Raw genomic sequence first — 111081 nt, forward strand, 5'->3', positions numbered from 1 at the left:
GTGGTCTGCTCCCTGAAAAGTGGTCCATTATTTGAGTTAGTTCCGGCTTCAGATATGGAGCTGAGACATGGGCAAGAGATCTACGCCTGAAGAGATTATTGCGAAGCTGCGGGAGGTGGAGGTGCGCCTTGCTCGCGGTGAGACGACGGGTCAGGCCGTGCGTTCGATCGGCGTGACGGAGCAGACCTACTACCGGTGGCGCAAGGAGTATGGCGGGCTGCAGGTTGGCCAGGCCAAGCGGATGAAGGAGATCGAGAAGGAGAATGCGCGGCTTCGCCGGGCGATCTCCGATCTGACCCTCGACAACCAGATCCTTCAGGAAGTCATCAAGGGAAAGTTCTAAGCCCTTCACGCAAACGCGAAGCGGTCGATCATGTGGTTGAGACACTCGGCGCAACCGAGCGCCGGGCCTGCCGTGTGATCGGCCAGCACCGTTCCACTCAGCGCAAGCCGCGCGTGCCGCGTCAGGACGAGGATGTGCTGACAGCAGCCATCATCGCCCTGGCGGAACGGTTCGGCCGGTATGGCTACCGCCGGATCACGGCCCTGCTGAGACGGGATGGCTGGCATGTGAACGAGAAGCGCGTCTATCGCATCTGGCGGCGTGAGGGGCTGAAAGTGCCAATGAAACAACCGAAACGTGGACGCCTCTGGCTGAATGACGGTTCGTGCGTAAGACTTCGGCCAGCGCACAAGGGCCATGTCTGGTCATATGACTTCGTGCAGGACCGCACCCATGACGGCAAGGTGTTCCGCATGCTGTGCGTCATAGATGAGTTCACCCGCGAATGTCTCGCCATCCGCGTCGAACGCAAGCTCAACTCGCGTGATGTGCTCGACACGCTGGGCGAGCTGTTCGTGCATCATGGCCCGCCGGAGCATATCCGCTCCGATAATGGCCCCGAGTTCATCGCCACAGCTCTACGGGACTGGCTGGCACGTATCGGCGTGAAGACGCTCTATATCGAACCGGGAAGCCCATGGGAAAACGGATACTGCGAAAGCTTCAACTCCAAGCTCAGGGACGAGTTGCTGGCGAGGGAGATCTTCTATGATCTCAGGGAGGCCAAAGTCCTGATCGAAACCTGGCGGCGGCACTACAACACCGCGCGCCCACACTCTTCTCTGGGCTACCGGCCACCCGCTCCACAAACCATCTTGCCCGCGGCGTTCATACCGCCTTACTGTGACGAGGTAGCGGCATGAACGCCGCTACGTGGAAACCGCCGGACTAACATTACCGGTGGACCACCCCTGTGGGGCAGAGCAACCCCGTTCGGGTGCGCAACTGAAACAGTCTGCGCGAGTTGTTTGCAGAGATTGGTTCCGGGCACCGATTCAGCGTTCATGCCCCCAAGATCGTAGGTCCAGCTGCGGCCATCCGGTAATGTGACGGCGGTCAACATTGAGTAGTTGTAGTACTTATTTGTGGGTGACGGGTTGGCGGACTCGGTATTGCGCTCCAGTACAGATTTTACACCGTACTGGTAGGTCCACGTCCTCGCATCAGCGGTTCCAGGGTTAGCAACGACATGGCTCACCCATCCCTCTGTACCGGAATAAAGGAGGTCGATCCGTCGGCCATCATTCGAGTCGATCTTGGTCAGCCGACCATCATTGTCGTAAGTATACTTGACCCAGTTGCCATGCACATCGACCACTTCAGTCGCGGCCAGCATGTCGTAACTCATATAGTCGGAGAAGTAAGTGTAAAATCGGTTGCCGAAGTCCATCCAGGCAAACCAGGTTTCAATTTTGGAAACGTACCGGCGACTTGCAACCTTGTCGAATTTGTATCGGTCACCGTTCGGCGCAAAAGCATAGAAGCCTTCTGTGCCAGCCCCATCAACATTGGAGATGCAGGTAAGGTACCAACCCTCTGCCGTGACCTTTTTCGCCGTTGACGGCCAGGATGCACCATCCGGATTGTCCAGGATCTGTTGCACGCCGCGTCCCGGAATATCCATAATCACGCCGTGATTGTACGTTCGTGACTCTGTAAAACCGTCCTGCTGCGCAACACGATGCTGGTAGGGTATTGAGGAAACGAGCGGCAAGCTGCACCGCTGCTTGCCCCATCTCCCATTCGTCGCACTCCACTGGCTCGATGGGATGTTCGTCCGGATGACAGGAACATCCAGCGTCCAATCCTTGAACCCGCCAAATATAGATTCCCGTCCATGCGCTCTCGTTCTGTGGACGGAAACTTCGAGTCCGGAGTTGCCCGGCAGCGAGACGTCAACTTGTTGAAATGTCAGCGCGCCGGACTGCAAATCAATTTGGTCACCAAGCAAAGTGTGATCAAGCGCTTCCAACTCTGATTGAGCCTGCAGTTTTTTTGACCAATCGAAATGATGCTTGACACCTAAGGCCGAACCGCCCTGAGCTTGAACCGGCGCAGCAATGAAACCAAGAAAAGCCGCCGACAAAAGCGCTATTGCAACCAAACGAGCCATCACCCTCTCCCTCAACCCTGGGGCGAATAACAGCTCGTGCGGGTATTTCGGATCAAATTACAAGTCCGTAATGAATTCTTCTTTCCAAGGTGAAATTCTACATTATTCAATACAGAACAAGGATTTGCCGTTGATTGGGGGTGCAAGAAATTATTGTGACGCAATTCACGAATAAGTTGAACCGCTGAAGCGCCGACAGTCTGACTAAGTCTCTGAGATGAACAACGGCTCTGTAGTCGGATCGACTTCCCCGAAGTCTCCGATCTTGTTCGCCTCCTTTCCAATAAGACGGAACCCGACGACTTTCACAACTCGCCTGACAGTTCGCCCGGTATGGATTGGCCTGCCATTCTCGAACTTGTCTTCCGGGCTGAGTTGATAAAACGCAAGCGCATCGGCAGACCTATTTAATGCACTGATCGGAACCGGCTCACCCGTCCCACGATCGAAAACAAGCTCAGCCAGTTTGGCAGCATCCTGCTCATAAGACGCGATTGGTTTGGGTCGATCTTGCTTTTTCGGTCGCCCACGCTTCGACGGATCAACCTCTTTAACCGGCATATCCAGCCAGGCTTCGGTGAGGGCAGTTGGCGCGACCATGAACCCGAACGGCTTCACCTGTTCCGAATACGGTTTGCCCGCATTGAAGTGCTTCATGTAGCGCAGCATTTCCGGGCTGCTGGCATTCCAACGCATTAGCGCCGGATTGGTGAGCGCCGGATGAAAATCGAGCGGCACTTGATCGGGCGTTCCGTTGAGCGCTGCCTTCAGAATGAAGAACCAGAAATCGTACTGCCAGCGATGAAAGTCGAAGAGCCGCGTGTTGCGCTGATGAGGCGCACGAGAGCCCAGTGCTAATTGACCCTTGCAATCCCGCCGAACCGGGGCTGCTCGATTTTGACGAATCAGGATTACCCCGTCCTGCCTATTCCAAAGACACTCACGAAGCGAAATTCACGCGAGCAAAAATCTCTATCGATCTTTACCATCTTGATCATTCAGACCTCGTGGACAGGCGAAAGGTTCTCGCAATTGCTATTACTCGCAAGATTAGAGCCGCTGACCTTCTGTTTCCTCGTACAGAAGCAGGTGACATCGCCATTGATGCCGCCTTCTCAGAACATGTCCGCTACTTAGCAGCGTGCGTTAGCGAGAAGGCGGAATTGTCAGCATTCGCTCGTCGTATCCTATCGGGATATCGACACATCCTTTGGGTGGATAACTTACTGCGCTCGGCCTAACCTACGAGCGATCTCTGGATCCGAAACGCAAATCTCTTCCTATTTTTATCTAGACATCACTATACCCCCCCCGCAAGCGGGGAGGGGGTATCATCGCACCATGGTTTCCACCTGCCTCTCCCCTCCCCTCTGGGGAGGGTCGGGGTGGGGGATGGCTTACCCGTACAGCGCCTTGGCGTGGTGCATGATGTGGTCGTCCATGAAGGTGGAGATGAAATAGTAGGAATGGTCATAGCCGGGCCGCATGCGGATGGCGAGCGGCTGGCCGACCTCCCGACACGCTTCCTCGAACAGGCGCGGCTTGAGCTGCTCGTCCAGGAACTGGTCGTCCTCGCCCTGGTCGATCAGGATCGTCGTGTCGAGCTGCTGCTTCCGGACCAGTTCGCACGCGTCATACGCCTTCCAGGCGGCCTCATCGTCGCCGAGATAGCCCTTGAATGCCTTCTGGCCCCACGGGACCTGCGTCGGCGCAACGATCGGCGAGAAGGCCGACACGCTGCGGAAATGGCCGGGGTTCTTGAGCGCCAGCGTGAGCGCGCCGTGGCCCCCCATGGAGTGCCCGAAAATCGATTGGCGGCGCATGTCAGCGGCGAAGTTGGAGCGGATGATTGAGGGCAGCTCCTCCATGATGTACTGGTCCATCCTGAAGTGCTTTTCCCAGGGCTTCTCGGTGGCCGTGAGGTAGAAGCCCGCGCCCTGGCCGAAATCATAAGCCTCATCGTCAGGCACCTTGTCGCCGCGCGGGCTGGTGTCGGGGGCAACGATCATCACGCCGAGCTCCGACGCCTTGCGCTGCAGTCCGCCCTTTTCCATGACGTTCGCCCAGGTGCAGGTGAGGCCCGAGAGGTACCAGAGCACCGGCACGGGTTCTTCGGAGGTCTGAGGCGGCTCGAAGACCGCGAAGCGCATGGAACAGTCCAGCGTCTCGCTATCATGATCATGAACACTCAGATCCCCGCCGAAACAGGTCCACTCGGATACGGTTTCCAATTCGATACCTCTCTTTTGTGTCGGGACAACTCGCCCGGTCTAGCACAGGACATAGGGTAGTCCGCAACGCCTGCCAGAAACGCGCGGGTCTTACAGGCCGAACTCGTCGCCTGTATTCAGGCCGGACAGGGCCTCGCCCAGCGTCTCGTATTCACTGAACGCGGGGTAGCCGTCATCGGTTGCGCGCGACCAGGTGAGGTGCACGAGAAAAGCGCGTCCATCCTTCGCTTCGAACAACACGTCGTCAGAGGCGCCATCGCGGGCGAGCGCGCGGACATTCAGCTTGTGGAGGGCGTGACCCTTGCCGCACTCGCGGGCAAGCTGGCCTTCCAGCTTCGAGCCGTCCCAGAAGCCGGTCACCGACCAGCCGGGCGGCAGGCGGTGACGGATCGACTTCGGGTCTGTCCAGCTCATTCGTTGCGCACGTTTTCCACTTCCACCTGCACCGACTCCGCACGATTGTGCTCGGCGCAGGGGATCACGCGGACCTCATAGGCAAAGGGCTGCTCGCGCTTGGCCTGCTTGGCGGGCGTACGATGCACCTCGACATTCTGCTCGATACGGAAACCGAGATGATTGCCGACCTCGCAATAGACATCGACAGCCTGTTCGACCGAATCCGCCCAGATCTTGGCCGACATCACCGACGGGCCCACCACGCCATCAGGCACCTGGTGGCCTTCTACCGTATCTCCGCCCGCGACGACTGAAAAATGCTTGAAGTCGGCCATGAAATCCCTTTCGTGCTGGGGGTCAGACATAAGAACGAGTCAGGGAGAGTCAAAGCGGATGACGGGTTATACACTTTACGGCGCAGAGGTGAGCTATTTCACCGGCAAGGCACGCGCCTATCTCGACTGGCGCGGCATCGACTACCGGGAAGAGGTTGCGACCCAGGCGGTGTATCGCGACATCATCCTGCCGAATGTCGGCTGGCCGGTCATCCCGGTCATGAAGATGCCGGACGGGACAGTGGTCCAGGACACCGCCGACATCATGGCCGAGGTCGAGCGCCGCGAACCGAACGACCCGCCGGCCTGGCCGGAGGCGCCGCTGCAGCGCTTCGTCAGCGAGCTTTTGCATTTCTACGGCGATGAGTGGCTCGTCATTCCGGCCATGCACTATCGCTGGACCTATAATGAGGACTGGGCCTATGGCGAGTTTGGCGCGCTGTCGGCCCCGCAGCTTTCGCCTGAAGAGCAATACGACCTCGGCAAGAAGAATGGCGCGCGGTTCAAGGGCGCCCTGCCGGTGCTTGGCGTCAGCGAGGCGACCATTCCGGGCATCGAAAAGAGCTATGAGGCTTTTCTTGCGGACCTGTCCCGGCATTTCGAAGCCCACCCGTTCCTGCTGGGCGGGCGGCCCTCACTGGCGGACTTCGCCTTCTACGGTCCGCTTTATGCCCACCTCTACCGCGATCCGGAGTCCGGGAAGCTGATGAAGCGCCTCGCGCCGAAGGTGGCTGACTGGGTCGAGCGGATGCAGGCTGGCGGAACGGGCGGGGGTGGCGACCTGCTGGCCGATGACGTCATACCGGAAACGCTGAAGCCTATCCTGTCGCGCCTGATGCGCGAGGCGCTGCCGGCGGTCTTCCAAACCGAAAAGCTATTCGCAGGCTGGGCGGCAGGGGCCGAGCCGGGCGCACGGGTACCGAGAGGCCTTGGCGAGATCACCATCGAGATCGAAGGCCACAAGGGCCCTGCGGTCGCGCGCAGCTTTCCGCTCTGGCGGCTGCAGGCTGCGCTCGATGTGCTGGGTGGAATGGACGCAGGCGCGAAAGCCCGCGCCCATGCGCTACTGGATGAAACGGGCGGCGAAGCGCTGAAGGCTTTCCGCCTGCCGGCCCGCCTCAAGCGGGAAAACTGCCAGGTGGTGCTGGCCTAGCCGGAGCGCTGCTTCAGTCCTGGGCCGGCTTGACCGGGATGAGGACCTCGTTCCGGCGGAACGGGGCTGGCTTCCATGGCGCGTCATAGCCGGCATAGCGCGGCGCGCCGGTGGCTTCGTAGCCGTGTGCTGCCATCCAGCGCTCAAGCTCTTCCTGCCTGGCTTTGTGAGCCTTCATCTGGCCTGATCCCGAAAACCTGATGGTTGCCATCAGTTCTCCGGGCACTTCGCGAAGCTTCACGGCCGGATTGTTGGGCACCGGCAGCGTCTCCATGGTCCATTTGGACGGCATGGTGAAGGTGACGGTCCAACTGTCGGTCTCCGTCGGCACGCGGGTCACGGGCGCCGTCATCTCGATCTTCCGGGACGGGGTGCGGGTGACGGGCGCCGTCATCGCGATTTCGCTGCGCGCGGTGTTGTTGCCGAAAATGTAATCGGCCAGCAGGCGAAAGCCTGCGCGTCCGGCGTCCCGCATATCGCCGGTCACCTCGGTCTCCGCCACGATGAGCGGTGCGTACTGACGCACTTCTATCTTCCCATCCTGCTCAACCGTCTCGAACGCTGGTTCTTCTGTCGCGCTGGCACTCATCGCGAAGACCCCGAGAACAATGGCGGCAAGCAAGATACGGCGCATGCGAAAAGCTCCTGTGTCATATCCTTTCTACGCAAGGCCTCACGCTTCGGATCGATCGGCAGTCAGCCGGGACAGAATAAAAATGCCGCCCCACCCACAAAGGGTGAGGCGGCACTACTTTCACGACAAGCGAGGCTGCCTAGCCGCGGCAGAGCGCGCAGAGCTTGTTGCCGTCGGGGTCGCGCAGATAGGCGAGGTAGAGTTTCTGGCCGCCGCCCTCGCGCCAGCCGGGCGGGTCCTCGATGGGCTTGCCGCCGGCCGCCGCGCCGGCCTTGTGCCAGGCATCGGCTTCTTCGGGCGACTTCATGGCAAAGCCGATCGTCATGCCGTTGCCATGAGTGGCCGGCTCACCGTCGATGGGCTTGGTGACGAGAAAGACCGCGCCATTGTGAAGATAGACCAGCCGGCCCTTCGGGTCGGTAATCCCGGGCTTGCCGCCGATCGCCTCGAAGGTCGCGTCGTAGAATTTCTTGGCTTTGTCGAGGTCATTCGACCCGACCATCATGTGACTGTACACTTCAGGTACCTCTTTTTTGTAAAGAAAAACGATAGTCTGGAAACCGTTGCACGAGGCATCGCTAGTCCCCCAAACGAAACGCAGGTTTTAACGCCATCCCATCCGGTGCGGGCAGATAAACCGTACCGTCTTGCGGATCGAATATACCAAGACTGCGCTTTGCGGCTTCGTCAAAGGCCTGCTCGACCACTTTCACACCCGCTGAGTAGGAGAATGATGCGTAGATGGAATCGGGCGCGATCGAATAATCCTGAGCACGGTCGATTTCATCCAGGGAAGGTGCGAATGGCCCATTCATCGGCGGATAGTCGATCCTCATTTCGTGAAACCACGACTGCAGTGGAGCCGACGCGGTTGCCGGGTCATAATAATCAACGCCATCCTCCCACTCGGTGAGGTCATCGTACCATTCGAGAAACGCGGCCGGTTCCCGATACTCGACCAATTGAGGATCGAAAATCAGAAGATCAAAGCTCATTCGTTTCTCCTCTCCCCGAATTGGACGGCCTAATACACCACCACGCTCCGAATGCTTTCGCCGGCATGCATGAGGTCGAAGGCGTCATTGATCTGGTCGAGCTTCATGACATGGGTGATCATCGGGTCGATCTGGATCTTGCCGTTCATGTACCACTCGACAATTTTCGGCACGTCGGTACGCCCTTTCGCGCCGCCAAAGGCGGTGCCGCGCCAGTTGCGCCCCGTCACCAGCTGGAAGGGGCGCGTCGAGATTTCCTTGCCGGCTTCGGCGACGCCAATGATGACCGAAGTACCCCAGCCGCGATGGCAGCATTCCAGCGCCTGGCGCATCACATCGGTATTGCCCGTACAGTCGAAGGAATAGTCCGCCCCGCCATCGGTCAGCTCGACAAGGTGGGCGACGACATCCTTGGTCTCCTTCGGATTGACGAAATGCGTCATGCCGAATTTCTCGCCCCACTCCTTCTTGGCCGGGTTGATATCGACGCCGACAATCTTGTCCGCGCCGGCCATCTTCGCGCCCTGGATGACGTTGAGGCCAATACCGCCAAGGCCGAAGACGACGACATTGTCGCCAACCTGGACCTTGGCCGTGTTCACCACCGCGCCGACACCGGTCGTCACGCCGCAGCCGACATAGCAGGCTTTATCAAACGGCGCGTCCTCACGGATTTTCGCGACAGCGATCTCCGGCAGGACGGTGAAGTTCGAGAAGGTCGAGCAGCCCATATAGTGGTAGATGGTCTGGCCCTTGTAGGAGAAGCGGCTGGTGCCGTCCGGCATCACGCCCTTGCCCTGCGTCGCGCGGATCGCGGTGCAGAGATTGGTCTTGCCCGAGAGGCAGCTTTTGCACTGGCGGCATTCGGGTGTGTAGAGCGGGATGACATGGTCGCCCGGCTTCACACTGGTCACGCCCGCACCGACCTCGCGAACGATGCCCGCGCCTTCATGGCCGAGCACGGACGGGAACAGGCCCTCCGAGTCCAGCCCGTCCAGCGTGTAGGCGTCGGTATGGCAGATGCCCGTCGCCATGATCTCGACGAGGACTTCGCCGGCCTTCGGGCCTTCCAGGTCAAGCTCGACAATCTCGAGCGGCTTCTTGGCTTCAAAAGCGACTGCGGCGCGTGTCTTCATGGCTCTGGCTCCACCGTTTTTCCAAAATCGGTGCGGACCATGTCGCGAGCCGCGCGCCACGGCAAGGGGGCCGGGGAATTATCGCCCCGAAAGCGATGCGGAACCCGAATGTGACAACAATTTCAGGTGCCCGACGGCGGCGCGAAGGAACGTCCGCGTGGGCGCAGCCGTTTACCATGATGTTGACGTCCAGAAGGAGACAGACATGAAGAACCTCATGATTACAACCGCTGCAGCCGCCCTGCTGATGGGCGCAGCCGCCTGCTCACAGGCCGCAGACGATATCGAACTCGGCGAAGCCAATTATGGTGAAAGCCAGAGCGCTGAAGCGGCCAATGAAACCGATACATCAAATGCAGAAATGGCTTCCAACGAGACCGGCCAGACCGAAGTCAACGGCAATCTCATGGATGCCGACCCGGAAATGGCGCCGCGCGATGCCGGCATAACCTACCTTGCCGATAGCGAACTCAGCGCCGGCAACCTGATCGGCGCCAAAGTGACCGGCGCGACCGGCGAAGACATCGCAACCGTCGACGACCTGCTCATCAATGCGGGCGGCGAGGTTGAATCCGTCATCTTCAGGAGCGGTGACTTCATCGACATTGTCGGCACCAAGGGCGCCCTTCCCTACAGCGCCGTCGACCTGACCATGGCGGCAGACGCCGATCCGCGCTTCAGCGTCGGCATGACCGAAGAGGCGATCCAGGAGGTTGCCGAATTCGAACAGGACGGGCTGAACGACTATCGCCTCGCTTCGGAAATCATGGGCACGACGGCCGCCTTCGTGAATTCCAATGATAGTGTTCGGATCCGCGACATCATTCTCAGCCAGGACGGCACGGTGCAGTACGCCGTAATCTCCGATCCGCTGATGCTCGATGACATGCGCACGATCGGCTTCGACCGCATCCAGGTCGAGCAGGGCGATGGCGGGCTTGTTGTCGTTGATGCCGCAAAGGCCGACCTCACCTCCATGCCGCGCTTTGCCTATGAAGCGGAAACCTCCGCCGAGGCCAGCTTGCAGGGCGAGAGCGGCGGCCAAGATAGCAGCGACGATGACGGGCTGATGCCTGACATGGACGGATCAGGCGACACGTCCACGCCGCAATAGGCCTTCACCCCGCATCAAGCCAGGAAAGCCGGCCACTGGGCCGGCTTTTCTTTTGCCTGGTGCCCACAATTCCGGACAGAAAAAAGCCCTCCGCTCGGGAGGGCTTTCAACATCTCTGCGGTGAGGCGAGCGGCGACTAGCGACGCTCATTCTCCAGCTTGGCGGTCATGTCGTTGATCTTGTCGATCAGCGCATCGGCCGAGCCGTTCGTGCGGTCCAGCAGGGCCAGGAACTGGGCGCGCTGCTCGATGGCCAGCCAGATCAGGTTACCGTCAATATCGAGCGCCACGTCCACGACCTGGTACTCGCCATTGCGGTGAAGCACGCGCCAGCGAACATCCATGTTCTTGCCATCGGCACGGGCGATCGTCGTATCGACGATGGAATCGCTGGGTGAACGGTCTGTGGAGCCTTCGACCACGACTTCATTGCCGCGATAAGCGTCCAGCTGGTTCTGATACACGGCGAGCGCATAGGTCCGGAAGGCCTGCTGGTAGCGCTTCAATTCATCTGGATTGAAGCGGCTGGCATACTTGCCGATGACGAATTTCGAGACGGCGTCAATATTGGCGAACTGTTCCATATAGCCACTGAACAGCGATGTCCGTTCCTCGCTGCTGAGGTCGGGATTGTTCAGTGAATTCAGAACTTCGTTCGCATTCTGCTTGACGAAATTTTCCGTCTGCGTGTCAGCCAGCGCCGCCGCTGGGAGGACCAGCGCCGCTGAAGCTGCCATGATTAGGTTACGCAGTTTCATATTCTTAATCCTGTGGTTGGTCAGACCCTGACTCTTCTTCAAACCCGAACTCATCGAAATCATCGAAATCTGGCAAATCTTTGTAGGGGTCGTCCTCAATTTTGCCATTTCTGATCGCGGCCTGACGTTGGGAAGTGTAGTTACGCCGCATGGCGATATAAGGTTCCGGCTGGTCGCGCAGTGTCTCGATCGTTTCGATCAGGCGCTCGCGCGTGGCGATCGCGCCGACCACGGTCCGCGTCACCATGATTTCGTTGTCGAGATCACGATCCTCGAATTCGGTCCAGTTCAGCGGATCGAAGGCATTGTCGACACCGCGGCCCATGAAATCGCGAAGGTTGCTCGGGCCCATGACGGGCAGGATGATGTAGGGACCGGGCTCGACACCCCAGACGCCCAGCGTCTGGCCGAAATCCTCATCATGCTTGGCAACACCAAGCGCGCTCGCCACGTCGAAGATGCCGGCAACACCCGCCGTCGAGTTGATCAGGAAGCGCCCGAAGGTTTCACCGGATGCATCCGGATTGCCCTGCAGGACCGTGTTCACGAAGACGACCGGCTGGCGCAAATTGCTGAGCACATTGTTGACGCCTTCGCGGAAAAGCGTCGGTGTCGCGACCCGGTAAGCGCGGGCCACCGGCTCAAGCGCGGCCTTGTCGACGACCTCGTTGAAGCCGTAGACTTTCCGGTTCCAGCCTTCCCACGGATCATACACTTCACCGGACTGGCTCGGCTGTGTCGTCGCGCAGGCAGATACAGTGAGGACCGCAAGCGCGGCTACAGCTTGAAACTTCATGGGTACGGGTCCGGTCTGTTCGATACGCGATATGTGAAACGCTGGCGGTGCTTTCAACACAAACATAGGTGGTTTGTCTTTTCTGCATGAATGCAGTGGTTCCGTGGCAACACATTGGCATTGTATATTGCAAAGCATATAAATGCATGTTTATATGATAATATGAGTGTTGCGGCGGAAACCCTGATCGAAGCGCTGCGGGCGGCTGGCGAGCCGACCCGGCTGCGAATTCTCGTTCTGCTGCGCCGCGGCGAACTGGCCGTGGGTGAACTCGTGACGCTGCTGGGCCAGAGCCAGCCGCGCCTGTCTCACCACCTGAAAGCACTGACATCGGCGGGCCTGACCGAACGCCTGCCGGAAGGCGCGCGGGTTTTCTACCGCCTGCCCGCATCGGGCTGGGCGAAGGAGCTGATCGACAATCTGTTCGAGCAGATGGATCTTGAGGAAGGCGACTTCCCCGCCGACCTCAGGCGCCTCGACGCCGTGCGGCAGGCCCGCCAGTCCGCCGCCGAGACCTATTTCAGCGAGATCGCGCCGGAATGGGACCGGATACGCGCCATGCACTATCCGGAAAACCTCATCGAAGCCGCCATTCTCAAGGCGGCTGGGCCCGGGCCATTCAACCGGGTCGTCGATCTCGGGACCGGCACGGGCCGCATGCTGACCCTGTTCGGCGACCGGGCCCACACGGTCGAGGGGCTCGATCTCTCGCACCAGATGCTGGCGCTTGCGCGCTCGAACCTCGCCGAAGCCGGCCTTGCCAGCGCCCGCGTGCGCCAGGGCGACGCCACCGCAACGCCGTTCCAGTCGGAAAGCGCCGACGTCGTCATCGTCCACCAGGTCCTGCATTATCTCGAAGAGCCGGGACGGGTGCTGCAGGAAGCTGCCCGTATCCTGCAGCCGCGCGGCCAGCTGATCGTCGTTGACTTTGCCCAGCACGATCACGAATTCATGCGTGAGGAATTCGGCCATCACCGCCTCGGCATCCGGCCCGACAATATGAAAACCTGGGCCAGCCAGGCCGGTCTCGACCTGGACAACCCGATCCGTTTTGACCCCCCTCAAGATCTCGAGAGCGGTGTCGCTGTGCTGATCTGGAGCGCACGCAAACCCGCAAACAAGAAGGAAGTTGCCGCATGAGCGATCTGTCGGTTGCCGCACGTCAGGCAGGAAAAACCCCCTCTGTCTCGTTCGAATTCTTCCCACCGAAGAATGAGTCGATGACAGAGAAACTCTGGGAATGCGTCCGCCGGCTGGAGCCGATGTCGCCGCACTTCGTGTCGGTGACCTATGGCGCCGGCGGCTCGACGCGTACGCGCACGCACGAAACGGTGAGCCGGATCGCACGTGAGACGTCGCTGACGCCCGCAGCGCACCTGACCTGCGTCGGTGCCCCGCGCGAGGAGGTGCTGCAGACCGCCGAAGACTATTATGAGGCGGGCGTCCGCCACATCGTCGCGCTGCGCGGCGACGCCCCGCAGGACGAAGACTTCAAACAGCCCGAGGGGCGCTATACGAGCGTCGTCGACCTCGTCAGCGACCTGCGTGCCCACCGGCCGGACCTCGGCAAGGTGTTCGAGGTCTCCGTCGCCTGCTATCCCGAACCGCACCCGGACTCGCGCGGCTGGGAGGCCGATCTCGCCCACCTCAAGCGCAAGCAGGATGCCGGCGCCGACCGGGCGATCACGCAGTTCTTCTTCGACCCGGACGTCTATTTCGACTTTGTCGACAAGGCGCGCGGCGCGGGCATCACCATGCCGATCGTGCCCGGCATCATGCTGCAGTCCAATTTCAAGGGCCTGAAGAACTTCGCCAAGATGTGCGGCGCCTCGCTGCCGGACTGGCTGCACAAGCTCTATGAGGGCCTCGACGACGACGCCACGACGCGCGACCTGATTACCGCGAACGTCGCCGCCGAGCTCTGCCACAAGCTCGCCGATGGCGGGGTCAACCAGTTCCACTTCTATACGCTCAACAAGGCCGACCTCGCCTTGTCCACCTGCCACCTGCTCGGCCTGAAGCCGGCACATGCGGAGGCTGCCTGATATGACCAGACAAGACCGGATTTCGGACCTCGAAGCCAAAGCGAAGGATGAAATCCTCATCCTCGACGGTGCTATGGGCACGATGCTGCAGAAGTACAAGTTCACCGAGGAGCAGTTCCGCGGCGAGCGCTTCAAGGACTGGGACAGCCCGGTGCAGGGCAATAATGACCTGCTGAACCTCACCCAGCCTGACGCCGTGCGGGACGTGCACACCCAATTCATTGAGGCCGGCGCGGACCTTATCGAGACCAACACGTTCAGCGCGACGGTCATCGGCCAGGGCGACTATCATATGCAGGGCATTGCCGCCGAGATCGCCGAGGCCGGTGCGAAGGTCGCGCGCGAAGCGGCCGATGCGGCCGGCAGGCCGGTCGGTGTGCTTGGCGCGATCGGCCCGACCAACAAGACGCTGTCGCTGTCGCCGGACGTCAACAATCCGGGCTACCGGGAAGTGACCTTTGACGATGTCCGCGAAGCCTATCTCGAACAGGCGCGCGCCATGGCGCCTTATATCGACTTCTTCCTGATCGAGACCATCTTCGACACGCTGAACGCCAAGGCGGCGATCAAGGCGGTGATGGATTTCCGCGCGGAGACCGGCGAAGATATCCCGGTCATCATTTCCGGCACGATCACGGATGCCTCCGGGCGCACCCTCTCCGGCCAGACCGCCGAAGCCTTCTGGCATTCGATCCGCCACGCCAAACCGTGGGCTGTAGGCCTCAACTGCGCGCTCGGTGCAAAGATGATGCGCCCGCACATAGCCGCCATTTCAAAGGCAGCCGATACGCGCGTCATCGCCTATCCGAATGCCGGCCTGCCGAACGAGTTCGGCGAATATGACGAGCTGCCCGAGCAGACTGCCGCCCAGCTCGAGGAATGGGCAAAATCGGGCCTCGTCAACGTGCTTGGCGGCTGCTGCGGGACGACCCCGCCGCACATCGCGGCCATCGCGAAGGCCGTCAAAGGCAAGGTCCCGCGCAAGATCCCCGAGCCCCCGCGTGCTATGCGCCTCTCCGGGCTGGAACCTTTCCAGCTCGCCAGCTGAGGGAGACTTCCATGGGAAAGACGTATGACAAGCTCGATGACAAGCTCATCGGGTTCATCAAGGCACAGAAGATGTTCTTCGTGGCCACGGCGCCGCTGTCGGGCGAGGGTCATGTGAATGTCTCGCCGAAGGGCTATGACAGCCTTGCCATCATCGATGAGCAGACGGTTGCCTGGCTCGACATGGGCGGCTCGGGCATCGAGACGATGGCCCACCTCAAGGAAAACGGCCGCATCACCATCATGTTCTGCGCCTTCGAGGGCGCGGCGAACATCGTCCGTCTCTATGGCCGCGGCGAAGCGGTGCAGTTCGACGATCCGCGCTTTCCAGACCTGCTGGCGCTCTTCCCGAACTTCGAAAAGGCCCGCGCCATCGTGACGGTAAAGCTCGACCGCGTCTCCGACAGCTGCGGCTGGGGCGTGCCCTTCTATGAGTTCAAGGGCGAGCGCGACCAGCTGAAACGCTATGCCGACAATCCGGCCAGGAGCCCCGAAGACTGGGCCGAGAAATTCTACACCGCCAATGCGACAAGCATTGACGGGCTGACAGGCGTCGAAAGGCCCGAATCCGCCTCATGATCGCACCGCCCGTCTCATCCGGCGACCAGTTCATCTTCTACGGCCTCCTGAAACAGGGGGCCGCCGGTGCGCCTGCGCACCTGGATTTCCCGCGCCATGGCGAATTCCTTGGGCCCTGCCGGTTCCGGGGCCGCATGCTCGACCTTGGCGGCTTTCCGGGGGTCGTGCCGGGCGAGGATATCTGCCACGGCATGCTCTACCGGCTCGATCATGCCCGGCTTGCCCGCCAGATGGACGACTTTGAAGACATCCGCCCGGGCGATCCGAAAGGCTCGCTTTACCGGCGCGAAAAGACCGACCTCATCGACGATTTCGGCCGGCCCTACGGCAAGGCCTGGATCTACATCTACAACCAGAAAACAGACGGCTACCCTGTCCTCGAAGACGGCAACTGGCCCCTTGAGAAAGGACGCCCACGCATATGACCGACACAGCTTCCCAGATCTTCATCAATATCGGTGAGCGGACCAACGTCACCGGCTCTGCGAAATTCCGCAATCTCATCAAGGCGGGCGACTATGACGCCGCCGTCGATGTAGCCCGCCAGCAGGTCGAAAATGGCGCGCAGATCATCGATGTGAACATGGATGAGGGCATGCTGGACGGCGTCGAGGCGATGACGACCTTCCTCAACCTGATCGCTGCCGAACCAGACATCGCGCGCGTGCCGATCATGATCGACAGCTCCAAATGGGAGGTGATCGAGGCGGGCCTGAAATGCGTGCAGGGCAAGGCGGTGGTGAACTCCATCTCGCTGAAGGAAGGCGAAGACCAGTTCCTCGAGCAGGCCCGCAAGGTGCAATCCTACGGCGCGGCTACGGTGGTCATGGCGTTTGACGAGGAAGGCCAGGCCGACACGGCCGAGCGCAAGTTCGAGATCTGCGAGCGCGCCTACAAGCTGCTGACCGAAAAGGTCGGCTTTGCGCCGGAAGACATCATCTTCGACCCGAACATCTTTGCCGTCGCGACCGGCATCGAGGAACACAACAATTACGCCGTCGACTTTATCGAGGCGTGCAAGCGCATCCGCGCGAACCTTCCGCACTGCCACATCTCCGGCGGGCTATCGAACGTGTCGTTCTCTTTCCGCGGCAATGAGATCGTTCGCCGGGCGATGCACTCTGTCTTCCTGTATCACGCCATCCCGGCCGGCCTCGACATGGCCATCGTCAATGCCGGCCAGCTCGACATCTATGACGATATCGATCCGGAGCTGCGCGAGGCCGTCGAGGACGTGATCCTCAACCGCCGGGACGACGCGACCGAGCGTCTGCTGGACCTTGCCGAACAGTATCGCGGCCAGAAGGGCGAGGTGAAGAAGAAGGATATGAGCTGGCGCGAGCAGCCCGTCGAGAAGCGTCTCGAACACGCGCTCGTCCACGGCATCACCGAATTCGTGGTGGAAGACACCGAGGAAGCCCGCCAGCGCGCCGAGCGCCCGCTGCATGTCATCGAAGGCCCGCTGATGGACGGCATGAATGTCGTCGGTGACTTGTTCGGCGCGGGCAAGATGTTCCTGCCGCAGGTGGTGAAGTCCGCGCGCGTCATGAAGGCGGCCGTGGCGCACCTCACCCCCTTCATCGAACAGGAGCAGAAGGAGCTTGGCCTCGACAAGGTCTCGAACGGCAAGGTCGTGCTCGCCACGGTGAAAGGCGATGTCCACGATATCGGCAAGAACATTGTCGGCGTCGTGCTCGGCTGTAACGGCTATGACATCATCGATCTTGGCGTCATGGTGCCGGCCGAGAAAATCCTCGAAGCGGCCATTGAGGAGAAGGCGGACATGATCGGCCTCTCCGGCCTGATCACGCCATCGCTCGACGAGATGGTCTTTGTTGCTGCCGAGATGGAACGCCAGGGCATTCACCTGCCGCTGCTGATCGGCGGGGCGACGACGTCTCCGGCGCACACGGCGGTCAAGATCGACCCGGCCTTCCCCTCGGCGCCCGTCATCCATGTCAGCGATGCCAGCCGCGCGGTCGGCGTCGTCAGCGCGATGATGAACGACGTCGATCGCGAGACGCTGTGGGGCACGACGAAGGCGCGCTATGACCGTATCCGCGAAAGCCGTGCGGGTGGCCCGCCAACCCCGCGCCTGCCGATCGGCGAAGCGCGCGAGAAGGCTTTCAACACCGAGGAGGCGTCAGCCCCGGCGCCCGCCTTCACCGGCGTAAAAACGTTCGAGGATTTCGATCTCAACGAGCTGAAGGACTATATCGACTGGACGCCCTATTTCATGAGCTGGGACCTGGCGGGCCGGTATCCGCAGATCCTGGAGGATGAGAAGGTCGGCGAAGCGGCTTCCGATCTCTGGCGCGACACCCAGACCATGATGCAGCGCTTGCTCGGCGAGGGCTGGTTCCAGCCGAAGGCCGTCATCGGTTTCTGGGGGGCTGAGCGCAAGGGCGACGATATCAAGCTTTCGACCGGCGACACGCTGCACACGATCCGCCAGCAGATGGTGAAGAATAACGAGAAGCCCAACTTCGCCCTCTCTGACTTCATCGCCGAGAGCGACGACCATATCGGCGCCTTCTGCGTGACCGCCGGTGCGGAAGCCGACGCGATCTCGAAGGCGTTCAAGGACAAGGGCGACGATTACTCCGCCATCATGGTGCAGGCACTGGCTGACCGCTTCGCCGAAGCGATGGCCGAGTACATGCACGAAAAGGTCCGCAAGGAACTCTGGGGCTATGACCCGGACGAGGCCTATGACTGTAACGACCTGATCAAGGAAAAGTATCGCGGCATCCGCCCGGCGCCCGGCTATCCGGCCCAGCCCGACCACACCGAGAAGGAGCTGATCTTCAAGCTGCTCGAAGCCGAGGAGCGGATCGGTGTCTCGCTGACCTCAAGCTTCGCGATGAGCCCGGCGCCGTCTGTCTCCGGCCTTTACTTCGCGCATCCTGACAGCGCCTATTTCGCCGTCGGCCGCATCGAACGCGACCAGGTCGAGGACTATGCAAAGCGCAAGGGCTGGGACACGCGCACGGCCGAGCGCTGGCTCGCCCCGATCCTCAACTATGATCCCTTCGCCGTCAGTACGGACGAAGCCGCGTGACCGCGGTGCGGATCGCCACCGTCACGCTTGTCGTGCCGGACTATGATGAGGCGATCAGCTTTTTCGTCGGAACGCTCGGTTTCGAGCTGCGGGAGGATACGCGCCTCAGCGAAACAAAACGCTGGGTGCGTGTCGCGCCGGCGGGAGCCGAAACCGCGATCCTGCTCGCCCAGCCAAAGGACGAGACCGAGCGCGCTGCCATTGGCAACCAGGCAGGTGGGCGGGTTGGCTTCTTTCTCGAAGTGACGGACTTCGACGACACGTACCAGGCATATGCCGATCGTGGGGTCGACTTCGTTCGAGCGCCTATTAGAGAGCCCTACGGAGCGGTCGCCGTCTTCCGCGACCCTTTCGGCAATCTCTGGGACCTGATCGAGCCTGCACGTGACTGAGAACACCACCCCCTATCCGGTGCTCGCCTGCATCCTCGTCGTGCTGGGAACGGTGCTCGCCCTGTCCGGCATCGACCTTGTCCTGCCGGCGATCCCGACGCTGCATGAGGCCCTGCCCGGCAGCGAGGAAGCTGCCCAGCTCGTCATCGCCTGCTTCATCGGCGGGTCCGCGAGTGGCCTGTTGCTGTTCGGCATGCTGGGCGAGCGTTATGGACGCCGGCGGTGCCTTGTGTTTGCGCTGCTCGCCTATGGCCTCCTGTCCGGGGCGGCCACACTGTCGCCGGACATGTGGACGCTGCTGGGCATCCGTTTCTTCCAGGGACTGGCGTCGGCCGCACCGGCCGTCTTCGCGCCGGGCATCATCCGCGCGCTGTTTTCCGAACAGGGCGCGACCCGCGCGATTGGCGCGCTGTCCAGTTTTGAGAGCCTGACCCCGGCTGGCGCACCGATTGCCGGGCTGTGGCTGGTCCAGCAGGGCGGCTGGAAACTCCCCTTCTTCGTGACCGGGGTGCTGGCGGTTGCCCTGTCTGTCGTGTTCATCGTCTGGGGTGGGATCCTGCCGCCTTCGAAGGACCGCAAGAAACAGAAACAGAAAGGCTCCTACTGGCGCCTCATCGGCTCGCCGGTTTTCCTGCGCTACGGGCTCAGCCAGGCGCTGGTCGTTGGCGGACTGCTCGTTTTCGTCTTTGGGGCGCCCGCGGTGATTGTGAACGCCATGGGCGGGACGATGATGCACTTCATCACCATGCAAGTGGTCGGCATTTCCTGCTTCATCGTCACCTCGAATGTCACCGGCAGCCTCGTCAAGCGTTTCGGCCCGGAACCGATGATTACCTTTGGCACGGGGATGGCGACCACGGGCGCGGTGCTGGTCCTGCTATTTGCTTTGTTCGGCAATGGCGACCCGATCTGGCTGACGCCGATCTTCATTCTGGTGAATTCGGGTCTTGGCTTTCGCGGCCCGCCCGGTTTCCTGCGGGCCATCATGGCCGGCCAGGGCGATGATGACCGCGCCTCCTCGCTGACCATTCTCTGGATCTTCGGCATTGCCGCCCTGGGGACGGCGGCGGTGTCGCCCTTCATCGAGGATGGGCTGATCCCGCTGGCGATTGCCGGCGCAGGCCTTCAGCTCGGCGCCATGCTGTGCCTTGTGATTCTGCCAAGGCTCGCACCCGTCGAACGGTCAGTGTCAGCAGAAACGTCGTGACGGGAGCAGTCCGGGCACCAGGCTGGGAGAGAGCGTCAAGGCAGCCTGGTGCCCGGTTGTCATGCACGCCGCCCCGGGAGGGTTGAGGGGTGGGATGAGGCTAGCAGCGCGCGACAATCTTGTTATGCAGGGTAGCGGCCCACGACGCCGGACGGCCAGGACACATCGGAGGGACAGAGCCCCGAAAGCCGATGCAGCCATGCCTTCCACCTCAACCGGACCTGTTTCCGGCGGAGTAAGACTTTGCGTGCGTTGACCACCTCAAACCCCAAAATTGCTCACCAGTAAGAGCTGGGCTCGGCGTACAATCGTTCCAATCGAAAAGGGCGCTTGCTTTGATAGCTAAAACCTATCGAAACAAGCGCCGTTTTTTAAATTGCTAACCTGCCGGGGTGAAGGTGTCTGGCCGGATGGTGCCGGTCCCTACTCCGCCGCCTCGATCTTGTCCTGCGTCTTCGTTTCGAAGTCGCTGGCATCGTGGCGTTCACGCAGCTGGCTCGACGGCTCGCCGAAGGTGCGGTTGACCATGCGGCCGCGCTGGACAGCGGGACGGGCGGCAAGCTGGTCGGTCCAGCGGATCACGTTTGTGTATTCGTGCACCTGCAGGAACTCGCCCGCGTCATAGATGATGCCCTTCGCCATCGCGCCATACCAGGGCCAGATCGCCATGTCGGCGATGGAGTATTCATCGCCTGCCATGTATTCGTTGTCCGCGAGGTGACGGTCGAGCACGTCCATCTGGCGCTTCACCTCCATGGCGAAGCGATTGATCGGATACTCCATCTTGGTCGGCGCATAGGCGTAGAAGTGCCCGAAGCCGCCGCCGAGATAGGGCGCAGACCCCATCTGCCAGAACAGCCAGTTCAGCGCTTCGGTGCGCTTGACGTGGTCGCTCGGCAGGAACGCGCCGAACTTCTCCGCGAGATAAAGCAGGATCGACCCACTTTCGAACACGCGGGTCGGCGGATTGGTCGTGTGGTCGGCCAGGACCGGGATCTTGGAGTTCGGGTTGAGCTCGACATAGCCCGACGAGAACTGGTCGCCTTCGCCAATATTGATCAGCCAGGCATCATATTCGGCACCCTTGTGACCAGCTTCGAGCAGTTCCTCGAACATGATGGTGACCTTCACACCGTTCGGGGTGCCCAGCGAGTAGAGCTGGAAGGGATGCTTGCCGACGGGAAGCTCCTTCTCATGCGTCGGCCCGGCAATGGGGCGGTTGATCTTGGCAAAACGCCCGCCGCTTTCCGTATCCCAGGTCCAGACTTTTGGCGGTGTGTATTCGGTGTCGCTCATCAGGTTTCCGTCCTTGCTCAGTCTTGTTCTGGACCAAGAGGTAGGGCGGCGGGAGCGGCCACGCAATCGGATCACCGGTTTGTGAGGCCAGATATCAGTTATTCTCAGCCTTGAAGATGGCGCTCAGCCCCTCGCGATAGGTTGGGTAATGCGGGCGCCAGCCGGTCGCCGCCTTGAGACGGGCATTCGAGACCCGCTTGCATTCGGAATAGAAACTGCGCGCCATTGCGCTGACATCGGCTGTCTCCAGATCGACCGGCACCGGCATGGCCATGCCCAGCAGGTCAGCGGCATAGGCCATGACATCCTGCGGCGGGGCGGCCTCCTCGTCACAGAGGTTGAAGGCGCCCGACAGGCCGGGATGCTGCAACAGGGCAAAGAGGCCATTTGCCAGATCATCGACATGGATGCGCGAGAAGACCTGGCCCGGCTTGACGATCTGTTCTTCCTTGCCTTCGCGCACCCTGTCCAGCTGTGAGCGGCCCGGCCCGTAAATCCCCGGCAGGCGGACAAGCCGCGTATCGCGGCGCACCGACAGCCATTGCTGCTCGGCCAGGACGCGCCGCTCGCCGCGTTTCGTGCCGGGATTGACCGGGCTCCATTCGAATGCCCAGCCGCCATCGAGGTCGCCATAGACGCCGGTTGTCGACAGATAGGTGACCGATGCGGCCTCGCGGGCAAAGTCGCCGACAAGGCCGAAGCCGGGACAGCCTTCATCTCCGGGCGGGGTGGAGATAACCCAGTGACTGGCCTTCGCGGCCTGTGACAGCCCGTCTCGGTCATTCGTCAGGACCGGCTCGATCCCTTTTTCCCGAAGCGCGGCGGCCTTGTCTTCGCTGCGCGCGGTTCCGACCACCCGCCATGCGCCGGTGTCCAGGCAAAGCGCCGCCAGCCGCGAGGCTGAGTAGCCCGGACCGACAAGGAAGAGGGTTGGTGACTGATCTGTCATTTGCGCGGTTTATGCCGTCTCTGTAACGCTGATTACAATCAAGGGACCCGAGGGGTATCAGAGTATGAGTATGCTTGCCATGGCTGCCGCCATCCTGCCATTTGCCCAGTCGGCGATCGTGGAGATCGAGCGCGCTGAGCAGGAACGCCTCAATGCCTGCATCGAGCAGGTCGATGAGGATGCCGAACAGGCCTATGAAGACAGCCTGCGCTGGCTCGGCGAAGGCGCCCGCCCGGCGGCCCGGTACTGTAATGCACTCGCGATTATCGGGCTGGGCAATTACAAGGAGGGCGCTGCCCGCCTTGAGGAACTGGCCAATGCGCCGGATGCTGGCGGTGAGTCCGACCGCGCGCTGTATCTTGCCCAGTCCGGCAATGCCTGGGTCACGGCGGGCTATCCCGACGCGGCCGTCACGACGCTCAGCAATGCGCTCAAGCTTGCCCCGAACGATGCCGACATCCGCACCGACCGCGCCGCCGCCTATCTCATGCTGGAGAAATGGCAGCCGGCCATCGATGATCTCGACCGGGCGCTGGCGACCTATCCGAACGATATCGAAGCGCTACAGCTGCGCGCGCGCGCCCATCTCAATCTCGACAATCTGCAGCTGGCCGAGAACGATATGAGCCGGGCGCTGCTGCTGGACAATCGCAACATAGACACGCTGGTCCTGCGCGGAGACATCCGCGAGGCCAAGCGCCTTGCTGAGGAATAGGCTCCGACAGGCAAGACGCCTGATCGCCAGAGCGCCGTGGCCCTGGTTCCTGCTCGCATCACTCGGGATCAATCTTCCCGCCTTCTGGGTGCTGGCCAATATCCCGCATGGCGGAAGGCAGAGCGACGGGGAGATCGTGATCCCGGTCTCGATCGTCGAGCGCTTGCCGGAACCGTTCATCCCCGAAGACGACGACACGCCGGCGCCTTTGTCCGCGCCTCAGACGCACGAGCCGGGCCCGGCGAATTCTGCGGCAGACCGTGCCGTGACGGCCCGTCCCGGCCAACGCCTGCGCTCGCCTGTTCTGGCCCTTGCCGGTGAGCAGGCCGACGCCGCTCTTTCTGAGGAACGCGGCGCGCCACCGGTCTTCGATCCGGCAGCGCCGCTGAGCGATGAAGCCAAGGCCGTAGCATCGCTGCGAGCGTTCAACTGCAACAAGCTGGGCGATGACCGGCCTGACCATTGCGACGATACGGCCGGCCCGCTCTTCGTCACCGAAGCGCCGGGCTATGCCGAAGAGCCGGACATGGCACCGAAGCGGTGGGCGGAGTTCGAGACCGACGCCACCGATCCGGCGATCCGGCGCATCTGGGCAGAGGATTGCCCGCCCGGCGACGGGGTGATCAAGGACGTCTTTACCAACGACACGGCCTATTACAGGCAGGGCGCGCATGCCGGGGTGGGCGGCCTGTCTGCCAACAGCATCAACAAGCGCTGCCCCTGAACAGGCTCAGTTCGCCTGGGCCCTCTGGCGTGCCGCCCACTTTTGCGGTTCCAGCACGCAGTCATCCAGGCCCTCATTCGCCACGACGCGCATACGCGCCTGCAGGGTACCGGCGCGCTGGCGGACATAGGGCCCCGGCGGATCGACGCGCCACTCATGCGGGTTGGGCAGGACGGCTGCGAGCAGGGCGGCTTCATACTCGGTGAGATCGGAGGCCCGCTTGCCAAAGCGCACACGCGCGGCAGCCTCTGCGCCGAACAGGCCATCGCCCCATTCGATGGTATTGAGGTAATTCTCCATCACCCGGCGCTTGCCCCACATGCCGTCGATGAAGAGGGCGAACCAGGCCTCCCCCGCCTTGCGGACATAGCCGCCGCCATTCCAGAAGAAGACGTTCTTTGCGGTCTGCTGGGTGATCGTCGATGCCCCGCGCCGGCGCCCACCGCGCTGGTTCTCTTCGACGGCTTTTTGCAGGGCTTCGAAGTCGATCCCATTGTGCGAGCAGAAGCGGGAATCCTCTGCTGCGATGAGGGCGGTGACCAGCTTGGGCGAGATATCCTCGAGCGGCACGATTGCGCGCCGGAAATCCTCACCCGCGAGGGTGCGCTGCATCATCAGGATGCTGCCGGGGACGGGCGCCCACTTCATGGCCAGCGCATAGGCATGCGCAAGGACGAAGACCAGGGCGAGCAGCTTGATGACGCGCACGGTCCAGCGCATGGCAAGCTTGCCTGCCGATGCCCGTCCGGCCTTGCTCATAGTGGTGTCAGCGCCCATTCTGCCTTGACCCCCGGATCCGTTTCGCTCGCTTCACGCTGGGCTCTTTCCGATTCAAACCGGGCCATATCGAGGCGTGACAATGCCCAGACAGCGGCGCCGCGCACGATTGGCTCATCATCGTCCAGGTGCGGCACGACCGATCCGTCAACGAGATCCGGCTGTCCGCTGTTTCCTATGGCAATAAGCACATTGCGGAGCATCCGGTTCCGCCCGGTGCGCTTGACCGGTGAGCCGGAGAACACTTCGCGGAATGCGGCATCATCGAGCGCGGCCAGCTCTTCCAGTTCCGGCAGCTTCAACTCCGCCCGCGCCCACAGCTTCTGTTCGGCGGAGGTGTGCGCGAACTTGTTCCACGGGCAGACGGCGAGGCAATCGTCGCAGCCATAGATGCGGTTGCCCATCGGCTCGCGGAATTCCGCCGGGATCGGCCCGGCGTGTTCGATGGTGAGATATGAGATGCAGCGGCGCGCATCGAGCTGGTAGGGCGCGGGGAAGGCATCGGTCGGGCAGATGTCGAGACAGGCCGTGCACGAGCCGCAATGGTCAGCCTCCGGCGCATCCGGTTCTAGCGCGGCGGCTGTCAGGATCGCGCCGAGGAACAGCCAGCTGCCGTGCTCCCGGCTGACCAGGTTGGTGTGCTTGCCCTGCCAGCCAAGGCCGGCCTTTTCCGCGAGCGGCTTTTCCATCAGCGGCGCGGTATCGACGAACACCTTCACAGCCTCGCCCGTTTCCTCCGCGAAGACGCGGGCGAGCTGTTTCAGCTTCTTCTTGATCAGCTCATGATAATCTGCCCCGCGGGCGTAGACGGAGATATTGCCATGCTCGCGCATCTCCAGAAGCGGCAGCGGGCTGGCCGGCGGGCCGTAATTCATCGCCAGCATGATGGCGGACTTCGCCTCCGGCCACATCGCTGTCGGCGCCTTGCGGCGCTCGAGTGTGGTTTCCATCCAGTCCATGCCGCCGTGCCGGCCCTGCGCGACAAACGTTTCCAGCCGGGCTCCAGCCGCCCAGGGCTCATCGGCCCGGCAGATCCGGCAATCGGCAAAGCCGATATCAGCCGCCATCTGCTTGAGGCGGGCTTCGGGACTGTTGTCTGATGTGCTCATTCAGAAATCGAGATCGGCATAATGCCGGGCAGGCCGCGTGCCATCCACTTTGTCGGCGAGCAGCGGCCGGAAGCTCGGCCGGGACTTTATCCTAGAATACCACGCCTTGAGGTCTGGCGTCATGTCCCAGGGCACGTCACCGAAATAGTCGTAGGCCGACAGGTGCGCAGCGATGGAGAGGTCAGCCAGCGTCAGCATCCGCCCGGCCATATAGGTGCGCGACTCCGCGAGCCCGTTAAGGAAAGTCATGCGCGACTTCAGCGCGTGGACCCCCGTTCGCAGCGCGCCGCTGTCAGGTTCGCGCGCGCGCCGGACCCACTGGTTGACGCGTTCGGTGAGCAAGGTGGCGTTGACGTCAGCGAAACTGTCCTCGCTATAGCGCCAGAGTCGGCGCGCCTCGGCCCGCTCCTGCGCGACAAAGGGCAGCAGGCGCGGCGTTGGAATCGCCTCCTCGAGGTATTCGCAGATGGCATGCGTGCCGACGGCGGAGACCTTTTCCTCGGCACCTGTATCGACCATGACCGGCGCGCGCGCACCCGGCGCCATGCTGGCCAGCTCCTCCGGCTGGGCCCATGGCAGCACGGAGACGAGGTCGATCGCGCAGCGCTTTTCGCCGAGCGCAAGGCGCACGGTTCTCGCCAGTGGATCGATGGGCCAATGCCAAAGCCTTTTCATATTCCTGTCACTCCAGGGGTGCAAATGACCCGCGAGCTATATGTTCAGCAGTGAATTTTTGCGCATTTCAGCGTTCCATGCTTCATGCGGTCCGTAATCTTGTCCTCAGGAGAATCCTTCATGACGCTTAACAGGGTCAAAACAAGCTTTCTTGCAAGTGTTGCCGGTCTCGCCCTTCTTACAGGTTGCGGCCCCAATCCCAACGATGCATCCAGCGATAGCCAGCAGGAAGCGGTCAAGCCGGTCATGCTGGAGGAGCCGCCGGCCGGTCAGCTTCCTGACACCGTTGCCCCGACCGCCTATCGGCTGGACCTTGTGACCGACCCGGCCGCAGACACGTTCGAAGGGACGGTCGCCATCGACCTGCGCCTGAAGGCGCCGCACGCGCGCATCTGGCTGCACTCGCTCGACCAGACGATCGAAAGCGTGGTGGCCCAGCTGCCCGACGGAACCGAAATCGAAGGCGCCTTCGAGGGCGGCCTCGCGGAGGGCGGCGTCTCCAAGATCGACTTTGCCGAGCCGGTCCCGGCGGGCAATGCGACCCTCGTCATCGAATACACCGCGCCGTACAACAAGAGCCTGGTCGGCCTCTACCATGCCAGCCAGAAGGGCCGGCCCTACCTTGCCTCGCAAATGGAAGCCATCGATGCACGCCGAATGGTGCCGAGCTTTGATGAGCCGCGCTTCAAGACACCGTGGACCTTCACCGTCACGGCGCCGCCCGGCAACCAGGTGATCACCAACGCCCCGCTGAAGGGGACGAGCCAGCTGGACAATGGCATGGTGAAGCATTCCTTCGCGACGACACGGCCGATCCAGTCCTATCTGACGGCGCTAGCGGTCGGTCCGTACGACATGCGCGAAGGCACGTCGCTTCCGGCCAATACGCTGCGCGCGACACCCGTCCCGTTCCGCGGGTTCGCCCCGGCCGGCAAGGGCGACCAGCTCGAAACGGCGATGGACATTACCGACGAAATGGTCGGCTACCAGGAAACCTACTTCAACTATCCCTACCCGTACGCGAAGCTCGATCTCATCGCCGTGCCGGAATACGCCTATGGCGCCATGGAGAATGCAGGCGCGATCATCTATCGCGAAAGCGCCCTGCTGATCGATGAGCGCACACCGCTCAACCGCAAGCGCGGCGCGCTCGTCACGCACGCACACGAGCTGGCGCACCAATGGTTCGGCAACCTCGTTACGCCGAAATGGTGGGACGATATCTGGCTGAACGAGGCCTTCGCGACCTGGATGAGCTACAAGACCATGGACGAGGTCTATCCCGGCCAGGGCTATGACCGCGCCTCGCAGCGCCGCGGCATCGCCGCCATGGGCGAGGACAGCCTCATCAATGCCCGCCAGATCCGCAATCCGATCGATCGGAATGCCGACATTCTCGATGCATTTGACGGCATCACCTATTCCAAGGGCGGCGGCGTGCTGTCCATGTTCGAGGCCTATCTCGGCGAGGACGCCTTCCGGGAAGGCATGCGCCTGCACATGAAGCGTTTCGAAGACGATGTCGCCGATGTGGAGGATTTCATGGCCTCGCTCGCCGATGGCAGCGGCAATGCCGGTGTCGTCGACAGTTTCCGCTCCTTCATCTTCCAGCCGGGTATCCCCTACCTGCAGGTGGACACCGAATGCGAGGCGCCGGATGCCGGGCTGATCACGATCACCCAGCAGCGCTATGCACCGCTCGGCTCGGAGATCGATACAGACGCGTCGACCTGGCAGATCCCGCTCGCAATGACGATTGCCGGCCCCGCCGGGGAGGTGGTTCATCGCGAGATGATGACCGGCAAGTCACTGGAGATCCCGCTCGACGGCCAGTGTGCCGATTGGGTCATGCCGAATGCATCTGGCGGCTACTGGCGCTTCAACCTCTCGGATGACAACTGGACGGCCCTCACGGCGAGCTTCGACTCTCTCGACCCGCGTGCGCAGCTGTCCTTCATCGACAGTATTGCTGCAGCCTTCCGGGCAGGCGATGCACCGGCGAGCGCGGTGCTGGACGCACTGCGGGCGTCGGCCTCGGCCGAGTGGGACGTCGCGATGGCATCGGTCGGCACGGCAGAGGGCTATTACAGCGCCCTGCCGGAAGAAGAGCAGGCCCTCATGACTCAGTTCATGACCGATACTTACATGCCCGTCTACGAAGCGCTGAAAGCCCGCGAAGGCGAGCTCAGCCAGGGCGAAAGCCTGCTGCTGCAGGACCTCTATTCCGCCCTGCTGGAAACCGGCGCCATGCCTGATGAAGAACAGGCGCTGGCCGAAAAGGCGGCCCGGTATGTTGGCGTCGACGGCGAGCCGGACCCCAGTGCGCTGGATTCCGATACGCTTCTCACCGCGGTCAAGTATGGCACCAAGCTGGGCGGTCGCGACTTCTACGAAGCCGCGCTGGACTATGCCCGCAACACGGACAACCAGTATGAGCGCCGCAATATCCTGTACATTCTGATCCAGAATAGCGGCGAGTCCGAGATGGCGGACCTGATGAAGGAAATGCAGGGCAGCGACTGGCAAGGCCAGGAAACCTGGGCTGTGCTACAACAAGCAGTACGCAACACTGCGCATCAGGATGTTGCCTGGGGGCTCTACAAGGCTAGCTTCGACAACATGATCGCTCGCGCCCCGGAAATCCGCAAACCACAGACACCGAGTGTCGTTTCGGCCTTCTGCGATGCCGAGAAAGTGGCGGAAGCCAATGACTTCTTTGTGTCGAAAGGCGCTCTGATACCGGGTTATGAACGCTCGCTGGCCCAGGCCCGGGAAGCCGGAACGCTCTGTGCCGCGTTCCGCTCTGAGAAAACCGGCGAGCTTGTCGAAGCGCTCGGCGAACAGGACAATTAAAGGCTGGTCGCCCTTCGCATCTGCACAATGCGGGGGGCGATTGCCGCACGGATGACCACCGGCTAGAACGCCCTTGTCGAGAGAGCTCAGGAACCCCCAATGCCCGACCAAGCTGCGAGCGCCACGCCAGAGCCCGCAGGAAAGCTGCGCCCTGAAGATATCCGCAAGAGCTTTCACGCCGAAGCTGACACCGAGAACCTGTCCTCATTCTCGGATGGCGACATCGATGCGCTGGCCGATGCGGCCGGTGAGCTGGCGAAAGACTTTTCCGGACCCGATTCCCGCGTGCGCGTTCGCGACGCCAAAGGGGAAGGCGGCGAGGCGCTGGGCAGCTGCGTGCTTGAGGCGGTCAGCCTGGACAAGCCCTTCCTGGTCGATTCCCTGCTGGGCCTGTGCGCCGAATTCGGCTTTGAGGTGCAGGCCCTCTTCCACCCGATCCTCGAGACAGATCGCGGCGTAAGGCTGTCGATCATCCAGGTCCACATCCCGGCGCTCAGCTCGCATGAGTGCCGGATGCTCAAGGACGAGGCTGACGCGACCCTGAACGATGTCGCCATGGCGGTGGACGACTTCACCGCCATGCAGGAGCGGATGAACGACGCGATTTCGCGCGTCGAGAAGGCCAATGACTGCGACGACGACATGCGCCGCGAAGCGGTGGCCTTCCTCAACTGGCTGCGTGACGACCACTTCGTCTTCCTGGGCGTGCGCGACTACCGGTTCGAAACGGGCGAAGATGGCCGGGTCCTGCCGGAAGAACCGATCATGGTGGAGGGCTCCAATCTCGGCGTCCTGCGCGACGAGGACCGCAACGTCCTCAATCGCGGTGCCGAACCGCTGATGCTGACACCGGAAATCAGCTCATTCCTCGCCGAACCGACACCGCTCATCGTCGCCAAATCGACCCTGCAGAGCCGCATCCACCGGCGCTCGCTCTGCGACTATGTCGGCATCAAGCATATTGACGAAGAAGGCCGCGTTGTCGGCGAGACACGGTTTCTCGGGCTCTACACGGCCGAAGCCTACAATGAGAGCGCCCGCCACATTCCGCTGGTGCGCCGGCGCGTTGCGCGCGTGCTCGAAGCGACCGGCGCGGTCGAAGGCAGCCACAACTACAAGGCGCTGTCCAACATACTGGAAACCTGGCCGCGCGATGAGCTGCTCCAGGCCGATGCCGAAACGCTGCTCCCGCTGATGCGGGGCGCCCTGCACCTTGTTGGCCGCCCGCGCACCCGGATGTTCGTGCGCCGCGACCGGTTCAACCGGTTCGTGTCCGTCGTCATCTTCGTTCCGCGCGAAGCCTATGACACCTCGGTTCGCCTGCGCCTCAGCGAGCACATGACCAAGGCGTTCAACGGCGAGCTGATTTCCTTCCAGCCGCGCTTCGATGCCTCGCCGCTGGCGCGGCTTCACTTGATGATCGAGTTGCTGGACGGCTCGGTCTCACCCGATCTCGACCAGCTGGAAAGCGAAGTCACGGAGATTGCGCGCACCTGGGATGATGCGTTCCGCGGTGCACTGATGGAAGCCGGGCTCCCGCAGGACGAGTTCGAACGGTTCAGCACGTTCCGGGGTGGTTTCAACGCCGCCTATCGCGAAGCCTTTGATCCGAAGGAAGCGCTTGCCGATGTCGAGGCCTTCAGCTCGCTGTCGGAAACACGCCCGATGCGGCTGCGCGCGCTTCGTCTCGACAAGGATGATGAGAATGTGATCCGCGCGAAGATCTATTCGCGCAGCGGTTCCATCGCCTTGTCCGATTGCGTGCCTGTGCTGGAAAATCTCGGCCTGTTCGTCAGTTTCGAGACCGGCTATCCGGTCGAGCCATCGAGGCGGCCGGTCGAAGACGCGCCGGATACCTATTGGGTCCATTCCCTGAAAACCAGGGCCGCCGATGGCGGTGCCGTTGATCTCGACGATATTGCCGAGCGCTTCGAGCAGGCTTTCGTGGCCATCTGGCAGGGCCTTGCGGAGAATGACCGCTTCAACGGGCTCGTGTTCTCGGCTCGCACCTCCTGGCGCGAGGCCGCCCTGTTCCGTGCCCTGTGCGCGTATCGCCACCAGACCGGCCTCGACCCGGCGCGCAGCACGCAGATCGAAGCGCTGAAGCGTCACCCGAAGCTGACCATGGCGCTGCTCGACCTGTTCACCATCCGCTTCGACCCGTCCTTCGAGGGCGGACTGGAAGACCGCAAGGCCAAATCCGCGGACAAGCTCAGCCAGATCGAAACGCGCCTGAATGAAGTCTCCTCGCTCGACGAGGACCGCGTCATCCGCCGGCTGGCGCACCTCATCATGGCGATCCAGCGGACGAATTTCTGGCAGCGCCAGCCCGACGGCACGCCCTATCCCTTCATCAGCTTCAAGATCGCCAGCCAGGAGATCGACGACCTTCCGGCGCCCAAGCCGTTCCGCGAAATCTTCATGTCCTGCCCGGAAGTCGAGGGTGTGCATTGCCGCTTCGGCGCCGTCGCGCGCGGCGGGCTTCGCTGGTCAGACCGGCGCGACGATTTCCGCACCGAAGTGCTTGGCCTTGTGAAGGCGCAGCAGGTCAAGAATGCCGTCATTGTGCCCGTCGGTTCCAAAGGCGGTTTCTTTCCCAAGAAAATCCCCTCCGGCGCATCGCGCGAGGAGATCCGCGACGCGGGCGTCTCGGCCTACAAGACTTTTATAAACTCGCTGCTGGATCTCACCGACAACCTCGTCGAAGGCACCGTTGAGCCGCCGGAAAACACGGTCGTCTGGGATGGCGATGACCCTTACCTCGTTGTCGCCGCCGACAAGGGCACGGCGACCTTCTCGGACATCGCCAACGAGATCAGCATCGAACACGGTTTCTGGCTCGGCGATGCGTTCGCATCAGGCGGATCGGCCGGCTATGACCACAAGAAGATGGGCATCACCGCCCGCGGCGCATGGGAAGCGGTCAAGCGCCACTTCCGCGAAATGGGCAAGGACATCCAGTCCGAGCCGTTCACCGTCATGGGCTGCGGCGACATGTCGGGCGATGTGTTCGGCAACGGCATGCTGCTATCAAAGCAGATCCGGCTGGTCGCCGCCTTCAACCACATGCACATCTTCATCGATCCCAATCCGGACGATCCGGAACGCCTGTGGGAGGAACGCAAGCGCCTTTTCGACATGCAGCGCTCATCCTGGAGCGATTATGACACGTCCCTGATTTCGAAGGGCGGCGGCGTGTTCGAGCGCGCGGCAAAATCCATCACGCTGACGGACGAGATCAAGTCCCTGACCGGGCTGAGCCGCGACGAGGCGACACCGGACGAGGTCATCCACGCCCTTCTGAAAGCCGAATGCGAACTGCTCTGGTTCGGCGGCATCGGCACCTATGTGAAGTCAGCAGCCGAGACCCATGCGGACGCCGGCGACCGGGCAAACGACGCCATCCGCGTCAATGGCCGCGACCTCAAGGCGAAGGTGATCGGCGAAGGGGCCAATCTCGGCCTGACGCAGGCCGGGCGGATTGAATTTGCACTGAATGGCGGCCGCCTCAACTCGGATGCCATCGACAATTCAGCCGGGGTCGACAGCTCGGACCATGAGGTCAACATCAAGATCCTCTGCTCCGAAGCAATCCGGCTCGGCAATCTGGCCCATGGCGAGCGCAATTCGCTGCTGGCCTCGATGACCGATGACGTGGCCGATCACGTCCTGGCCCATAATTACAGCCAGACCGGCGCGCTGACGCTCGCCAGCTCGACGGCGGCGCGCGATCACGAGGCCAATGAAAGGCTTATGTGCTACTTGGAAACGCGCGGCGTCCTGGACCGCGATGTCGAAGGCCTTCCGCACACATCCGAAATGCATGAGCGGGCCGAGAACCGGCAGTGGCTGACGCGTCCGGAACTGGCTGTCCTGATGGCCTGGTCGAAGATCACCCTGTTCGACGACCTCGTCGAATCCGAAGTGCCCGACGATCCCTGGTTCACCGATACGCTGGAGGCCTACTTCCCCGACGCCCTGAAACAGTATGAAGAGGCAATGCAGGGCCACCGCCTGAAGCGGGAAATCATAGCGACAGTTCTTGCCAACCGGCTGATCGATGCAGGCGGGCCGCTGCTGCTGCTACGCCTTATCGAACGGACCAATGCCAGCAATCCCGACATATGCCGCGCCTTTGAATCGGCTCGGCATCTGCTCGACCATGCCGGCTTCCGCGCATCCATCCACGCGCTCGACAACAAGGTGTCTGCCGGCATCCAGACAGAACTGCAGCAGATTGGCGCCGACGCGGTCATGGAGACCGCTGCGGCCATGCTGAGGCATGCAGCCGGCCTGACGATTGGCGATGCTGTTGAGCGCTTCGGGGGCGCATTCCAGGCGCTCGACAAGCATCTGGCCGACAAGCTTTCAGGATTTGAGGCGACCCAGCTGCTCAAGCGCGACAACCGGCTCGACCAGGCCGGCATCGGCGCGCAACTGGCCGACCGGGCCGCGCTAATGCCCTTGCTGCCCATCGGGATCGACCTGCAGACGCTGGCTGCCCGGAGCGACAAGGCGCCAGCCGATGTCCTCGGCCCCTATCTCAAGATCGGCGAGGCGCTGAGGCTGGACCGCCTGCGCCATGATGCAAGCCGTAACATGGAAGCGACCAGTTACTGGGAGCGACTGGCGACGCGGCGGCTCATCGAGGATGTCCGCCAGCAGCAGGCAGACGCCGCCGCCAAGGCGCTGGCCTCAGGCGATCCGGACAAGTGGCTCGCCGAGCGTGAGGAAGACCGCAAGGAATTGATGCAACAGCTCAATATGCTGTCCACAACGCGTGCATCCTTTGCACAATTCACGCTCGCAGCCGATGCTGTTCGCAGTTTCATGGCGGAAACCGCTAGTTAAACGCACCAACGTTACGTATCTGCAATCTTGCTATGTTAGGAGAGCGGGACGGACCCGTCAGACGGGGACGTGTCTGACGGGCCCTACAGGCCAATCCGCAGGCTGGGTGGGGGGACGCACGCGGAGGCCTGATTCGCATTTGGCGCGATTCCACGCCAAAGAACTCCCTATATGTGCTGCCAAGCGCTTTGTGCCAAGGCTATGTGTCAGCGGTTTCTGCAGTAATGACCAGATCGTCATTGGCTGGTTTCGAAATGACCCCACCGGGATTCCCGTCCGCTGACAATAGGACCGCGATCCAGCGCGTCGACGCAGATTGCGCAAATAGTATCATCATCAACACAGTCAGCGGTGCGGAAAGGAACATGCCCGGAATGCCCCAGATCGCGCCCCATATGGCGAGCGACAAAAGAACAACCAGGGCGGACAGGTTGAGCGTCTCGCCCATAATTCGCGGCTGGACGAAATTTCCGATGGCAAATTGCCAGAAACTGACCCCCAGGAATACGATTGCCGCAAAGATATAGCTGGCATTTTCGCCGCCCGCCGGCAGCCAGGCCGGCAGCTCCGGCTGAACCAGTGCGAACAGGGTCGGCACAAAAGCGGCCACGATCGAGCCGACCGTCGGGATATAGTTGAGCACGAAGATCAGCGCCGACAGGAAGAGTGCGTTCTGCACGCCTAGGGCAATCAGCGTGAAATAGGTCAGGAAGGTGATCAGCGCCGAGATGACCGTCTGCGTCCACAGATAGGTCTCAATGCCACGGCGCGCCGCTGCGCCGATTTCGCGCACCTGGTCGCGCTGCTCGGGGACCGGGAACAACCGGTCCAGCTTCGGGCCCCAGGCGGACTGCGCCAGGAACAGGAAGGCGACGTAGATCAGGATGACGACAAGGTCTCCCGACAGGTCGCCGGTTGCATTGGCGATGGTGGCGAAGAAACGCTGGCCGGACTCGTTGAAGATGATCTGCGTCAGCGTCGGCGCGCTGTCCATTTGCAGCAGGCCATAGACGTCCGCGATCAGGTTATTGATCTTCTGCTCATACTCGCTGGCCTGCCCGCCAAACTGGGCGATGCCCTGGGCAAGCAGGCCGACAAAAAGACCAAACCCTACAAGGACTGCAAGGATCGAGATGGCGCGGGCGATGTTCCGGCCGACGAACTTGACCTGCTCGACAATGATGCGGGCAAAGCCTTCCATGATGAGGAAAAGGAAGACCGCCAGCGCGAACGGCGCGAGGATCGAACGGCCGAGATAGAGAACGCCAATGAGAACACCGGTCGCGATAATCCAGATCCCGACAACGCCCGACCGTACCGACATGCTGTTACCCCTCCTCAGCCTCCGCCTGTTCGGGCAGCCTGGCGAGGTGGAAATCCCGGACCAGGTGAACGAGCGGACGCACCGCGAAGAAGACCGACCCGATCAGGAACAGCCAGGTCGCGGTCGTCTTGGTGCTTTCGCTGAAAAATAACGCCGAGCCGACGATGAAAGCAATGGCTGCAAGCGCGTCAACGCCATCATAGATGGCCTGGTAACGAGCGTAGAGCGCGCCATGCTTCCGGGTTGAGAATTTCATCCATGAGCGGGGCTGCTGGCTCATCTTGATCTCCTTATTGGTCCTGCCTGCCCAAGCAATGCCGAGCCCACCGATGTGGCTCCATTCCAGACTCACAAAAAGACCTCTACACATAATTTTGTTGTACATGTACAACATATGTGTATATATACGCATCATGAGCGATAAGATATATAACCGCATCAGCATGCTCAGGGCAGAGCGTAACGAGTCGCGCAAGGCGTTGGCGGATGCTGTCGGCGTGAACTACCAGACGATCGGCTATCTCGAGCGCGGGGAATACAATCCAAGCCTCGAGCTGGCCCTGAAGCTGGCTGAGCACTTTGAGCTGCCCGTGGAAATGGTCTTCTCGCGGCAACCCTTCCCACCCCTTTCGGCGCAATTGGCGAAACTTCAGCACGGAGGCTGAACCCATGTTGTACTACCGATCATCGAGTCAGCCCGCCTCTGGCGGACATCCCATCCAGACTGGACGCGTGCGGGCGCTTACGACGGTCCCGCTACTGGCCTATCCGGCTGGCTGCATTATCCGGCTCAACGCCCCCGAGGCCGTTATTGCCGACATAGCCGGCTTCGCGCTCATCCTGCTGGCGCTATTCTGCGTGGCCCTTGTCGTGCCAAGCTATTTCCAGCGCATCGTTGGCGATGAAAAGCAGAACCTGGACGAGTTCGAGATGGACCTGCGCCGGCGGGCCTATACCGCCGCCTATCAGGGCTTTTCAGCGCTGACACTGATCTTCGTGATGTATTTCGGTATCGCCGCCGATGCGCAGGAAAAACTCCCCTGGCTCTGGACGCCCAGCAATTTCGACCACTGGAATGCGATTTTCTGGGGCGGCTTTCTCTACACCGTCCTCCTGCCGACGGCCTGGATTGCCTGGTTTGTCGGCGCGCCTGCGCAAGAGGAGGAATAATCCGGCATTCAGGGCTTTGCCCGTCCGTGCGATTACGTCTAGCTTCTACAGCCAGACTGGTCAGGGAGCGCACGGATGGGCGAGGCAATCTATATTGGCGGCGGCGGAGCAGAGCAGAACGAGCCACAGCGCCTGCTGCTCAACCGCGCCAACCGCCACGGCATCATTGCTGGCGCAACCGGTACCGGCAAGACGGTGACGCTGCAGATCCTGGCCGAGGGTTTCTCGAATGAAGGCGTCCCGGTCTTCTGCGCCGATGTAAAGGGCGACCTGTCGGGCCTCTGCATGAGCGGGACGGAAAGCTTCAAGCTTCACGACGCCTTCATGTCGCGCGCTGGCAAGATCGGGTTCGAGGACTATTCCTATCACGATGTCCCAACCGTCTTCTGGGACGTGTTTGGCGAGAAAGGCCATCCGGTCCGAGCGACGATCTCCGAAATGGGGCCGACGCTGCTCGCCCGCCTGATGGACCTGACGGACACGCAGGAAGGCGTGCTCAACGTCGCTTTCGAGTATGCCGATGATGAAGGCCTTCTCCTGCTCGACCTCAAGGACCTGCAGAAACTGCTCATTCACCTTGGCCAGAAAGAGGTCCGCGACGACGTCTCTCTGCGCTATGGCAATGTGGCGACGGCCTCGCTCAGCGCCATCCAGCGCAGCCTGCTGGGGCTTGAAAGGGACGGCGCTGAACAGTTCTTCGGCGAGCCGGCGCTCGACCTGATGGACCTGATGCGCTGCAGCCTCGACGGGCGCGGCGTGGTCAACATCATGGACGCGACCAAGCTGATCAATTCCCCGAAGCTCTACTCGACCTTCCTGCTCTGGCTGCTGTCGGAACTGTTCGAGCGGCTGCCGGAAGTGGGCGACCCGGACAAGCCGAAGCTGGTCTTCTTCTTCGATGAGGCGCACCTCCTCTTCAAGGACGCCCCGAAGGCCCTGCTCTCCAAGATCGAGCAGGTCGTGCGCCTGATCCGCTCCAAGGGCGTCGGCGTATTCTTCGTCACACAGAACCCCCGCGACCTGCCCGACAGCGTCCTCGCCCAGCTCGGCAACCGCATCCAGCATGCGCTGCGCGCCTATACCCCAACCGAGCGCAAGGGCGTGAAGGCCGCATCGGAGAGTTTCCGGCCCAATCCGGCCTTCGACACCGAGGAGGTCATCACCCAGCTCGGCACGGGCGAGGCGCTCGTCTCGACGCTGGACGAGAAAGCCGCGCCGAGCGTGGTCCAGCGCACGCTGATCCGCCCGCCTTCCTCGCGGCTCGGCCCGATCACGCCTGCCGAGCGCAAGGAGATCATGTCGCGAAGCCCCGTGGCGGCCCGCTATGACGAGGCGGTCGACCGGGAGTCGGCCTATGAGATCCTGATCGCCAAGGAAGAGGCCGCGGCCGAAGAAGCCGAACGCCTCGCCAAGGAAGAGGAAAAAGCGAAAAAGGCGCTGGAAAAGAAGAAGGCGCGCTCGAAATCCTCTCGCTCGAGGCGCCAGACGCCGACCGAGGCCGCCGTCAAGACGGCCACGCGGACGCTGGCCCGCGACATTACCCGGTATGTTCTGCGCGGCATCCTTGGCGGCCTGAAACGCCGCTAAGGATGATATGTGCGCCAGCGCATAACTTGAAGCTGAAGCCATGCTGTGACGCAAAAGCCTCGTCACAAAAATTCAGAAAAAGCGTTACCTGGCTGACACCAAACTGACGCCGAACCGTTACGCAAGGCTGATAGCCGCCTCTCGATCTTAATGAGGGGTGAATTCCATGAAATTTCGCTATAGAAAACTGATCACAACCGGCCTTATCAGCGCTGGCCTGGCCCAGATCGCAGCCGCGGAGATCGTCCAGGGCACCGTCACCGATGCGTCCGGCGAAGCCCCGCTCGAGGGCGCCATCGTGCGGATCGAGGGCCTCGACCGGTCCACGACCACGGGCCGCTATGGCGACTACCGCTTCGCAAACATTCCGGCCGGCGAATACACGGTTTCAGTTTCCTATATCGGTGCGCCGACGGTCACCCAGGACGTGACGGTCGACGGCGACATCGATGTCGACTTCCTCGTCGGCAGCAATGTCCGCTATCTCGACAACGTCCTCGTCGTCGGCTCCAAGGCCGCGCAGGCCGGCGCCATCAACCAGAAGCGGGCTTCTGACGCCATTATCGATGTCATCGACTCAGACGGCCTCGGCAACTTCCCGGACACGACGGTCGCCGATTCGCTTGCCCGCGTGCCCGGCCTGTCGATCGAAAACGACCAGGGCGAAGGCCGCTATGTCTCGATCCGCGGCATCAATACCGACCTGATCGCCGCTTCCATCAACGGCGTGCGCACGCCCTCACCTGAAGATCGCCGCGGCGTCCTGCTCGATGGCGTCCCGTCTGATCTGCTGGACGGCATCACGGTGCAGAAATCGCTGACCCCGAATGTCGATGCCGACAGCCTCGGCGGCGTCATCGACCTGAAGACCATCTCCGCCTTCGACCGCGACGGCCGCTTCATCCGCGCCAAGCTGGAAGGCGCCTACAATGAGATCTCCGAGGAAGTCTCGCCAAAGGGCACCCTCACCTATTCCGACGTCTTCAACGACAAGCTCGGCGTAGCCCTGTCGGTGAACTATCAGGACCTCGCCGTCGAAGCGCACAACAATGAAACCGGCGAATGGGGTTTCATGGATGATGGCTCGGCATTCCTGAACGATGACTACGAACAGCGCTGGTACGACCTGACCCGCGAGCGCCTCGGCTTTATCGCCAATTTCGACTGGCGCGTCACAGACAATACCGAGCTCTACCTGCGCACCCTCTACAACAATTACGAGGATGACGAGGTTCGCAACAAGTTCGAGTTCAAGGATCTCGACGATATCGAAGACGATGGCGCCGTCGCGGACGGCTCAGCCCTGAGCTCGACCACCCAGTCGGTTCCGATCAATGAAATCGATGCCGAGGTGCGCCAGCGCCGCGAAGTCCGCCAGATCCAGACCTATGCCCTCGGCGGCAAGACCGACTGGGACCTGTGGAGCTTCGACTATGAAGTCGCCTATGCCTACGCCAAGGAAGACGACAGCGACAATCACGACGTCGCTTTCCGGTTCGAGGATGTCCAGGACGCAGCCGCCGACGCCGGCCTGACCGATCCCAACCTGCTGTTCGATTTCTCGACCCCGGAAACGCCGAAACTCTCCGGCGACATTCTCGACCTGATCTACGATCCGTCCAACTACATCATGGACGCCTTCGAGGAAGAGAAGACGCTGAACGAAGACACCGAGATCTCGGCCCGCTTCGACGTCTCACGTGACAGCCTGATCGGCGATACGCCGGTGACCTGGCAGGCCGGTGTCAAACTGCGCGACCGCGAAAAGACCCGCGACGCCAATGTCATCTTCCATGAGACCGCCGATATCGACCTTGGCCTGTCGCCATACGTCGGCGCGAGCTTCATCTCCGGCTGGCGCCTGCCCAACCCGATGCCGGCCTGGCCTGACCCGAACCTGACCGCAGCGCTCCGCAATGGCGCGGGTCCGGACTTCGAACTAAACGAGGATGACACCAATTTCGACAGCCTGGCGGAAGACTTCACCATCGACGAGCAGATCCTGGCGGCCTACGCCATGGGGACGTTCGACCTTGGCAATCTGACGCTGATCGCTGGCGTGCGCATGGAAGACACCCAGACCGACCTGACCGGCAACATCTTCGCCGAAGAGGACGATCCCGCCAATCTGCAGAAGCGGAATGTCTCCAATGACTACACCCACTGGCTGCCGTCGATTAACGCCAAATACGCCTTCAACGACAAGCTGATCGCGCGCGGCGCCTATTATGCCGCCGTCGTCCGCCCGTCCTTCGGCGAGATGGCACCGTTCACCGTGTTCAATGACGACCGCGACGAACTCGAACTCGGCAACCCGAACCTCGATCCCTATGAAGCCGACAATTTCGACCTCAGCCTGGAATACTATCCGACGGAACTGTCCGTGCTGTCTGTCGGCGTGTTCTACAAGACGATCGAGAACGCCATCTACGAGGCGACTTTCGAGCGGGAAGAAGACGTAAACGGCGACCTCGTTGCGCTCAGCGAATTCCTGCCCACCGTACCGGTAGACCTCAGCTATCTGACGGCCGACCAGCTTGCCGATGTCGAGGAAGTGACCAGCTTCATCAATGTCGGCTCCAGCGACCTGTATGGCATCGAGTTCAACTATGTTCAGAGCCTTGCGGACCTGAACCCGATGCTCGACGGCTTCCTGGTTTCGGCCAACCTGACCCTGACCGACAGCGAAAGCACGCTTCCCGACGGCCGCGACGTTCCGTTCCTGAAGCAGTCCGATACGGTCTGGAACCTCGCCATTGGCTATGACAAGGGCCCGTGGGACCTTCGTGTCTCGGCCAACTATCGCGGCGACTATATCGACGAGCTGACGGAAGAGGATCTCGACCGTTACACCGATGACCGGTTGCTGGTCGAAGCGTCGGCCAAATACAGGGTCAACGACAACATCCAGCTTTACCTGGAAGGCAAGAACCTCACCGACGAGCCGGAATACTACTATTTCGGCAGCGAGCGGCGCCTGTCGCAATATGACGAGTTCGGCACGACCGTCGTCTTCGGCGCTCGCCTGACCTACTAATCGTTGGCATAAGGCTGACAAAGGCGGGCCGGGGCGCTCTTGGCGTTTCCGGCCCGCCGCATAACGAATACGACCAAGCAGGATACCCACATGACCTTCCGCCTCCTGATGCTCGCCAGCGCGGCGCTCGCCCTGACCGCTTGCGAAACCGACAACGTCTGGGTCGATGACGGCATTGCCGCCACACCGGTCCCGGCCGCCTTCGAGACCGATCCAATGACCGGCCGCGGCGACCGCGCCGATGACCCGGCGCTCTGGGTCCACCCCGCGGATGCCTCGAAAAGCCTGATCCTCGGCACCAACAAGGATGAAGGTCTTCACGTCTACGACCTCTCCGGCCAGGAAGTGCAGTTCCTCGATGTCGGCCGCGTCAACAATGTCGATGTCCGTCAGGACCTCGCCGCCGCCTCGAATGACGAGTTCAATGCAATCAGCCTCTTCACCATCGATGCTGACAGTCTGGCCGTGACCCATGAAGGTGATTTCCCGACCGGCAAGGAAGAGCCGTATGGCATCTGCATGGGCCTCGTCGGTGGCGCCATGTATATCATCCCGACCTACAAGGACGGTTCCATCCAGGTATGGGTCGCCGACAATGCCGGCTTCAGCCTGCAACGCGAAGTCCAGGTTGGCCAGTACGGCCAGCTTCAGCTGGAAGGCTGCGTCGTCGACGATGAGGCCGGAACGATCTTCATCGGCGAGGAAGAGCACGGCATCTGGAAACTGGACCTCGCGGATAGTGAAAGCGCGCCTGAGATTGTCGACACGATTGCTGCGGCCAATGGTCTTGTCGCAGACGTCGAAGGCCTGTCGCTCTGGGCTGGCCCGGACGGTGCAGGCTATCTCGTCGCCTCGGCCCAGGCCGCCGACCGCTATGTCGTCTATGACCGCGCCGTCCCGCATGCCCCGCGCGGCGTTTTCAGCATCGCAGCAAGCACAGATGGCAGTGTCGATGCCGTCAGCCATACCGATGGCCTCGACGCCTCGTCGGCCGCCCTGCCCGGCTTTCCGCGCGGCGTGCTGATCGTGCAGGACGATGCCAATCCGGTCACCGAGGTTGACCAGAACTTCAAGGTGGTCGACTGGGCCGCTATCGAGGCCGCCCTGGACCTGGCGGAATAGGCCCGTCTTTCACCCGCGAGCCCTGTTACCTCAATTTCACGCGAGGTGACGGGGCGACATGGCTTTCAATTGCCGTCTGTGCCGCTTAGATACTGGACAGCAAAAACTAAGACCTACCGGAGGATCGACATGCAGGACTATCTGAAATTCTATATCAATGGCGAGTGGGTCGACCCGGTCGAGCCACGCACGCTGGACGTCGAGAACCCGGCGACGGAAGAACCGTTCGCGCGCATTTCGCTCGGCTCCAAGGCCGATGTCGACAAGGCGGTCAAAGCTGCGCAGGACGCCTTCCCGTCCTTCTCGCAGACTTCTGTCGAGTTCCGCGCAGAACTGCTGGAAAAGATCGCCGCCGGAATCCAGGCCCGCGCCGGCGACATGGCGAAAGCCATCTCCGACGAAATGGGTGCGCCGATGTGGCTCGCCAATGCCGCTCAGGTCCCTGCCGGCATGGGTCACTACATGACGGCCGCCAAGATCCTGCGCGAATACGAATTCGAGGAGCAGCGCGGCTCGACCCTGATCCGCAAGGAACCAATTGGCGTCTGCGGCTTCATCACGCCGTGGAACTGGCCGCAGAACCAGATCGCCTGCAAGGTCGCCCCGGCGATTGCGACAGGCTGCACCATGGTGCTGAAGCCATCCGAGATCGCTCCGCTGGATGCGATGATCGTGGCTGAAATCTTCCACGAGGCCGGTGTGCCGCCGGGCGTGTTCAACCTCGTCAATGGCGATGGCCCAGGCGTTGGCGCCTATCTGTCGCAACACCCCGGCGTCGACATGATGAGCTTCACCGGATCGACCCGCGCGGGCGTTCTCGTCCAGCAGGCCGCGGCACCGACCGTGAAGCGTGTCGCACTCGAGCTGGGCGGCAAGTCGCCGAACATCGTCCTGCCGGACGCCGACCTCAACCAGGCGGTTGCCGGCGGCGTGATGCAGATGATGACCAATACCGGCCAGTCCTGTAATGCGCCGTCCCGCATGCTCGTCCAGCGCGACAAGCAGGACGAGGCCATGGCGATTGCCAAGGCCACGGCCGAGCAGGTCAAGATCGGCGCCGGCGCCGACGCCCCGAAAGGCGCCATGGGTCCGATCTCGAACGCCAATCAGTGGAACAAGGTCCAGGACCTGATCCAGAAGGGCATCGACGAAGGCGCGACCCTGGTCACCGGTGGTCTCGGCCGTCCCGAAGGCTTCAACAAGGGCTACTTTGCCAAGCCGACCGTGTTCGCAAACGTCACCAATGACATGACGATTGCGCGCGAGGAAATCTTCGGCCCCGTGCTCTGCATCCTGCCTTATGACACCGAGGAAGACGCGATCCGCATCGCCAATGACACGGTCTATGGCCTGTCGGGCTACGTGCAGTCCTCCGATCTCGACCATGCCCGCAAGGTCGCCAACCAGATCCGCGCAGGCAACGTCCACCTCAATGGTGCCGGCCCGGACTTCGCGAACGGCGCCTTCGGCGGCTACAAGCAGTCCGGCATCGGCCGCGAATGGGGCGACTACGGCTTTGAGGAATTCCTTGAAGTGAAAGCCGTGCTCGGTCACTCGCCGGCCTGATCAGTCAGCTGAGCGATAACCATGGAAAAGCCCGCAGCCATTGCGCTGCGGGCTTTTTTTACAGCATCGGATCGAGGCGGTAGAGGCTGCCGCCATAATCGACGATGAGCAGGTTGCCGTCCGCGTCGAGACCGAAGCTTGAAATGTTAGACACTGTGCCCGTATCGGCCGGAAAGAGATCGTTCAGCCTCTGGAATTGCGAAGACGGCACGGTCGAGCCCGTCTGCAGGTCTGCAACCGGGACGGACCAGTAATTGCCGCTGACAAAGTCACCAAAGACGTAGTGATCCTGCACGGCGGCCACCGCGCCGCGATAAACATAGCCGCCCGTGACCGAGTTGCCCTGCAACGGCCCGGAGCCGTGGCCATACTCCGCAACCGGGTCGGTAAAGTCCACGCTGTCGGCCCCGCCGGCATAGCTCTGTGTGCCTTCCTGGAGGTTCCAGCCGAAATTGGTCCCTGCTGCATCCGGCGCGAGCCGGTCGATTTCCTCAATGGCGCCCTGGCCGACATCGCCAATAAACAGGTCACCTGTGACCGGATCCACGCTGCACCGGTACGGGTTGCGAAGGCCGGTCGCGAAGATTTCCGGCCGCCCGCCCCCGGACGCGAAGGGATTGCCAGCCGGGATCGCATAATCACGTGCATCATCTGCAGGAAAGTCGTCGCCGGACACATCAACCCGCAGAACCTTTCCGAGGACCTCGTTCACATCCTGGGCATTTCCGTCCGGATCGCCCGCGCCGCCGCCATCGCCGAGCGGTATGTACAACAGGCCGTCATTGGAAAAGCCGATCCAGCCCGCATTGTGGTTGGACGCCGGCTGCGGTGTCGTGAAGATCAGGTCGGCGGTGGCGGGGTCGGCCTGCGTGTCCGAGCCGGCGAACATCTGATAGCGGCGGATTTCCGTCGCGCCCGAACTGTTCGTCAGGTTCACATAGACCTGCCGGTCATTCGCGAAATCCGGCGAGAAGGCCAGGCCCAGCAGGCCACGTTCGCCATCGGTGGCGATGTCGCTGGATACGTCCAGCATGGGCACGCTGTCGACAGTTCCGGCCGACGGGTCGAGAACACGGATTACACCGCCCTTTTCCACGACTGCGAGCAGCTGCGTGCCTGGTATGGGAGCCACGAAAAGCGGCTGGCTGAAGCCGGACCCGATCTGCGTGAGCGCGCCATCTTCCGGCACGTCGGAGACGGTAATCCTGAGGTCAAACTGCGTTTCGAGGCCGCTGGCCGTATCGCGCGCGGTGAACCTCACCTCATAGACATTGTCGGCGTTGGCGTCGGCGGGGATCTCGAAATCGAGCGGGCTGTTCAGCACAATCTTCCGGAAATTGTCTTCATAATAGAAAATATCCGCATCGTTCTGGGCGGACACAGTCACCTCGACCGGGTCGCCATCCGGGTCGCTGACAGACACAGTATAGATTTCGCCCGTGGCGCCTTCATCGATCGTGACTTGCGCCGGGGAACTGAAAACCGGAGCGCGGTTCCCGCTGCCGCCATCGCTGCCACCGCCTCCACCGCAGGCGGCAAGAAGCGGGATCGCTCCCATGAGGGCCAGGAGTCGTGAACCGTTCATGTCCGTCTCCGATTGCTATTACCCTCCAGACATAGGCCCCTCACGCCTTCAACGTTCCCGCTTACGCAAATTTAATGCGCGCGCAGCAAGCGGCCGGGCGGCCCGCTGCCGTACAAACCACTGCGGGAATCGTTGTCTGACGTTCAGCTTCACCCCATATAATTGTCACTAGTCACTTTAGTGAGCGTCCCATGAAGAACACCTATCTCATTCCTGCGCTCGCCGCCCTGGCGGCACTGGGTGCCTGTGCGACGGCGACGCCCTATCAGGCGGCCAACACGTCGGATCGCGGCTATAGCGACCAGCAGGTGGAAACCAATCGGTGGCTGGTAAGCTTTGCCGGCAACAGCCTGACGGACCGCCAGACCGTGGAAACTTACCTGCTGTACCGCGCAGCCGAGCTGACCTCGCAAAACGGGTATGACCATTTCCGTGTTGTCCGCCGCGACACCGATACCGATTCCAGCTTCGTGCCGGTCGGCGGGCGGTACCCTCACTTCCATACATCTTACCGGTATTACGGCCCGTATTGGGGCCGGGGTTTCTATGATCCCTGGGACCGGCCGACCGACTATCGCGAAGTCACGCGCTTCGAAGCGACCGCTGAGATCATCATGGGGAAAGGCCCCAAGCCGGATGATCCAGAGTTCTTCGACGCCGAGGACGTGCTGATGAATCTGTCCGGCCGCATCCAGCGTCCCGAAACCGGCTAGGCTTCCATCCTCAATCCCAAAAGTGATAGCCTCCCTGACCGGACCGGTGGGGAGGCTTTTTCATGATCGCCGTGCGGGCACACGAACGCAAAGAACCAGCAGCGGCGGCGCCATGAAACGGCGACGGGGCGCACGGCGGGGCCTTTCGGTATCCTGGCCTGCCATCCTGCTTTATGGCGGGTTGCTGGCGGCAGGCGTACTCATCCTGCAATGGATCGAATACCAGCAATATGCGCGCACGCATTCCGACGAGATCCGCATCGCGCTCCTCGCCGCCCTGTTCCTTGGCGTCGGCGTCTGGGTTGGCGCCCAGCTGTTTCGCAATACAGCTTCAATGGAGCCGCCAGCCGACGGCAATCCGAAGGCGCAGGCGGCGCTCGGCATCAGCGACCGGGAAAGGGATGTTCTTGTCCTGCTCGCACAAGGCCTGAGCAACAAGGAGATTGCGCGCGAGCTTGGTGTGTCGCCGAACACAGTGAAGACGCATGTTGCGCGCCTTTACGAGAAGCTGGAAGCCGGTCGGCGCACGCAGGCCGTCCAGAAGGCGCGGGATCTCGGTCTTGTCCGCTAGGCTGTCAGGAAAACGGGTGATTTCACGAAAATCACCCTTTCGGGCGATAGGCTGCCGGACGAAAACCTGTCCAGTTCGCCCCCTCTTCAACGAACAAGGGGTCAAGACATGTTGAAACGGATACTGATCACCGGGCTCGCCGCCGGCCTGATCACAGGGGGCTTTCTCTTCGTCGCCATCTACATGGCGCGCGACTCGATGGCCGAAGGTCATGAAGGCGGCCATATCTACGGCTACGCATCGATGCTGCTCGCGCTGAGCCTCATCTTCTTTGCCGTCAAACGACAGCGGGACATTTCCCAGGGCGGCGTCATCAAATTCCTTCCGGCTTTCGGGATGGGAATCGCCATCAGCGCCGTCGCATCGCTCATCTACGCACTTGGCTGGGAACTTACGCTCGCGACGACCGGACTCGATTTTGCGGGGACCTACACCGAGGGCGCCATACAGGCGGCACGCGAGAAAGGCATGACCGGCGAGGAGCTCGCCGCCTATGAGGAAAAGATGCAGGGCTTCGCCGACATGTACCGCAATCCGGCCTACCGCATTCCGATCACGATGACTGAATTGCTTCCCGTCGGCGCCATTGTGTCGCTGGTTTCGGCCCTTCTGCTACGGAACAGCAGCTTCCTGCCGCACCGGCCCACCGTGTGAGACCGGCTCCAAAGAAAAAAGCCCGCTCCGGTCAGGGAGCGGGCTTTCACCTGTTTGTCGATCGCTTAGCGCGGCGCCATGCGGATCGCGCCGTCGAGGCGGACATCCTCACCATTGAAGTAGGCATTGGTGATCATCTCGCGGGCGAGAGAGGCATATTCCTCCGGATTGCCGAGGCGGGCCGGGTTCGGCACCTGGGCACCGAGCGCCTGCTTCACATTCTCAGGAGCGCCCTGCAGCAGCGGCGTGTTGAAAATGCCCGGCAGGATCGTGTTGACGCGGATCAGCTCCCGCGACAGGTCGCGCGCGATCGGAAGCGTCATGCCGACGACGCCGCCCTTCGAGGCGGAATAGGCAGCCTGGCCGATCTGGCCGTCTTCAGCGGCAACCGAGGCCGTGTTGACGATCGCACCGCGCTCACCGTCGATCGGGTCAAGCGTCATCATGCCGGCAGCGGACTTCGCAATGCAGCGGAAGGTGCCGACCAGGTTGATCTGGATAATCAGGTCGAACTTGTCGAGCGGGAAGTGGGTGATCTCGCCCGTTTCCTTGTTGCGCGACGCGGTCTTGATGGCGTTGCCGGTGCCGGCGCAGTTGACGAGAATGCGTTCCTGGCCGATGGCCGCGCGCGACTTCTCGAAGCCTGCATCAACGGAGGCTTCGTCCGTTACGTTGACCTTGCAGAAAACGCCGCCCAGCTCTTTCGCCAGCGCTTCGCCTTTTTCTTCGTTGAGGTCGAACAGCGCGACCTTGACGCCATCGGCGGCGAGGCGGCGGGCCGTCGCAGCGCCAAGACCGGATGCACCGCCGGTGATGACGGCACTGATATCTGAGCTGAGTTTCATCCTGTTGGATCTCCCTTGGAACAATCGTATGATGGCAAGCGATCTATCGGGTAAGGAAAGGCCCGCCAATGCGTAACCCAACGGAAATAGTCATCGAGAATGGCGAGACGCAGCCGCGCTACCTGCCGCTGGACATCGGTCCGTCGCGCAAACGCACAAAGCGCAGGCTGATTCCAAAGCTGTTGCGCGTTGCCGGGCGTATTCCATTTGCCGACGACCTGGCGGCCGCGTGGTATGCCGCCATCGACCCAGCCACCCCGCGCAAGGCGAAGGCTGTCCTGTTTGCCGCGCTCGGCTATTTCGTGATGCCGGCGGACATGGTGCCGGACGTTGTCGCCGGTCTCGGCTTTACAGACGATGCCACGGTTCTGGCGACGGCGCTCAGCATTGTCGGCACGCAGATCCGCGACCGTCACCGCGTGCAGGCGCGCCGCCTGCTTGGCCTGCCCGATCCGGTGCGGGACGACGAAAGCGAAGAGGCCTGAGGCTCAGCCGATATCCGGCTGGAAAGCCATCTCACCCGGCTTGATCAGCCTGGCGCCTTCAGTCGGGGAAATCTGGTAGATCGACAGCTTGCGCTCGGCCGTGCCATCCGCGACGAAACGGAAGAGGCCGTTCAGGCCAACAAATCCATCTTCCGCCATCAGCTCTTCACGTTCGAGCTCCCCATCTGCCGACAGGGAAATCGCTAGCGCCGCGGCATCATAGGCCTGCGCGGCAAGGCTGGTGGGGGCGCGCCCGTATATCCGGCGGTAGCGCGTCTCGAACGCGTCGAGATCCGTCTTGGGCGGGGCGACAAACCAAGCGTCTTTCAGCGATGGCTCGCGCCAGACGCTCGGATCGTTCCAGCCCGACAAGCCCATCAGCTTGGTCTCACGGTTCATGTCGTAATAGGCGAGCAGCGGGGCGACCTTGCGAAGTTGCGTGCCGCGCTCTGGAATGAGAACGGCAACCGGGCCGCCAAACTCGGAGGCGTTGTTGATCGAGGTGGCGAGGTATTCCGCTTCGCTGGTCGGCGAACCACTGCCGTCCGGATAGAAGCCGGATGCGACAACCATCCCGCCCTGCTGGCTGGCCTCGAATTGCAGCGCCGTCTCGATCCGCATGCCGAGCGCGCTTTGCGGGCCGAAATAGGCAAACTGGCGGAAACCGTTGTTCACGGCATATTCGACCAGGGCCGCGACCTCTTCTTCCGGACTGATGGAGGCGAGGAACGTATTGCCGCCAGCGACATCCCGGTCGTTCGAAAAGCCGATGATCGGCATGCCGGCAAGAAAACGGTCTTCATTGAGCGCGGCCACTGAACTGCCAAAAAGCGGTCCAAGGAAGAACTCGGCGCCTTCTGCCCTGGCCTGTTCAGCCACTTCAACAGTCTTGCTGCGCGAGCCGGCTGTATCCTTCGGCAGGATGACAAAGGAATCGGGGGCATGGTCGAACAGGGCCATCTCGATGCCCGCCAGCATGCCTTCGGCTTCCGCGCGCACACCTGAATTTGGATGCGAGAAAGGCAGCAGCACGCCCGCGCGCACCAGGTCCTTGCCTTCGAGGAATTCCGGCGTGAACTCACCGGCCATGGGCACGGGCATGCCGTTCGCGTCGATTTCCATGCCGTTGGCATGCAGGCTGGTCGGCTCCTCGAGACCGGCCTGCTGGCCGCTCTTGCCGGGATCGACGCGCGGCTTGCCGCTGGAGATTGGCGCTGGCGGAGAGGCAGGACCGGTGGCACATCCGGCCATGGCAAGGAATGCCGCGAAAACAAGGCTTGGCGCGAGCCGTCCAAAGCGCGATTGTGCCCGAGATGTCATCCAGTGATCCTTCCATTCCGGCAGAGAGCCGTTCGGTGCCCGAGACTAGTGCTGCTGCGGGGGGCAAGCAACACACCAAACCGCAACTCGAACCGGGTCTCTACATTGTCTCAACGCCCATCGGCAATCTGCGCGATATCACGCTTCGCGCGCTCGACACGCTATCGTCGGCCGATGAAGTGCTGGCCGAAGACACACGGGTCGCCCGCAAGCTTCTAGATGCGCATGGCATTCGCGCAAAACTGAGTGCCTACCATGACCATAATGGGGCAGACCGGCGCCCCGGTATCCTGAAGCAGCTGCAGGCGGGGGCGCGTATCGCCCTTGTCTCCGATGCCGGCACGCCGCTGGTGTCGGATCCGGGCTGGAAGCTTGCGCATGAAGCTGCCGAAGCCGGCATCCGCATCGTGCCCATTCCTGGTGCCTCGGCTATGCTGGCCGGTCTCGTCACCTCCGGCCTGCCGAGTGACCGGTTCATGTTCTGCGGCTTCCTCCCGGCGAAGTCCGGTCAGCGCAAACGCGAGCTCGAAGCCCTGAAACCGGTGCCCGCCACGCTGATCTTTTATGAGGGCGGCTCAAGGCTGGCGGGCTGCCTTGAGGACATGGCAGACATTTTGGGGGCTGTCCGCCCCGCCGCAGTGGCTCGCGAACTGACGAAGCTGTTCGAGGAAACCCGGCGCGGCACGCTTGGCGATCTCGCGGCCCACTACAGGAAGGCCGGTCCGCCCAAGGGCGAGATCGTAATTCTTGCCGGCCCGCCAGCAGAAGAAGACGCCAGCCCCGCCGACATAGACGCCGCCCTGCGCAAAGCCCTTGCAGACAGCCCGGTCAAGGAAGCGGCCAATGCCGTTGCCGCCGCTTTCAGCATATCGAAGCGCGACGCCTACCAGCGGGCGCTGGCGCTGAAATCAGATGGCTGACCAGCGGGCCCGTCGTGTCGCTGCAGAATCGCGCGGACGGCGATCGGAGGCGATCGCCGCGCTCTGGCTGCAGCTGAAGGGCTATCGCATTCTGGCCCGCCGGGTACGCTTGCCCGTTGGCGAGGTGGACCTCATCGCCCGGCGCGGCAATCTGGTGGCCTTTGTCGAGGTCAAGGCGCGCAAGACGAGGCTGGAGGGCGAAACAGCCGTCACACCGTCCAGCTGGCGGCGGATCAGCCGCGCGGCGGAAAGCTGGATGGCGGCCCGCCCGAAGCTCGCCCAGCTCGACTGGCGTTTCGACCTGGTGGTCATCCTGCCCTTGAAAATACCGTTGCACCTGCGTGACAGATGGCGCCCAGATTTTGCCTCAACGCGGTTTTAATGGCTTGGGAACAGAACAAGGTTTACACGTATTAGCCATGTCCAGACTTGCCCTTCTCTCGCTCGCCATGTGTGCGCCAATCCTGTCTTCAGGCTGTGTGGCCGTCGTTGCCGGCGCCGCCGGTGCCGTCGGCGTTTCAGCAGCGCAGGACCGCTCCATGGGCCAGGCGCTCGACGATTCGACCCTGTCCAATGACATCAAGACAAGGCTGCTCAGCGAAGAAGGCTTTGGCGAAGTCGATGTCGAGGTTGCCCAGGGTCTCGTCCTGCTTTCCGGGCGGGTGAATACGCCTGAACAACGCGTACGCGCCGAGGATATCGCCTGGAGTGCGCCGCGCACGCAGGACGTTGCCAACGAGATCAATATCGAACCGGCGGGCGGCTTTCTCGCCAATGCCGCGGACGAACTGGTGACCGCCCGCGTGCGAGCCTCGCTCATGGCATCCAAGACGGTGAAAAGCATCAACTACAATATCGAGACCTATAATGGTGTCGTCTATCTGATGGGCATTGCCCGATCCCAGGAGGAACTTACCGAAGCCGCCGAACGCGCGAGCGTCGTCACCGGCGTCAAACGCGTCGTCTCCTATGTTCGCATCAGCCCGGAGCGCACCCGCCCGTCGTCGAACACGGCCAACAATGGTGAGCTTGCCGGCGGACCGGCGACCAACTGACCGCGATCAGGACGCGCCCTGCCGGGCCGTGATCAGCGTGCCTTCCTCATTCTGCAGGGTCAGCAGGCCTGTCTCGTCGATCTCGACATAGGATACGGTCTGCAGCACCGAGATGATCGCCTGCTCCTGCTCCATGAGCTGCGGCACGCAGGCCTTCCGCGTGGTTGCGAGCGGGGCAATGGTGAGTATGCCGGCATTCAGCTTGAAACTCCCGGTAAAGGCATTGCACGAGGCATTGCCGCTGATCCGGCCATCCTCGCCAAACCGCACCGTCGCGCGGGTCGTCTGGAGAAGCGGCTCGCCATCGATGCGGGCGACCATCCATTCCCGGCCCGCCAGCTGCGGCATGGTGACGACGGCTTCCGGCTCCGGGCTCAGCCTGACCGACCCGAGATCGACAAGACCGGCTTCCTTGGTGAAGGCCGTACCGTCATTGTTCGTCCAGAGGAGCGTTCCAGCCGCATCCGCAATACGCGCTTCCAGCCGGACCATCGTGCCGCGGGTTTCCTTCCATTTGTCGATGTTGATCTCGAATGGAACCGGAACCTGACGGCCGTTGAGCGCGATGGTCTCCGAATGGAAGGGTTCTGGTACGTAAAGCGCCAGACCATGCTCCCACAGCGACAGGCTCACCACGGCGTCGGCGGGCAGGGCCACTCTCTGGCGATAGGTGAGTGATCCGGTCACCTGCATGGGCTCGAGATCCGGCGCCGTTGTGCTGGCAACCGACGCGACAGCGTCTTCAACATCTGCCCCGGTGTCCGTGTCACTCTCCGCCGTGTCGGCCGGTTCTGTAGGAACGGTTGTTTCCTCAGCTGGCCGGGTGACGCACGCCGCCGCCAGCAGGCAAGCGGTGAAGAAGACGGTGGCTCTCCTCATGTCGGGTCCCTTCCAGCAATCTGACAAATGTAACGGGCCATTGATCCAGCGGTCGGTCTGCATCGTAAACGCAAGTACAGGCAGCAATCTATGCATATTTATAGAGCCTTGTTTCATTTACAATTTTTAATAATCCAGCCGAATTCGGGCTTCGTAATGAGGGCATCAACCACAAGAAAGGACTCCCTCATGAAAACCCTTTTTGCTTCTGTTGCTGCAACGGCCCTTTTCATTGGCGGCGCGGGCATGGCTGCCCATGCTGACCACCATATGGAAAGCCACGACAAGCATGAAAAGAAAGACATCGTCGACACCGCTGCGTCGAACGAGGACTTCTCCACGCTCGTCGCTGCCGTGAAGGCTGCAGGCCTGATCGACGCCCTCAAGGCGGAAGGCCCCTATACTGTCTTCGCGCCGACGAACGCGGCTTTCGATGCCCTGCCAGAAGGCACGCTCGACACACTGCTGATGGAAGAGAATGTCGGTCAGCTGCAAGCCATCCTGAAGCTCCACGTTGTCTCCGGCAAGATCAAGTCGAAAGACATCGCTGACGGCACGACAGAAGTCGAAACGCTTGCGGGCGACACGATCGAAGTCACCAAGAGCGCTGACGGTGTCACCGCTGGCGGCGCGGATGTCGTGAAAGCCGACATCTACACCTCGAATGGCGTCATCCACGTCATCGACAGCGTGATCCTGCCGCAATAGGCTTTCGCGCTTGCATGATCCCAACCCCCGGCCCCGCGGCCGGGGGTTTTTTCATGGGCACAGGACAAGGAAAGCCCTCTGATGTCTTATCAAGCGCGCCAATTCATCACATATAGCCCGGCAGTGACGAACCGGGAGACAGTATGAGCCTGCGCATTGCCATCCAGATGGATCCGCTGGAATCCGTCGACATCAACGCCGACACCACTTTTGCGCTTGCCGAGTGCGCGCAGGCGCGCGGGCACAAGCTCTGGGTCTACCAGCCAGAGCATCTGAGCTTCGACACCGGGCGCGTGGTCGCCCGGGCCCGGCCAGCCGAGGTCCAGCGTGTGAAGGATCAGCCCGGCATCCTTGGCAGCGAAACCATTCTCGACCTTGCCGACGATGTCGACGTCGTCCTGATGCGTCAGGATCCGCCTTTTGACATGGCCTACATCACGGCCTGCCATGTGCTGGAGCTGCTGAAAGGCGAGACGCTGGTGCTGAACGATCCGGAATTTGTCCGCTCGGGGCCGGAAAAGCTCTTTCCCCTCATCTTCCCGGATATCATTCCCGATACACTGATCTCTCGCGATCTCGGCGCGATCATCGATTTTCGCGCGCGTCACAAGGACATCATTATCAAGCCGCTCTACGGCAATGGCGGGGCTGGCGTGTTCCGGATGAAGGAAGACGACAGCAATTTCAGCTCACTGATGGAAATGTTCCTTGAGCGCACGCGCGAGCCGCTCATCGCGCAGGCCTTCCTGCCAGCGGTGTCCAATGGCGACAAGCGCATCATCCTGGTCAATGGCGAACCGGTCGGCGCCATCAACCGGCGGCCGAAACAGGGCGAAACCCGCTCCAACCTGCATGTGGGCGGCACGGCTGAGCCGGTCGAGCTGACGGATGCAGACCGCCACATCTGCGACAGGATCGGGCCGGAACTGAAACGCCGCGGCCAGCTTTTCGTCGGCATCGACGTGATCGGCGACAAGCTGACAGAGGTGAACGTGACCTCCCCCACCGGCATTCAGGAACTGAAGCGCTTTACAGGAATCGATGCAGCGGCCATCTTCTTCGATGTGGTGCAACAGATGGTTGCCAAGTCCTGACAGGAAAGCCACTGTGGGAGGATGAATATGAGAGCCACCGTTCTAGCTGCCATCCTGGCCGTTTCGCTTGCTGGCGTTGCGTGCTCTGAAAAGGCGCCCGCGGAGAATGAACAGCCGGCTGAAACGAGCGAAAGCGCTCAGCCGCAGCAGGGTCAATTCAACCTTCGTTTTCCTACAAACGACACGCAGCCGGCGAGCAGCGGTGCTTCCGGCGAGTTCAACCTGCGCATTCCGGAATCAGCGGATGCGGGCATGGACAGTGGCGGTCTGCGGCTTCCGGAAGGGGCTGTGCGCGAAGATGCGCTGAGCGGCATCCAGGAAATCCAGACGCCTGGCGTGGTTGACCCTCAGCCTGAGGAAGATCCGGAAGACGATATCATCCGCCTCGACTAGGGCGCGCCGCGGATTCGCGAAAATCCGATTTTGTTCTTTATTTGTTCCTGACCTCATGCTAGCTTTGCATAAAAGCTGGGGTATGGGCGCATGGTGGCGCGAATAACGACATTCGCCTTTGCAGGCATTGAAGCAAAACCTGTCGACGTGCAGGTCCAGATCACGTCAGGCAATCCGCATTTCGCCATTGTCGGCCTGCCGGACAAGGCCGTCGGCGAAAGCCGCGAGCGCGTGCGGTCTGCCTTTGCCGCCGTTGGCCTCGCGCTGCCGCCCAAGCATATCACCGTCAACCTCGCGCCGGCCGACCTGCCCAAGGAGGGCAGTCACTATGACCTGGCCATCGCGCTCGGCCTGCTGGCGGCCATGGGCGTCGTTGCACCGGATTCGCTGGATGGGCATGCCGCCATTGGCGAGCTGTCGCTGGACGGTACGGTCGGGCGAACGCTCGGCGCCCTGCCGGCGGCGATGGCTGCTCAGGCCATGGACCTGCGCCTGATCTGCCCGGAAGCCTGTGGCCCGGAAGCGGCCTGGGCAGGTGAAGGCACGCTGGCTGCGCCGAGCCTGATCGCGTTGATCAATCACTTTGCCGGACGCGCGAGCCTCGCTGCACCGGTTGCCGGGGAACTTGCACCACCGGACGCCATGCCGGACCTCGCAGATGTAAAGGGTCAGGACGGCGCCAAGCGTGTCCTGGAGATCGCCGCGGCGGGCGGGCACAACCTGCTCTTCTGCGGCCCGCCAGGGTCTGGCAAGTCGATGCTGGCCCAGCGCCTGCCTGGCCTGCTGCCGCCGCTGTCGGCCAGCGAACTCCTGGAAGTCTCGCAGATCCAGTCCGTTGCCGGCCTGCTTGAGCGCGGCCAGCTGTCGCGCCAGCGCCCGTTCCGCGCGCCGCATCATTCAGCCTCCATGGCGGCATTGGTGGGCGGCGGCATCCGGGCCCGGCCGGGCGAGGTCTCGCTCGCCCATCACGGCGTACTGTTCCTCGACGAGCTACCGGAGTTCCCGGCCCAGGTTCTCGATAGTTTGCGCCAACCGCTGGAAGATGGCTCCGTCGTGATTTCGCGCGCCAACCGGCATGTGCGCTACCCGGCACGCTTCCAGCTGGTCGCGGCAATGAATCCCTGCCGCTGCGGGGGCGGCCCGGGCGACGGCGCCTGCCGGCGTGGGCCCGCCTGCGCGCGCACCTACCAGGCCCGCATTTCCGGCCCGTTCTTCGACCGGATCGACCTCTTCTTCGACACTCCGCCCGTCACGGCCATGGATCTTTCGCTGCCCGCACCCAGCGAAGGATCGAAGGAAGCGGCTGCGCGCGTCTCGGCCGCCCGAAGCGTACAGCATGAACGGTTTGGTGACGTCGCCGGCACAGGCCGGCGCGCCGTCAATGCCGATGCCCCGGCCCGTGACATTGCCACCATCGCCGCCCCGGATGAGGGCGCCAATGCGCTCCTGTCGGACGCCGCGGCCAAGCTTGCACTCTCGGCACGCGCCTATCACCGGGTCCTCAAGGTCGCCCGGACAATTGCCGATCTCGATGGCAGCACCAGCGTGCGGCGGGTGCATATCGCCGAGGCCCTCTCCTATCGCCGCCGCCCGCCCGACGCGCAGCCGGGCCAGACAAGCGCCGCGTCGTCTTCCTCTCTGGCCCGCTGAAATCAGGATTGCGGCATAAGCGATTTGTCAGTCATTTGCCGGTAATTCGGACGCATGACAGACGAATCCGGCAACCTCTCGCCCGAACAGGCCTTCCTGGCGACGACAACGCACGAGATCCGCACGCCGCTCAACGGCATTCTGGGCACAGTGTCGCTCCTGCTCGAGACCGATCTGGACCCGGCCCAGAAAGAATATGCCGAGGCGATCCGGCTGTCGGGCTCCCGCCTGCTCGACCTGTTGAACAATGTCCTCGACTTCGCCCGCCTCGATGCCGGCGCTCTGACGGTCGAACCGGAGCGTTTTCGCGTGGCCGGCCTGGCCCGGGAAGTCACCGAACTGCTCGCCCCGCGCGCCCATGGCAGCGGCATCGACCTTGGCGTTCTCGCCCGTCCCGGCGTGCCCGCTGAAATCCTCGCCGATGCGGGCAAGATCCGGCAGATCCTGTTCAATCTCGTCGGCAATGCTATCAAGTTCACCGAGCAGGGCGGCGTGCTGGTTGATATTGCCTATGAGGACAGCAAGCTCAGCTTCCGCATCATGGACACCGGTCCGGGCATTGCCCCGCAGGACCAGGACCGCCTGTTCGAAGCCTTCCGGCAAAGCTCCGCTGGCGACGCAATGAAGGATGGCGGTGTCGGCCTCGGCCTCGCCATTGTCCGCAAGCTTTCCGACACGCTGGGCGGCACGGTCTCACTGTGCAGCGTCCAGGGCGCGGGCGCATGCTTCCGTGTCGACGTGCCGATTGATCATGACGAAGCCGTCTTCGACCCGCCGCCCGAGCTTGAAACGGCCCGGCAGATCGCCTTTGCCGGGCTCAGCACAGCAACCACGCTATCGGCCTGGGGCATCCTCTCGCATGCCGGTGCCAGCGTCTCGATCGTCGACAACGCTCAACAGGCGCGCCGCGCAAAGCCCGACGTGATTATCGCGGCGGCCGAAATGCCCGAGCGCTCACTGCGTGCGCTCACGCGGATCGCGCCAACCCTCGTCGTGATGCGGCCGGGCGATCGCGGCCTGATGAGCCGGTTCCACGATATGGGCGCAGCTGGCTGGCTTGTCCGTCCGTTGCGGCATTCCACGCTGATCGAACGGGTGCGCCTGGCTGGGCAGGGCAGCACGGCCCCTGACCAGGATGACGAGGCCACGCACAATGGCCGCATCCTGATTGCCGATGACAATCCGGTAAACACGCTGATTGCACGACGTGCCTTGGAATCGGCCGGTTTCTCAGTCACAGTCGCTGCAACTGGCCGCGAAGCGGTCGATCTCAGCGAAAGCTGGTCACCGGACCTCGTCTTCATGGATTTGCGCATGCCGATCATGGATGGATACGACGCGATGAAAGCCCTCAGGGCATCCGGCATGAACATGCCCGTGATCGCCATCTCCGCCGAGATCAATCCCGAGATCGAGCGCCGCGCGCGCGCCGCCGGGGCCGATGGCGTTGCGGCCAAGCCACTTGATGCCGATGCGCTGCGCCGCCTCGCCGTCAACTGGACCCACCGCCAGTCGGGCGCTGCATGAGCGAGGCCAGCCCGGCAGCTGGACCTGGCCGCGAGACCGTCGGAACGGCGTTTCGCAAGTATCTGAAACCAACAATGGCCTTCATGCTGGTGCTCGGATTTGCGTCCGGCCTGCCGCTCATGATGGTGTTTTCGAAACTGTCCTTCTGGCTTCGCGAAGCTGGAATCGACCGGGCCTCCATCGGCGGCCTCTATGCCGTATCGTTTGCCTATTCGCTCAAATTCCTCTGGGCGCCCGCTGTTGACCGGATCAAGATCCCGGTCCTGAGATCATTGCTGGGCCAACGGCGAAGCTGGATGGTACTGGCCATTTGCGGGACGTCGCTTGGTCTCTTCCTCATCAGCTCGACCGACCCGGCCGTTGCCATAATGCCAACAGTGGTCGGCGCCCTCGTCCTCGCCTTCTCCGGCGCGACGCTGGACATTTCGGTCGACGCCTGGCGGATCGAGTCTGCTCCAAATGACGAGCAGGCCAACATGGCGGCCGTCTACAATCTCGGCTACCGGTTCGCGATCATGTTTTCAGGGTTCGGCATGGTCATCGCCGGGGCAACGAGCTGGCATTTCGCCTACGCCCTGATGGCCATCGTCATGCTGACTATCGGCGCAATCGTCATCGTGTTCATTTCCGAACCTGAGCATGCAGACCGGCTCAAGGACGAGGGCAAGTCCTTCGCGTTGAAGGTCAAGGACGCGGTCATCGAACCATTCTGGCAGCTGGTGCGCAAATTCGGCATCTGGATTCTTCCGGTTGCCGGCGTCGTCACGCTGTACCGCATCAGTGATTTCACCATGGGCGTCATGGCGAGCCCCTTTTATGTCGATCTCGGCTATTCACGCGAAACGGTTGGGTGGATTCAGGGTGTGCTTGGCCCCTGGCCAATCATCGTCGGAGGCTTTGTCGGCGGATTTGTCGCCGTACGCTACAGCCTCATGCCAGCGCTGATCGCCGGCGGCGTCATCACACTGCTGACCAATGGCGCTTTTGCAGGGCTGGCGCTGGCAGCCGGCCCTGACCTTGACGTGGTTGCCAATGCGGTTTCCCAAGGCGTGGCCCCGCCGCCGGGTGCTGAAGTCCACACGCCGACCGTCTGGGCCCTGATGGGCGTGATCGTCGCGGACAATCTTGCGGCCGGCTATGTCGGCTCGGTCTTCATCGCCTATATGTCGTCATTGGCTGACAGGCAGTTCGCTGCCACGCAGTACGCCCTGCTCAGCTCTGCCTATTCCTTCTTCTGCAAGCTGGCCGCAACGACCACTTCGGGCCCGCTTTCGGAGGCGATTGGCTGGGCCGGATTCTTCACCGTCACGGCGCTCTATACCCTGCCGCCCATCGCCCTCATCATCTTTATCATGAGGTATGGGCCAGACAGGGCGAAAGGCATCCGGAAAGACGAACCGGAAGACCACCCGGACAAGGACTTCGCCTAGCCCGGGCGCACCCGCTTATTGCCCTATTCGGCGACTTCGCGGCGGACCAGCTGGTCGATATCGAAGGCAGCGAAGGTTGCAAGGTTCACGATATCAGACACCGTCGCGCCGAGCGATGCGATCTGCACCGGCTTCTCGAAGCCGAGCAGGATCGGTCCGATCACCGTCGCGCGGCTCATGGAGGTGAGCAGCTTCGTCGCGATGGCGGCAGAGTGAATGGCCGGCATGACCAGCACATTCGCCGAATCCGTCAGGCGCGAGAACGGATACATCAGCTTGTGGCCGGGGTTCATCGCCACGTCGACCGAGATGTCGCCTTCATATTCGAAGTCGATATCGTCGCGTGCATCGAGCATGGCAACGGCCTCGCGGACCTTTTCCATACGCTCGCCATAGGGGTTGCCGAAGGTTGAGTAGGAGACGAAGGCCACGCGCGGCGTGAAACCGAGGCTCTTGACGGAGCTGGCCGCTTCCTCGGCGATCCCGACCAGATCCTCGGCCACTGGCAGCTCGGTGATCGAGGTGTCGGCGATGAAGATCGTCTTCCCCTGGTTGACGACCATGGACATGCCGATGACCTGCCGCTCCGGTATGGGGTCCAGGACGAGCTGCACATCCTTCAGGGCCACGTCATAGTTTCGCGTCACGCCCGTGATCATGCCATCGGCATCGCCGAATTTCAGCATGCAGGACCCGAAAATGTTCCGGTCCTGGTTGACCAGGCGCTGTACGTCGCGGCGCAGGAAGCCCTGACGGTTCAGCCGGTCGTAGAGATAGTCGGTGTATTCCGGATTGCGGTCGGACAGGCGCGCATTGATGATGTCGAGCGAGCCTTCCGGTACGCCCATCTGGTGCATGGCGCGGGTGACCTGCTCCTCGCGGCCGATCAGGATCGGATGGCCAAGGCCCTGGTTCTTGAAGGAGTAAGCCGCGCGCACCACGGACGGTTCCTCACCCTCTGCGAAGACGATGCGCGGCTGTTTCTCGCGCACCGCCGCCTGGACGCCCTGCAGGAAGGACGCCGTCGGATCGAGCCGGCGCGCCAGCATGCGGCGATACTCGTCCATGTCCGGGATCGGTGTACGGGCAACGCCGGTATCCATCGCTGCCTGCGCCACGAAGGGCGGGATGAAGCTGATCAGGCGCGGGTCGAACGGCGTCGGGATGATGTAGTCCTTGCCGAATTGAGGGCGCGAGCCGTGATAGGCTGCGGCTACTTCGTCGGGCACATCCTCACGGGCGAGTTCGGCCAGGGCCTGCGCGGCAGCGACTTTCATTTCCTCGTTGATGCCGCGGGCCCGCACATCGAGGGCGCCGCGGAAAATATACGGGAAACCCAGAACATTGTTGACCTGGTTGGGATAGTCAGACCGGCCCGTCGCGATGATGGCATCGTCGCGAACCGACTTGATGTCTTCCGGCGTGATTTCCGGATCCGGATTGGCCATGGCGAAGATGATCGGGTCCTTGGCCATGGCTTTGACCATGTCCTTGTCGACTGCTCCGGCGATCGACAGTCCCAGGAATACGTCGGCGCCATCCATGGCTTCGGCCAGCGTGCGCTTTTCCGTTTTCACGGCGAAGGCGGACTTGAACTGGTCCATCTTTTCGGTGCGGCCTTCATAGACGACGCCGCGCGAGTCGCACATCAGGATATTCTCCGGCTTTACGCCGAGATGGCGGATGAGGCCGGCGCAGGACAGGCCCGCCGCACCCGCGCCCGAAACCGCGACCTTGATGTCTTCGAGCTTGCGGCCCGTGATGTGGCACGCATTGATCAGGCCGGCAGCTGCGATGATGGCCGTGCCGTGCTGGTCATCATGGAAAACCGGAATATCGAGTTCTTCGCGCAGCCGGCTCTCGATGATGAAGCATTCCGGAGAGGCAATATCCTCAAGATTGATGCCGCCCCAGGTCTCGCCAATATTGCGAACCGTGGTGATAAATTCTTCGGTATCGGTCGTCTGAACTTCGACATCGATGGAATCGACGTCGGCAAAGCGCTTGAACAGGACCGACTTGCCTTCCATCACCGGCTTCGACGCCATGGCCCCGAGATTGCCGAGGCCGAGAATGGCTGTGCCATTGGAGATCACGGCGACCATATTGCCCTTGGAGGTGTACTCGAAGGCGAGATCCTCATTCTCGGCAATCGCCTTGACCGGGATGGCGACGCCCGGGCTGTAAGCCAGCGAAAGGTCGCGCTGTGTCGCCATCGGCTTGGTGGGTGCAATCGACAGCTTGCCGGGCTGCGGGTGGCGGTGGAATTCGAGCGCTTCCTTGTCCGTGAATGTCGGGCGCTTGGACGTCATTGCGGTGTGCCTTCAGATACTTTTTTTGTGGTTTGTCGTGGCGCTCACCTCTAAGCCGCTCCGCATGGGGCGACAACCCGGTTCAGCCTGCTTATTTCCATTGCAGCGCTGCTATGCGAATCCCTTAATCATGTCACCATGCCGGATAGTCATATGAACCCGCCTGCCGTAAAGGCACCCACGCCGTTCATGGCGCAGTATCTTGACATAAAGTCGAGACACCCGGACGCGCTGCTCTTCTTCCGCATGGGCGACTTTTACGAGCTGTTCTTCGAGGACGCCGTACGCGCCGCGGAAATCCTCGATATCACGCTGACCGCGCGCGGCGAGCATGAGGGTGAGCCGATCCCGATGGCAGGCGTGCCCTACCATTCCGCCGAGCCCTATCTTGCGCGGCTGATCAAGTCCGGCGAACGCGTGGCGGTGTGCGAGCAGACCGAGAGCCCGGCCGAAGCGAAGAAGCGCGGCTCGAAGGCCATTGTGAACCGGGAAGTCGTGCGCATCGTCACGCCCGGGACGATTACCGAAGACACAATCCTGCCTGCACGCCAGGGTCAGGCGCTGGTCGCGCTGGCCTTTGCAAGCGGAGGGGCGGACGCGGCCATTGCCGCCTGCGATGTCTCCACCGGCGCGCTCGAAATCCGGGAGGTTCCACCAGAGGCACTGGGCGAGCGTCTGTCCGCCCTGCCGGTCAGCGAGTTGCTGGTCACCGAGGAGGACGAGGCCCGCCCGCTGGTACGCCTTGCCCTGTCGGCCTTGCGTGTGCCGATCACGTGCCGTCCGAAACGGGCCGCAACACCAAAGCAGGGCGAGGCGGCATTGAAAGCCGCCTACAAGGTCTCGGCGCTGGATGCCTTCGGAGACTTTTCGCGCGCCGAGTATTCCGCTGCCGGCCTGCTGCTCGACTATCTTTCACTGACGCAGGCGGGCGCCGATATCCGGCTCGACGCGCCGCGCCGCGCCAGTCACGGCCAGCGTCTTGCCATCGATCCGGCGACGCGGGCCAGCCTCGAGATCGATACCGCCATTCGCGGCGGGCGGGCCGGGACGCTGCTGGCCACCGTCGACCGTACGCTGACTGCACCGGGCGCCCGGCTGCTTGCCGCGCGCCTTGCCGAACCGGAGTGCGATGCCGGGGAAATTGCCGCGCGCCACGATGCCGTCGCCTTTTTCCTTGAGGAACCCGCGCTGACTGAAGACATCCGCGCGCGGCTGAAAGCCGTGCCGGACCTGGAGCGCGCCCGCACGCGGATCCGGCTGGAACGCGGCGGCCCTCGGGACCTTAAGGCGATTGCCGGAGCCATCATTCAGGGCGCCGAAATCGCCTCGGTCCTTGCCGGCAACAAGACCGGCCTGCCCGGACCGCTGGCCGAGGCGAGCCGTGCACTGGACGCCAGCCGGCAGGCCGCACTGAAATCACTGGGTGACGACCTCTCGAACGCCCTGGCCGAGGAGCTGCCAGCGCTTGCCCGCGATGGCGGCTTCATCGCCGAAGGCTGGGACAGCGAACTCGATGAGTCCCGCGCCCTGAAATCCGATTCCCGGCAGGTCATTGCCGCGCTGCAAGCCCGCTATGCCGAGGAGACCGGCATCAGCGCGCTCAAGATCAAGTTCAACAATGTGCTTGGCTATTTCATCGACGTGCCCGCCCGCCATGGCGATGCGCTACTGAAACCCCCGCATGCCGAGACGTTCATCCACCGCCAGACGCTTGCCTCCAATATCCGCTTCTCGACCGCGGAGCTGTCAGACCTCGCCGGACGCATCTCGCGTGCCGAGGAAGCCTCGATCGCGCGGGAACTTTCGCTTTTCCGCGATCTCTGCGCCCGTGTCGAAGCTGAGAATGAAGCGATTTCGGCCGCCGCCCGTGCCTTGGCTATCATTGATGTCGCGACCAGTTCGGCCGCATGGGCCGACGAAATCGGCGCGGTCCGCCCGGATATCGCGGCAGAGCCAGTCTTTGAGGCTGAAGGGCTGCGTCACCCTGTTGTAGAGGCCGCCCTCAGGAAGGAGGGCGAGGGCTTCACCGCCAACGACCTGTCGCTTGACGCAAGCGGTGCGCAGGCGGCACGGCTGGCCGTCGTGACCGGGCCGAACATGGCCGGTAAGTCGACTTTCCTGCGCCAGGCATGCCTTGCCATCATCCTTGCGCAGGCGGGCCTCTTCGTACCCGCACGACGGCTCCGCATCGGTCTGGCAGACCGTGTGTTTTCCCGCGTGGGCGCGTCTGATGACCTGTCGCGCGGACGATCGACCTTCATGGTCGAAATGGTGGAGACGGCCGCCATACTGAGCCAGGCGACACCGCAGAGCTTCGTCATCCTCGACGAAGTCGGACGGGGCACATCAACCTATGACGGCCTCGCCATCGCCTGGGCCGCGGTGGAACACCTGCACGGCGTCAACAAGTGCCGCGCCCTCTTCGCGACGCACTATCATGAACTGACGGGGCTCGCCGAAGACCTGGAGCACGCCGTCAATCTCAGCCTTCGCGCCAAGGAGTGGAAGGATGAGCTCGTCTTCCTGCACGACGTCCAGAAAGGCGCGGCCGACAAGTCCTACGGCGTCCAGGTGGCCCGGCTCGCCGGGCTGCCCGCACGTGCGGTCAAACGGGCCGAGCAAATCCTGAAGCAGCTGGAATCGAAACCGGGCGCCGTTGAGACCCTTCCTCTCTTCGCTGCCACCAGCCAGGCCGAGCCTGGTCCGGCGGAAGAGAGCGAGCTGACGCGGTTGCTCGACACGGTCGATCCGGACGGACTGACCCCGCGCGAGGCGCTGGATGTCATCTACCGGCTAAAGCAGGCTCGCACACCGGAACGCTGATTGCCGCAAGATAGCCCTCGCGGCGGCAAGCTGGAACGATATTTCGCGCCTGTGGATAGGCTGTGGAAATCTCACTCGCCTGTGAGGGGAAAAATGCGAATTTATTTTCGGTTTCGCGCACCAATTGGGCCGATTCGACTTGTCATTAACAAAATTTTAAGCACAGAATAAGTTTGTCGACGCCAGCCCGTTCACAGCCACATTCGGTAATGGGGGACAACGTGGCCGTGACTAGACTGACCGCTGTTCGCAGCAACGGGCCAGCCTACAGAGTTCACCTCTACAAGGTCCAGGGACGGGACCTGGGCGGCGTCGACAATTTTTATGTACGGGCGGCTAATGGCCAGCCCCATACGAGCTTTGAGCTTCTGTATACTCGCCTGAAGGGCGAATTACTAGAGAAAACTCGAAGTGTCTACTGAAGCGGATTCGTCATTAGACGTCTATGCTTCAAATTGCTGGGTTTTTGCGGCGGCGTGTTGCGGGGATGCATAGTTGGAACTGGGATGATCTGCGCTTTGTCGCCGTGCTGGCAGAAACTGGCACAGTCGCGGAAGCCGCCCGGCGTCTGAATGTTAACCGCACAACAGTCCAGCGCCGGATTTCAGCGTTCGAGACACAATTGAGCTACCCGCTCTTTTCAAGGGATGGCTGGGGGCTCAAACCCCTTCCCGAGGCCAATCCGATTCTCGAGGCCGCCCGACAGATCGGCGACGCGCTGGTTCGTATCGAGCGAAAGACGACCGACGTCTCAAGGGATATTGGCGGCGTCCTGTGCCTGACCACCCCGGACGACATCTTCCTGTCCGGGATCAGCGAAATTATCGCCGAGTTCCAGCAGCACTACCCTTCCCTCCAGGTCCAGCTAAGTGTGACCACACAGCTCCTCGATCTCGACAGGCGCGAGAGTGAGGTGGCGATCCGGCCGTCGGATGCCCCGCCCGAACATCTGGTCGGCCGGCGGATCTGTGACCTGACACTCGCCCCTTATGCCGCAGACGCCTATCTCTTGGCCACGCGGACCCGCATGCCGTGCGAACATGCCTGGCTCAGCCTTCAGTCCCTTCACGGCCAGACCCCGGCAGAAGTCTGGCTTGCCAGCAATGTCCCGGCCGAACGCATATGCTTTCGCGCCGACAGCTTTGTGGCCACGGCCGAAGCGGCCCGGCGCGGACAGGGCGTTGCCATCCTGCCATGCTGCTATGGCGATCGGATCGAAGGGCTCGAACGGGTAGAAGGACTGATCGAAGACCGGCTGGCCACGGGGCTGTGGGTGCTAACCCATCCTGACTTCCGCCAGTCGCCACGCGTGCGCGCCGCCATGGACTTTTTCAGCGAAACGCTACCGGCCTATCGCGAACGCTTCGAGGCCTGACGGGCCGGCCGGCACAAGCGCTCACCTTCGATAAACGCACATCACGGCTGAGAAAAACTGCGTTGCATTCAGCTGGCAGATACTTTCCTCATCACAGGATCCATTTACCTGTCTGTTGCCCATGTTTGACCTTTCCCTGCCAGAACCGGTCCAGATTGCGCTCGTCCTCGCGCTCATCGTGGCCGTCTTCGCCGGATTTGTCCGTGAACGTATCCCGTCAGACGTCGTCGCCCTGCTTGCCATGGCGGCGCTGCTCATACTTGGCCTGTTAAGCGTAGACGACGCGCTGGATGTTTTCTCGAATGCCGCGCCGATCACGATCGGTGCCATGTTCGTCCTGTCGGCGGCGCTGGAGCGAACCGGCGTCATCGGTGCGGTCGGCAATTCGGTGGTGCGGCTTTCGAAAACATGGAGCCCGTTCGCAGCGATCGCAGTCCTCATGCTGGTCGTCATCGTGCTGTCAGCCTTCATGAACAATACGCCGATTGTGGTCATCCTGATCCCTGTTGCGATCAGGCTGGCGCAGTCGGTGAACATATCGCCAGCCCGGCTGCTCATTCCCTTGTCCTTCGCCTCGATCTTCGGCGGCATGACAACCCTGATCGGCACCTCGACCAACCTGCTGGTGGATGGTGTCGTTCAAAATAGCGGCCTGACCCCGTTCGGCATCTTCGAGATTACCGGTGCGGGCCTCTGCCTGGCGCTCGCCGGCACGGTCTACATGACACTGGTCGGCCGCTGGTTCCTGCCGGATCGCGAAACCCTGGCCACCATGCTGCCCAGCACGAAATCCCGCCGGTTTGTCGCGCAGGTGCTCGTCCCGGTCGACTCCGTCCTTGTCGGCAAGACGATCAAGGAAACAGGGTTTACGGCGGAGAAGGGCTTCACCGTAATCGACGTGATGCGCGAGAACCGCTCACGCCGGACCGAATTGTCGACCCTGTCGCTGCAGGGCGGCGACCGTCTGGTGATCCGCTCACCCGTATCCGAAATGCTGTCCCTGCGCGAAGCTGGCGACGTCGCCATCGGTTCGGGATCGGGAAGCGCCCACGCCTTTGAGCCCGTTCAGACGACCGAAACCCGGGTGATGGAAGGCGTTGTCGGTCCGCAGTCGCGGCTGGTCGGGCGCCCGATTGTCGGCGCCGGTCTCGTCCGTCTCTACGGTGTCTATGCCATCGCCATCCATCGGCGCGGGGAGAATATCGGGCTGGGCGGCAAGAATATCCGCTTCGACATCGGCGATACGGTGCTGGTAGAAGGTCCGCCTGCCGGCCTTCGCCAGATGTTCGATGATGGCATGCTGTCCAATCTAACGGAGACCGAAGACCGCCCCATCCGGCGCGACAAGGCCCCGATCGCGATCGGAGCTGTCGCTCTCGTGATGATCCTTGCTGCCTTTGGCGTGATGCCGATTGCCGGGCTGGCCCTGATTGCGGCGGCCGGCGTCATTGCCCTCGGCTGTCTCGACCACCAGGAGGCCTACAAGTCGATCCAGTGGGAGATCCTGATGCTGATCTTCGGCATGCTCGCCGTGGGCAAGGCGCTTGAGACGACAGGCGCGGCAGCTTTCCTTGTCGATGGCATAGCCGGCCAGATCGGTCACCTGCCCCCGCTTGTCACCCTGGCGGCGGTCTACCTCATCACCTCGGTGCTGACCGAATTTGTGAGCAACAATGCCACCGCCATCCTGATGACGCCGATCGCCATCGGGCTCGCGGCAAGCCTTGGCGTGGATGCAAGGCCCTTCGTCGTCGCGGTCATGTTTGCGGCCAGCGCAAGCTTTGCCACGCCTATCGGCTATCAGACCAATACGCTGGTCTACACGGCTGGCGGTTACAAGTTCACCGACTTCGCCTTGGTGGGCCTGCCGCTGAACCTGCTTTTCTTTGCCGTATCGATGCTGGTCATCCCGGCTTTCTGGCCACTGGCCTGAGCGCCCGGCCGGACAGGTCTACTCTGCCGTCGCCGCCTTCCGGGCAATTTCCTTCTTGTGCCAGGCATAGGCGGTTTCGATGACGCTGTTGACGTCCGACTGGGTCGGCTTCCAGCCAAGAATGCGCTCGGCTTTCTCTGCGGACGCAACGAGCGCCGGCGGATCGCCTGCGCGGCGCGGCCCGATGGAGCGCGGAACTGGCTTGCCGGTTACCCGCTCGACGGCCTGGACGATCTCCATGACTGTTGTGCCAGTGCCTGTGCCAAGGTTGAACGCATCCGACTTGCCGCCCTTGTCGAGATAGTCCAGCGCTTTCAGGTGCGCGTCGGCAAGGTCCATGACGTGGATATAGTCGCGGATGCAGGTGCCATCGCGCGTGTCGAAATCATCGCCGAAGACGGTCAGCTTGAACGTGTCGTTCAGCACGCCTTCGATGCAGAGTGGGATGAGGTGGGTTTCCGGCTCGTGACGCTCGCCAACTTCGCCGTCCGGCGATGCGCCGGCCGCATTGAAGTAGCGCAGTTTCACCGAGCGGATGCCGTGGGCGACTTCATAATCGTCGAGCACTTTCTCGACGAAAAGTTTGGACATGCCGTACGGATTGATCGGGTTCTGCGGCAGGTCCTCGGTCATCGGCATCTTTTCCGGCACGCCATAGGTCGCGCAGGTTGACGAGAAGATGATCTTGTCGACGCCAGCCTTGGCCATGGCATCGAGCAGGCGCACCGTACCCATCGTGTTGTTCTCATAGTACATGCCGGGCTTCTCGACAGACTCGCCGACATAGGCGAGCGCGGCGAAGTGGGCGACGGCGTCGGGCTTGTACTTTGCAAACGCCGCATCGAGATCGTCGGCATTCAGGAGGTCGCCCTCGAACGCTTCGCCGAACTGCACGAAGTCATGCCAGCCGCGCGAGAAATTGTCGAAGACAACGACGTTCCACCCGGCATCGCGGAAGGCTTTGCAACAATGGCTGCCGACATAGCCGGCGCCGCCCGTCACGAGAACTGTTCTGGTCAAGGTACGTATCCCCTGAGTGAAAGGTTGGACCTGGCCGCCTGGTGCGGCCCTGCTTGCCGCCCTTGCAATAATGATTCCGCGCGCCACCGCCTAGGGAGAGTTTCCCCTGAGAGGCGAAAAATAAAAAAGAGGCGGCGCACGAAGCGCCGCCTCCCGGTCTTGTGAGATCAGGCGGGACTATTTGCCGCCGAAGCGCGTTGTGACGCTGATCTTGAACGTACGGCCAAACGGGTTGTGCGTATATGGATCGTAGTTCAGTTCGAAGGCTGCGAATGGCGGATCTTCATCCGTGACGTTCACAACAGACAGACCGAGATCGAAGGCATCCGCTCTGTAGGTGTAGAATGCATCGAATGTGGTCTGGCTATCGATCTCTGCGCCGACATTGCCTCTGGCAGCCGGTGCACGCTCATCGTCATAGGAGTCGATGTGGCGCATCACGCCGCGGACATTGTGCTTGCCCATGGCCCAGTTGGCGTAGAAGTTTGCCTTCCACTGTGGCAGCGAGCGGGAGAAGTTGGAGCGGTTAAACTGCCCGACCCGGTCGCCCCCGCTGATCAGAACACCTTCGATTTCGAAGTCGTCGACATCGTATTCGATGATGTATGTCGCTTCACCGCCCAGGGAGAACTCGGACGAACCAAGATCCCAGATCTGCTCGGCCCGAAGGTCGATGCCGGAGGTCTTGATGTCAGGACCGTTCACAACATTGGTCCGGATCCGGGCAATCTCGTTGGCCTGGTTCAGACCGTCATTGTTGTTGTCGGTGAACGTAATGCGCGAGAAGATCGGATTCTCGGTATCACCGGCATTGATGGCCGCAACAGCAGCTCCAACGATATCAGCCTGGTCTTCGACAATGATCGGATCGGAGAAGTCGAAATTGTAGTAATCGACCGATGCCGTGAAGCCGTTCTGGTTGTCATAAATGCCGCCAATATTGAAGCTGAAGGCACTTTCAGGGCTGAGTTCCGGATTACCGAACTGGTCAACCGCCTTGAAGGCCGATGCCGCGCTAACGAATTGCAGCGTTGTTGCGACACCGTCAAGTTGGTTCAGCGTCGGGCCCCGGAATGAGGTCTGTGCCGAACCGCGCAGAGCGAAGTCATCATTCACCTGCCACTTGCCGGCCACCTTCGGGTCGAATGTGGAGCCGACATCGCCGCCATAATCTTCGTAGCGAACAGCGAATTGCATATCGACATTCTCGAAGAGCGGAACCTGAAGCTCGCCGAAAATAGCATAGATGGTCTGGTCACGATCAGCAGGCGTTGTGCCCGCAAGGAACGAGAACGGTCCGGTTCCGCCCGGACCCGGATTGACCGTCAGGTCCGTAACTTCGTTCGGATCGACCTCGAAGCCTTCCCGGCGAATTTGCGCGCCAGCGGCCCAAGCCACCGAGCCGCCAGACGTCTGAACGTTGGTGACGCCCGAAAGGGACGCATCCCACACGAGCAGGTCGGTCGTAACGACCGTTCCAACGCCGTCCGTCATCCAGTCAGCAAGTGCGGCCGAGTTGGCGAGCGCCGCATTGTATTGCGGGTTGGCGTCGCCATTGATCGCGCCCTCCGGGATCGAGTTGGAGAACGGATTGTAGTATTCGCAGCCTCCCTGTCCGGGCACGGCGCCTGCTGGAACGGCCCCTGTATTAGGGTCACCGCACAGGCCGAAGCCTTGCAGGGCAATGCTGAGACCATTGATATAGGTGTCGTTGGTAATCCGCTCGCCCTCGGTCGTGGACCAGCTAAGCGCGGTATTCCAAGTCACGCCATTCGACCACTCACCGGTCAGGTCACCGGCGAGCCGGTAGGATTCATAGGTCCGGAAGCCTTCCTGCGGGCCGCCATTTGTTGCTGGGAAACCGCCCCAGCCAAACGTCCGGCCAATATACAGCGCCCCGAAACCTGCGTTCATCAGCGGCGCAGCAGAAGGATTGTCCGCAATGTACTGCTGATAACCGGGGTGGCTAGCGAGCAGAAGCTGGCTCGTGAGCACCTGCGGCGGATAGGAAGGAGACGTCTTCCACTCCGGAACGTCGCTATAGCCATAGAGACCCTCCAGATGGAAATCGACGCCATTGCCGAATGTGCGATTGTATTCCGAGAAGACCTGGTAGCGCTCTTCTTCCTCGACGAGGTTGTCGAACTGCGTGAACTGGAAGCGGCAGGTGCCGACCTCAGTCCCGCCGAGATCCGTACAGCCGGAATCGTTGACCTGACCGATCGGACCCGTGCCGCTTGGAAGGTCTGGCCGCGCGCCGAGGATGACGAAGTATCCTGGATTGGACAGGGAGGACCAGCCACCCACCGGGTTCTCGTCGAATGGCAGGATTGCCCAGTCTTTCTCAAGCAGCGGAACTTCCGAGCGCTTGTTGTAGCCAACCGATGTGACCCAGTTCCAGTTATCGCCCTGGAAGCCGTAGGCAGCGTTGATGTTGTAATCGCCATCCGTGCCTTCGAACGTGGAGTAGTCGCCGCCAACTTCGAAGCCGCTGAGGTCATCGCGCGTAATGAAGTTCACAACGCCCGCAATCGCGTCAGAGCCGTAAATGGCGGCCGCACCGTCTTTCAGCACCTCAATCCGGCCGACAGCGGCTGATGGGATCATGTTGGTGTCGACGAAGAGCTGCGCCTGCTCGCCGATGGCATAGGGGTGTACGGTCTGGCGACGGCCGTTGATCAGCACCAGCGTCCGGGCCGGGCCGAGACCGCGCAGGTTGATGTTTGACGTGCCTTCAAGGCCGTTCGAGGCAAACTGGTTGGTCTGCCCGTCAACGCCAGACGAGACACCTAGATTGCGAATCAGTTCCGTGATGGTTGGGCTACCCTCTAGCTTGAGGTCGCCAGCGGTGAGAACGTCGACGGGCAGTGCAGCATCTTCCGGCGTACCGGCAATCGCCGAACCCGTCACTGTCACTTTTTCCTGACGAAGTACCCCGTCATCCTGAGCAAAGGCCGTACCTGTCGTGCAAAGGGCGAGTGTAGACGCGCCAAAGGCGAGTCTCGTAACTAGTTTCATTGTATTCCTCCCGATAAGGCGATTTGGTCAGCATTGTTTTCCTACCGACTCCGGTAGCAGGCTGGCTCACTTCAGACCGGAAGCAAACTGTTTTCTTTGCTGCGGCGCATCAAAATCCTTCACTAGTGACATATCCATATTCCGGGGCTGCTTTCCCTTACGTCCCTTTCAGTGAAAGGTGGCCTGCTGCCTCAAGGCATGGAATTGGAATACCCTCGCGCAAGCCATTGCAGATTGCGGCAAGTCCTGCCAACACATGAGGCCGTGATGACAAAACCTGCCCCTATTCTCGAAATCGCCGACGCCTTCGCAGATGCAGCAACGCCGGCAAATTTTCCCCGCGCCGTGTTGCGATTTCGCAACAATCGATGGGCCTGCCATGTCGGTCTGGACAACTTGAGCGACACGGAATGGGCCGAACACTTCGCGCGTTTCCGGCCGCTTCCGGGCAATCTCGACCAGCCTCTCGCGCTCAGATATCACGGCCACCAGTTTGCCGTGTACAATCCGGAGCTTGGCGACGGGCGCGGCTTCCTGTTCGCGCAGCTACAGGATGACAGCGGCCGCTGGCTCGACCTTGGCACCAAGGGCTCCGGCCAGACACGCTGGTCCCGCCAGGGCGATGGCCGGCTGACGCTGAAAGGTGGCGTGCGCGAAGTCCTCGCGGCGCAATACCTGGAAGCGCATGGCGTGAAGACGTCGAAACCGTTCAGCCTGATCGAAACGGGCGAACAGCTAGCCCGCAATGACGAGCCCTCGCCAACACGATCGGCTGTGCTCGTCCGTCTCAGCCACAGCCATATCCGTTTCGGCACCTTCCAGCGCGTTGCCTATCATGAAGATCGCGAAAGCCTCGCGCGCCTGATCCGCCATTGCGCGCAGGTCTACTACCCCGATGTCGCCGATGAAGATCTCACCGTCATGGCGCCCGCCCTGCTTGAAAAGATCACGCGCGAGACCGCCCGCATGATCGCCGGCTGGATGACCACGGGCTTCGTACACGGCGTCATGAATACTGACAATTTCAACATTACCGGCGAGAGCTTCGACTACGGCCCGTGGCGCTTCCTGCCTTATTCGGACCCGAATTTCACCGCCGCCTATTTTGACCAGCAAGGCCTTTATCGCTTTGGCCGCCAACCCACCCAGGGCCTGTGGGCGCTTCAGCAGCTTGCCGCCACGCTCACCCTTGTCGCTGATGCAGAACCGCTCACCGATGCGCTGAAGACGTTTGAGGAGGCCTATCAGCGCGCCTTTGCCCGGCACACCCTCGCCCTTTTTGGCCTGAAAGACGGCGCCAGCCTTCAGGAGGACCTGGTCTTTCTTCAAACCCTTTATGGCTGGATGACAGAAACCGCAGCGAGCTGGCCGCAGGTCTTCTTCGACTGGTTCGGCGGCAGGCTGTCAGAGGAGCGCGCCACACGCAGCCCGCTCGCCTCGCGATACAAGGAAGAGAAATTCGCCGCCGTTCGCGACGGGCTTTATGCACGCGATGCCGAGCGGCCTGAACGTCTCGGCCATCCTTACTTTACCCGCGAAAAGCCTGTCTCACTCGTCTATGATGAGGTTGAAGCATTGTGGGCACCGATTGCGGAGCATGACGACTGGTCGGCTTTCGAGGCAAAACTCGACGATATCGAAACCGCCCGCCAGGCCCTTGACCTCGGCGACTCGGCTGTCGTTACGTAAACGGCCGCTGCGACATTCTTTTCGCTGCGCTGCAGCAAATTATGTGTCAAACAGCCGCCATCGATTTAAATGAGTGCGCAAGAAGACGCCCGGAGGGAAAAATGGACGCTGCAGTGAGCGAAAAAACGTCGCCCGTGATGGACGGCCTAATCGAGGCCATGAAAGAGGCGGTCATCAGCCTTGAAGCTTTTGGCGAGGATGCCAAGGCTTCGATGAAGCAGAGGCTGGCCCCCGGCGGCAAGCCCGACCGCAAGGCGCTCGACCTTCACCAGCATGCCGCGCACGGGCTTTCCTGGGTGATCACCTATGTCGAAACGCTGCGCGAGACGGCCCACTGGGCCGAGCGCATGCAGGCGGAGGGCAAGTTCGGCGAGATTGAGCAACTTCTCTCGCAGATCCTCTTCGCGGAATATTGCGCCCAGCTCGTCGGCGGCATCCCGATGAACCAGGGCGAGATCATCCGGGCCGCCGATCTCGGCGTCACCAAGGATGGCATGGCTCGCCTGTTCGAGCCGGCCGTCCAGCGTTTCATGACCGAAGGCAAGACGACCGAAGCCATGGCGGCGGCCGCAAGGCACCTGCCGGATTCGCTTGGCCGGGCCACGGTCGAGGAGACCGGTCTCGACGAAACGCTGACCATGATCCGCGACCAGTTCCGCCGCTTTTCCGACGACCGGATCGTGCCGCATGCCCATGAGTGGCACCTGAAGAACGATTACATCCCCATGCCGGTCGTCAAGGAGATGGCCGAGCTTGGTGTCTTCGGCCTCACCATCCCGGAAGAATATGGCGGGCTTGGCCTCGGCAAGACGAGCATGTGCGTCGTCTCCGAGGAGCTGTCGCGCGGCTATATCGGTGTCGGCTCGCTGGGCACGCGCTCGGAAATCGCCGCCGAGCTGCTGCTCACGGGCGGCACCGATGCCCAGAAGGAAAAATACCTTCCGGCCATCGCGTCCGGCGAAATCCTGCCCACGGCTGTCTTTACCGAGCCGAATACCGGTTCCGACCTTGGCTCGCTGCGCACGCGCGCAGTCAAGGAGGGCGACACTTACAAGATCACCGGCAACAAGACCTGGATCACCCACCCGGTCCGCGCCGACCTGATGACCGTGCTTGCACGCACGGACCCGGCGACGAACAATTTCTCCGGCCTGTCCATGTTCCTGGCTGAAAAGCCGCGCGGCGACGATGCCACACCCTTCCCGGCCGATGGCATGACCGGCGGCGAGATCGAGGTCATCGGCTATCGCGGCATGAAGGAATACGAGATCAGCTTTGACGGTTTCGAAGTGCCTGCCGCGAACCTGCTTGGCGAGGTTGAGGGCATGGGCTTCCGCCACCTGATGGCCACCTTCGAAGGCGCCCGCATCCAGACCGCCGCGCGCGCCATTGGCGTTGGCCAATGCGCACTCGAGCTCGGCCTTCGCTATGCGCTCGACCGCGAGCAGTTCGGCCGGCCGATCTTCGAATTCCCGCGCGTCTCCAACAAGCTTGTGATGATGGCCGCCGAACTCGTCGGCCTGCGCCAGCTCACCTACTTCTCGGCCCGCCAGAAGGATTCGGGCAAGCGCTGCGACCTCGAGGCCGGCATGGCGAAACTACTCGCCGCCCGCGTCTCATGGGCCGCCGCCGACAACGCCCTGCAAATCCATGGCGGCAACGGTTTTGCGCTGGAATACCCGATCTCGCGCGTGCTCGCCGATGCCCGGATCATGAACATCTTCGAGGGCGCTGGCGAAGTGCAGGCCATGGTGATCGCAAGACGGCTGGTGGAGCAGGGGAACTAGGACAGCTGGGGCTTCAACGGCCCAGCCCCTCAACCCTGACCGCCTGCGTGTGGCTTTCGAGGTCCCAGTGATAGGTGCCCGGCGCCGCGTCGTCCTGCGAAGCCGAGATGAAGGTCACCGGAAACTGGCAGAGGGCGAAGAAGGCCGACAGGGTGCGATGGGCGTATTCCGGCTCGCCATTGACCCCGCCGGCAGGAACAATCCGGTAGCCCAGCAGGTACTGGCCGAGCGTGGCCCGCCCGACCACCGGGTGCAGCCAGAAATAGCTGAACACCAGCGCGACCCCCGCGAGGATCGCCGCCGCCACATGGATCATCGACAGGAGCGGGTGCAGCACGAGGAAGAGCGCCACCATGTCGGCCAGGAAGGCTGCAAAGCGCCGCCAGAGCCGCACAGGCTCGCCGGTCTCCACAAGGTCACCTTCCGGGACATAACCGAACATGAAGGCCGCCAGCGCGAGGCCGGCAAAAAGCCGCACGGTACCTGGCTCGACGGCGAGGCCGAGCATCGGGACGCCAACCCAGAGCCCCATGATGACAAGAAAAACGGCCAGGACCATCCAGCGCTTCATGATGCCGCGTTTCTGCCCCGCTGGGTCTTGATGGGTCAATGCGGCCAAAGCGCAAATTTCGGTGAGCGGGCTGCTGCGCAGCGGGCCGGCTATGCCTGCCAATCGACAAATGCCCCGCGCCGGTCGTATACGGGCCGGGACTGACGAACGGAGCGAGCATGGACGAGGCGGACTGGAACTTCACCGAGCAGCAGGCCGAGACCGTCTGGACCTGCGAACAGCTACGCGACAAGCAGGGCGTCAAACCGCATAGCGACATCATGCTCGACCTGTTCTTCGCGCCCATTGATGGCGAGGAAGCCCGCCGCGAGGCCTTCGAGAAGGCGCTGTCCAGCTTCGGCTATGAGATTGCCGAAGCAGACGAGCCAGGCCAGGTCGCCGCCAGCATCGGTCCGATCCCCTTCACGCCACAGGATATCTGGCTGCATGAGGAGCGTACGACGAAGATGGCGCTTTCGCGCGGTTTCAAGCCGGATGGCTGGGGCTTTGCCGAGCCTGACTGAATTCGCCCTCCGGACACGCTCGCCTGCCCCGTCCGGCTTGACCTTTCGTGCGAAAAATCGCACCCCTCGCCGCCATCTAGGTGGCGTAGTTGAAATGGGAATGTTGCCATGCGCGTAGCAATGATCGGAACGGGCTATGTTGGCCTGGTAAGCGGAGCCTGTTTTGCCGATTTCGGTCACGTTGTGACCTGCGTCGACAAGGACGCCAGCAAGATCGAGCGCCTGAAGAAGGGCGAAATTCCGATCTATGAGCCGGGCCTCGACGACCTTGTCGCCCAGAATGTGAATGCCGGGCGCCTCAACTTCACGACCGAGGCGAAGGATGCGATCGCTGAAGCCGACGCCGTCTTCATCGCCGTCGGCACACCATCCCGTCGCGGCGACGGCCATGCCGACCTCTCCTATGTCTACGCCGCCGCCGAGGAAATCGCACAGCTCATGGACGGCTTCACGGTCGTGGTGACCAAGTCCACCGTGCCGGTCGGGACGGGTGACGAGGTCGAGGCGATCATCTCCAAGGCCAAGCCGAATGCCGATTTCGCCGTGGTCTCCAATCCCGAATTCCTGCGCGAAGGCGCGGCCATCAAGGACTTCAAGATCCCGGACCGCGTGGTCGTCGGCACCGACAGCGAACGCGCCCGCGAGGTGATGCGCGAGCTTTATCGCCCGCTTTTCCTGAACGAGACCCCGATCCTGTTCACGAGCCGTCGCACGTCCGAGCTGATCAAGTATGCGGCCAACGCCTTCCTTGCCGTGAAAATCACCTTCATCAATGAGATGGCTGACCTCTGTGAAGCCGTTGGCGCAAATGTCCAGGAAGTCTCACGCGGGATCGGTCTCGACGGGCGGATCGGCCGGAAATTCCTGAATGCCGGCCCGGGCTATGGCGGCTCCTGCTTCCCGAAGGATACGCTCGCGCTGACCCGCACGGCGAACGAGGCCGGCAGCCCTGTGCGCATCGTCGATACAGTGGTTGAGGTGAATGCTGCCCGCAAGAAGGCTATGGCCGCCAAGGTCATCAAGGCCATGGGCGGCGACGTCAAAGGCAAGACGATCGGCGTTCTTGGCCTAGCCTTCAAACCGAACACCGATGACATGCGCGATGCGCCCTCGCTCGACATTGTCCCGGCGTTGATCGAGGCTGGCGCGAAAGTCGTCGCCTACGACCCCGAAGGCATGCACGAGGCTCAGAAGCTGATGAGCGGGCTCGACTATGCCGAGGATGCCTATGGCGCCATCGAGGGCGCCGATGCCATGGTTATCATCACCGAGTGGGACCAGTTCCGTGCGCTTGACCTCGACCGCGTCAAGACGCTGCTCAAGAGCGATGTGGTCGTCGACCTGCGCAATATCTACGCGCCGGAAGACATGGCAAAACGAGGCTTTGAGTACACGTCCGTCGGTCGCCCCACCGTCGGTTAGGCTGAAAAGCCATACTGAAACGCACGCCGGTTTTCTCCTTCGCGGCGAAACCGCCGACGGAATTTCGTCTGTAAAGACTCGCGTCAGCCGGTAATATGGTTAATAAAGGCGTCTGGGCTTCAGAACTGGGGGCGCGGGGGCGTGGTTCTAGTCATCTTGATCATGATTGCCGTGCTTTGCGGGCGCGGGCTTACGCCACCACGGGGCGGTTTGGACGCACGCATACGGCGCCCGGAGTTTACGGCGAGTGCCTGAACCGCAGAACGAAGGTATGCGTCTGGCTTGACTTCGCACGCGCCCGGCCCGAATTCATTTTCATGAACGGAATGGCCGACGATATCGCCCACATCATCCAGCTGGCGGTCGCGCCGGTCTTCCTGATTGCGGGCATCGGTGCATTGCTCAATGTGCTGACCAACCGGCTTGGCCGGGTTGTTGACCGCACGCGCGCCCTTGAGGTGGAGCTGTCTATCGAACAGCCGCTGGAGACCCATCCGCGATGGGCCAAGGAGCTGGTCCTGCTCGACCGCCGCATGGCCTGGATCAACAAGGCGATCACGCTCTCGACGCTGGCCATGCTGCTGGTCTGTCTGGTGATTGTGACGCTGTTCACAGGACAGCTGATGTCCTTCGACCTGTCAGTCCTGATCTCGGTCCTGTTCATTTTGACCATGGCCGCCATGATCGCTGCGCTCGGAAGCTTCTTGTGGGAGATCCATGTGGCCGCCGCAATGCTGCGGGTCCGCACCGACCTGCTCGAACGCATGCAGGTCAAACGCAGCCGGTTCTTCTAGGCCGCCGGCGAGCGGAACATTGTCCGTGCCGAACGAGGACTGCTGCTCGTAAAAACTGACCAGACAGCCTGTAAGCCGGGTTCTGTTCCCCCATTTTCAGGGTTCGGCAACCATTCCTCTGGGAGCCCTGTCGCCAGGACCCTCACGCGACACACCCGGGGCGCAGGCTGGAAACGGCCCATGCGCACCCCCTATTTGGTCTTGCTCCAGGCGGGGTTTACCATGCCAGGGACGTTGCCGCCCCCGCGGTGGGCTCTTACCCCACCCTTTCACCCTTACTCCGGGCCAGGCCCGAAGCGGTCTGCTCTCTGTGGCACTTTCCCTCGGCTCGCACCGGGCGGACATTATCCGCCGCCTTGTCTCCATGGAGCCCGGACTTTCCTCCAGCAGCAGGTTACCCCACTACCAGCGGCTGCCCGGCTGTCTGGTCAGGTGGGGGATATAGTCATTTTGCAGACCAGGCGCCAGTCCTGGTTGCGCCCTATTCATTCCGTTGCACAAGCGGCATGACCCGTTCGCGCAACAGCACGACGAGTTCGTCCTGCATGTATTTATAGTCGTCCGGGATGCCGAGCACGCGAATGGTCTTTTGGGCGACGGCCTGGCGGAAATCGGCACGAATGCGGTTGGCATGCTTCTGCTCCATGGCGAGGATGACATCCGCCCAGCGTATGTCATCCAGCGTGACCTGCCAGTCCGCATCGCGGGCCGTTCCTGCGGACCGCGTCTCGATACCCGCAACCTCGCTGAACACGGCTTCGCCGGTCGGGCTGCGCAGGCGGTTACGCGAGCAGATGAATAACAGTCGCAAGGGCTCGGCATCCGCCATGAGCATCTCCCATTCGCGATAGGGCCAGATCCTGCCAGTCTGCAGCGCCCGGCGCAGCTTGTTAGCCCGCCGGTAGATCAGCTTCCACTGCTTTTGTTCAAAACCGCGATAGCTTGGCGGCCCGTGACGACCGTCATGCTTGCGGGCAAGCGCGCGCCGCTCGGCACGCGAGTTCGGGTGAGACATTGTGTTCCTCGTTTCTATTGCCATTCGGGTCAGCAGCCGCGGCAATACGAGAACACGCTGGAGGCGCGATATATGACCGGGCACGGCAAGATGCAAGGAATTTGAAAGCCACCTGTTTGAATGTCTGGCCATGGAGCGTGTGCTGCGCCATGCTGGCCCGGCGGCCGCCAAGCGCGGGGGAGTGAATGGAAGCCTGGCTGAACAAGCTACCACTGCCGGCGGCGGTCAAGGACTGGGTCCTGCTGCCGCTCTGGCATGCGATCCTCCGCCTGTCGAAGCCGGAAGTCCGCATCGTGTCGGGCGGGATCAGCTTTTATGCCCTCTTCTCGGTCTTTCCGCTGATCTACCTCACCCTGGCCCTCTTGTTCTCGCTGCTGCCGCACGACTTGTCCGAGAGCCTGTCTTCGACCATCGACCAGGTGCTGATCTCCGCCGTCGCGCCCCTCAAGCAGGCCGACCTGACCGCCATCCGGGATGCAACGCCGCAAGGCCTGACGGTGCGCGCCTTCATCGCGATCCTGATCGTCTTCTACACGGCCAGTTCCGGCGCGAAGGCCGCCATTACAGGTATCCGCATGGTGGCCGGCAGCGAGAAACGATCGAACATCATCCGCTTTCAGGGCGTCTCTCTTTTGATGACGACCCTGCTTATCTGTCTCGTCTGGCTGCTCGGCGCGCTGCAACTGCTGATGTCCTTCGTGACCGAAAGGCAGGGTATCGTTGCTTTCGAACTGGCCCAGCGGATCTCGGAACTCGCCTCGCAGCTCTGGATCGGCAAGTTCCTGGCCTGTTTTGCGATCTTCTATCTGATCATCTCTCTTTCCCTGCATGGGCGGATCAGCTCCGGCCGGGCTATGACAGCGGGCGCGGCGGCCGGCGCCTTCTCGTGGGCCATCGCAACCTGGGCCTATCACCTCTATCTCAGGGTCTCGGTGCTCGACACCTTCTACGGGGCACTGGCTTCCGTCATCCTGGGTTTTATCTGGCTGCTCGTGTCGGTTTCGTCGCTACTGCTCGGGGCAGCGCTGACCGTCGAGTGGTCGCGGCGGATTTCCGGTGAAGGCCTGGACCCGGACGAAGCCATAGCTTCCAGTGAAGACGATCAGCTCGCCAAATAGAGGTCGGCAACGGCGAAAGCGACGGAGCGGGTGTCGGCATCGACAAGCCCATCCACTCGCGCTGGCCGCCAGCGCCGCTGGAACGCCGTCACTGCCGCGCCGAGGTCACTTGTATCGTATCCGATCGCTTGCAGGGCCGCGTCGATCGAGGGCCGTTGGCTTGCTTCAAGGCTGAGCGGCCAAAGCCCGATGCCCTGACCGGCAAGCCGCGCCCACGGGAAATGCTCGCCCGGGTCCTGCTTGCGGGTCGGCGCGATGTCGCTGTGGCCGACAATGCGCGTCTGGGGAATGGACCAGCGCGCAACAATGTCACGGGACAGCGCGATCACCGCATCGATCTGATCGGCCGGATAGGGCGGCAGGCGCCCGTCCTTCAGCCGCCAGTCATGTCCGCCATTCACGATCTCGATCCCGATGGAGCGCGAATTCAGCTCCTCCTCACCCTGCCATCGCGAGACGCCGGCATGCCAAGCGCGTTTGTCCTCATCGACCAGCTGGACGACGTCCCCGCTTTCCCAGACCATGTAGTGCGCCGAGACCGAAGCCTCCGGGTCGCACATCCGTTCGAGCGCCGCCTCGCCGGTCTGCATGCCGGTATAATGCAGGACCAGCATGCTGACCGGGAAACGCCGGTCGTCAAAATTCGGGCTCGGCTGCTGGGCTATCTCGCTCATCTCGGGGATGAAATCCTTTCCGTGATCGAGGCCTCGGGCAAGGCCTTGTTGCCGCGCACCGCAATGACAAAGACCCCGCCCAGCGAGATGGCCGCGCCGACGACCAGCCTCAGCGTCAGCGGCTCGTTCAGCAGCACGATGGACAGGATGACGCCCCAGATCGGCGTCATCAGGGTCAGCGGCGACAATAGTGAAATATCGTACTTCTTGATCAGCGTGTAGAAGGCACCGTGGCCAAACACGCTGACGCCCAGTACCGCAAAGGCGGTCGCGATCCAGACCAGCCAGCCACCCGCAACATAAGAAGCGACCTGTCCCTGCTCGACGACAAGGGAGAACAGGATAAGCGGCGCGAAACTGAACATGCCGAGCCAGGCCTGCAGCTGCAGGGCGCTGATTGGAGCCATGCGCTTCATCAGGATGCCGCCAACCGACCCGATAAAGGCCGAGGCTATGACATAGAGAAGGCCATAGCTGACGGAAAAGCTGCCAGGATCGAACGCGATCAGCGTCACGCCCGCAAAGGCAAGCATGATGCCCAGCCCTCGCCGCCAGCCGACTTTTTCGCCCAGGAAGGCCATGCTCATCAGGGTTGAGAAGGGAACACCCAGCTGGCCGGTAACCGACACCGCGCTCGCTTCGGCATGTGCAAGCCCCATGAAAAGCAACGTGAAATGCACGCCGCCCATGCACATGGATATCATGAAGAGCATCCCCATCTGCTTTGGCAGAGGCAAAAGAAAGGGGATGAGCACCAGCGCAATGCCCGCGAAGCGCACACCGGCAAAGAAGATGGGCGGCACGCCGGCATCGGCCACGACCCAACGGGTCACGACAAGGTTCAGCCCCCAGACGAAGCAGACGGCGAATAGAAGGACGAAATCCCTGAATCCCATTTGCGCCCGTCTAGCAGCAAATGCGCACAAAAGTCAGGCACTATATTCCGGTCAGCTCGGCCGTGACTGCTCATACGGGCTGTCGAGCGAGAAGGTCGGGATGCGGGCGGCGATTTCCTCGCCGGTCTCGCTGACCATGGTGTAATTGCCGCCCATCATGCCAGACGGGGCCGCCAGTGGCGCGCCGGAGGAGTAGCGAAAGGATTCGCCGGGCTCGAGGCGCGGCTGCTGTCCGACGACGCCCTCGCCATCGACGATCTGACGGCGGCCCTGGCTGTCGACAATCTCCCAGTGGCGGGTCGTCAGCGTCCAGGTCTGTTCCGACCCGTTCTCGATCTCAACCGTATATTGCCAGACATACTGGCCGGAGGCCGGGCGCGACTCATCATGCAGGAAACGCGGCTGGACGCGGATTTTCACGCCGCGAGTGTCGGCTTCGTAGACCGGTGGCGGAGGACGTCCTGCCATGTTGTCTGGTACTCCCTTAAGGGCCTACATGGCATCGAGAGCCGCGAGGATGTCCGCCTCGAGGTCGCCGGCATCTTCAAGGCCCACCGAAATGCGAATCCAGCTTTCGTCGAGCCCCATGGAGGCCCGTTCCTCTTCGTTCAACGCGCGATGGGTTGTTGAAGCGGGATGGCAAGCCAGCGATTTCGTGTCACCTAAATTGTTTGAAATGTCCACAAGCTTCATGGCATTCAGCACACGGAATGCTTCGGGCCGGCCACCCTTCACCGAGAAGGCAACAAGTGTTCCGCCCTCGGACATTTGTTTGGCGTGAATCGTGTAGTGCGGGTGGTCCGTGCGCCCGGGATAGCGCACGGCTTTTACATTGGCATGGCCAGCGATCGCATCGGCCAGGCGCGCGGCATTCCGGCTCGCCTGGCGCACGCGCAAGTCCAGCGTTTCAAGGCCCTTCAGCACCACCCAGGCATTGAAGGGCGAGGGTGCCGGACCGGTATGGCGGATCCACGGATCGATATATTCCTCGATCCAGTCAGACGGCCCGCATATCGCCCCGGCGAGGACACGGCCCTGCCCGTCCATGTGCTTGGTCGCCGAATAGACGGAAATGTCCGCGCCAAGCTCCAGCGGCTTCTGGAGGATTGGCGTGGCGAACACATTGTCCACGACCAACTTGGCGCCCGCCGCATGCGCAAGCTCGGCGACCGCGGCGATATCAACAGCCTCCAGAAGCGGATTCGAAGGCGATTCGATCAGGACAAGCTTCGCCGGTTTCGACAGCGCCTTCTTCCAGGCATCGAGGTCTGAGCCCTGCACGAACTCAGTCTCCACGCCATAGCGCGGCAGGATGGTCTGGCAGATGACACGGCAAGAGCCGAAAAGCGCGCTGGCGGCGACCACCCGGTCACCCTGCCCGACCGGCGCGATCATCGTTGTCGAGATCGCCCCCATGCCGGACGCGGTGACACGGCAGGTCTCTGAGCCTTCGAGCATGGTAAGCCGGTCTTCCAGCATCCGCACAGTCGGATTGGCATAGCGCGAATAGACAAAGCCTTCCTCTTCGCCAGCCATACGGGCAGCCGCCTGTTCGGCGCTGTCATAGGCATAGCCGGAGGTCAGGAAGAGCGCTTCGGACGTCTCGCCAAACTGGGAGCGCATGGTGCCGCCGCGAACGAGTTTGGTCGCCGGCTTCCAGTCTTTTCCATCGCGCGTGGACATGGCGATCAGTCCTTCCATTAAAGAGCGCTCCGCTCTAAGCCTTTTTCCTGAAAGGGATCAAGGGATGGCTGAAGCGACGCCGGGCGTTCTGCCCGATACCGACATCGCAGCCCTGTTCGAAACAGGGGCAATTCGCTCGACGGATAGGCTGGACGATGACCAGATCCAGCCGGCCAGCCTCGACCTGCGCCTCGGGCCGGATGCCTACCGGATCCGCGCCTCCTTCCTGCCAGGACCGAACCGCTCGGTCACCGATGTCCTGCAGGAGCCGGGCATCGAGCTTCACCGGATCGACCTGACCGTGCAGGGCGCGGTGCTGGAGACCGGCTGTGTCTATCTCGTGCCGCTGATGGAATCGCTGCGCCTGCCACCGGGCATTTCCGGCCGCGCCAATCCGAAAAGCTCGACCGGGCGGATCGATGTCTTCACCCGCCTCGTCACCAATCGCGGAAAAACCTTCGACGATATCGCGACCGGCTATTCCGGTCCGCTCTGGCTGGAAATCAGCCCGCGCACCTTCTCCATCTTTGTGCGGCCGGGTGACCGGCTCGCCCAGCTGCGCCTGCGCCGCGGCAAACCGCAGAACACCTCTGAGAAGACCGTCTCTATCGACATGCAGACGGGCGATGGCCCCGTCGGCTGGCGCGCCAAGCGGCACGCGCCGCTGATCGACCTGCGGGGGATCGGCCGACATGAAGTCGCTGACTTCTGGGAGCCGCTCTTCCCGCACAAGGGCCGGCTCGTCCTCAATCCGGACGACTTCTATATCCTGGCCTCGCGCGAGAGCGTGAAGGTCGCCGGCACCAAGGCTGCGGAGATGGCGCCGATCGCCCCTGAACTCGGTGAGTTCCGAGCCCATTATGCCGGCTTCTTCGATCCCGGCTTCGGCACAAACGAGGGCGGCTCCCGTGCCGTCCTGGAAGTGCGCTCACGCGATGTGCCTTTTATTCTCGAACACGGCCAGCCCGTCGCCAAGCTGGTCTATGAAGACATGGCCGCAAAGCCGGGCGCACTCTATGGCAGCGCCACGAGCAATTATCAGGGCCAGGGCCTGAAACTGTCGAAGCACTTCCAGGCGCCGAAGGCCTGAGGCTGGACAGCGCGCAGCAAGTGCGCTCGACTGTTCCCCTTATCGAGCCCCAAAGGACCGCGACATGAAACATGCCCTCTTCCTCTCCGCCGGCTTTCTGGCGCTTGCAGCCTGCAACGGTTCCGGCGAGGACGTTGGCGCCGGCCAGGCCGACAGCCTCAAGGCAGACTGTATCGTCATCGCGAATGACCCTGAAGGCGTCGAAGAAATTGCGAGCATGGGCACGGATGCCGAGGGCTTCTGCTCCTGCGTCGAGCGTGTCGTGGCCGCCATGCCCGAGGATGACGGCGCAAGCGTAAAGTCGATCATGAGCAAGGTCGCCGATGGCATGCAGGAAACCGGGCGCGGGACCGAGGATGTCGTCGGCGGGATGATTTCCGATGCCATGGCGAATCCGGATGATATGGACGCGCAGGCGACCCAGACCGGCGTCCGTCTGGTCGGCGGCATGTTCGACGACATTGCCGATGGCTTCGAGGAAACCGGCAACTGCCCGGCGAGCTGACGGTGATTGACTTCCGCATGGTGAGGCGTGCTCTCTGACGTCAAACTGCCCGCGTAAAGACGGGTCATCAGGAGGACACGTCATGAGCCATGATCTCATTATCCGCAACGGCTTCGTTGCCGACGGCACTGGCGAACCCGGCCGCGAAGCCGACATTGCGATAGACAATGGCCGCATCGCCCATGTCGGCAAGGTGCCAGGCAAAGGCCTGCAGGAGATCGACGCCAAGGGCCAGCTCGTCACGCCCGGCTTCGTCGATGTGCACACCCATTATGACGGCCAGGTCACCTGGGGCGATACGCTGACTCCCTCTTCCATCCATGGCGTGACGACCGCTGTGATGGGCAATTGCGGGGTCGGTTTCGCGCCCTGCAAGCCCGAAGACCATGACCGGCTCATCCGGCTGATGGAGGGCGTCGAGGACATTCCGTTCCCTGTCCTGTCCACCGGCCTTCCCTGGGACTGGGAGAGCTTCCCTGACTATCTGAACAGCCTCACGCGGAAGCGTTTCGACATCGACTTCGCGGCCCAGCTGCCGCATGCCGCACTGCGCGTCTTCGTCATGGGCGAACGCGGCGCCAATCGCGAGGAAGCCACCGAGACGGAAATCGCACAGATGGCAAGGCTCGCGAAAGAAGCCGTCGAAGCCGGCGCACTCGGCTTCTCGACCTCCCGCACGCTCAATCACCGTACCTCCGACGGCCAGCCAACCCCGACCCTGACCGCCTCTGAATCCGAACTCACCGGCATCGCCATGGCGCTCAAAGAGGCCGGCAAGGGCGTGCTCCAGTTTGTGTCCGACTTCGACGATCCAAAAAAGGAAGCGGCCATGCTGCGCCGGATTGTCGAGGCCTCCGGCCGGCCGCTTTCGGTATCGCTTGCCCAATCGGATCGCGCGCCGGAAGGGTGGCGGGTCCTGCTGGCCTCGATCGAGCAGGCCGTCGAAGAGGGGCTGCCGATGCGCGCCCAGGTCTGCGGGCGGCCAGTGGGCGTACTGCTCGGCCTTGAGCTCACCATGAACCCGTTCACCGCCCATCCGGTTTTCCAGGAAATCAAGGACAAGCCGCTCGCCGAGAAGGTCGCAGCGCTGCGCGATCCGGATTTCCGCGCCCGCCTGCTCGCGAGCCGGCCGGATCCCGACAATCCCTTTGTCAAAAGCCTGCTGCGCCAGTTCGGCAAACTCTTCACGCTGGATGCCGTGCCGGACTATGAGCCAACCGCCGACCGCACGGTCGAAGCCATCGCGAAAGCGCGCGGCGTCTCGAACGAAGAGGCTGCACTCGACATACTGCTCGAGGATGACGGCCACGGCATGCTCTACCTGCCCTTCCTCAACTACGCGCAAGGGTCGCTCGATCCATCATATGAGATGCTGAAAAGCCCGGCGACCATTCCCGGCCTTTCCGATGGCGGCGCGCATGTCGGCATGATCTGCGACGGCTCCCTCCCGACCAGCATGCTGACCCACTGGACACGTGATCGTACACGCGGTGATCGCTTCCCGGTCGAATGGATCGTCAAGCGCCAGACCGCCGATACCGCCCACTGGGTCGGGCTCAACGACCGCGGTCTCATCGTCCCCAGTTACCGTGCGGATCTCAATGTCATCGATTATGATCGGCTGACCCTGCACCGTCCGGAAATCCTGCACGACCTGCCGGCTGGCGGGCGGCGGCTGATGCAGCGCGCCTCTGGCTATACGGCGACCATCGTCGCCGGTGAGATCATCTACCGCGATGGTGACCCGACCGGTGCAAAACCCGGCCAACTTGTGCGCGGCGCGCAACACTCTCCGGAAATATCCCGGATTGCGGCCGAATAGGACAAATTTACTCGATCTCAGTAGGTTTGCACTAACACCCTGGCATCACATCTCGCCTGTCAGGCGAATCGTGAGGGGACGCCGCATGTCGGAACAGACACTGGAAGCAATGGCCGTCGTGGCGAGCGTTTTTGCTGCCATCTTCGCGTTTCGCGCGCTCTATGTCGTGGCGTTCTACAGGTCATGGACGCTCGCCGAACTGCTGGGCATGCAGGACGATGGCTGGGAAAGCGAACGAATGAAGAAGAACCGCCGGACGTTCTGGCGCTAGGCCTGCTCCCTGGCTGGCTTGATGTCCTGTTCCTCGACATCCTGAAAGCGGTCTGCACCGGCAAGCTCCGGGAAGAGGCGCGTCCAGGCAAGTGCCGTGACGATCGCCATGCACCCGCCGAAGACGACTGCACCCACCGGTCCGAGCAGGCGGGCGGCTACGCCGCTCTCGAATTCCCCCAGTTCATTCGACGCCGACACGAAGATGAAGGAGACCGATGTCACGCGGCCCTTCATCTCATCCGGTGTTGCCAACTGGATCAGCGAAGCGCGCACATAGACCGAGATCTCGTCAGCCGCCCCGGTCACGATCAGCGCCAGCATGGACAGCCAGAAGAATGGCGACAGGCCGAAGACGAGCGTAGCGACGCCATAGATCCCCACCGCCCACATCATCCATGGGCCGACCCGCTGCGACAGCGGCCTTGAGGCCAGGATGAAGGCAACAGTCGCAGCCCCGATGGCCGGCGAGGCGGCCAGCAGGCCGAGCCCTTCCTGGCCGACATGCAGGATGTCCCGTGCGAACACAGGCAGCAGCGCCTTCGCGCCGCCAAAGAAGACGACGACCAGGTCCAGCGAAATCGCGCCGAGCACGATCTTGTTGCGCCGGATATAACCAAGCCCCTCGAAAACCATCGACCAGCCACGCGCATTGGCGAGCTTCTTGTGCGCGGGCGTCTTTGCTGTCGAAATGGCGAGAATGGCGAAAGTGACCAGCACAATGGCCACGCAGTACACCGTCGCTGCGCTGAAGAAGCCATAGATCAGGCCGCCCGCTGCCGGTCCGATGATCACAGCCGTCTGGAAGCCGAGCGAGTTCCAGGCAATCGCATTCGGCAGTTCCTGGCGCGGCACCAGTTGCGGGAAAAGGGAATTGGCGGCGGCCGGCGTGAACGCATTCACGCAGCCGAGCAGCGCCGCAACACAGAAGATGATCGGCAACGCACTCCCGGCCGGCAGGAAAACCGAAGCGAGGAGGGCAAAGGACAGGAGCAGCCTGATCACATTCGCGATGATCAGGATCATCTTGCGGTTCAGCCTGTCCGCCGCCTGCCCGCCCAGCAGGGACAGCAACAGGACCGGGACGAACTGGGTCAGCCCCACAAGCCCCAGGAGGAAGGCCGCTTCCTCGATGCTCCAGCCGAGCCCGCCCGTTTCTGCAGGCCGGCGCGCAAGATCGTAGACCTGATAGCCGATCGTGATCGCTTCCATCTGACGAGCAGCCGCAATCGAGACCCGCATCGACCAGTAGTGCAGGTAGGCACGGTGGCGAAACACCTGGAGGGACGGAGCAAGAGCCATGGGAGCGCTGTCCTAACGCTTCGTGAGAACGGCGCAACGGGAAAGACATGACAAGGTCACTTGATATGATAAGTGACCTTGTCTAAATGTCAAGGAAACTCGACAACGTGAAGGAAACTGAACATGGCCCAAGTCGGATTCAACGCCGCCAAGAAGCGGTATCACCGCATATTCTGGCCTGCCATGGCCGCTTACGTCGCAATCGTGCTCACCGGGGCGTGGATCGTCGACAAGGAAACCACGCCGAAATGGATTGCGGGCAGCATTGCGGTTGCAACGGCCATTCCAGTCTGCATCGCTCTGTGGGCGATTGTCCGCTGGATGAGCGAGACCGACGAGTACACCCGCATCAAGCACCTCAAAGGTTTTGCCCGCGGGGCCGCGCTGACCATTTCAGGCGTCTTTGTCATCGGCTTCATGCAGCTGTTCGAGGTTATCGACGATTTCGAAGTCTTCTGGGTCGGCCCTGCCTTCTTCCTGGCTTATGGACTGGCAACCTGCCTGCCCGACCTCTTCGGCAAGACAGTGTGAGAGGCGTGAGCGATGGAAAACATCATCCGCACGCTGCGCGCTGAACATGGATGGAGTCAGGCGGCACTGGCTGAAAAGCTGGACGTCTCCCGCCAGTCAGTGAACGCCATCGAAACCGGCAAGTACGACCCGTCCCTGCCACTTGCATTCGCCATTGCCCGCCTGTTCGGCAAGACGATCGAGGAGGTTTTCTTCGACGGGGTGGGCAATCAGAAGGCTGCCGAGTAGAATTTCTCCCGGAGGAATCGGGGAAGGAAAAATGACTACGAGACACCTGATTGTGGCAAGCGCTGCTCTGGCGCTTGTCGCATCGTGCGGCGGCCCAAGCATTATTGACGATGCGAAAAACGCACGGCTTGCCAAATGCCCGTCGAACGACATCGGCACGATCGTGAACAATTTCTACAACACGACCAGCTGGACGGCCTACAATTGCGAAACAGAGACCACGAAGGAAGTCTATGCCGAAGGCGAGATCATGTTCGCCGGTGCCTATAAAACGGCACGGCTTGGCTTTCTCTATGATGAAACCACCGGCCACGTGACCCTCATGGGCGTTGATTTCTCCGGACAGGACCAACCGATGGGTATCGCTACCGCCCTCATTGAGAAGATGTGTGAGGAAGCGCGCTAATCAGGCCGAGCAGCTGCCGCCGCCAAGAACGCAGAAGCTGGCGCACCAGGCATGGTTGAGCTGGACAGGCGCTGCCGTCGCCTCCGACAGCGTTTCGCCAAGCTCGAATTGCGCGTCATAGGGCAGAAGCGTGCAGGCGGTCACGACCGGCCTTGCCGCCCCTTGCCGCTTCACGACCATGCGCTGACTTGCGCACATCATGTCGGACGGATCGACATTCAGGATGCTCCAGCAGGCGGTGGTGATCTCAGGCGGGTCGTCGCCTTCGATCATTTCGGGAAACAGGACAAGCTGACGGGCGTCAGACGGATCGATACCCAGTCCAAACCGCCGGATCAGCGCCCCATAGCCCGCGCGGGCCTTCGCATCGTCATCGCTCAGCGCCTGCCGGCCGGCAATTGCAAGACGAAAGCCCTCGCCAGCCAGCCAGGAAAGCCCCTCAAGCGCTGCCGCGAATGAACCGGTCCCGCGCTCCTCATCGTGCGGCGCCTCCAGGTAATGATCCATCGAGACCCGTAGCGTCATCTGCCCGCCAAAGCGCGCTTTCAGGGCGAGCAGGCCCTCTCGGATGCGCGGGCGCATCATCGGGCGCATTGCATTTGTCAGCAGCAGCAGCGTGTGGCCGCGTGAGAGGATCGCCTCCATGATCGCCAGAATGTCCGGGCACATGAACGGCTCACCACCCGTGATCCCGATTTCCTTCGTGCCATCGCCGAGCGCATCGATCTCATCGAGGAAGGGCATGACATCGCCCAGCGTCAGATAGGCCAGGTCGTCATTGGTTGGCGAACTTTTGATATAGCAATTGCGGCATGCGATATTGCAGAGCGTCCCGGTGTTGAGCCAGAGCGTCTTGAGCCCGCGCCAGTCGACGCTGCCGCGCGTTTCACCCTTGGCGGTCACAAAGGGATCGTGGAACTTCTGCTGAATCAGGGTCGTATGCGCCATGACCCGCGAGACTATGCGCACGACCGCGCAAGGCAAGCGGCTGCACGCAGGCGATGACACAGATGTGATTCAGCTTGACGCAGCCAACCGCCATGGCAAAGCATGCTCGCCGTCGCGGGTGTAGCTCAATGGTAGAGCAGAAGCTTCCCAAGCTTAAGACGAGGGTTCGATTCCCTTCACCCGCTCCAGCCGCCTATTTTTCCGGAATCCAGCTGAGATCCAGCTGGTCATACCGGTCTATATAGCCTGAGCACGCCGACAGCTCGTCCTCATCGATCAGGCGGATCAGTGAACCATGCCGCTTCAGGGCGCCCTCTTCCTCCAGCCGCGAGAACGTCCGGCTGACATGCACACTGGTCATGCCGACAACATCGCCGATATCGGTCTGGTTCAGCGGACAGTGGAAGCTGTCGCGCAGGAGCGGGTTCATCAGCTTCAGGCGGCCGAAGGTCTGCTGCGCAAAGAGGGCAAGTTTTGCCACCGCGCTGTTGCGACGGAACACCGAGGCACGGTCCTCCTGTTCGGCGCTCTCGATCATCGCGATCGTCAGAAGCAAGGACGCGAGCCTTGGCGAGCGCTCCAGCAGGTTTGACATGTTCTTGCGCGGGAAGGGACACAAAATCGCGTCCGACCGGGCAATGATCCGATACGGGGTCGCAGCATACGGCACCTGGGAGGAACCGATGATGTCGCCAGGAAGGTGAACACGCACAATCGTCCTCTGGCCGCCCGAGCTGAACGACTCCGAAATCAGCCAGCCTTTCTTGAGGACGAAGAGGTCGTTGCACGGCGCTCCGGCCTCGACGATCACATCACCGGACCTGGCTTCATTGCGATTGCGCTCAAGGTCGGCCATCAGGCCCGCCTGCTCTTCTGTAATAGGTGCAAGCGTGCGCAGCTTTTCCGCCAGGCAGCTGTCTGCCTGCTCGCACGGCTCTACATAATCTGGTCCCGAAAGTGTCATCAGTCTTCTCATTTGCGGCTAAATCAGCAGGGAATTCAGGGCCCTGCTGCTTTCCATCAGCTCGCTATAGTGACGATCCATCAGGGAAATAGTTCCGGGCCATTTCTGGGCAATTCGAGGGCCGTTTCGCGCAAGAAAAAGCCGGCAGGAAGCGCTAGTTCCTTGCCGGCATTTAAGATTTTCGCGGATGCGGGCCGCTGTCAGCTTATATCCCACTGACCGCGCACGATCGGCCTGAGTGGCCCATCGACCCGTCTGTGCGCGATGTGTTCCGGGCGGGGTCTGGACGCAGAAAAGGGCTGCTCCAGCCGATTGGACCACGCATTGAAGACGAAAAACGCGTTCATCCGCTCGAATGGTGTGATGTTCCCACTTGAGGCGTGCAGCGTGTTGCAGTCAAAAATCACGACCGATCCAGCCTTGGGCGCAGGTGCCTCAATGCCACCGGCCTCGACCATGGCTGAAATCGACGCCCTGTCCGGGATTCCCGTTCTCTGACGTTTCAGGGAAGACTTGTAATTTTCATCCGGCGTTTCGCCGACACAGGCGATGAACTGCTTCTGGCTGCCAGGGACGAACATGACGGGCCCGGCCTGCGGATGGTTGTCGGTCAACATCACGGACATCGAAAGCGCCCGCATCCGTGGCATGCCATCCTCCGCATGCCAGGTTTCAAAATCCGAATGCCAGTAGAATTCCTTGCCGGTGAAAGCCGGCTTGTAGTTCAGGCGCGACTGATGGATGTAGACCTCATCATCGAGAATGAATCGGGCGAGACCTGCCAGGCGCGGATCGCGCGAGATAAGGTCGAATTCGTCGCTTTGACGATGGGGTGCAAATACCGAGCGCACCGCCCCTGCATCCGGCTCGCTGATGACGGTTTCCCGCGCCAGGCTGGCGGGGTGAGCGCGCATCGCCTCGGCGGTCGAACGCATCTGCTCGACTTCGCGGGGCGAGAAGACATTTTCGAGGACCAGAAAGCCGTCGCGATCGAACGCGGTTAGCGCATCGCGGTTCAACGGGGCCCCGCTCCAGTCGCCATTGTGGACGACCGGTTCCTGGCGAGCGATGCGCTGCGGGCTGCCGGCCAGTCGGGTCTGGTAAAGATCCTTTCCTACCTGTTGCATGTCAGTTGCTATTTCCTCTGTTCTGATGCCGGTATTTCCGGGACCGGCTCTGCCTCAACTCAAGAACGGATTCTCGTTCGTCATCCGTCGCGGCCCCCTACGCACGGACACACCAATGAGTTGCAGGCAAAAACAGAAACCGCACGCTCAGATAATCTCGGTTAAGAGATCGGCTGTGAACCATGAGGATGGACGGCGGGGCGGCCCGTCATGCATAAGCCGCCCATGAGCCCTGACTTGCTTCTTTCGTTGGCCGACCGGATCGGTGTTTTCGTCTTCGCCATTTCCGGCGGGGTTCTCGCCGTGCGCAAACAGATGGACTTTCTGGGCGTGATCGTCCTCGCCTTCCTGCCCGCCATTGGCGGCGGCACGCTGCGGGACATCATCCTCGATGAGCCAGTCTTCTGGCTTAACGACACCGTGACGCTCCTACTGGCTGTAGCCGGCGGGCTTGCGGCCTTCTTCTTCTACCGCTTCGTCAGCCGCTTCCGGGCGCTTCGCTGGCCGGACGCGGTCGGCATGTCGCTATTTGCCGTGTCCGGTGCGGCGAAAGCCATGGCGCTCGGCCACGGTTTCCTCGTTGTCTTGATCATGGGCGCAATGACAGCCAGCGCAGGCGGGCTGATCCGCGACGTCGTGGCCAACGAAGAACCGCTGGTGCTGAAGGACGGGGAGCTGTATGCGACCTGCGCGCTCGCCGGGTCTCTGGTCTATTTCGGCGCCGCCAGCCTTGGCCTCGGGGAAACGATTGCCTTTGCGGCTGGCATGACGACGGCATTCATGCTTCGCGCCGGTGCGATCCTGTTCGGCCTGTCCCTGCCGCGCGCGAAAGGCTGAGCCGTCAGGATTCCCCGCTCAGCAGCGGAACGAAGCTGACCCCGCCAATGGTCTCGGTATCCCACGCCGTTTCCGAGCGGCGCGTGATCCGCTGCAATTCCTGATGCCCCGCGCCAACCGGGACGAGGATGATCAGGCGCCCGCCTATTTTCAACTGTTCGCGAAGCGCTTGCGTGACCGCACCAGCCGCAGCAACAAGAATCGCATCGAAAGGAGCTGCCTCGGGCCAGCCGAGCGTTCCATCGCCTGTGCGGCAGGTCACCTGCAAATATCCGAGACGGCGCAGCGTCTTTTCGGCCCGCCGGGCAAGGTCGCCGCGCCGCTCGATCGCGAACACCTCCGCGCCCATTTCTGCCAGGACCGCCGCGGAGTATCCCGAGCCGAGGCCGACATCGAGCACGCGGGCGCCCGGCTCGATATCGGCGAGCTCTGCCATCAGCGCAACGATATAGGGCTGGGAGATGGTCTGTCCGCCACCGATCGGGAGCGGACGGTCCTCATAGGCGTCGAGGCGGCCTGTATCGGGCAGGAAGGCCTCGCGCGGCACTGTCGCCATGGCCTCCAGCACGCGCTCATCGGATATTCCGCGCGATTTGAGCTGGGTCTCCACCATTCGGCTCCGAAGGCCATCGAAATCGGTCATCTCGCCTCCCACACGCCAGTATGCCGCATGTGGCCGAACGGTGGTAGTGGCCGGACAGTCAGGCCGCGCAATGCCCGGAGGTCGCCCGGATGCGTATTTTCCCGGATTTTGGAGCGCTTGCTTCAGGGCTAGGGTTTTTCGCGCCGAACCTGGCTTTAGGCGCGAGGAGTCCGAACCATGAAGCTTCTGATTGGTTATGCCACCAAGGAAGGACAAACCCGGACGATTGCCAGGTTTCTCGCCGACCGGGCTGTCGATGAGGGGCATGCGGTGGAGCTGCTGGCGTTGCGAGACGCGAGCGAGATCGGGCTGGAGCGGTTTGACGCCATCCTGCTGGCAGCCCCGATTCATGTTGGCCACTATCCGAAGGCGCTGATCAAATTCGTTTCAGACAATGCCGAAAAGCTGAATGCCCTCCCGACCCGGTTTATATCGGTGTCGTTGGTTGCAGCCGGTCACGATGCCGACGACTGGAGAAGCCTGGATCACATCCTGGACGATTTCCGCGAAGCCACGGGCTGGCAGCCCAAGGCCTGCAAACATGTTGCGGGTGCGTACATGCCATCCGAGTACGACATCTTCACGCGACTGATCATGAAAAGGATTATCGCAGCGAAAGATCCGGATGCCGATACGGGCAAAGACAAGGAATACACGGACTGGGAAGATCTCGGCGCCTGGCTGGATAGCTGGCTGGACTGAGGCCCTAGAGGAAGTCCCGCAACGTCTTCATGAACAGGTCGAACTGGTCATGATGGAGCCAGTGGCCCGCATCGGGGAAGAGTTTAACCTCCGCATTACGGAAGTACTTCGACCGCCCATCCTTTAACGGATCCGATGCCCAGCTCTTCTCGCCGTAAAGCAAAAGCGTCGGACAGGTGATGGACGACCAGAGTTCATGGATCTGCTCGAGTGTGATGTCGACGGAATTCCAGACGCGTAGATAGTTGTCGAACTTCCAGGAATAGGTTCCGTCCTCGTTACGGGCGATCCCGTTGATGGTGAGGTGCCGGGCCTGCTCTTCGGACAGGAAGCTGTTCTCCTCCTTCATCCGGGCATAGGCCTGCTCGAGGCTCTCATAGCGTTTTGGCTGGCGCCCGGACAGGGCTCGCTTGTCCTCGATCATCTTTCGGAACCGGTCCTGCCAGGGCGTCTTCTCACGCTCGGCAATCATGTTCGGACTCGGGCCGAGGCCCTCAATGGCGACGAGCTTCCTGACGTTCTCAGGATAGAGCCCCGTGTAGCGAAGGCAGATATTCCCGCCGAGCGAGTGCGACACGATCGTGACCGGCGCAAGCTTCAGCTGGTGGATCAGCTGCGCCAGATCGTAGATGTAGGCCTGCATGTTGTAGTTGCCTTCGGGCGACCAGGCACTGTCGCCATGGCCGCGCAGGTCCGGCGCGATGACGTGCCAGTCATGGCGAAGCTCTTCGGCTACCCAGTCCCAGCTGCGGCAGTGATCCCGCCCGCCATGGACGAGCAGGAGCGGCGGTGCGCTCTCATTGCCCTAATCGACATAGTGAAGCTTGAGGCGTTGCGAAAAATATGTGTGTGAAACAGGTCCGTGCAGTGTCATGCGCCGGTTTCTTGGCGCATTGCCTCGTAGAAGGCAATGGCTGCGGCGTTGGAGACGTTCAGGCTTTCCATGCCCGGTGTCATCGGAATCCGCGCCAGCGTCGCGCAGGCCTTGGCGACGGCTGGCCTGAGGCCTGAACCCTCTGCGCCCATGACAAAAGCCACCCGGCCCGCCCCGTGGACGGCGGCGGAGATGGTTTCCATCCCCTCTCCCGCGAGCCCTACGGTGTGGTAACCGGCCTCACCCAGCTGATCGATCGCCCGCGCAATGTTGACCACGCGGATTTCGGGCACTGTCTCGATAGCGCCCGCAGCCGCCTTGGCCGCCACGCCGGTGATCGCAGGCGTGTGCCGCGTCTGAAGGATGAGTCCATCAACGCCAAAGGCTGCCGCCGACCGGAAAATGGCGCCAAGATTGTGCGGGTCCGATATCTGGTCGAGCACGCACAGACGCCTTGGCAGCTCAGGCCGGGCAAGGACATCATCCAGCGAAGCGGCCTCAAGCGGCTTCACCCTGACGGCCAGCCCCTGATGCACAGCCCCCGGCGGCAAGAGCTTGTCGAGCGCCTTGGGGTCGAGTGTTTCGGCCTGCGAAAGCCCGACGCGGCGCGCGGCATTCTCGGTTGCGACGCAGCGCAGGATTTCCCGATTGGTGTTTGCCAGCGCCGCCTCGACCGCATGCTGCCCCCATAGCCAGACTGGCCCGTTCGGGTCGGCTGCAGAGCCTGCTGCAAATCGGCGTTTCTCATGGTTGCGTGGAATAGGCTTCATCCCTATAAAGCGCGCTTCGGTGCGCAGGTGACTGCTGTTGCAGGCATTTGGCGCGATGATCCGGGGGCGTCAATCCAGTCGCCTCAGGACAACCCTCTGGAGGGGTGGCCGAGTGGTTAAAGGCAGCAGACTGTAAATCTGCCCGCATAGCGTACACAGGTTCGAATCCTGTCCCCTCCACCATTCATTCCGGGTGGCCCTGCGGGCCAACAATCAGTCCGGTGGACTGATTTTACGGAATGAATGCCCCGGCCGGGGCTTTTTCCTTTTGATCCCGTATCACCGCTGCTCGCCTTACATGGATCGCGCTCAGGACTGCTCGCTCGTCATCGGAGAAACGCCCCTCACTGCCATACTCCCACGCTCAGCTCTTGCATCGCGACGCCCCACCAAGTATCTCCTGCCGCTCGGAGCGCGGATATAGCACAATGGTAGTGCAGCAGCCTTCCAAGCTGAGGATGCGGGTTCGATTCCCGCTATCCGCTCCAACACCTCATTTCACAGCGATGCGCTCGAAGCCGGCGGTTATGAAGTCCACCATTTGCCGGTAGCCGCCCTCAAGATCTGTCGAACACACCTTGCCGCCCGACAGGTGGTCAAGTCGCCCGGTCTGGGCGAAGGCCAGCGTCAGAGCGCCGGAGAGGCAGTGATATCCCCAATAGATCGCATCATCGGACGCATCCGGGAGCGCCGCGCGTAGCGCCTTGATGAACTCGCGGATCGCCGGATCAAAGAAGCGGGTCATCAGCTGCCCGCCCCAGACCGTCGAACTGTTCACATAGGCGACCATCCCATAATAGTTGCGCCAGCCCGGATCGCTGAGATGCGGGCCCGTCAGCAAAGGACGCAGATAGGCGTCGATAATGTCGCGCACGCCCGGCTGGCTCGGTGACGCCGCCGCCTGGCAGGCCCTGAGCGCATCGAGCCGCCAGGCATTGAGAAGATCGGCGCGGCGCTGGAAGGTCTTCTCGAACAATTCATGCTTGCGGCCAAAGTGGTAGTTCGCCAGCGCGACATCGACTCCCGCGCGTGCCGCGATTGCGCGCAGCGTGACAGCGTCATAGCCATGCTCGGCAAACAGCGCTTCTGCTGCGTCCAGAATGGCAGCCTTGCGCGAAACCTGCTCGCCAAAATCTGCCATGTCACCCTCCTCCAACTAAGGATTGCCCGTCCCGGAGAGCCTAGGCCAACACGCTAGAATGACTAGTCTTATCGTGCCAGCAGATGCATCCGGCGTCAGGCAATTCCCTGCAAAGCTTGTCTTGAGCGAATCGGAATCTTGAAAAGTTCATCGAGACACCGACAAAGTCTTGAGGCATGATCACGTGACAAGAACAGTAAAAACCCGTGGGATTACATCATCCGCCGAAGCGAAGGTGCGAAAAATTTCGAGCCAATGGTCGCTGCGGAAACGCCAGGATTGCCTGTCATAACTGGGTGATAGAGCTGCATTTAGCACAATCCAACGCAGGCGATTTAACCATTAAATTACTTACCGGTCATAATCGAGCATCAGTATTCAATTCTGGGTGCCGTCTATTTGCAAAATCCAAACCGCATGGTCCTGGATGACTGCCAGATGGTGAACTACGGCTCTAATTGAGGGATAGCCGATCATGCGGTTTCTGAAGTTTTTTAGTCTGGGTTATTGGCTGAAGTCAAAATCCATCAGTCAGCGGCTGGGCTTCCAGGCCGGTTCGGCCATCCTGCTCAGCTTCTGCCTTGTCGCAGTTCTGGCGGGCGGCTCCTATGTCAGTCTCGGCATGATTCAGAAAGACAACGATCTCGCCGGGCAGGCGCTGTCTTCTGCGCTGCTGGAGAAGGATTTTGCGTCCCTCGAGCGTGACGTGTTTCGCTACGCCCTGCTGCAGAACGAAGAAACCAAGGCCGACTATGAAGGCAATGTGACCGACTTCCGTCAGGCGGTAGCCGAAGCCCAGGCCAAGCTGGGTCAGTCCGAGCAAGCCCAGCTTCTCGTCGTCAGCAAAGCGGCCGATGTGTACGTCGCCACGGTCAATCAGGTGATCGGGTCCGGCAATACCGGCGTCGAAGGCGTCAACCGCATTATGGAGAAGGGCGATATCGTTGACGCCAGCATCGAGGAAATCCGCGATCCGGTCATTGCAAAGTCAGCCGCGATCGCCGTGGCTCAGGAAAGCCTTTCCACGACCATCATGGGCATCACAATCCTGATTGCGATCCTGGCAGGCCTGAGCTCCTTCGTGATCGCGCGGGTCATCAAAAAGGCGATTTCGAGCGAGCTCGACGCCATCAGCGGCTCAATCAAGAAAGTCCTCGCTGGCGACCTTGATATCGAAATCCAGCACGCAGAGCGGAATGACGATGTCGGTGAACTGGCTCGCGCAGCCGTCCAGCTTCGCGATACCAGCCGCGCCAAACGCCAGTCGGATGCGGAAATGATCGAAATGGCCCAGCAGGTCGGCGAATGCCTGCAGCGTATGTCCCGCGGCGACCTGACCGTCAAACTCGGCCAGCTTGGCGAAAACTATGCCGGTCTGCGCGAAGACTTCAATCGCACGATCGACCAGCTCCACGATACGCTTTCTTCGGTTGCCGAGTCCGCGCATTCGATCCGCATCGGCTCGAACGAGATCAGCTCGGCCTCCGACGACCTGGCCCAGCGCACCGAGCATCATGCGGGCGACATGGCCCGCATTGCCGAGGCGATCAACGAGATCTCCTCGACACTCAGCGAGACGGCCGGCAGCGCCGCCGAGGCTGACCGCAACGTTGCTGAAGCCATGGCCGAAACCCAGGATGGCGGCGCCGTCGTCAAACAGGCGGTCCACGCCATGACCAGCATCGAAGAATCGACTGAGAAGATAGAGCAGATCATTGCTGTCATCGACGGCATCGCCTTCCAGACCAACCTGCTGGCCCTGAACGCAGGCGTGGAAGCAGCCCGTGCCGGCGACGCTGGCAGCGGCTTCGCCGTCGTCGCCAACGAGGTTCGCGCCCTGGCCCAACGCTCTGCCGATGCCGCCAAGGACATCAAGGGCCTCATCCAGACCAGCAGCAACCAGGTCGCGAATGGTGCAGACATGGTGCGCAAGACAGGCGCTGCCTTTGAACGCATCAATGAGCGGATCAGCAGTGTCTCAGCCCTGGTCGAGCAGATCAGCACAAAGGCTGAACAGCAGTCGCACAATCTCAAGGAAACCAACCGCTCGATGAGCAATGTCGAGATGGTTACGCAGAACAATGCCGCCATGGTCGAGGAAAGCACTGCTGCTGCCCGCAACCTGGCGAGTTCTGCCGACAGTCTGGCACAGCTGGTTTCGCAGTTCTCGCTGCGTGAGCAATCCAGCGTGAGTGCAATCCACTCGATCAATGCACGCCAGCAGACCACAAGCGTCGCCGCAACGGGTGGCAAGCGCGTGGTCGGCGGGTAAGCGGGCACGAGCCGCGCGCTTCCTGCAACCCTGAACTCTTCTTGAAAAGCTCAGAGCCAGGACGGCTCACCCCAAAGGAAATAACAATGAAAAGACACCGTATCCTCGCGGCTCTGGCTTGCGCCAGCGCCGCGACAGTGGGCCCCTTTGCCCAGGCTCAGGAGAATTCTGCGCCGAGTCTTCAGAAAACGTTCGGTTCCGACGCCTTCAAGATCGACGGCTCCTTCCGCACCCGGTTCGAAGGCTTTGATGGCGCCTTCCGTTCCAGCGGCGCGACCGAAGACAGCCTTGTGAGCTTCCGGACGCTCATCAACGCTGAATACGATGCCGGCAATTTCCGTTTTGGCGGAACGCTGCAGGATTCTCGCGCTTATGACGCCGATACCGACACGCCGCTCTCGACGGCCGAAGTGAACACGTTCGAACTTCTCCAGGCCTATGTCACTGCTGAGCTGGGGGACTTCGCCGGCGCCGGAACAAGCACGGAGCTGACAGCCGGCCGTTTCACGATGAATCTAGGATCCAAGCGCCTGGCCGCCACGCCGGGCTTCCGCAACACGGGCAACGGCTTTACCGGCGTCAAGGCGGACTGGAAAGGTGCCGGCAAGCAGAAGTTCACGGCCTTCTATACGCTGCCGCAACAGCGCCTGCCCTCGGCAAAGAGCGAACTGCTCGACAATGAGACCGAGTGGGACCGCGAAGGCGACGATCTGCGCTTCTGGGGCGCGTTCTTCTCCGCGCCGGCCGTCAACGAACGCAGCACTGTCGAACTCTATTTCTACGGCCTCGACGAGGATGACCGCTCTGACCGTGCGACGAGGAACCGTCACCTGCTGACGCCTGGTGCGCGGATTTACTCCGACCAGGGCACAGGTCTTTTCGACTATGAGTTTGAAGGCGCCTGGCAGACCGGTGACATTCGCACATCCTCGGCTGCGGCCGCACCGCAAGTTGACGTGTCGGCTTACACGATCGCCGCAGAAGTCGGTTACACCTTCGACACCTCGATCAAGCCGCGCGTTGCACTCGTCGGGAACATTGCCAGCGGTGACGATCCGGACTCCTCGGATTTCAACCGTTTCGACACGCTGTTTGGCATCCGCCGCGGGGAATGGGGCCCATCCTCTTCCCTTTTCGGACCGCTGAGCCGAAACAATATCCGCGATCTTGGCGTCCGGTTCGAATTCAAGCCTTCCAAACGTCTCGACGGCTTTATCTCGGCCCACAGCGTCTGGCTTGACGAGGAAACCGACAGCTTCGCCAAGACGGGTATTCGCGACGCGAGCGGAAACAGCGGCGATTTCGGTGCCAACCAGGTTGAAGCCCGGCTGCGCTACTGGATCGTCCCGGACTTCCTGCAGATGGATATTGGCGGCGCCGTCCTGAACAAGGGCAGCTTCCTGAAAGATGCACCGAACGTCCAGGACACCAGCGATACCCACTACGGCTACGTAGACTTCTACATTCACTTCTAGATCCCGGATTCGCCTCGGCGAAACCGGTAACTTCATCATCTAAAGCCTGCGCGGCCCTGGCCTCGCAGGCTTTTTTTGTCTCGAAAGGGATGACGGGCGGCAGCCGAAAGGAATGGCGCACCTAACAGGATTCGAACCTGTGACCTCTGCCTTCGGAGGGCAGCGCTCTATCCAGCTGAGCTATAGGTGCGTTGAGCCACCCTGTAAGCGAAGCTGGCTCACGGTGCAATCTCTCGCCAGCACGCCGTTTCAGCTTTTACCTTTCGAGCGTCTGTGCAAAATACCGTCAGACAATCCGAAGGCATTCGAGAAGGAAGTTGCACGGACATGAAATCAGGACTTTCAACGTACGCCGGCCTCGTCGCTGCCGCAGCCGTGGCCTTCACGCTTGCAGGCTGCAATCCATCCTCGACCAGCAGCGATGAACCAGCCTCCGCCGCAACTGACGCACCAGGCAGCACCGAGCAGGCCGAGCGGCGCAACCGTGAGGACATCATCGCAGAGTATGAGGCCGCCCTGGCTGAGGCACGCGAGACGTCGGGCAATGGCGAGCCAGCTCTGTGGACATTGTCCGACGAAGACACGACGATCTACCTGTTCGGCACGGTCCACATCCTGCGCCCGGATCTCGACTGGCGCACGCCCGAATTCGACGCGGCTTTCGACAGCGCCGATACGCTGGTTCTCGAAGTCGACATGGAAAGCGAAGCTGGCCAGCAGGCCGTGATGCGGGACTTCGTGCAACGCGGTCTCTACGGCGATGGCCGCACGCTGAGCGGCCAACTCAGCGATGAAGATCTCAGCGTCCTTGAAACGGCGCTCGAGCCGCTCGGCCTGCCGATTGCAGCGCTCGACCCGATGGAGCCCTGGATGGTCGCGGTCACCCTGTCGGTCTCGCACCTGCAGGCGGAAGGGTTTGATCCGGAATCCGGTGTCGAACAGGTCCTCATCGCCGACGCGAAGGATGACGGCAAGGACTTCGCCTTCCTCGAAACAGCCGCCGTGCAAGCCGATATCTTCGACACCCTGCCGGAAGACGTCCAGAAGACCTTTCTCTACGAGACGGCACTGACGCTGGACGAATCTACGCTGATGCTCGACCAGGTCGTGGATGAATGGGCCGATGGCGATGTCGAGGGCCTCGGCACACTGGTCGCCAATCCTGACACGGGTGGCGGCGAGGGCATCTATGATGCGCTGTTTATCAAACGCAACAGCAACTGGGTGCCGCAGATCGAGGCAATGCTCGACGAAACCGGCACCTTTTTCGTTGCTGTCGGCGCCGGCCATCTGGCTGGTCCAGACAGCGTCGTCACCATGCTGCGCGACAAGGGCTATGAGGTGGAGGGGCCGTAAGCGCCGTTCCGGCGCGCCGGGCGTCAGTCCGGCGGGTTGCCTTCCCAGTCGATGATCCAGTTGATCTGGTCTTCCTCGAGCACGCTGTCCTCACTGACAGTGCGGCCGAGCACGGAATGCCCCTTTTCATGGATGCGATTGCGATCCCCGCAGACGAGATGGTGCCAATCCGCCAGCCCCCGGCCTTCATTGATCCTTCGATACGCGCAGCTCTTCGGCATCCATTTGAGGTCCGATACGCTTTGCGGTGTCAGGATGATGCAGTCGGGCACCTTCTGCTTGCGGTGCTCATAATCTGAGCATCTGCAGGTCTCGGGATCGAACAACCGGCAGTGAAGGCGCGTATACGCCACCTCGCCGGTATCCTCGTCTTCCAGCTTGAGCAGGCAGCACTTGCCGCAGCCGTCGCAGAGTGACTCCCATTCTTCGCTGGTCAGCTCGGACAGCTGTTTCGTTTCCCAGAAGGGCCGGCTCATCGTCGAGCTCCCGGTCTAATGGACCACGTCCTGCCATTCGGGATGGCGCTGAAGCTGGACCCTGGCAAACCCGCAGACCGGAAGAAGCTGAAAACCATCCTGGCGCGCCTTTTCAACCAGCGCGCCGACGAGTTTCGTTCCAAGACCCCTGCCGCCCAGAACAGATGGCACGCCGACAAAGTCGACACGCATCACATCCGGTTTCGCCCAGCCATAGCGAATTTCCAACTCATGGCCTTCGACATCTGCTGTCAGTCGTTGCCCGGAATCCTTGAGAACGAGGTCGCTCATCTTAGTACGTCCTGCCATTCGGGGTGTTTCTCGATCTGCGCCTTCGCATACGGACAGAGCGGGACAATTCTGCGGCCCTCGGCGCGGGCATCGTCGACAGCGCGTTTCACCAGCGCTTGCCCGATGCCCCGCCCGCCCAACGCCTGAGGAACGCCGGTATGGTCAATGATTATGATGCTCTCGCCAGCGCGGGAATAAGTCATTTCGGCCACGTGGCCGTCGAGGGATACGTAGTAGCGACCGCCACTATCGGTTTCGCTGCGATGAATTTCAAATGTGCTCAACGGGGCCTGCAATACCAAATCGTTTCGATTGCAGTCTGGTATTATGAATAGTCAGACCATGGCAAGCGATCTTGCGCCGGTCAGGCCTCGTCCTGCTTCTTCTTTTCGTCAGAAGACAGACCCAGTTCGTCCTTGACCTCCTGGACAGCTTCCTGGCCCTTGCCTTCGGCCTGTTTGAGCTTGCCTTCAGCCTCGAGCTTCCGGTTGCCGGTTACAACGCCGGCGACTTCCTTGATCTTGCCTTCTACCTGCTTACCAATTCCTTTGGCTTTTTCGTTGGCCATTTTAGGCCTCCTTTCGATTTCAATTACAACAACGGGTCAGATGGGCGTCGGGTTCCGGCTATCGCGAGATTCATTCGCCATGCTAGTGGGCTGGCCATGACCAGATTGCCGCCAAGACCAAAGCTGAGCTGGAAAGAGGATGGAACGCCTGCCGATGACGGGGTCGGCGATGTCTATTTCTCACGCCACGACGGCCTGGAAGAAACCCGAGCGGTCTTTCTTCAAGGGTGCGGCCTGCCCGAACGATGGCTCGCACGACCGAATTTCACCGTTGCCGAGCTTGGGTTTGGTACCGGGCTCAACTTCCTTGCGGCGTGGCAGCTCTGGCAGCAGACACGAAACCCTCATCAATGGCTTCATTTCGTCAGCTTCGAAGGCTTTCCCCTGGATGCCGAGGATGCCCGCCGCGCCTTGGCCGCGTGGCCGGAATTGCGGGCCTTCAGCGACAAGCTGATTGACGCCTGGCCTGAGCGTGCGTGCGGCGTCCAGCGGATCGTCTGGCCCGAAGACCGGATCACATTGACGCTGCATACCGGCGATATTTCCGAGACACTGCCGCAGTCCGAACTGCACGCCGACGCCTGGTTCCTCGATGGATTCTCGCCCGCCAAGAATGAATGCATGTGGAGCGAAGCGCTCTGGCCGCATGTGCGTGAGCGTTGCCGCGAAGGCGCGCTTCTGGCGACGTTCACGGTGGCTGGCGGCGTTCGGCGCGGCTTGTCGGCGGCAGGCTTCGAGGTTGAGAAGAAACCCGGTTTCGGGCGCAAGCGCGAACGCCTTGAAGTGCGCGCGCCCGCCGATATCGACCGGCCTGCCGACAGCCATGGGCTGCGGCCCATGGGTCAGGCGCCCCAGCAGGTTAGAATTATCGGGGCAGGCATCGCTGGCGCGTGCGCGGCCCGCATCCTTCTCGACCGTGGAATCGCGGTCGAAGTCATCGATGCAGCCCCCGGTCCCGCCAAGGCCGCCAGCGGCAACCCGCTCGCCCTCGTCATGCCGCGGCTTGATGCAGGCGACACGGTGCAGGCCCGCTTATTGGTGGATGCCTACCTCGCAGCCAGGCGCTTTTATGCCGGACGGCCGGGCGCCTGGGAGACAACGGTGGTACACCGGCCGAAAGATGAGAAGGAAGCCGAACGGATTTCGAAGGTCCTCGCCGACCCGCCTCTGGGACTTGAGAATCTGGAAGCCCTGCCGGGCGGCGGCCTGCTGTACAAGGGCGCGCTGATCCTGCAGCCGGATGTGCTCCTACCGTCGCTGCTGGAAGGGGCAGATTTCCGATTCCACACAAGGCTCGAACCGGAAGATCTCGAAGACGATATTCCGACCATTCTGGCGACCGGTCACTCGGCTAGCGCTTTCATGAAGTGGCTCGATATCGAAGGGCGGCTTGGCCAGGTTGAGTGCGTAGAGACTGAGGTCGACGCGCCCGCATCGGCCACAGCTTCGGGAGACTACGCCATCGCGCTTGGGCGAAGGCGTGTCTGGGGGGCGACGTTCGAGCGCTGGGAGGGTGGCTCGATTGAGGAAAGCGAAACGGCGCGCGCTTCGAATATGGATGCCCTGGACGCGCTGGCACCTTACTGGTGGCATGAGGCGCGGAAAGGACAGGTCACGAGCCGGGCCAGCGTCAGGGCGACGACACCGGACCGTCTGCCCCTGATCGGACGTCTTCCAGATTATGAGAGGGCGATCGACGTTTTTGACGGTGTGCGTCATGGGCAATCCCCAAAAGACGATGCCCCGCTCGCCGGCCACCTGCTGATTGCTGGCGGGTTCGGCTCGCGGGGCTTCACTTGGGGGCCCTGGGCTGGGGAAATCCTGGCTGGGCTGGTCCTTGATGAACCGGCCCCGGCGACGCAGTCAGCGCTTCGGGCGGTATCGCCCATGCGACAGGTTCTGCGGCGCCTGAAGCGCGGCGGCTAGCTGTCAGCCAGCCGCTGCGAAGATGACCTGAACGCCCCGTTCGAGATCGGCCTGCATCGTCATGTGCACACCGCCGGCCTCGATATGCAGCCCGCCCGAAAAACTTGCGAAGGCGACGGCTGCAAGGGTGACAAGCGCAGCGCCGAAGGCGATCATTCCGCTTGTCCTGAGTCTGCTAGTCATTTGTGACCCCTGAATTTGTGGGTTGGTGAAAATCGGCTCTGGCCTTGGTCGCCGGACTGGTTCGGGCATGTGAAGGATGAGAGCCGACATGGTTAGTTCTTTTCGAGGTTGCGAAACTCGCGGCGCAGGCGCCACTCGTCGGAGGTGACATTCCGCTCCAGGTTCTGGAGGCGGTCCTCAAGGTCCATGAAGGTGTACTTCAGGCCCGAATAGGTCGCCCGCGGCCGGTCGGAGACGCCGCGCCAGAAAGCTTCCTCGTCAGGCTGCAGGTGCGAATACCCGCGAGGCGCTTTCGGCACGATCAGGATCATCACGATATAGGCGATGAAGATCAGCGGACCGGCGAACAGGAAGAAGGATGCAACCGCCAGCAGGCGCACAACGATCGGATCCCATCCGAAGCGCTCTGCGATGCCGCCGCAGACCCCGGCCCAGACACGGTGATGGCGTGAACGGTAGAGGCGCTTGGGGTTGCGCGAGCGGAACATGTCGTCTTCGTCAGCCCCGTGCACACGGTCGCGGTAACGGCGATGGTGAGAAGAATGGGTCATTTGAAGTTTTGTCCTATTGGTCGAAGGAAGAGCGAGGCCGGCGGGGGGCCGGAATCTCGTCGTCCGGTTGTGTGTCTGTCAGCTTTTCGAGTGTCTCGATGCGCCGTTCCATGGCCTTGGCGGAGCGCCACAGGTCTTCCAGCATCCGCTCATCATCCGGCTCCAGGCTGTTCTGCTTCCGCCAGAGGGTGATGTAGTGAAACACCATTGCCGGAAACACGATGAAGAGGGAAACGACCGCAACGATCGCGACGATAAATTCGGGGTCCATACCTTAGCCTTCCTTCGTCTCAGCCTGGTTCTCCACACGCTGGAGGATGAGGCCGGGAACGATGATAACCGATAGAATGGCGGCAAGCACGATCAGGGAGGAAATCATGGTCTCTTACTCCTCGTTCTTTTCTGTTTTCGAGGTTTTCGATGCCGACTTGGCACGCGACTTCTTCAGGGCTTCGAGTTCCTTCTCGACCTTCTCGTCGCGCTCAAGCTCGGCGAACTGGGCTTCAAGGCTCGGCTCGCGGCCCTTGATCGTGTCGGCATAGGCTTCCATTTCGTCGACCTTGCGTTCCACGCTGGCGTAGCGGGCGAGCGCATCGTCCACCTTGCCGTCATAGGTCTGCGAGCGCATGCGGATGCGTTGCTCGGCAGCTTCGCGGCGCATCATCAGCGCCCGATGCTTGGCCTTGGCCTCGTCGAGTTTGGCCTGAAGCTTGGACAGATCGTCCTGATGCTTCTCGAAGGCTTCTTCAGCGGCAACCATCGCATGCTTGCGGCGATCGATCTCGCCTTCGGCTTTTTGCTTGGCAATCAGCGCACCGCGGGCAAGATCTTCGCGGCCCTTGTCGATGGCGACGCCGGCCTTGGTTTCCCAGTCTTCGCGGACACGGGTGTAGTACTCGATCTCACGCTCCATTTCCTTCTTGTCGGCCATGGCGCGGGCGGCAGAGGTGCGAACCTCGACCAGCGTGTCTTCCATCTCCTGGATGATCAGACGTGCAATCTTTTCTGGGTTTTCGGCGCTGTCCAGCATCGCGTTGATGTTGGAGTTGATGATGTCGCCGAGGCGGGAAAACAGTCCCATTTTATTATCCTTTCAGTCTCGGTGAATTGGGGGAGGAAACGACAGCCTCTTACAGGGCTTAGAAAAACAGGCCGCCGAGAAAGACGCCTGCAGCGAAGAACATCCAGCACTCGGCCGGACGCGAAGCCAGCCAGCGGCCAAAACGGCCACCTTTGTGGCGGGCTTCCTGGTAGCGGGTGTCATAACGGTGGTCGGTCATTTTCTTGTCAGTCCTTCAGTCGGTTGTGGCGACGCCCATCGCCTGTATGCCATTCCTATTTCAAGGACCGTGCCAGTTTGGCCGTAACCACTTAAAACCTTGTTTTTATGTTATTTATTTTTATTCAGAGAATTTTGGCTTGAGAAATATTAGCTATTTTGACGAATTTAGTTGGTTGAATCGACCGAGAGTTTAGCTATTTTCACTGCATGCTTGGTCAAACACCCCAAATTGTCGGTGAGGCGCCGGAATGGCTGTCGGCGCTTGAGCATGTCTCGCGGCTCGCCCCGCTTGACCGGCCTGCGCTGGTCATCGGCGAGCGCGGCACAGGCAAGGAGCTGATCGCCGAGCGGCTACACTTCCTGTCCCGGCGGTGGGACGGCCCTTATGTGAAGGTGAACTGCGCAGCGCTTTCCGATGATCTTCTCGACAGCGAACTTTTCGGGCATGAGCGTGGCGCCTTTACCGGCGCAACGGACCGCCGGCAGGGCCGGTTCGAACTGGCAAATGGGGGCACGATCTTTCTCGACGAGATCGCAACCGCCTCCCAGCGCGTGCAGGAGAAGCTGCTCAGGGTCATCGAATATGGCGAGTTCCAGCGCCTCGGTGGTGAGAAGGTCCTGTCCACCGATGTGCGCGTGGTGGCCGCAACCAATATTGACCTGCCTTCAGCCGTCAGGCGCGGCAGGTTTCGCGCAGACCTGCTCGACCGGCTGGCCTTCGATGTCATTACTCTGCCGCCGCTGCGCTATCGCAAGGGCGATGCAAGCTTGCTGGCCGATTTTTTCGCGCGTCGCATGGCGCGCGAGATGATGGAGGACTTCCCAGGCTTTGCGCCGTCGGCCATCGCCGCCATCGAGGCGCATACCTGGCCGGGCAATGTCCGTGAGCTGCGAAACTTCGCCCAGCGCGTGACCGCGCGAGCGCTGGCAACACCGTCGCCTGACCCCATCCGCTTCGATCCGGATGCGCTCGATCCGTTCGCGTCGCCCTTCCGTCCGCCTGCGGACTTGAAAGATACGCCAGAAGCCCCACCTGAGCGCGCTCGCCCTTCAATCCCAAAACCTGAGCTCGGCCGCCCGTTTTCCGAGCAGACTAAACTTTTTGAAACCGCCTTGATCGATGCCGCCCTTGCGGCACATGATGGTCATCAGGGAAAAGCCGCTGAAGACCTTGGACTGACCTATCACCAGTTTCGGGGCCTGTTGCGGAAACACGATTACGGAAAGAAACCGGGCAAACCGGACGACGACTAACGGGCCTGACAGCGTTTTCTTAATCCCAACCTGCAAAGGAGTTCACCATGCAGGCTTCCCGGACCGCTCTTCAGCAAGGACTCGGCGCCCCCGAGCCGCGCCGCGATTCAACCGAGTTTCTCGGCCTGCCTTTCCAGGCCATGCAGACTCGCCAGGCCGCGCGGCAGATTGCTGCGCATACACTGGAATCCGACCGCTTCTGGTATGTCGTCACCCCGAATGTCGACCACATGGTCCGGCTGTCGCGCCAGCCCGACTTGCGCTCGCTCTATGATGGCGCTGGGATGATCCTGAATGACAGCCGGATTCTCGAACTCCTGGCGAAATGGGACAAGCTGGATCTGCCCGCCTCGCCGGGCGCCGATGTGGTGCAGGCCCTGTTCGAACGCGAGATCGATCCGGAAGAGCCCGTCGTGGTCGTGGGCTGCACAGCAAGCGAGATCACCGCACTCAAAGCCAAATTCGGACTATCCGATGTGCGCTGGCACGATGCGCCCATGGGCCTGCGGAAAAACCCCGAAGCCATCCGCAAGGCGGCCGAGTTCATGGCGACGAACAAGGCGCGCTTCCACTTTATCTGTGTTGGCTCGCCGCAACAGGAAATGGTTGCGACAGCAGCTCGCGAGCTCGGCACCGTCACGGGCGTTGGTATCTGCTGCGGGGCCAGCCTCGACTTCCTGACCGGAAAGAGCCGGCGCGCCCCCGAATGGATGCGCCGCGCGCGGCTTGAGTGGCT

General features: G+C 61.8%; 106 protein-coding genes, 4 tRNA genes, 1 other RNA gene and 1 pseudogene (1 of these 112 only partly in view). 62 read left to right on the forward strand and 50 right to left on the reverse strand.

What is annotated here, in order from left to right:
- Positions 1–67 precede the first annotated feature (67 nt).
- A protein-coding gene (locus D1223_RS04645) for an IS3 family transposase (protein ID WP_119375279.1) occupies positions 68–1206 on the forward strand; the annotation gives its coding sequence in 2 pieces (ribosomal slippage) (positions 68–326 and positions 326–1206; 1140 coding nt in all).
- Here D1223_RS04645 and D1223_RS04650 read toward each other — a convergent pair.
- Positions 1182–2456: a hypothetical protein gene (locus tag D1223_RS04650; protein ID WP_119375280.1), complete on the reverse strand. Its 1275-nt coding sequence runs from the start codon at positions 2454–2456 to the stop codon at positions 1182–1184. The genes D1223_RS04645 and D1223_RS04650 overlap by 25 nt on opposite strands.
- Positions 2457–2660: 204 nt before the next feature.
- Positions 2661–3194, reverse strand: a complete 534-nt coding sequence (locus tag D1223_RS04655) for a hypothetical protein (RefSeq protein ID WP_119375281.1) — start codon at positions 3192–3194, stop codon at positions 2661–2663.
- 113 nt (positions 3195–3307) lie between these two features.
- Here D1223_RS04655 and D1223_RS18715 point away from each other — a divergent pair, with 113 nt between their 5' ends.
- Entirely contained in the window at positions 3308–3697 is a 390-nt protein-coding gene (locus D1223_RS18715) for a hypothetical protein (protein ID WP_147372680.1), read from the forward strand.
- 156 nt (positions 3698–3853) lie between these two features.
- Here the strand turns inward: D1223_RS18715 and fghA are convergent, their stop codons facing one another.
- The 3 genes from fghA to D1223_RS04670 all read right to left on the reverse strand — a co-directional run bounded on the left by fghA (position 3854) and on the right by D1223_RS04670 (position 5418).
- On the reverse strand, positions 3854–4687 hold the full coding sequence (gene fghA, locus D1223_RS04660) for an S-formylglutathione hydrolase (protein WP_119375282.1): 834 nt from the start codon (positions 4685–4687) through the stop codon (positions 3854–3856).
- 90 nt (positions 4688–4777) lie between these two features.
- Positions 4778–5101 carry a hypothetical protein gene (locus D1223_RS04665; RefSeq protein WP_119375283.1) on the reverse strand — a complete coding sequence of 108 codons (324 nt, stop codon included), beginning with the start codon at positions 5099–5101 and terminating at the stop codon, positions 4778–4780.
- Positions 5098–5418, reverse strand: coding sequence for a hypothetical protein (locus D1223_RS04670; protein ID WP_119375284.1), 321 nt, complete (start codon positions 5416–5418; stop codon positions 5098–5100). The genes D1223_RS04665 and D1223_RS04670 overlap by 4 nt, the downstream gene beginning before the upstream one ends.
- A 58-nt stretch (positions 5419–5476) precedes the next feature.
- On the opposite strand from D1223_RS04670, the gene D1223_RS04675 reads away from it, so the two are divergent.
- Positions 5477–6571: a glutathione S-transferase family protein gene (locus D1223_RS04675; RefSeq protein WP_119375285.1), complete on the forward strand. Its 1095-nt coding sequence runs from the start codon at positions 5477–5479 to the stop codon at positions 6569–6571.
- A 13-nt stretch (positions 6572–6584) separates the two neighbouring features.
- Here D1223_RS04675 and D1223_RS04680 read toward each other — a convergent pair whose 3' ends face one another.
- The 4 genes from D1223_RS04680 to D1223_RS04695 form a co-directional block, all read right to left on the reverse strand.
- Positions 6585–7205 (reverse strand): SOUL family heme-binding protein, encoded by a 621-nt coding sequence (locus D1223_RS04680; RefSeq protein WP_233353043.1) that lies wholly within the window; start codon positions 7203–7205, stop codon positions 6585–6587.
- A 139-nt stretch (positions 7206–7344) separates the two neighbouring features.
- Positions 7345–7722 (reverse strand): VOC family protein, encoded by a 378-nt coding sequence (locus tag D1223_RS04685; protein WP_119375286.1) that lies wholly within the window; start codon positions 7720–7722, stop codon positions 7345–7347.
- A gap of 61 nt (positions 7723–7783) precedes the next feature.
- Positions 7784–8200 carry a hypothetical protein gene (locus D1223_RS04690; protein WP_119375287.1) on the reverse strand — a complete coding sequence of 139 codons (417 nt, stop codon included), beginning with the start codon at positions 8198–8200 and terminating at the stop codon, positions 7784–7786.
- Positions 8201–8229: 29 nt separating this feature from the next.
- On the reverse strand, positions 8230–9336 hold the full coding sequence (locus D1223_RS04695; protein WP_119375288.1) for an S-(hydroxymethyl)glutathione dehydrogenase/class III alcohol dehydrogenase: 1107 nt from the start codon (positions 9334–9336) through the stop codon (positions 8230–8232).
- Between the two features lie 205 nt (positions 9337–9541).
- On the opposite strand from D1223_RS04695, the gene D1223_RS04700 reads away from it, so the two are divergent.
- The gene (locus D1223_RS04700; protein WP_158586526.1) at positions 9542–10450 is read left to right on the forward strand and encodes a PRC-barrel domain-containing protein; all 909 of its coding nucleotides are present in this window, start codon (positions 9542–9544) and stop codon (positions 10448–10450) included.
- Positions 10451–10586: 136 nt separating this feature from the next.
- Here the strand turns inward: D1223_RS04700 and D1223_RS04705 are convergent, their stop codons facing one another.
- The gene (locus tag D1223_RS04705) at positions 10587–11207 is read right to left on the reverse strand and encodes an MlaC/ttg2D family ABC transporter substrate-binding protein (RefSeq protein WP_119375289.1); all 621 of its coding nucleotides are present in this window, start codon (positions 11205–11207) and stop codon (positions 10587–10589) included.
- A 4-nt stretch (positions 11208–11211) separates the two neighbouring features.
- Positions 11212–12003, reverse strand: coding sequence for an MlaA family lipoprotein (locus D1223_RS04710; protein ID WP_119376034.1), 792 nt, complete (start codon positions 12001–12003; stop codon positions 11212–11214).
- Between the two features lie 162 nt (positions 12004–12165).
- Here D1223_RS04710 and D1223_RS04715 point away from each other — a divergent pair, with 162 nt between their 5' ends.
- From D1223_RS04715 to D1223_RS04750, 8 genes are read left to right on the forward strand one after another with little or no spacing between them, the layout of a single operon-like run.
- On the forward strand, positions 12166–13143 hold the full coding sequence (locus D1223_RS04715) for an ArsR/SmtB family transcription factor (protein ID WP_119375290.1): 978 nt from the start codon (positions 12166–12168) through the stop codon (positions 13141–13143).
- Positions 13140–14048, forward strand: coding sequence for a methylenetetrahydrofolate reductase [NAD(P)H] (gene metF, locus D1223_RS04720; RefSeq protein ID WP_119375291.1), 909 nt, complete (start codon positions 13140–13142; stop codon positions 14046–14048). Before D1223_RS04715 ends, metF begins: the two co-directional genes overlap by 4 nt.
- 1 nt (position 14049) lies before the next feature.
- Positions 14050–15096 (forward strand): homocysteine S-methyltransferase family protein, encoded by a 1047-nt coding sequence (locus D1223_RS04725; protein WP_119375292.1) that lies wholly within the window; start codon positions 14050–14052, stop codon positions 15094–15096.
- 11 nt (positions 15097–15107) lie between these two features.
- The gene (locus tag D1223_RS04730) at positions 15108–15674 is read left to right on the forward strand and encodes a pyridoxamine 5'-phosphate oxidase family protein (RefSeq protein ID WP_119375293.1); all 567 of its coding nucleotides are present in this window, start codon (positions 15108–15110) and stop codon (positions 15672–15674) included.
- On the forward strand, positions 15671–16099 hold the full coding sequence (locus D1223_RS04735) for a gamma-glutamylcyclotransferase family protein (RefSeq protein WP_119375294.1): 429 nt from the start codon (positions 15671–15673) through the stop codon (positions 16097–16099). Before D1223_RS04730 ends, D1223_RS04735 begins: the two co-directional genes overlap by 4 nt.
- The gene (gene metH / locus D1223_RS04740; RefSeq protein WP_119375295.1) at positions 16096–18735 is read left to right on the forward strand and encodes a methionine synthase; all 2640 of its coding nucleotides are present in this window, start codon (positions 16096–16098) and stop codon (positions 18733–18735) included. Before D1223_RS04735 ends, metH begins: the two co-directional genes overlap by 4 nt.
- The gene (locus tag D1223_RS04745; protein ID WP_233353044.1) at positions 18732–19127 is read left to right on the forward strand and encodes a VOC family protein; all 396 of its coding nucleotides are present in this window, start codon (positions 18732–18734) and stop codon (positions 19125–19127) included. Before metH ends, D1223_RS04745 begins: the two co-directional genes overlap by 4 nt.
- Complete coding sequence (locus tag D1223_RS04750; RefSeq protein ID WP_233353045.1) at positions 19120–20334, forward strand: MFS transporter; 1215 nt, start codon at positions 19120–19122, stop codon at positions 20332–20334. The genes D1223_RS04745 and D1223_RS04750 overlap by 8 nt, the downstream gene beginning before the upstream one ends.
- Positions 20335–20757: 423 nt before the next feature.
- Here the strand turns inward: D1223_RS04750 and yghU are convergent, their stop codons facing one another.
- Together yghU and D1223_RS04760 are read right to left on the reverse strand one after the other, a co-directional pair.
- Positions 20758–21630: a glutathione-dependent disulfide-bond oxidoreductase gene (gene yghU / locus D1223_RS04755; RefSeq protein WP_119375296.1), complete on the reverse strand. Its 873-nt coding sequence runs from the start codon at positions 21628–21630 to the stop codon at positions 20758–20760.
- Positions 21631–21724: 94 nt separating this feature from the next.
- Positions 21725–22579: an SDR family oxidoreductase gene (locus D1223_RS04760; RefSeq protein WP_119375297.1), complete on the reverse strand. Its 855-nt coding sequence runs from the start codon at positions 22577–22579 to the stop codon at positions 21725–21727.
- A 64-nt stretch (positions 22580–22643) separates the two neighbouring features.
- On the opposite strand from D1223_RS04760, the gene D1223_RS04765 reads away from it, so the two are divergent.
- The gene (locus tag D1223_RS04765) at positions 22644–23294 is read left to right on the forward strand and encodes a tetratricopeptide repeat protein (RefSeq protein WP_119375298.1); all 651 of its coding nucleotides are present in this window, start codon (positions 22644–22646) and stop codon (positions 23292–23294) included.
- Positions 23281–24018, forward strand: a complete 738-nt coding sequence (locus D1223_RS04770; RefSeq protein WP_119375299.1) for a hypothetical protein — start codon at positions 23281–23283, stop codon at positions 24016–24018. Before D1223_RS04765 ends, D1223_RS04770 begins: the two co-directional genes overlap by 14 nt.
- A gap of 6 nt (positions 24019–24024) precedes the next feature.
- Here D1223_RS04770 and mtgA read toward each other — a convergent pair whose 3' ends face one another.
- From mtgA to D1223_RS04785, 3 genes are read right to left on the reverse strand one after another with little or no spacing between them, the layout of a single operon-like run.
- Positions 24025–24777 (reverse strand): monofunctional biosynthetic peptidoglycan transglycosylase, encoded by a 753-nt coding sequence (gene mtgA, locus D1223_RS04775; RefSeq protein WP_119375300.1) that lies wholly within the window; start codon positions 24775–24777, stop codon positions 24025–24027.
- Positions 24774–25904, reverse strand: coding sequence for a tRNA epoxyqueuosine(34) reductase QueG (gene queG, locus D1223_RS04780; RefSeq protein WP_119375301.1), 1131 nt, complete (start codon positions 25902–25904; stop codon positions 24774–24776). Before queG ends, mtgA begins: the two co-directional genes overlap by 4 nt.
- Positions 25905–26579 (reverse strand): glutathione S-transferase family protein, encoded by a 675-nt coding sequence (locus D1223_RS04785; protein WP_119375302.1) that lies wholly within the window; start codon positions 26577–26579, stop codon positions 25905–25907.
- A gap of 120 nt (positions 26580–26699) precedes the next feature.
- Here D1223_RS04785 and D1223_RS04790 point away from each other — a divergent pair, with 120 nt between their 5' ends.
- Together D1223_RS04790 and D1223_RS04795 are read left to right on the forward strand one after the other, a co-directional pair.
- Positions 26700–29432, forward strand: coding sequence for a M1 family metallopeptidase (locus tag D1223_RS04790; protein ID WP_158588407.1), 2733 nt, complete (start codon positions 26700–26702; stop codon positions 29430–29432).
- A gap of 99 nt (positions 29433–29531) precedes the next feature.
- A complete protein-coding gene (locus D1223_RS04795; protein ID WP_119375304.1) occupies positions 29532–34283 on the forward strand; it encodes an NAD-glutamate dehydrogenase in 4752 nt (1583 codons plus the stop codon).
- A 199-nt stretch (positions 34284–34482) separates the two neighbouring features.
- Here the strand turns inward: D1223_RS04795 and D1223_RS04800 are convergent, their stop codons facing one another.
- Both D1223_RS04800 and D1223_RS04805 read right to left on the reverse strand, forming a co-directional pair.
- Positions 34483–35607, reverse strand: coding sequence for an AI-2E family transporter (locus tag D1223_RS04800; protein WP_119375305.1), 1125 nt, complete (start codon positions 35605–35607; stop codon positions 34483–34485).
- Between the two features lie 4 nt (positions 35608–35611).
- The gene (locus D1223_RS04805) at positions 35612–35887 is read right to left on the reverse strand and encodes a YrhK family protein (protein WP_119375306.1); all 276 of its coding nucleotides are present in this window, start codon (positions 35885–35887) and stop codon (positions 35612–35614) included.
- A gap of 133 nt (positions 35888–36020) precedes the next feature.
- On the opposite strand from D1223_RS04805, the gene D1223_RS04810 reads away from it, so the two are divergent.
- The 6 genes from D1223_RS04810 to D1223_RS04835 all read left to right on the forward strand — a co-directional run bounded on the left by D1223_RS04810 (position 36021) and on the right by D1223_RS04835 (position 44089).
- Positions 36021–36272 (forward strand): helix-turn-helix transcriptional regulator, encoded by a 252-nt coding sequence (locus tag D1223_RS04810; protein WP_119376037.1) that lies wholly within the window; start codon positions 36021–36023, stop codon positions 36270–36272.
- A 4-nt stretch (positions 36273–36276) separates the two neighbouring features.
- The gene (locus D1223_RS04815) at positions 36277–36777 is read left to right on the forward strand and encodes a hypothetical protein (protein WP_147372682.1); all 501 of its coding nucleotides are present in this window, start codon (positions 36277–36279) and stop codon (positions 36775–36777) included.
- Between the two features lie 75 nt (positions 36778–36852).
- The gene (locus D1223_RS04820) at positions 36853–38364 is read left to right on the forward strand and encodes a helicase HerA-like domain-containing protein (protein WP_119375308.1); all 1512 of its coding nucleotides are present in this window, start codon (positions 36853–36855) and stop codon (positions 38362–38364) included.
- A gap of 166 nt (positions 38365–38530) precedes the next feature.
- Positions 38531–41401, forward strand: a complete 2871-nt coding sequence (locus D1223_RS04825; protein WP_119375309.1) for a TonB-dependent receptor — start codon at positions 38531–38533, stop codon at positions 41399–41401.
- 90 nt (positions 41402–41491) lie between these two features.
- Positions 41492–42523 carry a phytase gene (locus D1223_RS04830; protein WP_119375310.1) on the forward strand — a complete coding sequence of 344 codons (1032 nt, stop codon included), beginning with the start codon at positions 41492–41494 and terminating at the stop codon, positions 42521–42523.
- A gap of 129 nt (positions 42524–42652) precedes the next feature.
- Complete coding sequence (locus tag D1223_RS04835) at positions 42653–44089, forward strand: aldehyde dehydrogenase family protein (protein ID WP_119375311.1); 1437 nt, start codon at positions 42653–42655, stop codon at positions 44087–44089.
- 58 nt (positions 44090–44147) lie between these two features.
- On the opposite strand, the gene D1223_RS04840 is transcribed toward D1223_RS04835, so the two are convergent.
- Positions 44148–45674, reverse strand: a complete 1527-nt coding sequence (locus D1223_RS04840; protein ID WP_233353046.1) for a PQQ-dependent sugar dehydrogenase — start codon at positions 45672–45674, stop codon at positions 44148–44150.
- A 191-nt stretch (positions 45675–45865) separates the two neighbouring features.
- Here D1223_RS04840 and D1223_RS04845 point away from each other — a divergent pair, with 191 nt between their 5' ends.
- The 3 genes from D1223_RS04845 (at position 45866) to D1223_RS04855 (ending at position 47612) form a co-directional block, all read left to right on the forward strand.
- Positions 45866–46387 (forward strand): CC0125/CC1285 family lipoprotein, encoded by a 522-nt coding sequence (locus D1223_RS04845; protein ID WP_119375313.1) that lies wholly within the window; start codon positions 45866–45868, stop codon positions 46385–46387.
- Between the two features lie 112 nt (positions 46388–46499).
- Entirely contained in the window at positions 46500–46958 is a 459-nt protein-coding gene (locus D1223_RS19200) for a response regulator transcription factor (RefSeq protein WP_119375314.1), read from the forward strand.
- A gap of 108 nt (positions 46959–47066) precedes the next feature.
- Positions 47067–47612, forward strand: coding sequence for a DUF4199 domain-containing protein (locus D1223_RS04855; protein ID WP_119375315.1), 546 nt, complete (start codon positions 47067–47069; stop codon positions 47610–47612).
- A gap of 65 nt (positions 47613–47677) precedes the next feature.
- Here D1223_RS04855 and D1223_RS04860 read toward each other — a convergent pair whose 3' ends face one another.
- Positions 47678–48457, reverse strand: coding sequence for an SDR family NAD(P)-dependent oxidoreductase (locus D1223_RS04860; RefSeq protein ID WP_119375316.1), 780 nt, complete (start codon positions 48455–48457; stop codon positions 47678–47680).
- Between the two features lie 68 nt (positions 48458–48525).
- Between D1223_RS04860 and D1223_RS04865 the strand changes: the two genes are divergently transcribed.
- On the forward strand, positions 48526–48942 hold the full coding sequence (locus D1223_RS04865) for a YkvA family protein (protein WP_119375317.1): 417 nt from the start codon (positions 48526–48528) through the stop codon (positions 48940–48942).
- Between the two features lie 3 nt (positions 48943–48945).
- On the opposite strand, the gene D1223_RS04870 is transcribed toward D1223_RS04865, so the two are convergent.
- Complete coding sequence (locus D1223_RS04870) at positions 48946–50262, reverse strand: penicillin-binding protein activator (RefSeq protein ID WP_119375318.1); 1317 nt, start codon at positions 50260–50262, stop codon at positions 48946–48948.
- On the opposite strand from D1223_RS04870, the gene rsmI reads away from it, so the two are divergent.
- The 3 genes from rsmI to D1223_RS04885 are packed head-to-tail and all read left to right on the forward strand — an operon-like array spanning position 50256 to position 52237.
- Positions 50256–51182 carry a 16S rRNA (cytidine(1402)-2'-O)-methyltransferase gene (gene rsmI / locus D1223_RS04875; protein WP_119376038.1) on the forward strand — a complete coding sequence of 309 codons (927 nt, stop codon included), beginning with the start codon at positions 50256–50258 and terminating at the stop codon, positions 51180–51182. The genes D1223_RS04870 and rsmI overlap by 7 nt on opposite strands.
- Complete coding sequence (locus tag D1223_RS04880) at positions 51175–51564, forward strand: YraN family protein (protein ID WP_119375319.1); 390 nt, start codon at positions 51175–51177, stop codon at positions 51562–51564. The genes rsmI and D1223_RS04880 overlap by 8 nt, the downstream gene beginning before the upstream one ends.
- A 37-nt stretch (positions 51565–51601) precedes the next feature.
- Entirely contained in the window at positions 51602–52237 is a 636-nt protein-coding gene (locus D1223_RS04885; RefSeq protein WP_119375320.1) for a BON domain-containing protein, read from the forward strand.
- Between the two features lie 6 nt (positions 52238–52243).
- On the opposite strand, the gene D1223_RS04890 is transcribed toward D1223_RS04885, so the two are convergent.
- Complete coding sequence (locus D1223_RS04890; protein ID WP_158586528.1) at positions 52244–53116, reverse strand: META domain-containing protein; 873 nt, start codon at positions 53114–53116, stop codon at positions 52244–52246.
- 189 nt (positions 53117–53305) lie between these two features.
- Here D1223_RS04890 and D1223_RS04895 point away from each other — a divergent pair, with 189 nt between their 5' ends.
- The 6 genes from D1223_RS04895 to D1223_RS04920 all read left to right on the forward strand — a co-directional run bounded on the left by D1223_RS04895 (position 53306) and on the right by D1223_RS04920 (position 59918).
- Positions 53306–53824: a fasciclin domain-containing protein gene (locus D1223_RS04895; protein WP_119375322.1), complete on the forward strand. Its 519-nt coding sequence runs from the start codon at positions 53306–53308 to the stop codon at positions 53822–53824.
- 143 nt (positions 53825–53967) lie between these two features.
- Positions 53968–54918 (forward strand): glutathione synthase, encoded by a 951-nt coding sequence (gene gshB, locus D1223_RS04900; RefSeq protein WP_119375323.1) that lies wholly within the window; start codon positions 53968–53970, stop codon positions 54916–54918.
- Positions 54919–54945: 27 nt separating this feature from the next.
- Positions 54946–55311 carry a hypothetical protein gene (locus tag D1223_RS04905; protein WP_119375324.1) on the forward strand — a complete coding sequence of 122 codons (366 nt, stop codon included), beginning with the start codon at positions 54946–54948 and terminating at the stop codon, positions 55309–55311.
- 90 nt (positions 55312–55401) lie between these two features.
- A complete protein-coding gene (locus D1223_RS04910) occupies positions 55402–56961 on the forward strand; it encodes a YifB family Mg chelatase-like AAA ATPase (RefSeq protein WP_119375325.1) in 1560 nt (519 codons plus the stop codon).
- A 54-nt stretch (positions 56962–57015) separates the two neighbouring features.
- On the forward strand, positions 57016–58488 hold the full coding sequence (locus tag D1223_RS04915) for a response regulator (protein WP_119375326.1): 1473 nt from the start codon (positions 57016–57018) through the stop codon (positions 58486–58488).
- The gene (locus D1223_RS04920; RefSeq protein WP_119375327.1) at positions 58485–59918 is read left to right on the forward strand and encodes an AmpG family muropeptide MFS transporter; all 1434 of its coding nucleotides are present in this window, start codon (positions 58485–58487) and stop codon (positions 59916–59918) included. Before D1223_RS04915 ends, D1223_RS04920 begins: the two co-directional genes overlap by 4 nt.
- 23 nt (positions 59919–59941) lie before the next feature.
- Here the strand turns inward: D1223_RS04920 and D1223_RS19205 are convergent, their stop codons facing one another.
- Positions 59942–62230, reverse strand: a complete 2289-nt coding sequence (locus tag D1223_RS19205) for an NADP-dependent malic enzyme (RefSeq protein ID WP_119375328.1) — start codon at positions 62228–62230, stop codon at positions 59942–59944.
- Positions 62231–62383: 153 nt separating this feature from the next.
- On the opposite strand from D1223_RS19205, the gene mutS reads away from it, so the two are divergent.
- From mutS to D1223_RS04945, 3 genes are all read left to right on the forward strand, one after another.
- Entirely contained in the window at positions 62384–65053 is a 2670-nt protein-coding gene (gene mutS / locus D1223_RS04930) for a DNA mismatch repair protein MutS (protein WP_233353047.1), read from the forward strand.
- 487 nt (positions 65054–65540) lie between these two features.
- Positions 65541–66428, forward strand: a complete 888-nt coding sequence (locus D1223_RS04940) for a LysR family transcriptional regulator (RefSeq protein ID WP_158588408.1) — start codon at positions 65541–65543, stop codon at positions 66426–66428.
- A gap of 121 nt (positions 66429–66549) precedes the next feature.
- On the forward strand, positions 66550–68361 hold the full coding sequence (locus tag D1223_RS04945; RefSeq protein WP_119375331.1) for an SLC13 family permease: 1812 nt from the start codon (positions 66550–66552) through the stop codon (positions 68359–68361).
- Positions 68362–68379: 18 nt separating this feature from the next.
- On the opposite strand, the gene galE is transcribed toward D1223_RS04945, so the two are convergent.
- The gene (gene galE / locus D1223_RS04950) at positions 68380–69381 is read right to left on the reverse strand and encodes a UDP-glucose 4-epimerase GalE (RefSeq protein ID WP_119375332.1); all 1002 of its coding nucleotides are present in this window, start codon (positions 69379–69381) and stop codon (positions 68380–68382) included.
- A gap of 177 nt (positions 69382–69558) precedes the next feature.
- Positions 69559–72399 carry a TonB-dependent receptor domain-containing protein gene (locus D1223_RS04955; protein WP_119375333.1) on the reverse strand — a complete coding sequence of 947 codons (2841 nt, stop codon included), beginning with the start codon at positions 72397–72399 and terminating at the stop codon, positions 69559–69561.
- A gap of 267 nt (positions 72400–72666) precedes the next feature.
- Here D1223_RS04955 and D1223_RS04960 point away from each other — a divergent pair, with 267 nt between their 5' ends.
- Complete coding sequence (locus D1223_RS04960) at positions 72667–74088, forward strand: protein adenylyltransferase SelO family protein (protein ID WP_119375334.1); 1422 nt, start codon at positions 72667–72669, stop codon at positions 74086–74088.
- Between the two features lie 101 nt (positions 74089–74189).
- The gene (locus D1223_RS04965) at positions 74190–75875 is read left to right on the forward strand and encodes an acyl-CoA dehydrogenase family protein (RefSeq protein WP_119375335.1); all 1686 of its coding nucleotides are present in this window, start codon (positions 74190–74192) and stop codon (positions 75873–75875) included.
- Positions 75876–75888: 13 nt separating this feature from the next.
- Here the strand turns inward: D1223_RS04965 and D1223_RS04970 are convergent, their stop codons facing one another.
- On the reverse strand, positions 75889–76446 hold the full coding sequence (locus tag D1223_RS04970) for an RDD family protein (protein ID WP_119375336.1): 558 nt from the start codon (positions 76444–76446) through the stop codon (positions 75889–75891).
- Positions 76447–76604: 158 nt separating this feature from the next.
- On the opposite strand from D1223_RS04970, the gene D1223_RS04975 reads away from it, so the two are divergent.
- The 3 genes from D1223_RS04975 (at position 76605) to D1223_RS04985 (ending at position 79165) form a co-directional block, all read left to right on the forward strand.
- Entirely contained in the window at positions 76605–76949 is a 345-nt protein-coding gene (locus tag D1223_RS04975; RefSeq protein ID WP_119375337.1) for a hypothetical protein, read from the forward strand.
- A gap of 108 nt (positions 76950–77057) precedes the next feature.
- Positions 77058–78371 carry a UDP-glucose dehydrogenase family protein gene (locus D1223_RS04980; protein WP_119375338.1) on the forward strand — a complete coding sequence of 438 codons (1314 nt, stop codon included), beginning with the start codon at positions 77058–77060 and terminating at the stop codon, positions 78369–78371.
- A gap of 317 nt (positions 78372–78688) precedes the next feature.
- On the forward strand, positions 78689–79165 hold the full coding sequence (locus D1223_RS04985) for a DUF2721 domain-containing protein (protein WP_119376040.1): 477 nt from the start codon (positions 78689–78691) through the stop codon (positions 79163–79165).
- A 55-nt stretch (positions 79166–79220) separates the two neighbouring features.
- On the opposite strand, the gene rnpB is transcribed toward D1223_RS04985, so the two are convergent.
- Both rnpB and D1223_RS04995 read right to left on the reverse strand, forming a co-directional pair.
- Positions 79221–79593, reverse strand: an RNA gene (rnpB, locus tag D1223_RS04990) — RNase P RNA component class A.
- A 53-nt stretch (positions 79594–79646) separates the two neighbouring features.
- Entirely contained in the window at positions 79647–80180 is a 534-nt protein-coding gene (locus tag D1223_RS04995) for a low molecular weight protein tyrosine phosphatase family protein (protein ID WP_233353048.1), read from the reverse strand.
- Between the two features lie 185 nt (positions 80181–80365).
- Between D1223_RS04995 and D1223_RS05000 the strand changes: the two genes are divergently transcribed.
- Positions 80366–81298: a YhjD/YihY/BrkB family envelope integrity protein gene (locus D1223_RS05000; protein WP_119375339.1), complete on the forward strand. Its 933-nt coding sequence runs from the start codon at positions 80366–80368 to the stop codon at positions 81296–81298.
- On the opposite strand, the gene D1223_RS05005 is transcribed toward D1223_RS05000, so the two are convergent.
- The 4 genes from D1223_RS05005 to metZ are packed head-to-tail and all read right to left on the reverse strand — an operon-like array spanning position 81283 to position 84569.
- On the reverse strand, positions 81283–81972 hold the full coding sequence (locus D1223_RS05005; RefSeq protein WP_119375340.1) for an N-acetylmuramoyl-L-alanine amidase: 690 nt from the start codon (positions 81970–81972) through the stop codon (positions 81283–81285). The genes D1223_RS05000 and D1223_RS05005 overlap by 16 nt on opposite strands.
- Complete coding sequence (locus D1223_RS05010) at positions 81969–82868, reverse strand: DMT family transporter (RefSeq protein WP_119375341.1); 900 nt, start codon at positions 82866–82868, stop codon at positions 81969–81971. Before D1223_RS05010 ends, D1223_RS05005 begins: the two co-directional genes overlap by 4 nt.
- A gap of 51 nt (positions 82869–82919) precedes the next feature.
- Positions 82920–83336, reverse strand: a complete 417-nt coding sequence (gene apaG, locus D1223_RS05015) for a Co2+/Mg2+ efflux protein ApaG (RefSeq protein ID WP_119375342.1) — start codon at positions 83334–83336, stop codon at positions 82920–82922.
- A 24-nt stretch (positions 83337–83360) separates the two neighbouring features.
- Positions 83361–84569, reverse strand: a complete 1209-nt coding sequence (metZ, locus tag D1223_RS05020) for an O-succinylhomoserine sulfhydrylase (RefSeq protein ID WP_233353049.1) — start codon at positions 84567–84569, stop codon at positions 83361–83363.
- A 46-nt stretch (positions 84570–84615) separates the two neighbouring features.
- On the opposite strand from metZ, the gene D1223_RS05025 reads away from it, so the two are divergent.
- The 4 genes from D1223_RS05025 (at position 84616) to D1223_RS05040 (ending at position 88239) form a co-directional block, all read left to right on the forward strand.
- Entirely contained in the window at positions 84616–85641 is a 1026-nt protein-coding gene (locus tag D1223_RS05025) for a 2'-deoxycytidine 5'-triphosphate deaminase (RefSeq protein WP_119375343.1), read from the forward strand.
- A 64-nt stretch (positions 85642–85705) separates the two neighbouring features.
- Complete coding sequence (locus tag D1223_RS05030) at positions 85706–86146, forward strand: hypothetical protein (RefSeq protein WP_119375344.1); 441 nt, start codon at positions 85706–85708, stop codon at positions 86144–86146.
- Between the two features lie 82 nt (positions 86147–86228).
- Positions 86229–87968, forward strand: a complete 1740-nt coding sequence (locus D1223_RS05035; protein ID WP_119375345.1) for an N-acyl-D-amino-acid deacylase family protein — start codon at positions 86229–86231, stop codon at positions 87966–87968.
- Positions 87969–88053: 85 nt separating this feature from the next.
- Complete coding sequence (locus D1223_RS05040) at positions 88054–88239, forward strand: hypothetical protein (RefSeq protein WP_119375346.1); 186 nt, start codon at positions 88054–88056, stop codon at positions 88237–88239.
- On the opposite strand, the gene D1223_RS05045 is transcribed toward D1223_RS05040, so the two are convergent.
- Complete coding sequence (locus D1223_RS05045) at positions 88236–89540, reverse strand: MFS transporter (protein WP_119375347.1); 1305 nt, start codon at positions 89538–89540, stop codon at positions 88236–88238. The two genes, D1223_RS05040 and D1223_RS05045, sit on opposite strands and share 4 nt — an antisense overlap.
- 123 nt (positions 89541–89663) lie before the next feature.
- On the opposite strand from D1223_RS05045, the gene D1223_RS05050 reads away from it, so the two are divergent.
- Genes D1223_RS05050 through D1223_RS05060 form a run of 3 tightly spaced genes read left to right on the forward strand, consistent with a single transcriptional unit; the run spans position 89664 to position 90705 of the window.
- The gene (locus D1223_RS05050; protein ID WP_119375348.1) at positions 89664–90071 is read left to right on the forward strand and encodes a hypothetical protein; all 408 of its coding nucleotides are present in this window, start codon (positions 89664–89666) and stop codon (positions 90069–90071) included.
- 12 nt (positions 90072–90083) lie between these two features.
- Entirely contained in the window at positions 90084–90299 is a 216-nt protein-coding gene (locus tag D1223_RS05055; protein WP_119375349.1) for a helix-turn-helix transcriptional regulator, read from the forward strand.
- A 31-nt stretch (positions 90300–90330) separates the two neighbouring features.
- Positions 90331–90705: a hypothetical protein gene (locus D1223_RS05060; protein ID WP_147372684.1), complete on the forward strand. Its 375-nt coding sequence runs from the start codon at positions 90331–90333 to the stop codon at positions 90703–90705.
- Here the strand turns inward: D1223_RS05060 and D1223_RS05065 are convergent, their stop codons facing one another.
- Positions 90706–91653, reverse strand: coding sequence for a radical SAM protein (locus D1223_RS05065; RefSeq protein ID WP_119375351.1), 948 nt, complete (start codon positions 91651–91653; stop codon positions 90706–90708).
- Between the two features lie 114 nt (positions 91654–91767).
- Between D1223_RS05065 and D1223_RS05070 the strand changes: the two genes are divergently transcribed.
- Positions 91768–91841: transfer RNA gene (locus tag D1223_RS05070), tRNA-Gly, on the forward strand.
- Between the two features lie 5 nt (positions 91842–91846).
- On the opposite strand, the gene D1223_RS05075 is transcribed toward D1223_RS05070, so the two are convergent.
- Both D1223_RS05075 and thpD read right to left on the reverse strand, forming a co-directional pair.
- The gene (locus D1223_RS05075; RefSeq protein WP_158588409.1) at positions 91847–92617 is read right to left on the reverse strand and encodes a Crp/Fnr family transcriptional regulator; all 771 of its coding nucleotides are present in this window, start codon (positions 92615–92617) and stop codon (positions 91847–91849) included.
- Positions 92618–92817: 200 nt separating this feature from the next.
- Positions 92818–93744 carry an ectoine hydroxylase gene (thpD, locus tag D1223_RS05080; protein WP_119375353.1) on the reverse strand — a complete coding sequence of 309 codons (927 nt, stop codon included), beginning with the start codon at positions 93742–93744 and terminating at the stop codon, positions 92818–92820.
- A 225-nt stretch (positions 93745–93969) separates the two neighbouring features.
- Between thpD and D1223_RS05085 the strand changes: the two genes are divergently transcribed.
- Positions 93970–94581: a trimeric intracellular cation channel family protein gene (locus D1223_RS05085; RefSeq protein ID WP_158586531.1), complete on the forward strand. Its 612-nt coding sequence runs from the start codon at positions 93970–93972 to the stop codon at positions 94579–94581.
- Between the two features lie 4 nt (positions 94582–94585).
- On the opposite strand, the gene D1223_RS05090 is transcribed toward D1223_RS05085, so the two are convergent.
- Entirely contained in the window at positions 94586–95224 is a 639-nt protein-coding gene (locus D1223_RS05090) for a protein-L-isoaspartate(D-aspartate) O-methyltransferase (RefSeq protein ID WP_119375355.1), read from the reverse strand.
- 177 nt (positions 95225–95401) lie between these two features.
- Between D1223_RS05090 and D1223_RS05095 the strand changes: the two genes are divergently transcribed.
- Positions 95402–95926, forward strand: coding sequence for a flavodoxin domain-containing protein (locus tag D1223_RS05095; RefSeq protein ID WP_119375356.1), 525 nt, complete (start codon positions 95402–95404; stop codon positions 95924–95926).
- Between the two features lie 4 nt (positions 95927–95930).
- On the opposite strand, the pseudogene D1223_RS05100 reads toward D1223_RS05095, so the two are convergent.
- Together D1223_RS05100 and rlmB are read right to left on the reverse strand one after the other, a co-directional pair.
- A pseudogene (locus tag D1223_RS05100) lies at positions 95931–96800 on the reverse strand (alpha/beta fold hydrolase).
- On the reverse strand, positions 96797–97570 hold the full coding sequence (gene rlmB / locus D1223_RS05105; RefSeq protein ID WP_119375357.1) for a 23S rRNA (guanosine(2251)-2'-O)-methyltransferase RlmB: 774 nt from the start codon (positions 97568–97570) through the stop codon (positions 96797–96799). Before rlmB ends, D1223_RS05100 begins: the two are co-directional and overlap by 4 nt.
- A 98-nt stretch (positions 97571–97668) precedes the next feature.
- Here rlmB and D1223_RS05110 point away from each other — a divergent pair.
- Both D1223_RS05110 and D1223_RS05115 read left to right on the forward strand, forming a co-directional pair.
- Positions 97669–97753: transfer RNA gene (locus tag D1223_RS05110), tRNA-Tyr, on the forward strand.
- A gap of 231 nt (positions 97754–97984) precedes the next feature.
- Positions 97985–98058, forward strand: a tRNA-Gly gene (locus D1223_RS05115).
- A 5-nt stretch (positions 98059–98063) separates the two neighbouring features.
- On the opposite strand, the gene D1223_RS05120 is transcribed toward D1223_RS05115, so the two are convergent.
- On the reverse strand, positions 98064–98711 hold the full coding sequence (locus D1223_RS05120) for a TetR/AcrR family transcriptional regulator (protein WP_119375358.1): 648 nt from the start codon (positions 98709–98711) through the stop codon (positions 98064–98066).
- Positions 98712–99186: 475 nt separating this feature from the next.
- Here D1223_RS05120 and D1223_RS05125 point away from each other — a divergent pair, with 475 nt between their 5' ends.
- Together D1223_RS05125 and D1223_RS05130 are read left to right on the forward strand one after the other, a co-directional pair.
- Positions 99187–100983: a methyl-accepting chemotaxis protein gene (locus D1223_RS05125; RefSeq protein ID WP_119375359.1), complete on the forward strand. Its 1797-nt coding sequence runs from the start codon at positions 99187–99189 to the stop codon at positions 100981–100983.
- 86 nt (positions 100984–101069) lie between these two features.
- A complete protein-coding gene (locus tag D1223_RS05130; protein WP_119375360.1) occupies positions 101070–102458 on the forward strand; it encodes an alginate export family protein in 1389 nt (462 codons plus the stop codon).
- A 113-nt stretch (positions 102459–102571) separates the two neighbouring features.
- Here D1223_RS05130 and D1223_RS05135 read toward each other — a convergent pair.
- Positions 102572–102648: transfer RNA gene (locus D1223_RS05135), tRNA-Arg, on the reverse strand.
- A gap of 137 nt (positions 102649–102785) precedes the next feature.
- On the opposite strand from D1223_RS05135, the gene D1223_RS05140 reads away from it, so the two are divergent.
- Positions 102786–103814, forward strand: a complete 1029-nt coding sequence (locus D1223_RS05140) for a TraB/GumN family protein (RefSeq protein ID WP_119375361.1) — start codon at positions 102786–102788, stop codon at positions 103812–103814.
- 23 nt (positions 103815–103837) lie between these two features.
- Here D1223_RS05140 and D1223_RS05145 read toward each other — a convergent pair whose 3' ends face one another.
- The 4 genes from D1223_RS05145 to D1223_RS05160 all read right to left on the reverse strand — a co-directional run bounded on the left by D1223_RS05145 (position 103838) and on the right by D1223_RS05160 (position 105149).
- Positions 103838–104290, reverse strand: coding sequence for a YcgN family cysteine cluster protein (locus tag D1223_RS05145; protein ID WP_119375362.1), 453 nt, complete (start codon positions 104288–104290; stop codon positions 103838–103840).
- 15 nt (positions 104291–104305) lie between these two features.
- Positions 104306–104581: a GNAT family N-acetyltransferase gene (locus tag D1223_RS05150; RefSeq protein ID WP_158588410.1), complete on the reverse strand. Its 276-nt coding sequence runs from the start codon at positions 104579–104581 to the stop codon at positions 104306–104308.
- Positions 104578–104865 carry a GNAT family N-acetyltransferase gene (locus D1223_RS05155; protein WP_119375364.1) on the reverse strand — a complete coding sequence of 96 codons (288 nt, stop codon included), beginning with the start codon at positions 104863–104865 and terminating at the stop codon, positions 104578–104580. Before D1223_RS05155 ends, D1223_RS05150 begins: the two co-directional genes overlap by 4 nt.
- Before the next feature lie 80 nt (positions 104866–104945).
- Positions 104946–105149, reverse strand: a complete 204-nt coding sequence (locus tag D1223_RS05160) for a CsbD family protein (protein ID WP_119375365.1) — start codon at positions 105147–105149, stop codon at positions 104946–104948.
- A 96-nt stretch (positions 105150–105245) separates the two neighbouring features.
- On the opposite strand from D1223_RS05160, the gene mnmD reads away from it, so the two are divergent.
- Entirely contained in the window at positions 105246–107075 is a 1830-nt protein-coding gene (mnmD, locus tag D1223_RS05165) for a tRNA (5-methylaminomethyl-2-thiouridine)(34)-methyltransferase MnmD (RefSeq protein ID WP_119375366.1), read from the forward strand.
- 3 nt (positions 107076–107078) lie between these two features.
- On the opposite strand, the gene D1223_RS18720 is transcribed toward mnmD, so the two are convergent.
- The 5 genes from D1223_RS18720 to D1223_RS18915 all read right to left on the reverse strand — a co-directional run bounded on the left by D1223_RS18720 (position 107079) and on the right by D1223_RS18915 (position 109089).
- On the reverse strand, positions 107079–107258 hold the full coding sequence (locus D1223_RS18720) for a hypothetical protein (protein ID WP_147372686.1): 180 nt from the start codon (positions 107256–107258) through the stop codon (positions 107079–107081).
- A 92-nt stretch (positions 107259–107350) separates the two neighbouring features.
- Positions 107351–107809, reverse strand: a complete 459-nt coding sequence (pspC, locus tag D1223_RS05170; RefSeq protein WP_119375367.1) for an envelope stress response membrane protein PspC — start codon at positions 107807–107809, stop codon at positions 107351–107353.
- Positions 107810–107822: 13 nt separating this feature from the next.
- A complete protein-coding gene (gene pspB / locus D1223_RS05175; RefSeq protein ID WP_119375368.1) occupies positions 107823–108080 on the reverse strand; it encodes an envelope stress response membrane protein PspB in 258 nt (85 codons plus the stop codon).
- Between the two features lie 114 nt (positions 108081–108194).
- Positions 108195–108890 carry a phage shock protein PspA gene (gene pspA, locus D1223_RS05180; RefSeq protein ID WP_119375369.1) on the reverse strand — a complete coding sequence of 232 codons (696 nt, stop codon included), beginning with the start codon at positions 108888–108890 and terminating at the stop codon, positions 108195–108197.
- A gap of 58 nt (positions 108891–108948) precedes the next feature.
- Entirely contained in the window at positions 108949–109089 is a 141-nt protein-coding gene (locus tag D1223_RS18915) for a hypothetical protein (RefSeq protein ID WP_199288194.1), read from the reverse strand.
- Between the two features lie 209 nt (positions 109090–109298).
- Here D1223_RS18915 and pspF point away from each other — a divergent pair, with 209 nt between their 5' ends.
- Both pspF and D1223_RS05190 read left to right on the forward strand, forming a co-directional pair.
- Positions 109299–110345: a phage shock protein operon transcriptional activator gene (pspF, locus tag D1223_RS05185; protein ID WP_119375370.1), complete on the forward strand. Its 1047-nt coding sequence runs from the start codon at positions 109299–109301 to the stop codon at positions 110343–110345.
- 47 nt (positions 110346–110392) lie between these two features.
- Positions 110393–111081, forward strand: partial view of a WecB/TagA/CpsF family glycosyltransferase gene (locus D1223_RS05190; RefSeq protein WP_119375371.1) — the 5' portion only. It continues 121 nt past the right edge of the window; the window shows 689 of its 810 coding nt (coding positions 1–689); the start codon lies at positions 110393–110395; its stop codon lies beyond the right edge, outside the window.

This window comes from Henriciella mobilis, from assembly GCF_003576285.1.
In the GTDB taxonomy this organism is placed as follows: domain Bacteria; phylum Pseudomonadota; class Alphaproteobacteria; order Caulobacterales; family Hyphomonadaceae; genus Henriciella; species Henriciella mobilis.

Excerpts from the sequence above, each read along its gene's own strand:
- D1223_RS04880 (WP_119375319.1), top strand. The coding sequence starts at position 51,175 with ATGGCTGACCAGCGGGCCCGTCGTGTCGCTGCAGAATCGCGCGGACGG.
- D1223_RS04795 (WP_119375304.1), top strand. The coding sequence starts at position 29,532 with ATGCCCGACCAAGCTGCGAGCGCCACGCCAGAGCCCGCAGGAAAGCTG.
- D1223_RS04715 (WP_119375290.1), top strand. The coding sequence starts at position 12,166 with ATGAGTGTTGCGGCGGAAACCCTGATCGAAGCGCTGCGGGCGGCTGGC.
- D1223_RS05030 (WP_119375344.1), top strand. The coding sequence starts at position 85,706 with ATGAAACATGCCCTCTTCCTCTCCGCCGGCTTTCTGGCGCTTGCAGCC.
- D1223_RS04985 (WP_119376040.1), top strand. The coding sequence starts at position 78,689 with ATGAACGGAATGGCCGACGATATCGCCCACATCATCCAGCTGGCGGTC.
- D1223_RS05035 (WP_119375345.1), top strand. The coding sequence starts at position 86,229 with ATGAGCCATGATCTCATTATCCGCAACGGCTTCGTTGCCGACGGCACT.
- D1223_RS04695 (WP_119375288.1), bottom strand. The coding sequence starts at position 9,336 with ATGAAGACACGCGCCGCAGTCGCTTTTGAAGCCAAGAAGCCGCTCGAG.
- D1223_RS05150 (WP_158588410.1), bottom strand. The coding sequence starts at position 104,581 with ATGAGCGACCTCGTTCTCAAGGATTCCGGGCAACGACTGACAGCAGAT.
- D1223_RS04855 (WP_119375315.1), top strand. The coding sequence starts at position 47,067 with ATGTTGAAACGGATACTGATCACCGGGCTCGCCGCCGGCCTGATCACA.
- D1223_RS04725 (WP_119375292.1), top strand. The coding sequence starts at position 14,050 with ATGACCAGACAAGACCGGATTTCGGACCTCGAAGCCAAAGCGAAGGAT.
- D1223_RS04710 (WP_119376034.1), bottom strand. The coding sequence starts at position 12,003 with ATGAAGTTTCAAGCTGTAGCCGCGCTTGCGGTCCTCACTGTATCTGCC.
- D1223_RS05045 (WP_119375347.1), bottom strand. The coding sequence starts at position 89,540 with ATGGCTCTTGCTCCGTCCCTCCAGGTGTTTCGCCACCGTGCCTACCTG.
- D1223_RS19205 (WP_119375328.1), bottom strand. The coding sequence starts at position 62,230 with ATGACGTCCAAGCGCCCGACATTCACGGACAAGGAAGCGCTCGAATTC.
- D1223_RS05060 (WP_147372684.1), top strand. The coding sequence starts at position 90,331 with ATGACTACGAGACACCTGATTGTGGCAAGCGCTGCTCTGGCGCTTGTC.
- D1223_RS04705 (WP_119375289.1), bottom strand. The coding sequence starts at position 11,207 with ATGAAACTGCGTAACCTAATCATGGCAGCTTCAGCGGCGCTGGTCCTC.
- D1223_RS05085 (WP_158586531.1), top strand. The coding sequence starts at position 93,970 with ATGAGCCCTGACTTGCTTCTTTCGTTGGCCGACCGGATCGGTGTTTTC.
- D1223_RS04980 (WP_119375338.1), top strand. The coding sequence starts at position 77,058 with ATGCGCGTAGCAATGATCGGAACGGGCTATGTTGGCCTGGTAAGCGGA.
- D1223_RS04845 (WP_119375313.1), top strand. The coding sequence starts at position 45,866 with ATGAAGAACACCTATCTCATTCCTGCGCTCGCCGCCCTGGCGGCACTG.
- D1223_RS04905 (WP_119375324.1), top strand. The coding sequence starts at position 54,946 with ATGAGAGCCACCGTTCTAGCTGCCATCCTGGCCGTTTCGCTTGCTGGC.
- metH (WP_119375295.1), top strand. The coding sequence starts at position 16,096 with ATGACCGACACAGCTTCCCAGATCTTCATCAATATCGGTGAGCGGACC.
- yghU (WP_119375296.1), bottom strand. The coding sequence starts at position 21,630 with ATGAGCGACACCGAATACACACCGCCAAAAGTCTGGACCTGGGATACG.
- D1223_RS04835 (WP_119375311.1), top strand. The coding sequence starts at position 42,653 with ATGCAGGACTATCTGAAATTCTATATCAATGGCGAGTGGGTCGACCCG.
- mtgA (WP_119375300.1), bottom strand. The coding sequence starts at position 24,777 with ATGAGCAAGGCCGGACGGGCATCGGCAGGCAAGCTTGCCATGCGCTGG.
- D1223_RS04895 (WP_119375322.1), top strand. The coding sequence starts at position 53,306 with ATGAAAACCCTTTTTGCTTCTGTTGCTGCAACGGCCCTTTTCATTGGC.
- D1223_RS05040 (WP_119375346.1), top strand. The coding sequence starts at position 88,054 with ATGTCGGAACAGACACTGGAAGCAATGGCCGTCGTGGCGAGCGTTTTT.
- D1223_RS05145 (WP_119375362.1), bottom strand. The coding sequence starts at position 104,290 with ATGAGCCGGCCCTTCTGGGAAACGAAACAGCTGTCCGAGCTGACCAGC.
- apaG (WP_119375342.1), bottom strand. The coding sequence starts at position 83,336 with ATGGCAGGACGTCCTCCGCCACCGGTCTACGAAGCCGACACTCGCGGC.
- D1223_RS19200 (WP_119375314.1), top strand. The coding sequence starts at position 46,500 with ATGAAACGGCGACGGGGCGCACGGCGGGGCCTTTCGGTATCCTGGCCT.
- pspC (WP_119375367.1), bottom strand. The coding sequence starts at position 107,809 with ATGACCCATTCTTCTCACCATCGCCGTTACCGCGACCGTGTGCACGGG.
- D1223_RS04765 (WP_119375298.1), top strand. The coding sequence starts at position 22,644 with ATGAGTATGCTTGCCATGGCTGCCGCCATCCTGCCATTTGCCCAGTCG.
- mutS (WP_233353047.1), top strand. The coding sequence starts at position 62,384 with ATGAACCCGCCTGCCGTAAAGGCACCCACGCCGTTCATGGCGCAGTAT.
- D1223_RS05140 (WP_119375361.1), top strand. The coding sequence starts at position 102,786 with ATGAAATCAGGACTTTCAACGTACGCCGGCCTCGTCGCTGCCGCAGCC.
- D1223_RS04735 (WP_119375294.1), top strand. The coding sequence starts at position 15,671 with ATGATCGCACCGCCCGTCTCATCCGGCGACCAGTTCATCTTCTACGGC.
- D1223_RS04995 (WP_233353048.1), bottom strand. The coding sequence starts at position 80,180 with ATGTCTCACCCGAACTCGCGTGCCGAGCGGCGCGCGCTTGCCCGCAAG.
- D1223_RS04650 (WP_119375280.1), bottom strand. The coding sequence starts at position 2,456 with ATGGCTCGTTTGGTTGCAATAGCGCTTTTGTCGGCGGCTTTTCTTGGT.
- D1223_RS05090 (WP_119375355.1), bottom strand. The coding sequence starts at position 95,224 with ATGACCGATTTCGATGGCCTTCGGAGCCGAATGGTGGAGACCCAGCTC.
- D1223_RS04680 (WP_233353043.1), bottom strand. The coding sequence starts at position 7,205 with ATGCGCCGTATCTTGCTTGCCGCCATTGTTCTCGGGGTCTTCGCGATG.
- D1223_RS04805 (WP_119375306.1), bottom strand. The coding sequence starts at position 35,887 with ATGAGCCAGCAGCCCCGCTCATGGATGAAATTCTCAACCCGGAAGCAT.
- D1223_RS04785 (WP_119375302.1), bottom strand. The coding sequence starts at position 26,579 with ATGAAAAGGCTTTGGCATTGGCCCATCGATCCACTGGCGAGAACCGTG.
- D1223_RS04730 (WP_119375293.1), top strand. The coding sequence starts at position 15,108 with ATGGGAAAGACGTATGACAAGCTCGATGACAAGCTCATCGGGTTCATC.
- queG (WP_119375301.1), bottom strand. The coding sequence starts at position 25,904 with ATGAGCACATCAGACAACAGTCCCGAAGCCCGCCTCAAGCAGATGGCG.
- D1223_RS04825 (WP_119375309.1), top strand. The coding sequence starts at position 38,531 with ATGAAATTTCGCTATAGAAAACTGATCACAACCGGCCTTATCAGCGCT.
- metZ (WP_233353049.1), bottom strand. The coding sequence starts at position 84,569 with ATGGAAGGACTGATCGCCATGTCCACGCGCGATGGAAAAGACTGGAAG.
- D1223_RS04975 (WP_119375337.1), top strand. The coding sequence starts at position 76,605 with ATGGACGAGGCGGACTGGAACTTCACCGAGCAGCAGGCCGAGACCGTC.
- D1223_RS05125 (WP_119375359.1), top strand. The coding sequence starts at position 99,187 with ATGCGGTTTCTGAAGTTTTTTAGTCTGGGTTATTGGCTGAAGTCAAAA.
- D1223_RS04700 (WP_158586526.1), top strand. The coding sequence starts at position 9,542 with ATGAAGAACCTCATGATTACAACCGCTGCAGCCGCCCTGCTGATGGGC.
- D1223_RS05050 (WP_119375348.1), top strand. The coding sequence starts at position 89,664 with ATGGCCCAAGTCGGATTCAACGCCGCCAAGAAGCGGTATCACCGCATA.
- D1223_RS05160 (WP_119375365.1), bottom strand. The coding sequence starts at position 105,149 with ATGGCCAACGAAAAAGCCAAAGGAATTGGTAAGCAGGTAGAAGGCAAG.
- D1223_RS05025 (WP_119375343.1), top strand. The coding sequence starts at position 84,616 with ATGGCTGAAGCGACGCCGGGCGTTCTGCCCGATACCGACATCGCAGCC.
- pspA (WP_119375369.1), bottom strand. The coding sequence starts at position 108,890 with ATGGGACTGTTTTCCCGCCTCGGCGACATCATCAACTCCAACATCAAC.
- D1223_RS05005 (WP_119375340.1), bottom strand. The coding sequence starts at position 81,972 with ATGAGCGAGATAGCCCAGCAGCCGAGCCCGAATTTTGACGACCGGCGT.
- D1223_RS04920 (WP_119375327.1), top strand. The coding sequence starts at position 58,485 with ATGAGCGAGGCCAGCCCGGCAGCTGGACCTGGCCGCGAGACCGTCGGA.
- D1223_RS04940 (WP_158588408.1), top strand. The coding sequence starts at position 65,541 with ATGCATAGTTGGAACTGGGATGATCTGCGCTTTGTCGCCGTGCTGGCA.
- D1223_RS04910 (WP_119375325.1), top strand. The coding sequence starts at position 55,402 with ATGGTGGCGCGAATAACGACATTCGCCTTTGCAGGCATTGAAGCAAAA.
- D1223_RS04865 (WP_119375317.1), top strand. The coding sequence starts at position 48,526 with ATGCGTAACCCAACGGAAATAGTCATCGAGAATGGCGAGACGCAGCCG.
- D1223_RS04965 (WP_119375335.1), top strand. The coding sequence starts at position 74,190 with ATGGACGCTGCAGTGAGCGAAAAAACGTCGCCCGTGATGGACGGCCTA.
- D1223_RS04800 (WP_119375305.1), bottom strand. The coding sequence starts at position 35,607 with ATGTCGGTACGGTCGGGCGTTGTCGGGATCTGGATTATCGCGACCGGT.
- D1223_RS04675 (WP_119375285.1), top strand. The coding sequence starts at position 5,477 with ATGACGGGTTATACACTTTACGGCGCAGAGGTGAGCTATTTCACCGGC.
- D1223_RS04840 (WP_233353046.1), bottom strand. The coding sequence starts at position 45,674 with ATGAACGGTTCACGACTCCTGGCCCTCATGGGAGCGATCCCGCTTCTT.
- D1223_RS05000 (WP_119375339.1), top strand. The coding sequence starts at position 80,366 with ATGGAAGCCTGGCTGAACAAGCTACCACTGCCGGCGGCGGTCAAGGAC.
- D1223_RS04870 (WP_119375318.1), bottom strand. The coding sequence starts at position 50,262 with ATGACATCTCGGGCACAATCGCGCTTTGGACGGCTCGCGCCAAGCCTT.
- metF (WP_119375291.1), top strand. The coding sequence starts at position 13,140 with ATGAGCGATCTGTCGGTTGCCGCACGTCAGGCAGGAAAAACCCCCTCT.
- D1223_RS05130 (WP_119375360.1), top strand. The coding sequence starts at position 101,070 with ATGAAAAGACACCGTATCCTCGCGGCTCTGGCTTGCGCCAGCGCCGCG.
- D1223_RS18720 (WP_147372686.1), bottom strand. The coding sequence starts at position 107,258 with ATGACTAGCAGACTCAGGACAAGCGGAATGATCGCCTTCGGCGCTGCG.
- D1223_RS05055 (WP_119375349.1), top strand. The coding sequence starts at position 90,084 with ATGGAAAACATCATCCGCACGCTGCGCGCTGAACATGGATGGAGTCAG.
- pspF (WP_119375370.1), top strand. The coding sequence starts at position 109,299 with ATGCTTGGTCAAACACCCCAAATTGTCGGTGAGGCGCCGGAATGGCTG.
- D1223_RS04885 (WP_119375320.1), top strand. The coding sequence starts at position 51,602 with ATGTCCAGACTTGCCCTTCTCTCGCTCGCCATGTGTGCGCCAATCCTG.
- D1223_RS04760 (WP_119375297.1), bottom strand. The coding sequence starts at position 22,579 with ATGACAGATCAGTCACCAACCCTCTTCCTTGTCGGTCCGGGCTACTCA.
- rlmB (WP_119375357.1), bottom strand. The coding sequence starts at position 97,570 with ATGAAGCCTATTCCACGCAACCATGAGAAACGCCGATTTGCAGCAGGC.
- D1223_RS04970 (WP_119375336.1), bottom strand. The coding sequence starts at position 76,446 with ATGAAGCGCTGGATGGTCCTGGCCGTTTTTCTTGTCATCATGGGGCTC.
- D1223_RS04830 (WP_119375310.1), top strand. The coding sequence starts at position 41,492 with ATGACCTTCCGCCTCCTGATGCTCGCCAGCGCGGCGCTCGCCCTGACC.
- D1223_RS04810 (WP_119376037.1), top strand. The coding sequence starts at position 36,021 with ATGAGCGATAAGATATATAACCGCATCAGCATGCTCAGGGCAGAGCGT.
- D1223_RS04860 (WP_119375316.1), bottom strand. The coding sequence starts at position 48,457 with ATGAAACTCAGCTCAGATATCAGTGCCGTCATCACCGGCGGTGCATCC.
- D1223_RS04820 (WP_119375308.1), top strand. The coding sequence starts at position 36,853 with ATGGGCGAGGCAATCTATATTGGCGGCGGCGGAGCAGAGCAGAACGAG.
- D1223_RS04815 (WP_147372682.1), top strand. The coding sequence starts at position 36,277 with ATGTTGTACTACCGATCATCGAGTCAGCCCGCCTCTGGCGGACATCCC.
- thpD (WP_119375353.1), bottom strand. The coding sequence starts at position 93,744 with ATGCAACAGGTAGGAAAGGATCTTTACCAGACCCGACTGGCCGGCAGC.
- D1223_RS04670 (WP_119375284.1), bottom strand. The coding sequence starts at position 5,418 with ATGGCCGACTTCAAGCATTTTTCAGTCGTCGCGGGCGGAGATACGGTA.
- D1223_RS04690 (WP_119375287.1), bottom strand. The coding sequence starts at position 8,200 with ATGAGCTTTGATCTTCTGATTTTCGATCCTCAATTGGTCGAGTATCGG.
- D1223_RS05075 (WP_158588409.1), bottom strand. The coding sequence starts at position 92,617 with ATGACACTTTCGGGACCAGATTATGTAGAGCCGTGCGAGCAGGCAGAC.
- D1223_RS04945 (WP_119375331.1), top strand. The coding sequence starts at position 66,550 with ATGTTTGACCTTTCCCTGCCAGAACCGGTCCAGATTGCGCTCGTCCTC.
- gshB (WP_119375323.1), top strand. The coding sequence starts at position 53,968 with ATGAGCCTGCGCATTGCCATCCAGATGGATCCGCTGGAATCCGTCGAC.
- mnmD (WP_119375366.1), top strand. The coding sequence starts at position 105,246 with ATGACCAGATTGCCGCCAAGACCAAAGCTGAGCTGGAAAGAGGATGGA.
- D1223_RS04665 (WP_119375283.1), bottom strand. The coding sequence starts at position 5,101 with ATGAGCTGGACAGACCCGAAGTCGATCCGTCACCGCCTGCCGCCCGGC.
- pspB (WP_119375368.1), bottom strand. The coding sequence starts at position 108,080 with ATGGACCCCGAATTTATCGTCGCGATCGTTGCGGTCGTTTCCCTCTTC.
- D1223_RS05095 (WP_119375356.1), top strand. The coding sequence starts at position 95,402 with ATGAAGCTTCTGATTGGTTATGCCACCAAGGAAGGACAAACCCGGACG.
- D1223_RS05120 (WP_119375358.1), bottom strand. The coding sequence starts at position 98,711 with ATGGCAGATTTTGGCGAGCAGGTTTCGCGCAAGGCTGCCATTCTGGAC.
- rsmI (WP_119376038.1), top strand. The coding sequence starts at position 50,256 with ATGTCATCCAGTGATCCTTCCATTCCGGCAGAGAGCCGTTCGGTGCCC.
- D1223_RS04915 (WP_119375326.1), top strand. The coding sequence starts at position 57,016 with ATGACAGACGAATCCGGCAACCTCTCGCCCGAACAGGCCTTCCTGGCG.
- D1223_RS04955 (WP_119375333.1), bottom strand. The coding sequence starts at position 72,399 with ATGAAACTAGTTACGAGACTCGCCTTTGGCGCGTCTACACTCGCCCTT.
- D1223_RS18915 (WP_199288194.1), bottom strand. The coding sequence starts at position 109,089 with ATGACCGACCACCGTTATGACACCCGCTACCAGGAAGCCCGCCACAAA.
- D1223_RS04790 (WP_158588407.1), top strand. The coding sequence starts at position 26,700 with ATGACGCTTAACAGGGTCAAAACAAGCTTTCTTGCAAGTGTTGCCGGT.
- D1223_RS04960 (WP_119375334.1), top strand. The coding sequence starts at position 72,667 with ATGACAAAACCTGCCCCTATTCTCGAAATCGCCGACGCCTTCGCAGAT.
- D1223_RS05010 (WP_119375341.1), bottom strand. The coding sequence starts at position 82,868 with ATGGGATTCAGGGATTTCGTCCTTCTATTCGCCGTCTGCTTCGTCTGG.
- D1223_RS05065 (WP_119375351.1), bottom strand. The coding sequence starts at position 91,653 with ATGGCGCATACGACCCTGATTCAGCAGAAGTTCCACGATCCCTTTGTG.
- D1223_RS04890 (WP_158586528.1), bottom strand. The coding sequence starts at position 53,116 with ATGAGGAGAGCCACCGTCTTCTTCACCGCTTGCCTGCTGGCGGCGGCG.